The organism is Pseudomonas sp. CAN1 (genome assembly GCF_030462585.1).
GTDB lineage: Bacteria > Pseudomonadota > Gammaproteobacteria > Pseudomonadales > Pseudomonadaceae > Pseudomonas.
In genome coordinates this window covers 1-113867 of the sequence record NZ_JASMRU010000005.1, presented here as the reverse complement: position 1 = coordinate 113867, position 113867 = coordinate 1, and the positions used below count along the sequence as shown (strand labels likewise).

Below are 113867 nucleotides of genomic sequence, written 5' to 3'. Positions count from 1 at the left end.
AGCTGATGGAGTCCTCTGGTCGATCCTGGAGCTTCTATAGCAGCCAGTATGGCGCACCGCTTGCGCAAAGCGTTGATTTGTCCGTGCCTGGTGAGCGGTTCTGGGAGGTTGTCGAGAAGGACTCGGTGACGCTCGATGAACTCGACGAAATGAGCTCCTTCTGTGCCTGCAATATTCCCGGTAGCCAGAGTGAGCTTCAGCAGCTCGCAGACATTTTTTTCGATGCTGACAACCGCTATTTGGAGGAAGGCACTCAGCGACGACGAAGCCTGGGGCTGATTCAGCAACTCGCGGACGCCCTAGCGAACGAATGGGACCTGACAGAGGAAGTGTTCCGAGGCTGTGTCTATAGTGCCGCGCTGCCCGATGGCGAGGCCTGGGAAATTCCCGATGCCTTGCATTCCACCAGGATGCACTGGGCTGTCTATGTGCGTAATGACTTAATGTCGGTGGCCTTCCAGACAATCCTCGCCATCTGTCTGCAGGAACTTCAACCGCAGTCTGCGGCGCAGAGACGCGTCTTTCACAGCGTCGAGGCGTTCGCTGACTGGTTTTCCAGTTCGGAAACCGTCTCCAGAGTCGTGAGTGATCTTGGGGCGGCCAGTTTCGATGATCTGGTTACAAGCAGTAGGGCGAATGTTCCAGAGCTAACTGATTGGACAAATGAAGCCCATGAGATTCAGCTGAGTTGGCAGTTGATTGACGAGTGGGCGCCGGGCGTGAATATTGCGCCGCTGCTTTCACAGAGCCTGAGTTTGTTGGCAATGCTGGCTGCTCGCGATGACCTTGAGCGGCAGCCGTATTCTGGGTTGGCGATAACTTCAGAGGCGCTGCGAGACTATCCGATCAACCTCATCAGCTTCCGTAGCCGCAGTGCCGACTGGAAGGCGATGTCTCTAGAGCATGTGATTGCTGATCTGGTCGTTTGGTGTCTGGATACCCATCTTCGAGTGGCGCTGCGCAAACTCAGGCAATCCAACCGCTCGACATTCCATCTGCGACCGTCCGAGCGAGGCTTGGAAGTGGTGGGCGACCAGATTCCACCACCATCCTCGACCACACCTCGTTTCCGGCAGGCGGTACAGATCCTTCGTGACCTTGGCATGCTGGAGCGTGATGAAAGCCACATGATCAGGCTGACGGCCTCGGGTCGGAAGCGGATGGAGGTCGCTAGTGTCTGACGATGTCTCCCTTCTCGAAGTGATCAAGCGAGGAGGTTACGAGGCCTCGCTAATTACTACCTTCAACGCGACGCTGCCCTTCTATGAGGAGGTAGTGCTGCGAAAGCTGGTTGCTGCCGGTTGCCGGCATAACGTGGTGCTGATGGACCGGAGCCAGTGTGCCGCTTCCTGGGAAAGCCAGTTGGCCCGACCTCGCTTGGCTGGCCATGCCTACACGCTTTTACCGATCGGCGTGAACGGCGCATTCCACCCTAAGGTATGCCTGTTGTTGGGGCCCAAGAGGGCCTCGATCTTGGTGGGTAGCCATAATCTCACGCTGTCGGGACTCGGCTTCAACCGCGAGATCACCAATTGGATCGAGGTAGGTGGTACCAAAGATGCTGAGGGCGCTGCCGTTCTCAGATATCTCTGGCAGATGCTTCGGGAGTGGATTGAGCTGGAGCGCGGCAAGGTTTCTGAACCTCTTTTGGAGTCGGCGCTAGCAATCGGCCGTTTCATCAGTCCTTTGGTTGTTAACGCCGGGGTCATGAGCTCGCCTGCGGTAATGGCGCAAGGTCCAGGGCGGCAGACGCTGATTGATCAACTTGTTGAGCGGATTACTGCACCGGTCAGGAAGATTGCGGTGCTGGGCGCGTTCTTCGATCGTGAGCTAGCCCTGCTCAAGAAGTTGAAGGCTCAATGGCCCGCCGCAGATATCGTGGTGGGCATCGATCCCGACACGGTCCAACATCCCGGCAGCTATGACGTTGAAATGGCCCGGTATGTTGATGCGCGTGGGATTGCTGATCGGGCCGGCTATCTACACGCCAAAGTTCTCTATCTCGAAACGCATGACGCTGCTGCCGATGTGTTTGTCAGTGGCAGCGCGAACCCCAGCCGGCCCGCCTGGATGGATGCGGCGAATGGTAATGTCGAGGCCGTGGTACTCCAGTCAGGCGTCGCTGCCCGACGTGCTGCTGAGGCCACTTCAATGCTCAGCCTTTTCGAGTTGCCAGAGCTGGAGGCTGAGGTGTTCGCTGAGATCCAGGAGCGCAACGAGGTCTCCGATATTGAGCAGCAGATGTCTTTGCCTCTGCTTTCGGGCTTTTCGGACGGGGAAAATGGCCTGATCCGTATCAGCTATCGGGGCGAGCCAATGTCGGTAACTGCAGCCGTACTGCTTGGCCCGAACCAGGAGAAGCTGGAGACGCTTACTCCACTGGAACTCCGTGACAACGAGGTCGTGTTCAGGTCTGAGGTCGAGGCAACGAATATTCGCTCCTGTCTGCTGGAGCAGGATGGCAGGGCGGTCGCTCGGGCGATGATCCTGCACCCTTCCGTTATTGAGTCTAGCTCCCGGTCCTCAAGGCAGTATCAGATTCGCTCGGCGTTGAGTGAGCTGGGGTCAAGCGATGCCGATATATCAAAGGTCATCGCCAGCGTCGAAAGGGTCATCTTCGCGCCTCAAACTGATTACGAGATTCAGGCTGCTATCCGTGAGCACCGAGAGAAACAGGATGGGCCTGCAGCTGAGGTTGGTCCTGCATCGTTGGTGATCAGCGTTGCTGATATGACGCGAGTCAAGCGCAAGCAGCGCCTGCTGAAGTCCGGTGATCTGGCCTATCTAATCGATGTGCTCATGCGTCGTCTGAGCGATGGTCTCGAAGTTCAGAGTGTAGAGGTTGACCGTGCTGGCCGGAGCGAAGAGGAGCAGATCGGCCTGGAAGACGAGGGCGGCGAGGAGTTGATTAGTTCGGTCGAGACGTCCCAATTTTCCGATGCTGAAATTGCCCAGGCCGTTGCCAGAAAGGCGAGGGCTTTGAGTAGGAAAATGGTCGAGCAACTGAGGTTGGCGAGCCAGGACGAATCGAGGAAGGTCGGCGCATCGATCCAGCTGATCGCGGTGCTGGCCCTGATTCGTGAATTGCGCCATCTCGACAAGCAAAAGCGCTGGCGGGCAACCGGGCAGGATCTCGTAGAGGAGCGGGACCGTCGCTATCTTCTCGATGAAAGTATCAGGTACTTGCTCGGCTCGGAGTCACAGCTATTCGACGCGATCGACGAGATAGTCAATGACGATGCAGACGAGACGATGCAGTTGTGTACCTTGCTGGCATGGCTGGCATGGGATTTGGGCGATGAGTTGACGACCAATGTTAGCCTAATGTGGGGCGCGGACGAAAAGCGGCGTAGGTTGCAGACGAATGCAGTGTTTCTCAGGCTGATGCCGTCGATCGCTGCAGATGAGGAAGCCGGTAAAGAGTTGCGCGAAAGCATTCAGCGAACACTCAAACACACTCCGAGCGCCTCCATTCAGGCGGAGCAATGGCTAGGTCTGCATATGGCTTATGGTTCCTCTTGGTCGCAGGGACAGAAGGAGACCGACGAGTTGGAGCTTGGCGGATACTGCAGGATTCATGGCCTGGATAATGAGCCGAGAGTCATCATGGAGCTTGATCAGAATAACGTCGGTTTCTGGGATTTCGGTGATGTACGGAAGTTCAAGCGTGACCGGGTAGTTGGGTTGATGCCGATACAGCCAACAAGTCGCGCTCCGAATTGAGCCAAGGCGGGACGGACATTAGGGAAGCGAGACTGGATGCATGAGCCAAATCCATCACGAATGTGAATTGAAACGCCGAATCGTCGAGCAGTTGGAGGCTGCGGGGTGGCTGGTAAGCGGTAACCCTGGCTTGAAGAACACCCGCACGTCCGAGCCGACTGGACGGAAAACAACACGCTTTATATTGCTGCCGACCGCCTAACGCTGGACGGTCGCAAAACTCATCGCCCAGGCTTCGGCTTGTTCAATAAGGGCTTCCGACTAACCGAGAGTCATGCCCCGAGCCCGTCCATTTGGGCGGTACCTGACTGGTTGAACCCAACGCGCGGTGGAACTGGCCTGACCTATCGTCCATTGCCGCGCTGGTCGTCGTCCGGGACTCTGAAGGCCGCCGCACGTGGCCAGGAGTTTGTTGCCGACATCACGAATCGTGCCGATGCGCTCGTATGGCTCGATCAGCTCTTTGCGCAGGGGACATGACTATGCGGGTTCACACGTATGTGATCGCCACGGACGCAGGCTCTGCGCCGAACTACGATCCGCCGGCCGTAACGCTAGCTGTCTGCAAGCCGCGCATCCGCAAGAAGGCGAAGGTTGGCGATCTCGTGCTCGCATTTGCAGGCTCGAAGGTGAATCCCATCTCTGGCCACAGCATCGTCTGGGCCGGCATCGTTTCCGAGGTGCTGACCTTCACCGAATACTGGAACGACCGTCGCTTCGCCTCGAAGAAACCTGAACGTACCGTCGTACCGGACAACTTCTAAAGGCCTATCGGCAACGGCTTACTTGCTTGGCAACCCAATCCTATTCACGGGCCTGAGGCTCATGATCGCGACACCGGCGGGCTGAACGTCCTCGTGTTCGATCGCGCTTGGCGATTCGGCGCTTTTGGTCCCGTTGTACCAGAGGATTTTGGTCTGCGCATGAGCATTGGCCGGCGCGGGGAGAGGGGGCCGATCTCACCGATTCCATGTGGCAGCGCCTCGGAAGTTGGCTGAATGCCCAGCCGCAAGCCACCATTGAGGCCGCCAGTGACAGCGAGTCGAGTCACAGCTGCACGCCCCGTGTGCTGCCGAGATCATCGCAGCCAGCCTCTTCAACACGACGGCAATGCCGATAGTCGGGAACGTCTACAGGGGGCAATAGACGCCATTCATTGCCAATTAATGGCGTGCTTTGGCACGGAATGGTGTGGTCAGAAAAACACGTCAATGATTACACGCCATTAAATGGCAATGAATGGCGTCCATTGCCATTTAATGGCGGCGTAAAGCCAGACTGGAACCGTTTAAACCACAAACGATCCAGTCTCCCTTTAGCCAGCGGGCGATGTTGAAAATTTCAGACATTCTCGCGCATTCGGATCCATTGATCTGGCAGATCCGCTGCATGTGCTTGGCATAAATGTCGCTGTATCACAGGCTGAACGCTTTACCTGTATCACACGCTGCACGCCCTCCCTGTATCACATGCTGCACGCCTAAAAATCAGTGCGAGACTATTACGGGTAAACGAATTGGGTGATACACCGCGACTTGGAAATGGCGGCTTAGCCTGTCAATAAGATCAAGTTTTCGTGTCGAGCGTGACTCCAGAGTTTGAAATGCCGACAGCGTTGCGAATTCCGAACATCCTTGGTGCGCCCATCCACGGTTCGGTACGTCGAAGACTACAGAACGAGGCCCTCTGCCAGCTGAGTCATCAGTTCCTCGACAAGCTGGGCTCCTGCCGAAGATGTCAGCATTTGTAGCGGCGAGTTGCCGGAGAATCGGTCCTTCAGCTTCGATAGCCAGCGCTGGGCTTTATCACGTGAGCCAAACAGGATCTCGGAGACCACGACGGTATGCACGACGCGAAAGAGTCGGTCGCTCTCATCCGCAGATAGTCGATCATCTAGTGAGGTACCCGGAGCGGTCATCCTGTCGGCCAGGCGCTCCTTAAGTGCGAGGCCTGGCGAGATCTGCTCACACGCATGGGTATCGATGTCACCGTTCCTGAGCAGCTTTGCCAGCTGAGCGACGGGGATGCCTTTCATGATGTGCGTATGCACGTCCATATCGCTTGCGTTCTCTGGTAGGCCTAGCAGCCTTGCCTTGTGACGGCAGTAATCATCCACCTTGACCCCTACAAGCATGGCGCACCTCAGATAGCAGAAATCACGCGTCCTACGTATGCCAGCTCATTGAGCTGGATATCGAGAGGCTGGTGCAAATCGGGCAGGAGGGGGTGCAGTAGCTGCTGAGATTTGTCGGCCTGCTCGACCCTTCCGATATAGGCTGTTCCGGTCTTATGGCTGAGGTAGCAGTGGATCTGATCTCGACGCTCGTAGAAGTCGTCGGCGTTCATCGCGTACATATCGGTGCTTATCAGGAACAGCACCGCCGCGTGGTGTATTCGATAGCCCGGGCTCAGCCAAAATCCTCGCTTACGCACTACCTTGCCAGGTGGAACCTCCAAATATTCCACGTTGCCTGGAACGGCCCCGTCATCCAGATAAGGGGCAATCTGTGTCGCCAGAGTCAGAACAGGACACCCGCTGTAGGTGCGATCTCGGTTTCGCATGAGTCCCTCGCTATCTGAGCTTTCAGAGAAAGGCTAAGCGTCGCTGTCCGGTCACAACTGGGTGTGAGGGGCGTGCTCCAAGTATTCAGGTGCAATCAGTAGATGAGTTAGCAGCTTGTGGTGCGGATAGCGATCTTGAAACTTGGCGACCAGCGTATTGAAAGCCTCGCGCCCGGCCGGAGTTCCAGCAAGTCGGGGGATCAGGTAGCCGGCTATGGCCAGGCGTACTTCAATCTCCGCCTGAGTCATCTGACCAGACAAGAGCACCGATGTTTACGTTGCCGTATTCAGGTCCTTATCAATGCGCTGCCTCGCTATCACAAGGTTCGAGAGATTTCGCTTTCATCCAGTCAATCACGCCACCGATGGCGATGCTGGCAATTGCCGCCAGAGTAAACGGCACCATTTTGGTGAGCAGAACAAGAGCGAGCGCGCCGGCAGTACCGCCACCGGCGGCTGCCCCAAGCACTGGGGTTCTGCGATACGCAGCGATGAGGCAACAAATGCTGTCAACCAAGAGCAGCAGTGCGCCGAGGTAGAGCACTTCGAGTTCGGTTTCGATCACGACTCGCTGCTCTGTTGGCGATACTTGTAGAGGGTGCTTCGACTGATTTTCAGCGCCTTGCATATTTCGTCTGGTGAACGACTCTGATCACCTGCGAGGGCCTGTATCGCAGCAATCGTCTCTGGCGGCACCCCAGGCCGCCCACCTTGCCGTCCTCTGGCACGTGCCGCTTCAAGGCCGGCAAATGTGCGCTCTCGAATCAGGTTTTTCTCGAACTCCGCCATTGCTGCGAACACATGGAACACCAGCCTGCCGGCAGCACTGGTGGTATCGATCTGTTCCTTCAGGCTTTCCAGGCCCACGCCATGGGCTTCGAGGTCGGCAGTGAGGCGCAGTAGCTCGGACATTGAGCGGCCCAGGCGATCAAGACGCCAAACAACCAGGACATCGCCTGGCCTGGCAAAAGCCAGCGCCTCATCGAGTCCAGGGCGTGATGCTTTCGCGCCACTCATCTTGTCGCTGAATATTCGCTCGCATCCGGTAGCGGTCAGCGCGTCATGCTGAAGGTCGAGCTGCTGATCATCCCGTGATACTCGTGCATACCCAATCTTCATTCGTCCGAATTCTCGTCGTGATGAGAGGTTTACATATTTTGATTTAAAGACGAGTTTAAAGCATTCAGGGGCGGCGATTATCGGGTGGTCAGAGGGGGGGCGCTCGTGTCCGCAAAACAACCGTGGCGCCTATCAGATAAAACGCACCCTTATGTAATGGCTTCTTGATGCTTCGAGGGTTCGCGGGGTAAAGCCGCGGAAGATCGCAGCACTGCGATTCCCACCGCAACTGGTGAGAATCGTACCGTTGAACGCGGGTGGATTCGGGTCGATCAAGGGTATCAATGTATCGAAGATCATTTGGAAACCTGACATGCAGTGAGCTAAGGCTTCCGCAGATCACTCGTCCTGACTGTCAGAAACTCGAGTGATGTGGATTGCGTTCGCACCATCGTCACCGGTCAGATACAGGCGCAGGGCAAAAAGCAGGTCCGGTGTATGGTCACCGTCGGGTTTTTCGATATTGATCTGTACCCTGCAAGACAAAACGACAGTCGATTGTGCAACGAGCTCGCTCACCCGTTCGACGCTGCGGGTCAAGGCCTTGGTTATCTGTTGGTGAGGCTGGAGCAGCATCCTCAGTTGCAGATCCGCGGCTTCACGCGTGCGAAGCACACCCAGCAGGAGTTCAAGCAACTCGGTGGTTGCGCGCATCCAGTTGACAGCAGCTCTGTCGTCATTGGCACTTTTCTTCCCAGGGCATGGATTGATTTGACCCAAAGCCAGGTTGAGGGACGTCAACACCATTGTCATTTGCGCAGAATCGAACTGTTCAACGAAGTGCCGGTCTCGCCAGATCGCGCAAGCAAAGGTGCGCAGGACGCTTTCCGTGATGTCTCGCATGAGGCCTGAGAAAAGGGATCGCTGCCAGGGTTCATCCAGGCGTCCCAGCGCGAAGCCAATGGCTTGCGGGTTGCGAATGCTGCCCTTCTCGAGTTCCCCGGCTAGGCGCTGGATGAAGGCACTTGGGGCGTCTTTGTGCATGCAACACATCAACACGAGAATCACGTTTTTCACCGATGCTGGAAGATCGTCCTCCTCCAGCAGTGAAACGAGATAGTCAATATGGGGGCGGGCTGCTTCGGCAAACACGCTGGGGCAGTCCACGTCGTCGATGGAGCGACCATCGCGCCATGTCTGGATGACGGGGTAATACAGGGATTTGCGGATTTGGGTAACGAGGTTCCTGCTGGTCGTTTCGTCGAACCGCTTCAGTCGTTCCACTTCCTCGTGATGCTCGCCTGCGATCTGGCGGCCATAGCTCTTGCCGTCCTGTTCGTGGCGTTCGAATGAAATGCTGTTGCCCACGCTGAAGTCCGTGTACGCATGTCCGTCCAGGATATTTTTCTGATGAACGAACACGCGTTCTTGAGTGGTGCTGGTGGTGGCGAAAGTGAAATAGCCGCCGTTCTTGTCAGGGCGCCATTCCATGCTGATCACGGCCTTCGTCCTGGCTCTGGGGCGTATGTAGATATCCTGGTCCAGTCGCGCGATCGCGCGGGTTATCCAGTCGAGCAGGTCAGTGGTTTCACTGCTGCCGGGTTTTGGCAAATGGCGCAGATCGGCCCAGGCCATCGGAGCGGGGTACTCCGGGGCGGGGGCGTCGGTGACGACCTGTTCCTTGGTACGTCGCCACGTGGCTCGCACGTGCGCAAAGGCGCCATTGCGTGGCATGAAAGTCAGTTGATAGGGATCGTCGGCACCGTATTCGAAGGTCAGGTGGAGCGCACAGTCGACACTTTCTTTCAGTGGAAACGCGGAGGAGTCCAGGCGGGCCGAGTAGCCGAGGTCTTCTCTGCTGTCGCCAAGGAAGAGCGGGAACTGGTAGAACGTCTTCCCCGCCGGGAGGGTGAAATCTTCCTTTACGTCGATGCTGACCGGCCTGCCACGGATCGGTGTGACCGTCGTACCGCGGGATACAAGCTGGAAGCGCTGAAGATGTCCGTCCTTGAACACCTTGATCGTCAGTTCAGGTATCTGGTCGCGCCACAGGGGGATCTCTCCGGCACGCTGTTGCAGCGCATGAAAATGAAGGCCTCCGGATACCGGGCTTTCCGTCAAGTTGATGGAGAAGGCGAAGCCGCCGATGCGCGGGTCCTGTTTCAGCATCGAGGTGTCGAGGGCGGGCGGCCTGGCCGCGATAGTCGGCGGGTGCCATAGGTCCTGGTCGTCGATGGACGTAATAGCGCAGCCGGGTTCCGACTCCTGCGCAGGGGTGTCGGAAATGATCACCGAAGGATGCCGCTCCCAGTAGAAACCTCTCGTTTCCGGGAGCTTGTCCTTGAGCGTCGGGTCGAACCTGGCGACCAGTTTTGTGACGCAGGTTTTGCCGCCGACGTTGTCGATCACGACTATCGGAAAGCCAGTATTCACTTTCGAGTAGTCCACTCGCTGAACAGCGGCGGCAATACTGCGTGGGAGCGGCACCGCGTCCTGGAAGCGAGCGTTGAGATGGCGCCGGGTAACGTCGAGTTCGAAATCATTGAGGGCATCGGGCACGAGCCAGATCAGCGTGTCGTTCCTGAAAACCTCGTGCAGCCTGGAGGTGAAGGCGCGTGCAGCGCGGTCCAGATGCTCGGGAGTGGCTTTGGAGAAGAACAGATCCGCCGGGAACAGGGTCGTCACCTGTGGATGCCGATAAATCGCGTCAGAGGTGAATAGGTCAAGTGCTACTTCGGTGTTCTCGCCTTGCCATTGTTGCCATAGGAAAGAACCAGGCAGGTGTCTGGCCGTTTTACCCGCGGCATAGCGTGGGAGTGAAGTCGCCAGATCGACGCACACCGGTGTCCGGATTTCGATCATGGTGTCGCGCTTGATCTTTTCCGGCGCCGATTGCATCGCGACGCTGTTGAACCAGGGACGGATCTCGAAGGTATCGAAATCGAAGAAAACCGGCATGTCTGCCAGGCAGTGACGTCCCTCGCTCCATATCCGACTGTGGGTGATCCAGCGATGTCTGGTCTGGCGGCGCGTGTGGACCTCGGACAGGTCGCGAGCGGTGTCATCTTCCAGGGTTTGCAGCCAACGCCAGGCGTCCCACACACGTCGGTAATCGCGATGTGACAAGAGCGTGTTGTTTGGCGGCAGGTTCTCCCATCGGCCGATGTCCCGCGCTTCACCGGAGCGTAGCCAGGACAGGATCGTCAACAGCAGGTCGTCCTGTTGCCCATGGCTGTCACCACGCAGTTCCAGGTGTTGCGCAAGACGCACCACGCATGCCTTGAAAAGGCGGTTCTCCGGCTGGTCGACGGACTGGAACCGGCGAACACCTTGCAGATAGGGGTTGCCTGCGAGCTTTTCCCGCAGGTTGCGCCCGGGACGATTGCTGAGCTTGATGAAGCTGGTGGCGTCCAGTTCGCGCACTGCATGAGCGGGCAGTAGCGCTTGCTCCCGGCGAGGCGCCTCGTTGAGGCCCCGGACAAGCCGATCCACCGCTGTGCGGCAGTGCTCGGTGATGCGCCAGAGGCGGTCGCGGCACGGGTATCCTGCCTTGGGCGGAGAGTACCCGGCGATCCTGGCCAAAAACACCGATAGCGATTGCGGCAGGGCCTGCCCGCTCTTCGGGTCGAAGTCGACGGCATGGCAGAACCAGTCCGACTGCTCGAGAACCTCGCTGATGGCGGCGCTGTCTTCTGGCACGTTGCGGCGCACGGAATCAAGGCTCGGCAGGTGTTCACTTGTCATGGTCGGCGATTCTCCCTTTCCGGGCGTTTTCCTCCAACGTCCTGCGCAGTTCATTTCGGTTCTCCGGGGACTTCAGGTTCCAGACCCTGCGGCGCTCGTCCGGATCGGTCAGGCCTCTGTTGAACAGAGCCGGCGGTTCTTCCATGGTGTTCGAGGTCGGAATGGCGGAGTGGGCGTCGTGTTCCAGCGCCGTTGGTGAATCAGACGCGTTGAGATAGTTCGCCGATTGCCAGATGAACTGGCCGTAGCCCAGTTCGCAGGCAATATCGAAGTCCTCGGTGAGGTTGAAAGGACGGCCAGCGATGCCCGTGCCCAACTGGTGGCGGATCTTGTCGAGGCAGTCCGTCTTGCTCTTGCCGCGAGTGTCGATGCCACGCAGCTTGGGCATGACCTTTTGCACCAGCTGGTCTTCGAACGCCGTATGCATCGCGTGGGCAAGCCGGGAAGTGTCCTTGTCGTCCCTGGCCTCCTTGGCCGCCCGGACCTCCGGGTAGTTGGCCATGTAGTACTCGATGGATTGCCATACCCGATGGCCAAGTGCCCGACCGGACACGGAAAGCGCTCCGTTCAATGTCTCGATGAAAGCCATGAAAGGTTTGACTTCGTCTTCCGTGAAGCTGCTGCCTTGTGCCAGCCACTTATTCCAGGCTTCCCTGTGCAGTGCTGGGCCGCGATTCCTGTCATCGAGCGGCTGCAGTCTCAGGCGGCGTTTCAATTCGGTCGGCCGCGGGAAATTGACGATGATAGAGCGGTCCAGCACCTTGTCGGAAAGAGACTTGGTGGTTTCATCCTGGTTCATCGTTCCTGCCCACAGCACGTTCCGGCCAAGCGGCAGTTTGTAGGGTGGCATGCCCGCGCCGACCTTCACCGGCAGGCAGGGCACGTCGTTGCCCTTCCTGCCACGGCGCAGCTCGAGCTTGCTCAGGAACTCGGCAAAATACAGTTCTGGATGGGCGAGGTTCATCTCGTCGAGCAGGACCAGGCACACGGCCTCGGATAAGCCGGGATAGTCCTCGCTCCAGGGCTTCTGGCTCTGCGCGAGGAAGTTCAGCACCGGTTGGGCGTCGAACTTGTTGTCGATCGAGTTGAAGAAGCCGAGCATGGATTCCTGCGAGTCCCAGTTCGGCTGGACCGACAGCGGTTCGAAGAAAATGCCGCCGAAGTGAGCGTAGAGGCGGGGCAGTTCGGACTTGCCGGTGCCGGAGACGCCCGAGAGAACGGTCAGGGGCGACCACTCGGCGGTCTTGAGCGCCGTGTGGAAGGCATTGAGGATCCGTGGGTTGAAACTCAGGCCGTAGTGGCTGCACGCATTGCCGATACCTTTGAGCCAGGTCAGCTCGTCGATTTCCGCCTTCACCGGCAGCCTGGCCCTGTCCACGGCGAAATGCGGCCGTTCGATTTCCTTGTGCCGCGCCTCGACCTCGGCAGGGCGTTCATAGGCGGCCCGCAGACGCTTGAGTTCGACTTGCGCTTCTTCTGCCGCGCCTTCGAAGATTGAGGCCTTCTGCATCAAGGACTGGTTTTCTGCGGTGAGCTCGGAGTTCTTTCGGCGTAGCTGGCCGACCTGCTCATACTCCGTTTCCTTGCTCGCGATCTGTCGGGCAAGTTCATCCGCCCGTGCCTTGTGCGCCTTGGTTTCGTTTTCGAGTGCGCGGGTTCTGTCACGCATCTCCTCGGTGGGCCGATTGGCGAGCTCTTCGCGCAGGCGCTTCAGTTCATCGGTCTGGCTGTTCAGGTCTCGCAGGATCTCGGACGGGTCCTTGTCCCCGAGCTGGCGCTTCAACTGCTCGAAGACGCCCAGCAGGTCGGCCTGTATGGCAAGGGTTTCACGCAGGCGCCGGTTGTCCTCGATGCAGGACTGCTTCTGCATTTCCAGTGACCGACGCGCTTCCTCCAGGTTGGTCTCAAGCTCATCGGCGAATTGCTCGCTACGTCGCCTGGATTGCTGTTCGAGCCGCTGTTCCTTGCGTTCCAGGTTGCGCTCGGCGGCTTCCAGTTCCATCGCACGCCCGTGGACTTCGCTCTGCATGGCGGACAATGCACCCTTCTGTTTCGCCAACTCGGACAGCTCTGCATCCAGTCGTGCGCGGGCGTCGTCTTGTTGTTTCGTCCAGGCCTCACGCTGCTTGTTCAGTTCGTCTCGCATGCGCTCGCGCTCGGCGTCGCCGGCGGCCGACACTTCCGACAGGCGCCTGGCCCGAAGATTGGCAAGTTCCTCTTCCAGAGCCGATAGCTGCTGCTCCCGGATTTCCGAAATCCGGCGCTCGCCTTCGGCGCGCTTCTGGCGCAACTCCGCATTCAAGGCGGCGCGCTCTTCGTCATGGCCCGCAGCGCGTTGCTGTTCGGCGACCTTGAGCTGATCTTCGCGCCGGCTGAGTTCGGCGGCCTTTCTGGCGAGGGCCTCGCGCTCGGCAGCTATCCGCTGTTTATCTTCCTCCACGGCGTGCTGGCTCTTGGCAATGGCCTCGCGGAGCGCGATCTCGGTGTCGCGCAGCAACTGCGCGGCAGCATCCTGCTTCGCGACGTCTTCCCTATTGTCGGGGTGCTCCATTTCCTAAACCTCGATCAGTGCTTTGATAATTTTGTACGATGCTTTGCGCAGCTTCGCGACATCCGTGCTTGCTAATGGCAGTGGCTCATTACCGTGTCCGCGTCTGACGATGAGCGCGGCTAAATCGTCGACAAAGGACGGTTGTGTCGCCGCAACCGACTTGAGAGTCTGCTCGTCAGCCATCAGCAGGAAGGCGATCACGCAGGCCCCGAGCGACTGGCCGCTGCCCTGCAGCGTCTGGCGTACAGCCGAAGCCCTGACGGTGCGCAGGCTTTCCGGCAGTCGCTGGCACAAGCCGGACTCGATGGCCCTGCCTTGCGCTGCCTCGATCAGCAGTGAGTCTGTGATGTCAGGTGGCAGCCAACGATTCAGCGACAGCTCGAGCACGGACTGCATTGCCGCATAGAGGTCGCGGACGAACGCCAGGGCATCATCTCCTTCTTGGCAGGACAGGAAGACCCGTTCCGCATGAACGAGCCGCTCCTTCACGTTCGCCCCGAGGCGATTGAATGCGCCGAAGCTGAACTCGTCCTGGATGCTCGCGCGGGCATCCAGCAACACGTCCGCGTAGGCGTCAGGGTTGCTGCTGGCGGTCGGCTCGCGGGTGAGGGTCACTTCCGGCAGCATGATCTCGATGATCTCGCGCACCAGCGGTTCTGCCAGCAACTCCGATTCCGGGGCGTCGGCACTGCCTTTGCCATGCCCCTTTTCGTCGCGCGCCTTCTTGATTTCGAGCAGGTGGCTGATCAGTGCGGGATCGCGCGCGGCCAGGCGCCGCAAGGGATGAGAACCATCGTCCTGCGCGCGAAGGATGCTCAGGGCGAGCAGCGTTTCCAGCTCTGCCTTTCCCTCTTGGAAGTCCCGCAGCTTGCCCTCGCGGACAGGCCTGAAACCGGATGCCGGTGGTAACAGTCCGAACTCGCTGGCCGCCCGGCCAAGCAGTTGCGCGTGCTCCGCCTGCGGGGTGAATCTCAAGCGCTCGATATCACCTTCGAAGGGGCGCTTCGCACAGGCGTAGAACAATGACCACTCCACGGCGGCATAGAGCTGGGCGATCGAGCGGAACGAGGCGTTCGGTAGCAGCCGCAAGTTGCTGATGAGCTTGGGGTATTGCTGCTGGTTAAAAGGCGTGTCGAACGGTTCTTTTTCACGGGGATCCTGGGATGGCAAGCGCGGCTGGCTCAGTGAGGCTTTCCACTTGCCTAGCCAATTCGCTGCGTATTCATCCTGTTCGAGCAATTGTTCGAATGCCCGTTCGAGCACCAGTGAAAACCCGTTGCCGAAGGGATCTGCGATACGGAATTCGCCGTCGCTTTTCTGAATGGCGATAGGGCAGTCCAGGTAATACCGTTCTGGCTGGTCGACGATCATGATCTTGTGCAGTGCAGGCGTTCGCTCCGCTTTCCCGAACACCGCGGCCCTTCTTTGCATCGCTCGCGCTACGTTGATCACATCCCGCTGGGTGGGCGGCGTTTGCCCGGCAGCGAGAGCGCAGATCTTGTAGGCGGCCTGCTTCTGTTCCTGTTTGCGCAACGGCTGCCGTTCCAGCAACTGCATGAAGGGCAGGACCTGCCCGCTGACGAGTTCGCGAAACAGCAGCGCGGTAACGAACGCGGGGGTGCCGACCTGGCTTTCACCGTTGTTGCCGGACGCGTCGAGGGTAACGTTGAAATCGTCGATCAACCCTTTGTCCCGGAGGCGCAACAGGATGCTTTCGACCAGGTCGCGTGGAATGCACGTTTCCTCGGCCAATGCCTGTGATGTCATATTTCCCAGGGCAAGCAGGCTGAGGATGACCTGCTCGAACGGGTTCAGATTCAGGCCATCTTCGTCAGGCTTCGGCAGGGTGATCCGGTAAACGTCGACGGGCCAGGACAGATTGCGGCGTCGACCGACGGTTGCCCCGAAGGGATCAGGTTTGCCGTAATCCAGAAGTTTCAACATTCCAGCACGACTCCTTGTTCGCGGCAGAGCTTATGGAAGTCAACGAGCCCGGGAATGAACTCGGCTGCAAGGTCGCCTTCCAGCAGGCTCGGGTCGCCGACCACCACGAGCAGTTTCTTCTGGCGGCTCATCGAGACATTCAGGCGGTTGTAGAGGCAAAGGTGACCGAACAGTGATTTCGCCTGTTTCTCGCGGTCATCGGTAGCGGGTTTCCACGGCTGCGGCACGGTCCTCACCGTCGACAGGAAGACCACGTCGAATTCCATGCCCTGGAACGAGTCCACCGTGCCGATACGCAGTCGCTTGTCATTGTGGCCGAGCGTGCCGAGTTGCTGCCTGATGTATTCGGCCTGCGCCTTGTAGAAGGAAATCACCCCGAAGGTCAGGTCCTTGCCGGCCTCGCAATTCATCCATGCGAGCAGTTGGTGGATGATCACCGTGGCCTCGATCGGGCGAATCCAGCTGGTTCCGCCGCTGGGCAGGTGCTTGCCTTTCTCCACGGGTACCGCCAGCCACGCGGCGGGTTTGCCGCCGGTATCGGGGAGGGCGTGGGCGAAATCGACTGCAGGCCTTCCGGAGCCGAACTTCTCGGAGGGGTCGAAGCGCTCGTAGAAGTTGCGGCTGATGAAATCGCCCAGCAGTTCATGCATACGGTACTGCCTGTCCAGCGTGACCCGACGAGTGATCTTGTCGCCGTCCTCCAGGGTCTTCAGGCGCTCCGAGAACAGATAGTGGAACATCGACTTCTTCAGCCAATCGGTTTCCGACGGGCCGTTTTCACCGGCTTCCATCCGGCGCGCAACCTCGTCATCAATGATATGCGGCAGTTGGCGATGGTCGCCGACCAGGATGATGCGCCTGCCCTGTGCCATCGGCACCATCAGGTCACGTGGCGAGACGCGTGCGGCTTCGTCGACGATCACATACTCGTATTCCAGTTGCTGCTGGTTCAGGTTGGTGTCGCCCCCCCGAATGCCCTTCTGGAACTGCATGCTTCGGTTGACGCTTTGCTGGCACGTCGCGGCGAAAGCGAAGCTGTAGTCGGATACAGCCTCCAGCATGGCGCGTGGATTGTTGTCGAGTTGGGCGAGAAACTCGGCCAGAGCGGCGGATTTCCTGTCGCGTCCCGAGTATCCCTTGAGCTTGATCTGCTCGATTGCGAAGCCTGCCAGGGCGACGATCTCGTCATTGGTTTTTTCGATGCGAAAAACCGGAGGTGCGCTGAAGCGGGCTAGCAGCTTCTTCTTCAGTGCTACCAACCGCTGCAGGAAAGTCGGGAGGCCATTTTCGTTGCGCCACAGGCTGGCATCGTCCAGCAGCGCAAGATCCTCGCTGTCCAGCGTGTCGGAGAGATCGGCCAGCACGTCGGCGGCGCGCTCGGGACCGTCGTCGGCAAAACTTTCAGGCTGGCAGCGAAGGCGACGTACGACGTCGAGCCACTGGTGATTGGCGTCATTGAGCTTTTCTTCCAGGCACAATTTCTTCTGCAGGTTCTCGGCCTGACGAACCCGCTCCTCGCCCAGGACCGCAATGCCGAGCGCTGCGATCCGACCTGCAAGGCGGGCGCCGAGTACCCGTGTCGGCGTCTGGATGTATTGCAGGTAAAGGTGCCTGATTTCCGTTTCTTGCTCGATTTCGGCGATCTGCGGGTTTCGTTCACGCAATTCGGTGGCGAGTTTTCCACACCAACCATCGAGCTGTTCCTCGAAGAAGCTGGCGTTCTCCGTGGCTGCATTGGCGCGCTTGCCGAATTTTGGTACGGGGAGGCTGTTGAGCGACAGGCGCTCGATCATGTTCTCGACCGCGTCGTGCTGGAACCCTGTCAGCAGCACCTGGCCCTTGATGGTGGCGCCACGCTTGTCCGCCATTTCATTCAAGCGCTCGAGAATGGCGGCGATGACCGTGGTCTTGCCGGTTCCGGGAGGTCCCTGGATAAGGGCAATGTCCGGCGTTTCCAAGGCACGTTTGATGGCATCCAGCTGTTTTGGCGTGGGCGTGTTCTTGAAGACCTTGTTCAGGACGAACGCCGTCAGCGGCTCGACAGGTGACGGCGTGCGAGTCTGGGTAATGACGCCTTTTTCCTCGACCAGCGGTCCGAGTTGGGGATTGGCCGCCCGGCCTTCGAGAATCAACCGGCGCGCCACCAGGCGGCGCTTGATCTGGGTAACCTCGCCTGCGAGGGAAAGGATGAGCATGCCCGACTTTTCTGGCAGCCTTTCAGTCTTCAGTCTAAGCGTGTTCGATGTCTTGTCGAACTCGATCACCACGTAATGCTTGGGGCTGTCTTGTGGTTCATCCTGGGGTGAAGAGGGGGGATTTTCCGCAGAGCGCTCGATGCCGCTGGCGAAGTCCTTGAAGAGCAGGGCGGGGTCGAGCAGATAGTCCGGGAGCTCCTCGACCGACCGGAGTTCGCCGACCTGGCCTTTATCCAGGGCTTTGAGTGCGGCCTCGGAGGCCTGGGTCACGCGCACGGTCACGGTTCCGTCCCTGTTCTCGACGGTGCCGGCAACGTGCAAGACTCCCACCTGACGTGCCTTCTCCAGCAGCAGTTCGCCTTCGAGGTCGCCAAACTCGTCCCATTTTCTCAAGTAACTGACGTGTGTCTGCGTCAAGGCCGTCATTTGGGCTTTGGCAAGGAGCCGGATATGTCCGGTTCGGCTCCATTCAGCGAAGTGAAGCTTGCCTCTGACCAGGCGTAGCGCGCGGTCCGGGCGCTTGCGGGCCTTGGTCAAGCGCGTGGTGAGGAAAATCGATTTGCCCTGGGGTAACGGAGTCTCTGTCGCAACGAAGCGCAATCCATCCCCGCTGATACAGAACGAGTTGCTGCGGGTTGGTTGCTCGCTTCGCGCTGGCTGTGTGTCGCTGGGCATTGCATCCTGGCCGGCTAGCGATTCCGGGACTGGCGCCAGGTCGATATCGTCCCCGCCTGCTGCCGCTTCTTCTTCCTGGACCGGGTCCAGCTTGAGGATCTCGTCGATGGCCGGGCCGGCGGTCAGGAAGAAAAAGTCGCTGTCGCCTTGTCGAAAGCAGAAATGGCGCTCCAGTAGCTTGTAGAGTGGTTCACCCTTGAGTCCTTTTCTGCGGCGCTCGAGGCCTGCCATTGCCTTTTCGGCATATTCGTCCACGCCGATTTCCAGTTCACCCATCTCCAGGCACGGGCCGGAGAAAAAGGCGATTTGCAGTTCCATGCTGCCATCGGCAGCACGATTGGCCAGTTGCGCGAGCAGCGCGCGGCCAATAGCGAGCTCGGCGTTCAGCCGCCGGTTATCGATCGCTGTGACGGTCTGGACCGCGATCATTGCATCCTTGAGACGCAGGTCAAACTCATCGGGGCGCGAGAGATCGTTCTCGATCGAGTAGACGGCCTGGTCGCGCCAGTCGTGCGTGCAGTGGTCAGCCAGTCGGACTCGAATGGAAAGGATATCAGCCGGTATGTCCTGGAATTTCATTGCGCGCCCGCCTCAAAGGTAAAGGTCAAGGTATCGGGGAACGCAGGGGTTCCTCGTACTGGGCGTGCCGTCTTGGCAGTGAAGTCGAGGTCGACTTCGTACGCCTGCGTCTCGTTATGCTCGAACGAGAAAGGATGGAAAAGTCGGTGCGGCAGGGCGAAATGCTGGGTTCTGGCGGGAATCGCGATCTCGCCCCGCGATGTCCGGGCGCAGGCGAACGGCGGACGGGGTGCTTGGCAATAAGGGCAGCAGGTGTGCTCGTCGAACAGGTAGCTCATCGTGCAGGCATCGCAGTGCAGTGAGCGGTCGAACGCCTTTTTCAGTTCCAGCGCCCAGAAGGCCATGGCTGGACGGCAATGCGGTTGTAGTCTTCCGGCCCCGAAGGTTTCCTGGAAGAGCCGGCGAAGCCCGGGCGTCGCCACCAACTGACGTGGTAGCCCGCCAACCCCGGCGTTGGAATCATCCTTCGCGTCATCGATGAAGGGCAGATAACCCGCGTACGCCCGTTCATACAGGTCAGCGGCCTGGGCATCTTTGCTTGGCTCGGCGTCCCAGCCGCTGTCATCTTCCTCGGATTCGAGCACTTTCTTGCCGATGAACGGATGGCAGAGTGCAAGGCTCTTGAAGGCCATGACCGCAAATGCCCAGCAATCTGAGCGTGGGCGCGAGGTATCGGTGCCCCGCACCACTTCCGGTGCACCGTAAGTCGGCGTGTAGACCGAGACACCTCCGCTGGCCATTTCAAATCTAAGGTTGTCGGCATCGATGAGCCAAACATCGTTCGATTGCGCACCGATAAAGGCGTTGTTGCTGGAGATGTCGCCGTAGACCATTCCCGAACAGTGCAGGCGGGCGAGGATGGCGGCGCACTCCGACAGCGCGAGCAAGCGGCGGCGGGTCGAGCCCGTACGAGCGTAATGGAAGAGACGCAAGGCCAGGCTCTTGTCGGGGATGCCAGCCAGCCATCCAGGAAGGGTGAGTTGCTGCCTTTCGAGATCCTTTTTCGTTTTGCCGTCGAGATCGAAGACGCTGAAGGGCGACATGTCGTTGAGCAGGCGCATCACATACCCCGGTTGATCCCGCAGGATCGCCAGGGGCAACGACACTGGAATGCGCGGTGGCAGGGGCAGCAGGCGGATGTTCTGGAATCGATGACGCAGGTTGATGTTGGTGTCCGGCTCACCCTGCGGATTGAGTGGTTGCTTGATGGCCAGGTCCGCGTCTTTCGTGCGAAATACAACGCCTTGCCCACCCCTGGCGAGTTCATCGGCAAGCTCATGCCGATTGCCGTATTCGTCGCACAGCGGTGGTGTCCATTCAGTCTTGTCCATGGGTCGTCTCCTCGCGACACAGACAGGCGATGGTCTTGTCGTCGCTGTGCTTTGGGGTGGGCCAGTTTTCGAGCATCGCTTGAAGACGCCGGTTGGCAGTGATGGCGGCCAGTGAACGATGCGCTTGGATCACACCGGTCACGAAGCCGGGGATGTCCTCCAGGTCGTCCGCCACGCCGTCGGAGCAGAGTAGGATGGCCAGGCAATCTCGTTCCGGCAGCGAGGAGACCTGCCAGTCCCGGTCGGACACGCGGTGAGAAAGTGCCGCCGTGATGTTGGAAAAGCCTTGCGATTTGTCGTCCGCTAGAGACATCACCGAGCCATCTGACCTGATCGCGGCGACCAGGCCGTCGCCGAGCATCCCCAGGTGGATCACGCCATTCCCCGGTCGGAGGGCGAACAGGCACGTGGCGGCGCAATCACGGGGTTCGAGTGGTGCGACGAGGGACAGCCAGTTTGATGTGATGCGTTGCAGCAGGGGTGGCGGGTCGGCTTCGGTGCGGGAGCGGCAAGCCTGTGCTGCCTGCGCTACAGCCTGGCAGGCCGCCTTGCTGCCGATACTGGAAAAAGGCTTCGAGCCGAGGCCGTCGGAAACCACGACGCCGTCTCCCCAGTCGCGGTGGAAGGCTGTCCAGGCGTCCTGGTTGGGGATGCCTGCGGCCAGGTGCGTGGGGCCTGGAACGCTGGCGCCGAAGCTCTTCCATAACATCATGCCGAGGGTGCTTCCAGCCACCCGTCCAGCGCTGCGAACAGGTCCTCGGCAAGGAAAACGTCCGGGCCTTTCAGCTGCGGATTGGCGTCCGCGCCAGTCTTGATAAACCGCACCGAGTGGTGGGGAAGCCCCGCCCGCCACCGATTCAGGTGCCGGGTGTCAGTGCTGGACCAAAAACCGTCGGTCAGGAGTAATACATTTCCGTCGGGTGAATCACCCAACAGGCGGGTCAGGGCGGTTGCGCTGGAGGTACCGCCGCAAACCAGCATGTGTTCCGGGTAGTCGTCGGTTATGGTCCAGTCGCTGAAGACGGCTTCGCTTCCCCAGGCGCACAACCTGACCTGTACCCCTCCGCCGGCCAGATGTATCCACTGGGCGATGGTCGTGACCGCCGTTCTCATGATGAATGGCTTGCCCCCCTCGCTCATGCTGCCGGAGGAGTCGCACACCAGAAAGAGCGTCATGCTGGTTCCTTGGCGAGCCTGGCGCGTGCGGCGATCCCGCTCATCAAGCTATCGAGCTGCTCCAGGAAGGAACCGCCGCAACAAAGTGTCAGCTTCGCATCGCTGATTTTCTTGCGTACCGAGTCCGACCTTGGCGGGAAGCAGCAGGCGACGATGCCGCGACCTTCGACGCCACCATAGAAGCGGACGAGGTTCTGCAGTTTCATCACTTGCTCCTGCGTGACCTTGCCCGCTTTGCATTCGACGATGTAGAGCGAATGTCCGTCGGTGAAGGTGACGTCGAGCTCATTGTGTTGCGCGTCGCGATGGAATGAGCCGGTCATGTCCTGGTTGAGTTGCAGAGTGAGGTTGATTCGCAGGTCCCGGATGACGCCGCGCTCCTCGTAGGGTTTGCACTGCAGATAGACGAACTCTTCGAACCAGCCACCGGACATGTATTTGGCGAAACCCGTCCAGTGCTTGAAGTGCAGATTCAGACCGTTGCCGACAACCGATGCCTCGGCTTCCCGGTTGAAGGCGAAGACGAAACCGTGGCATTCGATGCGGAACGGTGCCAGTGGCTCATTTCTTTGCAGGCTTCTTTCGTGTTCGTTGTTGAACCTGCACAAGGCGGTATAGGCGTCAGCGATCTTGCTTCGGTATTTCCAGAGTGTTCTGGTCAGGCGGCGTCGGTCCGCCGAGAGTTCGTCCTGGGGCGCGACGGTCGACACTTTCAGCCCATCGCTGTTGAGCAGCAGGAAGGTTTCTATCGAGTCGATGGGCCGGATGATTTCCCGACGCAGACTATCGACATAGGTCACGCGCTGGTTGCGGCTGTCGAAGTAAAAGGGCACGGCACCCAGTGCCCTGGCTGCGGAAAGCGCACCTGCGAACATCAGCTTGGTGCCGCCCGTAAGGTTCACGCCGATACGCGCGCCTGGCGGTAAGGTTCTGGCGTGGGCAATGATCCTTTCATGTACGTCCTTGGCATCCCACGGGTCAACGGGGAGTTCATCGAAGTCTGCTTCCTGAATGAACGCGTGCATGCAGGTCGCGGGAAAGTCCTGGGAGTTCACGAACACATGCCGATCCGAGGCGAACTGGCGGATGCCCAGCAGTGACGGCATGCGTTGCTCCCCGAACAGGTGATAGGTCACGGCGAACCCTTCATGGACGTTGCCTATCGCCGTCTGGCTGGCACCGTGGCGCTCGAGCCATTCGGCAGGCAGGGCAATGGCTTCGGGAGGCTTGCCGACAACGGGCGAGACGATAAGGCGTTTCTTCAGGTGAGGATGGGCCAGCGCAGCTAGTGCCCACATGAACGCCATGACCGGTGTGCCTGGGCTCAGGTATAGCGTGACGAGTTTCTCGCCAGCGGCCTTGGCGACGAAATCCAGGGCGCGCATGGCACAGGCGTAGATGCCCTCGGAATCGTTCAGTTCGCGGAGCGTTTCGCTCTTGAGCGAGATGCGCGCGTGCCTGCGGAGCTTCTGCAATTGCGCTTCCAGCCAGCGAACGTAGTGCTCGTGGGCGGCGGGCGTATTGGCGAAGGTGGAAATGAAGTCGCTGGTCACGCCCCGATCATGTTGCTGGTTGGCGGCATGGATCGCTGCCAGCCGCGTCGCCAGGTCAGCGCAGGCTGGTGTCGGCGCATGATCCTGGAGGTCGCTTCGCGTGTAGCCAAGAATGACGATTTCGCTATAGTCCTCTGCCGCCAGCGCTGCGGCGATCGGACCTTCCGTGCTTTCGAATCCCAGCGATGCGCGAAAATCCGTGATGCCATACCAGGTGAGTAGAAACTTCTTCATAGGGAACTCTTGGCAACGTAAGGGCGGAACCAGGTCGTCTCACCGGTCATGCGGTTCACCAGAACGGCCCGGTTGGGCTTATCGAGACCTTTAAACTTGCCGATGCCGGTGGAGACAAGCGAGCCGGCGTCGTCGTCAGTCATGCAATACGCCAAGCGCAGTTCAAAGCATGAAAGAAGGTCCTTGCATGCCGATGCGCAGCGCTGCCAGCGCTCGACGAAGGCGAACACGAACACCCCTTGGCGCGGGCCATCCTCGGCAATCCGCTTGAGAAGATCGCCGGGGGAGGGCGGCTCACCCGGCTTTGGGGCCCTGAAGGCGGTCGGTGGATGCAGCAGCCTTTCCGAATCGAGACCGTCGATGATCAAGGCGACGCAGCGACTGCCGATGGCGTCGGCGACCGCCTGCAACGGGAGTGCCGCGATGTCGTCGAATACCTGCACGGGACTGCCCGGCGCGCGCGTGGCTGAGGTGAACCCGCCGTTCGCGGTGACCCCACGAGCGTTGAAGTAAATGATCTCGTCGAAGCGGTTGGATGCGACCAGGCTGGACAGCGTTGCGTTGAGCAGGCCGTCGTGGATGGCATCGTTGTAGCCGCTGAACAGGACATTGAAGGCCGGGCGCTGGATGAGCGGAACCGTGAGCATGTCGGCGTCGAACGTCAGCTGTTGCCCGAGGAGCAGGGCGCCGTCTGGTGCGCAGACCTTCTGGTAGGTACTGGCGGAAGGCGGCTCAGGCAGGCTGGCGCCATTGAAGATCCGGGTCTTGTCCGTCATGCCCTGGCGCGCAGCGTGCTGCGCCAGCGTGCTGATGTGCTCGCGGCAAACGTCGCTGTCTGCCAGGGGTATCAGGAACTTGACGTTGCCGGACCTGGCCCCGTTGGCATTGTTGATGATGCCTTCGGGCGGGCTCTGCAACTCTGACGCGGCCCAGTTGTTAGCGCCCAGGATCATCGCCGAGTCTTCCTGGCCGCAGGCCAGGGCGATGCGGCAGCCCAGTTGGGTGATGATGCTGCCCAGGGACATGGCATTGATGCCCTTGAGGGTCTGCGTCGCGAGCAGGACATGAATGCCGAATGAGCGCCCCTGCTTCAACAGTTGCGAAAGGAGTTGTTCTGCGGCCTCCGCTACCGGGCGTGTGCCGGCAAAGAGAACCTGGAACTCGTCGATAACCAGGAGGATCCTGGGTAGCCGCTCACCGGTCCTTGCGCGGAATCCGGCGAAGTCGGGTACCTTGTTGTCCTTGAACACGCGTGCGCGTCTCTGCAGTTCACCCACCAGGTGCCGAAGGACCGTGACACCGTATTCGGGATCGCTTTCCGTGGCGACCAGCCGGGCATGCGGGAGGGGCGGGTTCGCATAGATGTTGAATTCCGTCGATTCCTTGTAATCCAGCAGGTAAAGGTCGACTTCCGCTGGCGAATAGCGCTGGCACAGAGAGTGGATCAGGACGTGCAGCAGGTTCGACTTGCCTGACCCGGTCTTGCCAGCGAGGAGTGCATGGTGTTCGGACGTCGTCGCACCGAGGACGAAGGGGGCGGGCGCACCGGCGGCAGTCCAGCCGATCGGGACGTCGAAGCCTGCGCAGGTCGTAGCGCCCTTGGAGAAGCCGGACCAGAGATCCTCCATCGACCGGCTGAACCGCGCCTGCCTGGCGCATTCTTCGGCGAGCGCCGAAAGGTAAGGTCCTAGCCGTTCCTGCCTGGGCCATTGTTCGGACTGGCAGGTCAATGAAAGGCCGTTGCGCGCGACGGACGAAGTCGCGAAAAGGGCGTCGAACGCTGCGACCGCCTGCGCTGCGGTTGCGCGGAACTTTTCATGGCGCTGGTCCTTCAAACGGTGCTCGTCGATCGCGATGATCGGCAGGACTCCACAGCGTGGGCCGTTTTCGCACAAGCGCTGGAGGAACCACAGGCTCTTTTCGGACAGTTGCTCCGGCGCGTCGAACAGTACTAGCGCTTTATACGCAAGACGGCAGTCGGGGTTCTTCGCGTTGTACTCCGACCAGTTTGCGGACTTGTCATTGAAACGGTGCTGGAGCAGTTCCTCAATGTCATCCGTCAGCCGGCCGAGCGCAGACTCGATCTCGTCCGCGCGAGTCAGCACCCGTTGTGCCGGTACCAGTTGCTCGACCTTAAGCAGGGGCAGGAACGGCTCGACCGATTGTCCGAGTCGCAGCGGGTCGATGACCGTCAACTCCAGATGCGCCGGGGGCAGGGCAGAGAGCAAGCGCAGCAAGAGGCCAGATACCCACTGCATGTGCCCGGTGTGGCCTTGCGAAAATGCCAGGGCGCTGGTGAAGGGGAAGGGGATGGCGTTCGGCGTCGAGCAGAAGAGATCCTCGAAACTCAACTGCCGAGAACCGAGAAGCAGGCGCGCAGGCATTTCCGTGACTGCCCATGGCGTCGTAGGGACGAGATCCGCCAAAGCCGGCTGTTCGCGGCGAAGCCGTCCACTCGAGCGCATTGCGTCCGTAGCGATTCCTTCCCATTGCTGCACGAACGCCGATCGCCAGGCCGTTGTCCGCTGGGCGCGGCTGGCGTTCGTCTGTCTTTCTTCATCTGCCAGCCGTCGTACGGCCTCCTGCGTCGAGGCAGCGAGGGGAGATTGCACGTCTTTTTGCAGACCCTGGAGGTTTTGCTCCCTCCTGGTCGCAGCTGCTTCGAATTCGCGGTCGATGCGGGCCAGGCCTTCCTGATAGTCGGCGATGGCTTGCATGATCCTGCAGACAATCTGGTCCGGATGCTCGGGCGATCGCTTCATTCATCACGCTCTCCATGTAACGTGCCGACGCTTTGCGCTTCCGCGAGGATGCCGTCGATGGCTGTGACCTGACGCTGGTAGTCTTCGCTGAAACGGCGCAGGGAGGCGATGTTCTCCTGGATCGGGGAGAGCACTTCGTTGGCGATGGATGTGCCGAATCCATCCCGCACCCCAGCGTTGAACCTGATTGCACAGGCCGCCATCAGTCCCATGACATCGTCAAACATCGAAGTCTCCCGAATCATCGTCCATGGGGATCTCCAGGACGTGCGCATCGGTGGCGATGCCTGGAAGCAACGAAGCACACAGCTTGCCCGGCAGCAGGTAACGGGATTCGAAGTCGGGATCTTCGCGCCTGATTTCCTTCAGGAACGTCTGCCACTCCTCCTCGGACAGGTCGATCGAGCGGCAGCCTGCGGTCAACTCCAGCAGGTGCGCCGTGGCCTCGTCCACGTCATCCATGTCGCCGGTGTTGACCGCATGTTGCAATTGCTCCACTCCCGCCTGAACCTGTTCAAGGATGGCAGGCTCCACTATGGCAAATCGTACTTTCATGGCTGTTCCTCCTCGCTCTGGCGGATGAAGTCAATACAGGAGAGGTCTATCTCGTTCTTTCTTGGCAGCATGCCTATCAATGGCGAGCCCGCTTCGCGCAAGGCATCGCGCAGTTCTTTCTCTTTCTCCGGCGAAAGGTCCTGGATGTCCCGCGAGCAGAGCGTGAATTGCGCATCCGCGTGCTTGTGTCCTTCGGCCTGGAACACCATGTGGTCCTTCTGCGCGTAGAGGTACTGGGCTTTGCCGCACTTCACCTCCAACGCCAGCGACCCACCCACCTGTGCCCCCATGCCCTGACCACGCCCCAGTACAACTGGGACGTGCAGGTCGGTTATCAGCAGGTCCGTCTTGGTGTACCGGCCGTTCTCGCCAACGAATGTCCGCCCTTGTGTTTCGATGCGACCACCCAGTGGCGCCAAGGCGTGGCGAGCCAGTTGTTCACCGAATTCGCCGCACAGCTCGATGCGGATCTTGCGTAGGACCCCGTTGCGCTCGGCATCGCCTTTCGCGGCGACCCATTGCTCGCGGAATCTGTCGACCTTCGCCCGATAATCAGGATTACGTTCGTACAGATATTCTTGGAGCATCTTCCGATGCTCCACCGACAGGTTCATTCGATCCCGTAGTACATCCGGTGTCACGACGCCACCCTGTTTTACCGGGTCCCACTTCAGCCAGGCATGGAAGTCCGCAGCGACGGGATTGGTCGCGAGGTAGGCCTCCAGCGCTTGTTGGGCCGCAGAAAGGCGTGAAATACCGAGGTCGATGGCCTGGCCGACGCCGAGAAGCCGTGCATTGCACTCCTGCAGCGCTTGCGCCAGTGCCTGCGCGGCCATCGTGGCAGCTTGCCTGGACATTTCCAGGCGACGTTCCATGGCCATGCGGTTTTCCATGGCCAGTTCGAGAGCAGCCCGCGCCTGCTCAACCGCGTTGCATGTCTGGTCCACCCCGGCTCGGGCTTCGTCAGCGCGGTCGTGCTCCCAGGTGCAATCAGGACTTGACCCGTCTTCGCTGACCGGTTGGGCGACACAGCTGGACAGCGAGGCCTCGGCGGCGTCGAGACTGGCGTATGCAGTGTCCACGGCCTGCAGGGCGTCCTCGGACGCCTGGCTGGCGCTCAGTTCCTGCTGCATTGCGTTGTCGAGCAAGTCCTCGCTGAGTTGTGAAGCGTTTTGAGCGTCTTCGTGCTTATGCTCTGCCAGAGCAACCTGTGCACGGCAGGATGACTCCAGGGCCTCATGAACGGCCTGCAGGTCGCGCACGAGGTCTTCGAGGTTTTCCACTTGCCCTATGGATACGAGTGCCATTGCCCTTGCGACGTCCTCAGCTTTGAAGGTAATCGCGCAGGCGCGACGCCAGTGCGATCAAGTAGGGCACCTGTTCTGTCGCGTTCGCATTGAACTGATGGAGTTGCTGGACGAGCATGTTGAACTCTTCTTCGAACTGTGAGCGTTTCTCGTCCTGCCAGGTGTCACCGAGCGACAGGAATGCGCCATCCAGGGCGCCAACACTGTCGTTGAGCGAGTCGGTGAATTGCTGCAGTGCAAACGCAAAGCGCTCTAGCTCTTCCGGATCCCCAATTGCCTGTGCCATTACCAGTAGCCTCCATCGTCTGCATCGGGGGCCGTCGCCACCATTGGTTCCTGGCGGGCGCCGATGGTCGCAGGTTGGACATCGATCAAACTCGCCGGCGGTATGGTGTTAGGTGTCTGCGATCTGGTGCGGATGGTCACCGACATGGTCACGAACTTGAAGAAGTCCTTCATTTGCCGGGCATTCTCTGCGTAGAAAAGCGGGTTCTGCGTGTCCTCGATGAATGCTCCGAGAACCGCCTCGTCGGCGTCGGCACCGATGGCCATGGCCATGCGATCGCATTTCGCGGAGCGCCCTTCGTTTACGAACTCCCGCAATGCGCCTTTCCAGCCATTGTCCGGTTGTCCGTCCGAGACCAGCACCACGGTCGGACGATAAGCGCGCGATGGCACGACGTCCTTGTCTTCAATCATTGCCTTGGCCATTTCAAGCGCGACACCCAGTGGGGTCATGCCGCCGGCTGCAAGTGCCTGCCACTGAATGTCGTTGGCACTGGCCAGGGGTTGATGCAGCGTTACCTCCGAGCCGAACGTGATGATCGAGACCCAGATTTCGGTCTCGCTGGTCTCGTTGCCACGGAACACGTCGAGCATGTCGCGCACCGCGTCATTAAGGTTTTGAATCTTTTCCCCGCCCATGCTACCGCTAACATCGAGCAAGAGAATGACCGGTAGTGGCTTGGCTTTGGGCGCCGTAAATTTTGATGGGTCAAAGGGAGTGTTCACAGGCAATACTCCTTAATCAAAAAAGATGGATAGGCCGTTTTGCATGTCGCGATAATCGCATCAGAGGGGTGAAATATAACGATATGCGTTGCAGATGATCCTCCGTGGAGGTGCCTCAGTCTGCTTGCGGATGGCGCTACCAGTGATGTGTGGGGAAAACAGCGGTCTGGCTGAGCGCGCGTATACTGATCTGGCAGAATATTGTCGCTTGGCGCATGAGACTTCCTTGTTCTAAATCGCCAACTGGTGAACAGCTGTCTTAAGCCGAGAAGGCTAATGCTACTCAATTGGATGGCGATGTGCTATCTGCTTTTGGGGGGCTGACCTGGCCTTTTTCATGCGTCGAGAAAGGGCTGACGCTAGACCCCTAATGGGGTTCTAACTGTCAGTGCTATGCGTAACAGTTTTCTGTCCCTCGGGTGCAACGAATGCCTACTCTGACTGGCGATTCTGACTCGCTGTCCGCTCCTCCCGCTCGCGCTTCAATTCGCTGTACTCTCGATACAACTCGTAGCCCTTCTTGGCGACAACAATAAAACCGATTACCGCAAAAAGATTCTTCATGCGCCTGTACTCCAGGTCCAGAAATGCTCAATGTCGATCAAGCCGTAGCAAGTACTCGAGCCGGGCCTTCATCACTTCAATCGTTGTTGCCATGTGCTGCTCCAGTGACTCGTATCCGCATTTTGGGCATAGGATGTAGCAATCGCGTTCAATCACGAGCGCATCGCTTTTCGGCAGGGTCGTTCTATGCCAGGAGCAATGTGGACAGATGAAAGTTTGTGTCGCTGGCACCAGGTTCAATGCGCGGACTCCTGTCGACTGGCCATGCAAATCGGGGGGGGGGCACCTCGGTCACCATCCCGGATATCGCCGCCAGATACGCTCGTCGTGGATGCGATCCTCGTCGTACTCACCACCGTAAACGCGTGGCACTTCATCGATATCGATGGCGACCTGCTCGATCACCGTGCGCAGCTCCAGTGGCGCGAGCCAACGCTCGGGAATGTTGGCGCAGCCGAGTTGGATGCCGAGCAAATGCCCGGCGATCAATCCCGTGCTATCGCTGTCACCACTGTGATTGACAGCCCAGGTCACGCCCTGCTCGAAGCTCTCGGCCATCAACGCACACCACAACCCGATGGCCAGTGATTCCTCAGCTGTCCATCCTGCTCCCAGCAATGCAATGGTTTTTGGGGTTGGTCGGACATCTTTCTGATAAAGCGTCAACACCAGATCGATGAGCTCGCATGTCTCGCCCATGCCTTCTCGGTTACCGTGCTGCTGGAGGCTACCCAGAATGGCTTCTTTCAGCGAACAGGAAGACACCAGGAGGCGAGCGAGGATGTCGGCAAACAGCCCGGCTGCCAGATACCCAGTTGGATGCCCGTGGGTGAGATGCGCTGACTCAGCTGCCAGTTCGAAGGGGGCAGGGAAGAAAGCATGCGGCGCTACCCTTATGACGCCACCGCAGCCCTTGCTGTCGTTGCACGCCAGTTCGCCAAAGGACTTGCAATCACGCAGTGCTGATAGACAAGTCATGCCGGGGGCGCGACGTGACCAGAGCGACTTCTCCTGAATCAGCCATCCGTCTTTCCTCACATCAATCGCTGGCTCGCCGCCCTGAGTGAGATACCAGCGCAACAACGCGTGATGAATCACTGACGGTGGATGGCAGAGACCGCGCGCTGCTTGTCTGAGATGTGCGCGAAGCAGCCCCTCGGCCGTGAACAGCATCATCTGTGTGTGATTGGTAATCGCTCCTGTCATGCCGTAGACCTGACTGAAATCCCGGATACCTGACGAGCCAAACTGCTGCTCAATTTCCGTCCAGTTGAGGGACTCGACTGGGGCCCCAAGGGCATCCCCAACTGCACCACCCAGCAGGCAGCCCTTGATTCTATCCAGACGACTCATCTTCCACTCCTTTGATTTCTTCAGCCGTGCTGACGAAGCATCAGTTGGCGCTGCAACTGCTGCACGTGAGCCCGTTCGGTGCGCAAGGCGGCACTCAGTTCGCGGTTATGCATTGCCAAAGCGTTATGTGCGCTCAGTACACCCTCGAACTGCGCTTCGAGTTGCTGGCGCAGTTGAACGGGCTGCGCCAATTTCCATGCGCCCCACACCAGCAACGCGATGAGCGCGACCTGTACCAGCACAATCACCAGTCCTGCCTTCAGTTCCATTTGAGTATGCTCCTTGCTACAGCCATTGAGTGACGGAGCAAGAGTATGTAGCTTTGAGCGACATATCTATGATGTTTACCTGTACAGGTAAAGCTTTCGAGCACAAGGAGACACAATGAAACGGAAGCAGTCGATCGAATCTGTCCGTTGGGATCTGGCACTGCGTTATCGGCTGATCGAGACTGTCGCCTGGTGGGAAGGGCGGCTAACCACGGGACACCTGATGCAGAGCTTCGGCATCAGCCGACAGCAGGCATCGAAGGACATCAACACCTACATCACCGAGCACGCGCCCAAAAACCTGACATATGACAGGCATCTGAAAGGCTATGTCCCCAGTCTGAAGTTCGCGCCAAAATTCATCGACAATAGTGCAAGCGCCTACTTGCACCTGCTGAGCGAGAACAAGGAGCGGGCTCCACACATCGAGGGGCTGGCCCTGGCTTATGCGCATACCGAAGTGCTGAAGGTCCCGGATCGCTCCGTGCGGCCCGACGTGCTCCGCCCCCTGCTGAAGGCCTGCCGCGAAGGACTGCGTTTGGAGTGTGAATACGTTTCACTCGCCAATCCGGTGCCGGAGACACGTCTCATCGCGCCGCATACCCTCGTCTATACCGGGATGCGCTGGCATGTCCGAGCCTTCTGCGAGAAGAATCGTGACTACCGAGACTTTGTCCTTAGTCGTTTCCGTGGCGAACCAGATGTACTGGACGTATCCGAGCACGTGCGAGAACTGGACGCAGGTTGGTGCACTGAAGTGACGGTGATCATCGAGCCCGACCCACGGCTGAAGCCAGAACAGAAAGCTATTGTCGCGCAGGATTACGGCATGCAGCAGGAGCAGTTACCAATCCCCAGTCGTGGTGCTCTAGTGCAGTACGTGCTGCAGCGATACCAGATAGACCCGAATAAGATTCAGGCAAAGGCTGCTGCTCAGCAGATTGTTGTAGCGAACCTGGAGGAACTTCAGCAGTGGATCTATCAATGATGGACCAACATTAGATTCTACTGCGTTAGCACGGACACTTTTGAATCACCCCGAGCTTCGTGGAGGCCGTTTCGTTTAAGTCAGGCTGCTATGGCCTGACTTGCTTGTTGCCGGTGGAGGTTGGCCTCAGCCTCCGCAGGCGGGATATAGCCGATTGAGCTCAGCAGACGCTCATGGTTGTATCAGTGCACCCATCTCAAGGTCGCCATCTCGACGGCCTCGCGGATCTTCCATGATTGACAGTGTATCAGCTCAGCCTTGTAGCGCCCGTTGATGGTTTTGGCCTGGGCGTTGTCGTAGCTATTGCCTTTACTGCCGACCGAGGGCTCGATGCCGGCTTCGGCCAGTCGCTCGGTGTAGCCAGATCGAGACGTACTGACTACCTCTGTCGCTGTGATGGATCAGGCCCCCGTTGCGAAGAAGCGGCTGACGGACATGTAACGCCTGCTCGTGGAATGGGGGGGCCGAGTCAGCGTGGAATCCGCAGGCTAGTCGTCATTTTTAACTTTGAGCGGCATCCCGAGCATCTCCATTACTGCCTGGATGGACTGGTTGCCATAACGCTTGTCGGGCTCTCGATCATGCTCTGGCTTGCGTTGTGATCTGCTCGATAGGCGTTGCGGTGGTATGGCGCTCGGCACGAAGTTGCCTTGTTGAGCCAGCTCTACCAATTTCCGAAGTAGGCCGATGGGGTTGCGAACCTGGCCTGCTGCAATGCGGGTGGAAACTTCGTTAAGCACGAGTTGCCGGAGCTCGATAGGGCATTGCTGCAGCAGCTTTTGGACTGCGGCTTGTTTCGACGCCGGAATTGCTTCGGCGGGTGTCGGAGCATCATTCCCTTGGCCTGTTTTAGGTTTCTTTCTGGTTCCTGATGGTTGGGGTGTCACCGGTGTCACCCTTTGTTTACCTCTGCTGTCATCCTTCTGTACCTGATTTGTCAGGGTTTCATCCTCCTCTGCGGCAAAGGGTGACAGATTGTCAGGGTTAGTTATCCACAGGGGGTTTACCCGATACTCTGTAGAAAAGTTACGACCTCCTTTCGCGTATCTGACTGTCAGTAGCCAGCCACTCTTCCTCATCTGAGCAAGGTGGCGTTGGACGCTACGTTCGCTCTGGCGGGTTTTTCGTGCGATGTACGCAACGCTCGGCCGAATGTTGGTGCCGTTATCGTGTGCGTGGTCGGCGTAGGCCAGGGCTGTAAGCAGTTCGCAGCCACCTGCGGGGTAGTGCTCCCACACCATGCTAGAAATTTTTATGCTCATGATCAGATGCTTCTTAAAGGGGCTGGACTGATTAGTTGTTGATGTCTTGGTCGATCAATCGCGCAATGTCTGCCGTACGGAAAAGTACGCGGCGCCCCCACTTGAGCTTGGCGGCATTGATGCTTCGTGCCCAATCGGTTCTGTTGTCGGAGAGTGTGATCCGTAGTGCTTCAGGGCTGCGATGCATGATTTTGCCGAGCTGCTCGTAGGTCATCAGGATCCCGTAGCGCTCGGTCAGCATTTCTTGGGTTGTGGGCATGTTGGTGCTCCTAGGTTCAATTACGGCTAAATCCTAGAGGCATTTTCCATGCTGAATTAAGTTGTAAGATTTGCCACTTGAAAAGAGGTGTAGGCCTTATGGGCTGTGGTCTACAGTGGTATTTCGCAATTATCGTGATTTCGCAATGAGGGCCATTCGGCATGAACCTAACTGGAAGCCGCAGGTGAATCTCCTCGTTTTTCATCTTTGCAAGGCGCATGGGTGGCGGCGTGTGAATGGGTGGGTTCCGCTTGTCGTTGAGCTTTCGGAGCAGGCTGCTAAAGAAACACTGCGCCCCGTGCATTTCAGACTCGCGCTTAAAAAGCATGTCAGCGCGCTGATAGTGGAGGTTGAGGCTCACGCCGAGCTTCCAGAGCGGGAGCGATTGATCCATGAGTTGAGCTCTGCTTGCACTTTCCTGAGTGGGCGGGAGCTGAGATGGGCGACATTTGCCAAGCAAGGCCGCTCCTTGAGCCGCTCGGCGCTAGCTCCGATCGTTTCGCTCGGCCAACTGATGGCGCTCGGGCCTGAGGTCAAAGTTTTTTGTGGGCATAAAGCATCACCGCCCTCCCGTAGGTTCTGCGCTATGTGTTGGCGTTATGTGCTGGGCGCAGGGAAGCACTGCAGGGAGCACCGCGTGCCGGCTGGCGGTTCTGCTGGGCAGTCATCTCAAGCCCGAGATGGCTACTGGTTTTGCCGGAAGCTGTCACCACAGTTCAACGACCATATTCGAGTCCTCTCCAGTCATGCGCGCAGAGAGATGCTGCGTTCCCGGTGGAGGGAGGCCATTGAGATTGCCCGGGTTACTCCATGGCTCAAGCGCTACAGGCCGCATGCATGGGGGGTTGTGGTTGGGCGAGTTGGGAGGCCTGACGAGGGCTCCGTGCTGCCGGCTATAGTCCGGGCTCTAGATGATCACGGCCCGGAGTTTGGTGAGATGCTCGAGCAAAGGGAGGCCCTCCACCGCGATCTAGTGGATGATCGCGCAGCTGTTTTCGATCTTCTGCTTCGGGCGGAGGCTTGGTTTGGAGCGGCAGCAGAGCGCCGAGCAGGCTGGGGTGGAGGAAGAGCTGGAGCAGGGCGGCCGGCAAGGGCGTCTACGTTTCCCGTCAGTGATGATCGCAATCGCGTCAGCTAAGAGGGTTACGTTCGCGCTCTAGCAGGTCTAGCTTGCTAACAAGATCCTCGGCCCGCAGGTGCGTGTAGCGCTTTAGCATCTGCATGGACTTGTGGCCGCTGATTGCTGAAACCTCTTGGTCAGACAGGCCGCCCTCGACCAGCCGGCTAACAGCCTCATGGCGCAGGTCGTGAAAGCGCAGATCGGACATGCCGAGTTTGGTTTTCAGCAGCCCCCAGGTCTTGGTAAACGCATAGGGGCTGCGCTTGCCATTTCTGCCAGGTTCGCCAAAGAACACCAGATCGCAGTCGATAGGGCGTATCGGATTGTTCAGTGCTGCCTGGAAGGTCTCAGTAGCCCATTTGCTGAGTGGGACGGTGCGGGCGCTGTCGTTCTTGGTGTCAGAGAGGCGCACCACGCGCTTTTTCATGTCGACCTGATGCCTGCGCAGCGATGTGATCTCGGATGAGCGCATGCCGGTTTCCAGGGCGATGCGGACGATCCAGCCGAGCATGGGGTTGCTGTGATTGTTCACGGCCGTCAGCAGGCGGCGTTCTTCTTCTGCAGACAGGCGACGGTCTCGACCTTCGCCTGGGCTGGGTTTGCGGATGCTCAGCACCGGGTTGAAGCTCAAGCCCAGGCCCCACTCCTGAATCGCAATGGTGAACAGGTGGCTGAGCAGGGCCAGTTCCAGGCGCACGGTGTTGTTGCTGGTGGGCTTGCCGCGATTGGTGATCGAGGCCAGCCGGGTGTCGCGGTATCCAGCGATAATTTCAGCGGATAGGGCGGCCAGGGAGTATTTGCCCAAGTGGCTGATCAGTTGCTGGGCCTTCGTGGCCTCGGCGCGCTGGGTAGTCGGCTTCTTAGTGGGGCCGATTTCGCTGAGGTAGCGTTTTAGCGCCATGGCCAAGGTCATGCGTTCGGAGCCGCTGCGCTGGATATACACGCCCCTGACCATCTCGTCTTCGGTGCGGCGTGCCCAGTCTTCAGCGTCGCGCTTGGTGCGGAAGGTTTTGGTGTTGGTCGGCCAACCGGTTTTGCGTACCAGAGCCTTCCAAGTGCCGGCATCTGTTTTGACGATGGTGGCCATTTTTTCCTGCTCCCAAAGCGTGTCGTTGTACCGGCACTGTACTGAATTTGTACCTTTGGACTATAGGACTGGTCTAGCTGATTTTGCAGCAGGAATGAAAAAGCCGCGCATTGCGCGGCTTTGAAGGTGGTGGGCCCACACGGACTCGAACCGTGGACCAAAGGATTATGAGTCCTCTGCTCTAACCAACTGAGCTATAGGCCCCCAGAAGGCGGGCGGATTATACCGGCGCGTTGTGGGTTGCGCCAACCGGGTGCAGCGGGACCAGGAAGCGGTTGGCAAAGGCGTCAGCTGGGAGCGGTGCGCTGAGGGCGTAGCCCTGGATCTGGTCGCAGCCTTCGGCTTCGAGGAAGCGTTCCTGGGCTTCGTGTTCCACGCCTTCGGCGATCACCGTGAGGTTCATGCTGCGGCCCAGGGCGATGATGGCGCGGGCGATGGCGGCGTCGTGGGGGTCGTCCGGCAGGCCGTGGACGAAGGACTGGTCGATCTTCAGGGTGTCCAGCGGCAGCTGCTTGAGGTAGCTGAGCGAGGAGTAGCCGGTGCCGAAGTCGTCGATAGCCAGCTGCACGCCCAGGTGCTTGAGGCTATGGAGGATCGACAGGGCTTCCTCGGTCTGGTGCATGAGGAAGCTTTCGGTGATCTCCAGTTGCAGGCGCGAGGGCTGCAGGTCGTAGTGGGCGAGCAGTTCGCGGATGCGTTCGACCAGGTTGGTCTGGCGCAGCTGGGCGCCGGCGAGGTTGACCGAGAGTGGGCCGAAGGCGGCGTGGCTGTCCTGCCAGCGACTCATCTGCCGGCAGGCTTCGCGCAGGACCCAGTCACCGAGCGGCAGGATCAGGCCGTTTTCCTCGGCGAGGGGGATGAAGCGGTCCGGAGAAATCGAGCCGAATTGCGGATGTTTCCAGCGGATCAATGCCTCCGCTCCTACAAGCTGGCCACTGCTCAGGGACAGTTTCGGCTGGTAGTAGAGCTGCAATTGGTCGCTCTCAAGGGCGCGGCGCAGTTCGTGTTCCAGGGCCATGCGCTCGGTGGCCTGGAAGGTCAGCTCGCGGGTGTAGAACTCGACGCGGTTGCGGCCCTGGGCCTTGGCCCGGTACATGGCGGCGTCGGCGTTCTTCACCAGGGTGGCAACATCGCCGCCGTCGCCGGGGTAGAGGCAGATGCCGATGCTGGCGCTGACGAAGAATTCCTGTTCGCCGGCGATGAATGGCTTGTCGAAGCACTGCAGCAGCTTGTTAGCCACGTGCTCCGCGTCCAGCGCATGGTGCAGGCCGGGCAGCAGGATGATGAATTCGTCGCCGCCCTGGCGCGCCACGGTGTCGACGTCGCGCAGTTGCTCGCGCAGGCGGGTGGCGATGGACTTGAGCAGCAGGTCGCCGACCGGGTGGCCGAGGCTGTCGTTGATGTGCTTGAAGCGGTCGAGGTCGAGGAACAGCACGGCGCCCTGGTGGTTGTCTTCCTGGGCTTCCTTGAGGGAGGCGTTGAGGCGGCTCTCGAACAGCAGGCGGTTGGGCAGGCCGGTGAGCGGGTCGTGGTGGGCCTGGTAGTCGAGCTTGGCCTGGGCGTACTTGAGCGTGGAGATATCGGCGAATACGCCGACGTAGTGCGTCAGCTCGCCGACGGCGTTGCGCACGGCGCTGATGGTCAGCCACTCGGGGTACAGCTCGTGGTTCTTGCGGCGGTTCCAGATTTCGCCCTGCCAGTGGCCTTCGTCGTTGAGCTGGTGCCAGAGGGCGACGTAGAAGCTGCTGTCGTGCTGGCCGGAGGCGAGCAGGCGCGGCGAGCTGCCGAGGGCTTCCTGTTCGCTGTAGCCGGTGATCTCGCTGAAGGCGCGGTTGACCGCGACTATCTGCTGGCGGGCGTCGGTGATCATCACGCCTTCGGCGGTGCTCTCGAACACGGTGGCGGCGAGGTGCAGTTTCTCCTGCATCTGCTGGCGCTCGGTGATGTCGCGGGCGATGGTCAGCATGCAGTCGTCGTTGCCGATGGTGATGCGGTGGGCGGACAGCTCGCAGAGGCGCAGGCTGCCATCGCGGGTGCGGATCTGTGCGGTGAAGTCGGGGGCGCTGGAGGCGTTGTCGAGGATGCCGAGCAGCTTGCTGCGGTCCGCCGGGTTGGCCCACAGGCGCAGGTCGAGGGTGGAGCGGTCGGCGGCTTCCTCGCGGCTGTAGCCGGTGATGCGGGTGAAGCCCTGGTTCACTTCCACCAGGCGGCCGTCGCTGATGCGCGAGATGAGCATGCCATCGGGGGAGGCGTGGAAGGCCTTGGCGAACTTCTCTTCGGAAACGCGCAGCCGCTCCTGGGTCTCCTTGACCTGGGAGATGTTGCGTACCACCACGACCAGCGCCGGGGTGTCGTCGAGGACGATGTGCTGGGCCGAGAGCAGGGCAGTGAAGCGCGTGCCGTCGCGGCGGTTGAGCGGGATTTCGACGTTGTTCAGCGGCTCGCCCTGCAGGCGCTCAAGCATCGCCGGGCCCATGCCGGGTTCGCCCCAGATGCCCAGGTCGGTTGAGGTCTTGCCGAGGGCCTCGCTGGCGGGGATGCCGATCTGCTGTTCGAAGGTGCTGTTCACCGCCAGCAGTTGGCCGTCGACGCGTCGAGCGAGGACGATGATATCCGGGCAGTGGTGGAACACTGAGGCGAACTTCTGCTCGGACAAACGCAGCGCCTGTTCGGTGTGCTTGGCCTCGGTGATGTCGATCATCAGGCCGCGCAGGATCAGGTCGTCGCCGTGGCGGATCAGCGTGACGATGTCGCGAATCCACACCACCCGGCCGTCGGCGGCGAGCATGCGGTAGTCGAAGCTGTGGTTGCGTCCGGCCTGGCTCTCGCTGATGCAGAAGGTGATGGCGTGCTCGGCGTCTTCGGGGTGCAGGGTGCGCTGCCAGAAGCCGGGCTCCAGCCAGTCCTTGATCGGGTAGCCGAGCAGTCGCTGGGCGTGGGGCGAGACGTAGGTGAAGCGGTTTTCCGCCAGGCGCATTTCCCAGGCAATGGCGGTGAGGCTTTCCACCAGGCCGCGATAGTGCTGTTCGCTGTCGCGCAGGGCCTGTTCGAGTTTCTCGCGGCGCTGCATCTCGCCGCGCAAGCGACGGTTCATGGTGAACAGCACCAGCAGACCGAGGGCGGTCAGCAGGGCGATCGGTACGGCGACACGCAGGACCTCAGGCCAGACGCTGCGTCGGTCCACCAGGCCGCCGACCCAGGGCGCCTGGAGGGCTTCGACCTGCTCCGGCGGTAGTTCAGCCAGCAGTTTGTCGAGAATGCCGATAAGGACTACGTCGTTCTTCGGCACGGCCATTGCCAGCTGGTAGCGGTAGGGCGTCTCGCCGCTGATCTGCAGGCCTTCGAGCTTGAGCTGGCGCAGGTTCCAGACGCTGGAGGCGAGGTCGCCGACGAAGGCGTCGACCTGCCCAGTGGCCAGCGCCTGCAGACCGGCGGCAATGCTGGGTAGCGGCTGCAGATTGAGGTCGGGGTGCTTGGCCATGAGCAATTCATGGGGGGCGTAGTGGGCGACCACGCCGACTTTCAGGCCGTACAGCTCCTTGAGGTTGGCGGGTGCCGGACCATCCTTGCGGGCAAGGATGATGATCGGGAAGTCGAGGTAGGGGCGGGTAAAGGCGAGATAGTCGAGGCGGCTGGGGGTAGCCATGACACCCGGGAGCAGGTCGATGCGATTGTCGCGGGCCTGTTGCAGCACGTCGCTCCAGCTCGTTGGCTCCACGGGTTCGAGCTTGATCTTGAGCTTTTCGCTGATGAGCCTGATGTAGCCAGGCGCCAACCCCTGGTAACGACCTTCGGCGTCACGGAATTCGAAGGGTGGCCAGGAGGCGTCGACGCCCAGGCGCAGGCTGGGGTGTTGTTGCAGCCAGCTTTGTTCCTCGGGCGTGAGGGGCAGGGCGAGCGCCTGTCCTGCCCAGAATGCGAGGCACCACAGTAGAACTGCCTGCAGGCGCGGCATGGACGGCCTCTTTCTCTGGGGGAGTAGCCGAAGTGTAGTCGTGGCCCTTTGCCCAGTGGAAGGCCCAAAGAAAAACCCCCGGTTTTGGCCGGGGGTTCTTCGTCACTCGTCGAGGAAGGAGCGCAGGTGCTCGCTTCGCGACGGGTGGCGCAGCTTGCGCAGCGCCTTGGCTTCGATCTGGCGGATACGCTCACGGGTTACATCGAACTGCTTGCCGACTTCCTCGAGGGTGTGGTCGGTATTCATGTCGATGCCGAAGCGCATGCGCAGGACCTTGGCTTCGCGAGCGGTGAGGCCGGCGAGGACTTCGCGGGTGGCTTCCTTGAGGCTCTCGCTGGTCGCCACTTCGATTGGCGACTGCATGGTGGAGTCCTCGATGAAGTCGCCCAGGTGCGAGTCTTCGTCGTCACCGATCGGCGTTTCCATGGAGATCGGTTCCTTGGCGATCTTCAGGACCTTGCGGATCTTGTCTTCCGGCATGTCCATGCGTTCGCCGAGCTCTTCCGGGGTCGGTTCACGGCCCATCTCCTGCAGCATCTGGCGGGAGATACGGTTGAGCTTGTTGATCGTCTCGATCATGTGCACCGGAATACGGATGGTGCGGGCCTGGTCGGCGATCGAGCGAGTGATCGCCTGGCGAATCCACCAGGTGGCATAGGTCGAGAACTTGTAGCCGCGACGGTATTCGAACTTGTCCACCGCCTTCATCAGGCCGATGTTGCCTTCCTGGATCAGGTCGAGGAACTGCAGGCCGCGGTTGGTGTACTTCTTGGCGATGGAGATCACCAGACGCAGGTTCGCTTCCACCATCTCCTTCTTCGCACGGCGGGCCTTGGCCTCACCTATGGACATGGAGCGGTTGACGTCCTTGATCTCGGCGACGGTCAGCTGCGAGCTGGTTTCCAGGTCGGCCAGCTTCTGCTGGTTGCGCTGGATGTCGTCCTTCAGGCGCTCGATGGCCTCGGCATACTTGGGCTTGCCCTTGAGTACGCTGTCGACCCAGGCGGTGTCGGTTTCGTGGCCGGGGAACTGGCGCAGGAAGTCGGCGCGCGGCATGCGGGCATCACGCACGCACAGCTGCATGATGGCGCGTTCCTGGCGACGGACGCTGTCCAGCGCATCGCGGACCTTGGCGACCAGTACGTCGAACTGCTTGGGCACCAGCTTGATCGGCATGAACAGCTCGGCCAGGGCGACCAGCTCTTCGGTGGCCTGCTTGCTGCCACGGCCATGCTTCTTCAGAACTTTCTTGGCTTTTTCCAGCTGCTCGGAGACCGCGCCGAAACGACGAGCGGCTTCTTCCGGATCCGGACCGCCATCGCCTTCTTCTTCCTCGCTATCGCCGTCGGACTCTTCGTCCTCGTCGTCCTTTTCCTTGTCCTTGGCTTCGGCGTCGTCTTTCAGACCGACCGGCTCGACTTCCTCGGCCGGCAGGCTGCCGTCGTCCGGGTCGATATAGCCGCTGAGAACGTCCGACAGGCGGCCGCCTTCGGTGACGATGCGATTGTATTCGTCGAGGATGCCGTCCACCGCGCCAGGGAACTGGGCGATGGCGCTCATGACCTCGCGGATGCCTTCCTCGATGCGTTTGGCGATTTCGATCTCGCCTTCGCGGGTCAGCAGTTCCACGGTACCCATTTCACGCATGTACATGCGCACCGGGTCAGTCGTGCGGCCAACGTCGCTCTCTACCGCAGCAAGGGCGGCAGCAGCTTCTTCGGCGGCAGCTTCGTCGGTATCGGTTTCCGCCAGCAACAGGGCATCCGCATCCGGGGCTGTCTCGAATACGTTGATCCCCATGTCGTTGATCATGCGGATGATGTCTTCTACCTGTTCCGGATCAGAGATATCCTCCGGCAGGTGGTCGTTGACCTCCGCGTAAGTCAGGTAACCCTGCTCACGACCACGTGTGATCAACTCTTTGAGACGAGATTGCTGTTGCGCTTTTCCGGACATAACACCCTATCCACTGAAGGTCTTGGCGGGCTGAAATAAGCCGAGGATTATACCAGATTCGAGGCTTCAGGCGCCAGTTCAGCTCTGGGGGCCTGGTGACGAGGGAGAGCTGATGTGCTCTCGAAGCAGGGCTTTCTCTTCGTCGGTCAATTCACTGGGACTCTTTTGCAGCACGCTACGCAGGCGGGCTTCGCGGCTGCTGTGCAGTTGGTTGTGTGCAAGTGTAGTAATGGTGTCAACGAACTGCTTTTCAAGATTGTCCTGGCCGATCAGCCATTCCTTTTCTGCCAGGACTTGCAGCAGGCGCCCTTGCGGGGTGCCGTGCCAGCGCGCGATCAGGTGCATCGAGCGCTGCTTGGGGTTCTTCTGCAGGGCCTCGACCAGCGCCACCAGCAGTTGCGAGTTGGTCTGCCCTTCGTTGGAGAAGTGGCTGGCGTCCTCGACTTTCTGCGCCATCTGCGGGTAGTGCAGCAGCGTGCGCAGGGCGGTCAGGGTTGGCGATTCGACGTGGATTTCGGTCCGCGGCTGGCGCGGAACGAAGTCACCTTTCTTGCCTTTGCCATCCCACTTGCGGTCGCCTTTCCAGGGTTTCTTGCCCTGCTTGGCGCCGCCCTGGTGCCCGGCGGAAAACTCCGCCGGTGCCTCGAAGTAGCTCGAAGCATCCTGATAATGGCTGTCGCCGTGCTCGGCGAACTGGCCCATGTCGTAGTCGGCGTACTCGTGCGCTGAATTGTCGGCAGCTGCGGGCTTGGCCGGGGCGTGGTTGCCGTGGCCGGTCAGGCCGGTGCGCGGCGCGCTGATCTGGCTCAGCGCTTCCGCCGACAGCCCGGTGATCTCGCCCAGGCGCTGGCGCATCAGCAGGCGCAGGGTGTTGCCGGGAATCTTTTCCAGCAGCGGCCCGGCTAGGGTCGCCAGGTGCGCCTTGCCTTCCAGCGTGCTGGGGTCGGCTTCCTGGGTCAGTTGCTGGAAGAAATAATCCGCCAGCGGCTGGGCCTGGTGGGCGAGGCGGGCACGGAACGCGTCCGGGCCTTCGGCGCGCACCAGGCTGTCCGGGTCTTCGCCTTCGGGCAGGAACAGGAAACGCACCTTGCGTCCGTCCTGCAGGTTGCTCAGCGCCGACTCCAGCGCGCGCCAGGCAGCGTTACGGCCGGCCTGGTCGCCGTCGAAGCAGAAGAGGATGTTCGGCACGATGCGGAACAGCCGCTTGATGTGTTCTTCGCTGGTGGCCGTGCCCAGGGTGGCGACCGCGTTGCGGATGCCCTGCTGGGCCAGCGCGATGACGTCCATGTAGCCTTCGACCACCATGATCTCGTCGAGATCCCGGTTGTTCTTCCGGGCTTCGTAGAGTCCGTAGAGCTCCTGGCCCTTATGGAAGACCGGGGTTTCCGGCGAGTTCAGGTATTTCGGCTTGTCGTCGCCCAGCACCCGGCCGCCGAAGGCGATCACCCGCCCGCGGCTGTCGCGGATGGGGAAGATTACCCGGTCGCGGAAGCGGTCGTAGCGCTTGCCGCTGTCGGGGTTTTCCACCAGTAGGCCGGCGTCGAGCATGGCCTTGAGCTGCAGGTTGTCGCCGCCCAGGTTCTTCAGCAGGTTGTCCCAGCCCGGCGGGGCGAAGCCCAGGCCGAAGTCGCGGGCGATCTCGCCGGTCAGGCCGCGGCCCTTGAGGTATTCCACCGCCGCCTTGCGGGCAGGGTGGCTCTTGAGTGCCTGGCGATAGAATTCGGCGGCGCCGGTCAGCAGCGGGTAGAGCGGCGAGTCGACCGGTTGGCGTGGCTTGTGGCCGCGCCGGCCTTCCTCGCGGGGGATGTCCATGCCGGCGCGCTTGGCCAGGTCCTCGACGGCCTGGACGAAGTCCAGCTGGTCATGGTCCATGACGAAGCCGAGTGCGTTGCCGCCGGCGCCGCAGCCGAAGCAGTAGTAGAACTGCTTATCCGGGCTGACGGTGAAGGAGGGTGTCTTCTCCTTGTGGAACGGGCAGCAGGCACTGTAGTTCTTGCCGGTCTTCTTCAACTGGATGCGCGAGCCCACCACATCGAGAATATCGGTGCGGTTGAGCAGGTCATCGATGAAGGATTGTGGAATCAGGCCGGCCATAGACTCATCGGGACGCAGGTTGGACCCAAGCCTGGCGCGGAGCGGTGAGGCCGCGGGCGGAGCTTGAGGCTGAGCATGGGACTGGAAAAGCAAAAACTCCGAAGTCCGCGAATGCGAATCGGAGTCGGGTGCCTTGTTTCAGGCACTCGCCCGGCGAGTGGGCCGGGCGATGCGGAAAGCTTGCGACGAGGCGCTGTAACTCAGTACAGACGCTCGCGGCGGCGCTGCTCGCGCTGCACTTTCTTGGCGTGACGCTTAACAGCGGCAGCGGCCTTGCGCTTACGCTCGGCGGTCGGCTTTTCGTAGAACTCACGGCTACGGACTTCGGCCAGTACGCCTGCTTTTTCGCAGGAGCGCTTGAAACGACGCAGAGCTACGTCGAAGGGTTCGTTCTCTTTAACTTTGACGGCGGGCATCCAGGTCGTACCTTCAATGATTACCGGAGGATTTATCGCGCTCCTGACGGTTGTTCGGAGTCGGCGGTTTTCAAGGGTTGCGGATATTAAACGTTCGGAAGGAGGAATGCAAAGCCTCCGATCGAAAAGCACTGGTCCGAAGCCCAGCCGGCGATTATGATGCGCGGCTTCAATTTTGCCCAGAGTAAAGGCTCAAACCCATGCTAGTGCTGGGGTTGGAAACCTCCTGCGACGAGACCGGCGTCGCCCTGTACGACAGCGAAAAAGGCCTGCTGGCCGACGCGCTGTTCAGCCAGATCGACCTGCACCGCGTATACGGCGGCGTGGTTCCCGAGCTGGCCTCCCGTGATCACGTCAAGCGCATGCTGCCGCTGATTCGCCAGGTGCTGGACGAGTCCGGCCGTACCGCCGAAGACATCGACGCCATCGCCTATACCGCCGGCCCCGGCCTGGTGGGCGCCCTGCTGGTCGGCGCGTCCTGCGCCCAGGCCATGGCGTTCGCCTGGGGCATACCGGCCGTCGGCGTGCACCATATGGAAGGCCATCTGCTGGCGCCGATGCTGGAAGAGCAGCCGCCGAAGTTTCCGTTCGTCGCCTTGCTGGTGTCCGGCGGCCACACCCAGCTGGTGCGGGTGGATGGCATCGGCCAGTACCAGGTGCTCGGCGAGTCGGTGGACGACGCAGCCGGTGAAGCCTTCGACAAAACCGCCAAACTGCTTGGCCTGGCCTATCCCGGTGGTCCGGAGATCGCGCGCCTGGCGCAGAGCGGTACCGCTGGTCGCTTCGTCTTCCCGCGGCCGATGACCGACCGTCCGGGCCTGGACTTCAGCTTCAGCGGCCTCAAGACCTTCGCCCTGAATACCTGGCAGCGCTGCGTGGCCGAAGGCGACGACAGCGAGCAGACCCGCTGCGACATCGCCCTGGCGTTCCAGACCGCCGTGGTCGAGACCCTGACCATCAAGTGCAAGCGCGCGCTCAAGCAGACTCACTTGAAGAGCCTGGTGATCGCCGGTGGTGTCAGCGCCAACCAGGCACTGCGCCAGCACCTGGAGAAGATGCTCGGTGAGATGAAGGGCCAGGTTTTCTACGCCCGCCCGCGCTTCTGCACCGATAACGGCGCGATGATCGCCTATGCTGGCTGCCAGCGCCTGGTGGCCGGGCAGCAGGACGGTCCGTCGATCGGCGTGCAGGCACGTTGGCCAATGGAGTCGCTGCCAGCGATCTGAATAATGAAGCTGCAAACGACGCGGCCCATGCTCTGAGCGGCATGGGCCGTTTTTTCGCTTGCAGCGCAGTACGCGGGCCGGGAAGCTCGCGGCTCTAGAAGTGCCGCTCGCGTCCGGCGATCAGGTCGCGCAGGTTGCTGCGGTGACGCCAGACGATCAGGCCGGTGAGCACGGTCATCGGCAGTAGCGCCGAAGGTTCCTGCCAGGCCAGCAGCGGCAGGGTCAGCGGCGTGGCCACCAGGGAAGCCAGCGAGCTGGTGCGCGACAGCTTGAAGGTGACCAGCCAGGCGATTGCCGCGAGCAGGGCCGCCGGCGGGTACAGCGCCAGCAACATGCCGGCAGCGGTGGCGACGCCCTTGCCGCCGCGGAAATTGAAGTACAGCGGGTAGAGGTGGCCAATCACCGCTGCCAGCCCGACCCAGGCCTGCTCCACGTCGGAGAGACCGATCAGGCGGGCGACGAGGACCGGCACCAGCCCCTTGGCGAGATCGCCGAGCAGGGTGAGGATGGCGATCTTCTTCCCGGCCAGACGCAGCATGTTGGTGGCGCCGGGGTTGCCCGAGCCGCTGGCGCGCGGGTCGGCGGTGCCGAACAGGCGACTGAGGAGTACCGCGAAGGACAGTGATCCGAGCAGGTAGGCGAGGATCGCCAAGAACCAGAACATGGTTTCCACCGGAGACGAGGTCGTTTCCGATTCTAACGGGGCGCCGGCCGATTGTCGTGTCGCCTTGGAGCATGCAGTCAGTGGACAGAGTTTTCATCGAGGGGCTGGAAGTGGACACCGTGATCGGCGTCTACGACTGGGAACGGGGTATCCGGCAGTGCCTGCGCCTGGACCTGACGCTGGGCTGGGACAACCGCCCGGCGGCGGCCGACGACGACATCGCCAAGGCCCTGGACTACGCCGTGCTCTCCGAGCGGGTCATGGCCTTCGCCCGTGACGCGCACTTCCAGCTGGTGGAAACCTTCGCCGAACGCCTGGCCGAGTTGCTGATGGCGGAATTCGGCATCCAGTGGCTGCGCCTGAAAGTCACCAAGCCTGGCGCCGTCGCGGCGGCCATCGGCGTGGGTGTGGAGATCGAACGCGGATGCCGCTGACGACGGTCTACCTCGGGCTGGGCAGCAACTTCGAGCGCGAGCGCCATCTGCTGGCCGGGCTGGAAGCGCTGGACGGTTTCCTCGAGGACATCCACTGCTCGCCGGTCTTCGAGAGCGAGCCGGTGGGCATTCGCAGCGGTCCCTTCTACAACTTCGTAATTGTTGCGCGCACCGATCTGCCGCTGGCGGAGCTGAGCCTGCGGCTCAAGCACATCGAGGCGGACAACGGCCGTTATGCACCGGAGCGCAAGGGCCTGCCGCTGGACATCGACGTGCTGCTGTACGGCGACCTGCACGGCGAGTTCGACGGCCTGACGCTGCCGCGCGCGGAGGTGCTGAAGAATGCCTTCGTGCTCTGGCCGCTGGCGTTGCTGGCGCCCCAGGTTAAGCATCCGGGGGTGCAGCGTTCGTTTGCCGAATTGTGGGTGGATGCGCAGATCGGCCAGAAGCTCTGGCCGGTGCCCTTCCAGTGGCGCGGGGTTGAGCTGACGCCGGCGGCGCTGATCGAAGCGTATCCGGCGGCTTGATCCCCCGCTCGGGTTTTTCCTGAGCACCGAACCTAAAGCTGAGGGCTTTTCGTAGGAGCGAGCTCGCTCGCGAATCATCTATCCGGCGACTCAAGCGTTGGGCGGGTTCGCGAGCAAGCTCGCTCCTACAGGGTTTCAGGTCGCGTGGCTTCCTTGTAGGCCTTCAGTGCCGTCAGGCGCTCACGCTTGAGCGCTTCACCCAGCTCGGCGCCCTTGTATCCCTTCTCCAGCAGCGGCTGCACCGCGACTGCGCGGGCGGCCTGTTCGGCGCCGCGCAGGTACTCGGCCTGCGGGTAGGCGCGGTCCTCCAATCCATGGCGGCCACGGGCGTCCATCTCGCTGGCGGCAAGGAATTCCTCGAAACGCTGTGGTCGGCGGTAGACGTCGAAGGACTGCAGCAGCTCCAGGATGGTGTTCGGCCGCAGCTCCAGCGCACGGTGGCAGTGGGTGTGGTACTCGCCGACCAGCCGCGCCAGCTCCTGGCACTCACGCGGGACCTTGAAGCGGGCGTTGATCGCGTCGATCAGCGGCAGGCCCAGGTGCTCGTGGGCATGGTGCTTGGGCCACTCTTCTTCGCGGGTCTCGCCCTTGCCCACGTCATGCACCAGGCAGGCCCAGCGCACGCTCAGCGGTTGCTCGTATTTTGCGCATTCGCGCAGCACGGCCAGCACGTGCTCGCCGGTATCCACCTCCGGGTGGTGCTGCGGCGGCTGCGGCACGCCGAACAGCGCGTCGACTTCCGGCATCAGCACGGTCAGGGCGCCACAGTCACGCAGGACCTGGATGAACACGTCCGGACGCGATTCCATCAGGGCACGGGAGATTTCCTTCCAGCTGCGTTCGGCGGTCAGCGCTTCCAGCTCGCCGGATTCTGACAGTTCGCGCATCAGTGCCAGGGTTTCCGGCGCCACGCTGAAACCCATCGGTGCATAGCGGGCGGCGAAGCGGGCGACGCGCAGCACCCGCAGCGGGTCTTCGGCGAAGGCCGGGGAGACGTGGCGCAGCAGGCGGGCTTCGAGGTCTTTCCGGCCGTGATAGGGGTCGACGATCTGGCCGTCATCGTCCTCGGCCATGGCGTTGATCGTCAGGTCGCGGCGGATCAGGTCTTCTTCGAGGCTGACGTCGGGGCTGGCGTAGAAGGTGAAGCCGCCATAGCCGCGTCCACTTTTGCGTTCGGTGCGGGCAAGGGCGTACTCCTCGCCGGTCTTCGGGTGGAGGAACACCGGGAAGTCGGCGCCCACCGGGCGATAGCCCTGGGCGAGCATCTCGTCGGCGCTGGCGCCGACCACGACCCAGTCGGTGTCGCTGAAGGGGATGCCGAGCAGGCGGTCGCGCACGGCGCCGCCCACCTTGTAGATCTGCATGAAGCTGTCTCCTGTTCTGGGGGATAGCTTCGGGGTTTGCGGCGGGAGGGGCAAGCGCGGCGGGAGGTTGGCGCGCGCGTAGGAGCGGACTGCGTCCGCGATAGGTTCGCGTCGCGCCGGATGCCATCGCGGACGGAGTCCGCTCCTACGATGTATGGGACTACGGCGCGGCGGCGGGAATCTGCTGGACGAGGGCGCCGATGGCGTCCTGCAGCAGCATGGCGCTGGAATATGCCGGGCTCAGGCCGGTGCTGACGGTGCCTTCCCAGAGCGTCTGTTCCTGCGCATCGGTCAGGCGCAGGCGCAGGGTGCCGGTTTCATCACGCAGGCGGTGGATGGCGAGGTAGGGGCCGAGCGGGTCGGGCGGTGGCGCGTCGACCTTGAACTCCAGCGGCGCATCCTGCAGCGCCAGCCAGTAGTAGACGCGTACCTGCGGAGTGGCGCTTTCGCGGTAGCCGCGCTCGATCAGGCCCTGGCGCACCTGGGCGTTGATCAGCGGATAGCGGCTGCGGTAGGGCAGGGCGTCGACGGCGTTTTCCGGCGGCATCAGCTGGAAGTCGCGCAGCCCTGCCAGGCGTGCATCGGCGGGATGCGCGACCTGGGCGTGGGGTACGGGGTTGCTGCAGGTCGCGACAGCGAGGCAGAGCAGGAGAATGGCGAACAGGCGCATGGCGGTCTCCAGCGGGGTTGCCGCCATGCTTGTCGTCCTCTGCTGCGCCGGTCAACCGATCAAATGGGCGGGATGATCAGGTCGAGCCGCGGGTAGCCCTCTTCGCTGTCGCGTTCACCCTTTGGGGGCATGTGGAAGGTGTTGACGATGTTCTCGCCCTGCAGGGTTTCCAGGTGGATGTCGAAGCCCCACAGGCGATGCAGGTGCTTGAGTACGTCGTCGGTGGATTCGCCCAGGGGTTTGCGGTCGTGCTGCTGGTGGCGCAGGGTCAGCGATCGGTCGCCGCGGCGGTCGACGTCCCAGATCTGGATGTTCGGCTCGCGATTGCCGAGGTTGTACTGGGCCGCCAGGGTTTCGCGGATCTTGCGGTAGCCGTCGTCATCGTGGATGGCGTCGACCAGCATGTCGTCCTTCTGGTCGTCGTCGAGGATGCTGAACAGCTTGAACTCGCGGATCACCTTGGGCGAGAGGAACTGCAGGACGAAGCTTTCGTCCTTGAAGCTCTTCATGGCGAATTTCATCGTCGCCAGCCAGTCGCTGCCGGCGATGTCGGGGAACCAGCGCTTGTCCTCCTCGGTGGGGTGCTCGCAGATGCGGCGGATGTCGCGGTACATGGCGAAGCCCAGCGCGTAGGGGTTGATGCCGCTGTAGTAGGGGCTGTCGAAGCCGGGCTGGTAGACCACGCTGGTGTGGTACTGGAGGAACTCCATCATGAAGCCGTCGCTGACCAGACCTTCGTCGTAGAGGTCGTTGATCAGGGTGTAGTGCCAGAAGGTCGCCCAGCCTTCGTTCATCACCTGGGTCTGGCGCTGCGGGTAGAAATACTGCGCGACCTTGCGCACGATGCGCACCACTTCGCGCTGCCAGGGTTCGAGCAGCGGAGCGTTCTTCTCGATGAAGTAGAGGATGTTCTCCTGCGGCTCGCTGGGATAGCGGGCCATGCCCTGTTCCTTGTCCTTGCCGGCGGCCTTGGGAATGGTCCGCCAGAGGTCGTTGACCTGGCGCTGGATCTGCTCCTCGCGCTCCTTCTGGCGCTGCTTTTCTTCCTCGGCGGAGATCGGGTAGGGCCGCTTGTAGCGGTCCACACCGTAGTTCATCAGGGCGTGGCAGGAGTCCAGCAGGTCTTCCACGGCGTCGATGCCGTAACGCTCCTCGCACTTGTTGATGTAGGACTTGGCGAACACCAGGTAGTCGATGATCGAGGTGGCGTCGGTCCAGGTGCGGAACAGGTAGTTGCCCTTGAAGAAGCTGTTGTGCCCGTAGCAGGCGTGGGCGATCACCAGCGCCTGCATGCACTGGGTGTTCTCTTCCATCAGGTAGGCGATGCACGGGTCGGAGTTGATCACGATCTCGTAGGCCAGGCCCATCTGACCGCGCTTGTAGTTCTTTTCCGTGCTGAGGAAGTGCTTGCCATAGGACCAGTGGCTGTAACCGATGGGCATGCCGACGGAGGCGTAGGCATCCATCATCTGCTCGGCGGTGATCACCTCGATCTGGTTGGGGTAGGTGTCCAGCGCGTAGCGTTCGGCGAGCCGGCTGATCTCGCGGTCGTACTGCTGGATCAGCTCGAAGGTCCACTCCGAGCCGGTGGCGATCGGCTGGCGCTTGCTCATGCGACGAGCCTCCTCTGGAACAGCTCGCGGAACACCGGATAGATGTCCGAGGCGGAGACGATCTGCTGCTGGGCGAAGCTGTCCTCGAAGCTGTCGCGGATCTTCTCGTACTCGAACCACAGCGCCTGGTGCTCGCGCGGGGTGATCTCGACGTAGGTGTAGTACTGGACGAACGGCATGATCTGCTTCAGCAGGATGTCGCGGCAGACCGGCGAATCGTCATTCCAGTTGTCACCGTCCGAGGCCTGGGCGGCATAGATGTTCCATTCGTTGGTCGGATACCGCTCGGCCATCACTTCCTGCATCAGCTTCAGGGCGCTGGAGACGATGGTCCCGCCGGTCTCGCGGGAATAGAAGAATTCTTCCTCGTCCACTTCGCGGGCGCTGGTATGGTGGCGGATGAATACCACTTCGATCTTCTCGTAGTTCCGCTTGAGGAACAGGTAGAGCAGGATAAAGAAGCGCTTGGCGATGTCCTTGGTGGCCTGGGTCATCGAGCCGGAGACGTCCATCAGGCAGAACATCACGGCCTTGGAGGTCGGGTTGGGCTGCTTCACCAGCAGGTTGTACTTGAGGTCGAAGGTGTCGAGGAACGGCACCTTGTCGATGCGCGCGCGCATGCCGGCGATCTTCTGCTCCAGCTCCTGGATGTCGCCGAGGTTGTCCGGTTCTTCGCGCTTCAGGCGCTCCAGTTCGGCCACCGCCGCGCGCAGCTTGCCGCGGGTGGAGCCGGACAGGGCGATGCGCCGTGCGTGGGCCGAGCGCAGGGTGCGCACGATGTTGATGCGCGAGGGGTTGCCCTCGTTGCTGATGCCGGCGCGCACGGTCTTGAAGGTGTCGCTGCCGGTGAGGTGGCGCTTGACCAGGTTGGGCAGCTCCAGGTCCTCGAACATGAAGTCGAGGAACTCTTCCTGGGTGATCTGGAAGACGAAGTCGTCCATCCCGTCGCCCTGGTTACTCGCCTTGCCGGCGCCACGACCACCGCCGCCACCCTGGGGCCGGGCGATGTGTTCGCCGGTGGTGAATTCCTTGTTGCCGGGGTGGACGACCGTCTGCTTGCCGCCACGGCCGTGGTGCAGCACCGGTTCGTCGATATCGCGGCCGGGAATACTGATCTGCTCGCCATGTTCCATGTCGGTGATGGAACGGCGGCTGACGGCTTCTTCCACCGCCTTCTTGATGTGCTCACGGTAGCGCCGCAGGAAGCGCTGGCGGTTCACCGTGCTCTTGTTCTTGCCGTTCAGACGCCGGTCGATGACGTAGCTCATGAATGCTCCTCAGGGCCTGCTGCGCAGCGGCTTGGAGCCGCCCCGGACAGGTCCGAATGCGACGGCGACCGGCGCGGCGGGGAATGCCGCCGCGCCGATGGCAGACTACTGCGACTTGCGAACCCGCAGATACCATTCCGACAGCAGGCGCACCTGCTTCTCGGTGTAGCCGCGCTCGACCATGCGTTTGACGAAGTCGTTGTGCTTCTGCTGATCCTCCTTGCTCGCCTTGGCGTTGAAGCTGATGACCGGCAGCAGGTCCTCGGTGTTGGAGAACATTTTCTTCTCGATCACCACACGCAGCTTCTCGTAGGACAGCCAGCTGGGGTTCTTGCCGTTGTTGCCGGCACGGGCGCGCAGCACGAAGTTGACGATCTCGTTGCGGAAATCCTTCGGATTGCTGATGCCAGCCGGTTTCTCGATCTTCTCCAGCTCCTCGTTGAGCGCGGCGCGGTTGAGGATCTCGCCGGTTTCCGGGTCGCGGTATTCCTGGTCCTGGATCCAGAAGTCGGCGTACAGCACGTAGCGGTCGAAGATGTTCTGGCCGTACTCGCTGTAGGACTCCAGGTAGGCGGTCTGGATTTCCTTGCCGATGAACTCGACATAGCGCGGCGCCAGGTATTCCTTCAGGAAGCGCAGGTAGCGCTCGCGGGTTTCCGGCGGGAACTGCTCCTGCTCGATCTGCTGTTCCAGCACGTAGAGCAGGTGCACCGGGTTGGCGGCGACTTCATGCGGGTCGAAGTTGAACACCTTGGAGAGGATCTTGAAGGCGAAGCGGGTGGAAAGCCCGGCCATGCCCTCGTCGACCCCGGCGGTGTCGCGGTATTCCTGGATCGACTTGGCCTTGGGATCGGTGTCCTTGAGGTTTTCGCCGTCGTAGACCCGCATCTTCGAGTAGATGTTGGAGTTTTCCGGCTCCTTCAGGCGCGACAGCACGGAGAACTGCGAGAGCATCTTCAGGGTGTCCGGCGCGCAGTGGGCGTGCGCCAGGGAGCTGTTGATCAACAGCTTGTCGTAGATCTTGATCTCGTCGGAGACGCGCAGGCAGTACGGCACCTTGACGATGTAGATGCGGTCGATGAAGGCCTCGTTGTTCTTGTTGTTGCGGAAGCTGTGCCATTCCGATTCGTTGGAGTGGGCGAGGATGATGCCGCTGTAGGGCAGGGAACCGAGGCCTTCGGTGCTGTTGTAGTTGCCTTCCTGGGTGGCGGTGAGCAAGGGGTGGAGGACCTTGATCGGCGCCTTGAACATCTCGACGAATTCCATCAGGCCCTGGTTGGCCCGGCACAGTGCGCCCGAGTAGCTGTAGGCGTCGGCGTCGTTCTGCGGGAATTCTTCCAGCTTGCGGATATCCACCTTGCCGACCAGCGCGGAGATGTCCTGGTTGTTCTCGTCGCCAGGTTCGGTCTTGGCGATGGCGATCTGGTTGAGGATCGATGGGTGCAGTTTGACCACGCGGAACTGACTGATGTCGCCGCCGAACTCGTTGAGGCGCTTGGTTGCCCAGGGCGACATCACCGAGCGCAGGTAGCGCCGCGGGATGCCGTAGTCTTCTTCGAGAATGGCGCCGTCTTCGTCCGGGTTGAACAGCCCCAGGGGCGACTCGAACACCGGCGAGCCCTTGATGGCGTAGAAGGGCACCTTCTCCATCAGTTGCTTGAGCTTCTCGGCGAGGGAGGATTTACCGCCGCCGACCGGGCCCAGGAGATAAAGGATCTGTTTCTTCTCTTCCAGGCCTTGGGCGGCGTGGCGGAAGAACGAGACGATCTGGTCGATGCACTCTTCCATGCCATGGAAGTCGGCAAAGGCCGGATAGCGGCGGATGACCTTGTTGGAGAAGATTCGCGACAGGCGGGAATCGACGGAGGTGTCCGCCAGTTCGGGCTCACCGATGGCCATCAGCATTCGCTCGGCGGCGGTGGCGTAGGCGATCTTGTCCTGCTTGCAGAGATCCAGGTACTCCTGGAGGGAGTACTCCTCTTGGCGGGTCGCTTCGAAGCGTTCCTGGAAGTGACTGAAAATGCTCATGACGTCTCCTCGCTCGATGCATGGAGCCGGCGCCGGATCGGTCTGTGCGGGTGCGGTCGGGCTGCCAGTGCTTACCGGCGAGAATCCCCCAGAACTCCAACGGAACCTGGCCACTGCCCTGATCCGCCCCCAATGGTCACTGCCGATTAACCGGAAGCCGGTGTGCCGGCTCTCCCTTTTTTGGATGGCCTGAGGGAAAGGATAGTTCGTTCTTCAGTGTGTAAAGGACGAAAGAGCGAGAAGTTACAGATTTTTTGAAGGGGCTAATCCGCCCCTTTCGTAGGGGCTTTCAGTCAGCGCCGCCAGCGCTGGTATCCGCGGGATAGACGCTGCGCCACAGTTCGAAGCCGCCGTCGAGGCTGTAGACCTCGGAGAAGCCCTGCTGGACGAAATAGGCCGCCGCGCTCTGGCTGGAGTTGCCGTGGTAGCAGACCACGACCAGCGGCGCGTCCATGTCCGCTTCGCGGATAAAGTCGGCCACCGAGTAGTTGTCGATGTGCTTCGAGCCACTGATGTGCCCCATCGCGTAGCTTTGCGGGTCGCGGATGTCGACGACCTGGGCGCCGCCGTCGCGCAGTTGCTGGGCCTGGTCGGGGGCGATGCGCTTGAAGTCGCTCATGGGATTACCTCGCAAGGCGCGGAGCCAACGGCCCCGCGGCAGTCATTCTGGTTTATCGGCGCAGCTGCAATGGATGCGCTCGAGGGTATCGGCGTTCAGCAGCGTCATGCTGCCGCCCCACACGCAGCCGGTGTCGAGGGCGAACAGGCCGGGGACGTCGCACTGGCCTTCCAGCGCGGCCCAGTGGCCGAAGATGATCTTGCGCCCGGCGGCCTTGCGCTCGGCATAGCTGAACCAGGGGGCGTAGCCGGGCGGTGCGGTGTCCAGGCCTTCCTTGGATTTCAGGTCGAGCTTGCCTTCGGGGGTGCAGAAGCGCATGCGCGTGAAGTAGTTGGTGATCACCCGCAGGCGCGCGATGCCGCTGAGCTTCTTGTCCCACTTGGCCGGCTCGTTGCCGTACATGCCGTCGAGGAACATCGGCAGCTGGGCGTCATCGCGCAGGGCGGCTTCGACCTCGGCCGCGCGTTGCAGGGACTTGTCGATGTCCCATTGCGGCGGGATGCCGGCGTGCACCAGGGTGATGTCGCGCTGGGCATCGTGGTGGACCAGCGGCATGCGCCGCAGCCAGTCGATCAGTTGCGCGCAATCCGGAGCCTCGACGATCTCGCGCAGGGTGTCGTTCTTCTTCAGTCGCTCGGCGTTGTAAGCCACGGCGATCAGGTGCAGGTCGTGATTACCCAGCACACAGACCAGCGAATCGCGCATGCCATAGAGGAAGCGCAGGGTCTCCAGCGACGCCGGGCCGCGGTTGACCAGGTCGCCCACCAGCCAGAGCTTGTCCTGGGCCGGGTCGAACTTCACCTGCGCCAGCAGGCACTTGAGCGGTTCCAGGCAGCCCTGCAGGTCGCCGACGGCGTAGGTTGCCATCAGTGCAGTGCCCCGGGGACGGCGAGTCGGAATGCCGGGATCTCGGCTTCGAAGTGGTGGCCGTCGGTAGCGACCATCTGGTAGCTGCCATGCATGCTGCCGACCTTGGTCGCCATCACCGTGCCGCTGGTGTAGGTGTGACTGGCGCCCGGCTCGATCAACGGCTTCTCGCCGACCACACCGGCGCCGCGCACTTCCTGCACGTGGCCGTCGCCGTCGGTGATGATCCAGTGACGGGTCAGCAGCTTGGCCGCCAGCTCACCGTGGTTGTGGATGGTCACGGTGTAGGCGAACACGAAGCGCTGCTGATCCGGCTGGGATTGCTCGGGCAGGTGGCGAGTGGTGACGCTGACGCTGACCTGGTAGCGGGAATCGCTCATGCGGTCGGTCCTTGCTCGGCTTCCGGGTTGGTTTCGCTGAAGCGGTTGGCCAGGCTGACGAAGTCGGCGACGCTAAGTTGCTCGGGGCGCAGGGTCGGGTCGACGCCAGCGGCTTCGATGTCCTCGACACTCATCAGCGTGCGCAGGGTGTTGCGCAGGGTCTTGCGGCGCTGGTTGAAGGCTTCGCGGACGATGCGTTCCAGCACACGGTGATCCTTGGCTGGATGCGGCGGCTCGGCGTAAGGCACCAGGCGGACGATGGCCGACTCGACCTTGGGCGGCGGGTTGAACGCGCCGGGGCCGACGGTGAACAGGTAATCCACGCGGCAGAAGTACTGCACCATGATCGACAGGCGGCCCCAGTCGCCATTGCCCGGCTCGGCGGCCAGGCGCTCCACCACTTCCTTCTGCAGCATGAAGTGCATGTCCTGGATCAGCGAGGCATGGTCCAGGAGGTGGAAGATCAGCGGGGTGGAGATGTTGTAGGGCAGGTTGCCGACGACGCGCAGCTTGTCTTCGGGGGCGGCGATCAGGCTGGAGAAGTCGAACTTCATGGCGTCGCCCTGGTGCAGGCTGAAGTTGGGCTTCAGGCCGAAGCGCCACTTCAGTTGCGGAATCAGGTCGAGGTCCAGCTCGATCACGTCGAGCTTCGCGCCGCTGTCCACCAGGCCCTCGGTGAGGGCGCCCTGGCCCGGGCCGATTTCCAGCAGGTGCTGGCCTTCCTTGGCGGCAATGGCGCGCAGGATCTTGTGAATCACCCCGGCGTCATGCAGGAAGTTCTGCCCAAAGCGTTTGCGGGCGCGGTGCTGGAAGAGTTCGGACGACATAAATGCGGCTCCAGGCTTCAAGCTGCAAGCGACAAGCCAGAGCCAAAGCGATGTTCAAAGGGCGAAAGTTTACCAGCTGACACCGCTTGCCGCTTGTTGCTTGCCGCTACCGGCTGGCAGCGGCGGCTGCCATTTGATAGGCGGTTTCCAGGGCCACCTGCAGGCTGCCACTGTCGATCCGACCGGTGCCGGCGAGGTCCAGCGCGGTGCCGTGGTCCACCGAGGTGCGGATGATCGGCAGGCCGAGGGTCACGTTGACCGCCGCGCCGAATCCCTTGTACTTGAGCACCGGCAGGCCCTGGTCGTGGTACATGGCCAGCACGGCATCGCAGTGCTCCAGGTGCTTGGGGGTGAACAGGGTGTCGGCCGGTAGCGGGCCGATCAGCTGCATGCCCTCGGTGCGCAGGAGCTCCAGGGTCGGCTCGATCACGTCGATTTCTTCGTGGCCGAGGTGGCCGCCTTCGCCCGCGTGGGGGTTGAGGCCGCAGACGAGGATGCGCGGATTGGCCAGACCGAACTTGTCGCGCAGGTCGGCGTGCAGGATACGGGTGACGCGTTCCAGGCGTACCGAGGTGATGGCATCGGCGATCTCTCGCAGTGGCAGGTGGGTGGTCACCAGCGCCACGCGCAGGCCACGGGTCGCGAGCATCATCACCACCTGGGCGGTGGAGGTCAGGTCGGCAAGGAATTCGGTATGGCCGGAGAAAGCGATGCCGGCTTCGTTGATCACGCCCTTGTGCACCGGTGCGGTGATCATCCCGGCGAAGTGCCCTTCGAGGCAGCCCTGGCCGGCGCGGGTCAGGGTTTCCAGCACATAGGCGGCGTTGGCCTGGTTCAGCTTGCCGGGCTCGACTGGCGCGGCCAGCGGAGTGTCCCAGACGTACAGGGTGCCGGCCGGCGCGGCGGCGCTCGGCCAGTGGCCGGGGCCGACTTCCTGCAGGTCGATGTTCAGCCCGAGCAGGGCGGCGCGCTCTGCCAGTAGCTGGCGGCTGGCGACGGCGACCAGCGGGTGCGGTTGCGCTTCGCGGGACAGCAGCAGGCAGAGATCGGGACCGATGCCGGCGGGCTCGCCGGGGGTCAGGGCGAACAGGTGGGAGGTGCTCATCAGGGGCTCTCGAATAAGAAGATGCAGCGGATGGGCCTACTCTACGACGAAGCCCCGCTTCCACGAAGCCTTCTGCTCCATGAAGCTTTCCGCGGGCAAAAAGAAACCCGGCCTGGGCCGGGTTTCTTTCATGAGCGACTCGCGCTGCTTACTGCTTGATCTCGACGTAGGCTTCGTCGCGAATCTGGCGCAGCCAGGCCTGCAGTTCCTCATCGTACTTGCGTGCGCGGAGGGTCTGGGCAGCTTGTTGCTCGCGGAACTTGTCGCTGCTGTCGGTGGCGCGACGGCCGAGGACTTCCAGCACGTGCCAGCCGAACGGCGAGCGGAACGGCTTGGTGACCTGGCCTTGCGGCGCGTTGTTCATCACCTCGCGGAATTCCGGCACCAGAGACTCCGGGTCGACCCAGTTGAGGTCGCCGCCGTTGAGCTTGGAGCCCGGGTCTTCGGAGAATTTCTTCGCCAGATCGGCGAAGCTCTCGCCAGCCTGGATGCGCTCGTAGAGCTTCTCGGCCAGACGCTGGGTCTCTTCCTCGCTGCGGATCTCGCTCGGCTTGAGCAGGATGTGGCGAACGTGGACTTCGTCACGCAGCATCTTGCTGCCGCCGCGCTTCTCCTCCAGCTTGATGATGATGAAGCCGCCCGGGGTGCGGACCGGCTCGGTCACGTCGCCCACGGCCAGGCTGCCGACCATGCCGTCGAACGGCGAAGGCAGCTGGGCGGCCTTGCGCCAGCCGATCTCGCCGCCTTCCAGGGCGTTGTCGCCGGCCGAGCGGGACACCGCCAACTGGCCGAAGTCAGCACCCTGCTTGAGCTGCTGGTACATTTCCTGGGCCTGGCGCGCCGCGGCCTGCACGGTTTCCGGCGAGGCGCTGTCGGGTACCGGGATCAGGATGTTGGCCAGGCGGTACTCTTCGGAGAGCTGGATCTTGCCCAGGTCGGAGGCCAGGAAGTTCTGCACTTCCTGCTCGCTGACCTGGATGCGCTCGGCCACGCGGCGCTGACGCACGCGGCTGATGATCATCTCACGGCGCACCTGCTCACGGGCTTCGTCATAGGACAGGCCATCGTGGGAAAGGGCGGCGCGGAACTGGTCCAGGCTCATGTTGTTGCGCTGGGCAATGGTGCCCATGGCCTGGTTCAGCTCCTCGTCGGTGATGCGAACGCCGGAGCGGTCACCGATCTGCAGCTGAATGTTCTCGATGATCAGGCGCTCGAGCACCTGCTGGTCCAGCACATGCTCGGGCGGCAGCGGCGCGCCGCGCTTCTGGATGGTTGCACGGACTTCACGCAGGCGCTGGTCTAGCTGGCTCTGCATCACCACGTCGTTGTCGACGATGGCGACCACACGGTCCAGCGGAACCACTTCGGCGTGCGCGACGGAACTTGCCAACAGCGCGCCCAGCATCAGCGGGCGCAGGGCCTTACATAGCATTGTCTTCACGTTGACGATAACCCTGGATACCTTGGTCGAGGAAGCCTTCCACCTGGTTGCCAACCACGCCGCCAAGGCCTTTCAAGATGATTTGAAGGAATACACCGTGGTCGGACTTGGACGTCGAGGTCACGAACTGCTCGTCGTCGTAGTCGACCCAGTAGCGATTGATCAGGCGCAGCTTCCAGCAGCAACTGTCGTACTCGAAGCCACCGAAGGCTTCCAGCGTGCGGCTCTGGTTGTAGTCGTACTGCCAGCGGCCAATGGCGGCCCACTGCGGCAGGACCGGCCACATGAACGACAGGTCATGCTGTTCGATCTTGTACTCGTCGCTGCCGTACTCGAACTGCCCGGTGTTCGGGTTGAAACGCTTGCTGTCCGCGCGGTAGCGGTAGCCGGCGTTCAGCACCTTGCGTGGGTCGGCTTCAGGCTGATAATGGAACATCAGGTTGCCGTTGTCGGTGTGGTGCGTGTTCGGGTTCCAGTTGTAGTCGGAGCTGGCGTACCAATCGTGGTTGAAGCGATAGATGCCGGTGAGGGCGTAGGGCGAGCGCCAGGTGTCGGCGTCCGGGTTCTTCGCGCCGCTGGCACGCAGGTCGTCCTCGGTCAGGCCGGGCAGTTGCACGCGGCGGTCGCTGAAGTAGTAGATCTGGCCGGCGGCGATGTAGGCGCGTTCGAAACCATCGTCTTCGATGAAGCGCGAACCCAGTCCGAGAGACAGCTGGTTGGCGTCGCCGATGCGGTCGCGGCCGGTGAAACGGTTTTCACGCCACAGCGAGTCGTAGCTGAAGGTGAATTCGCCGGTGTCGAAGGTCGGCAGGTTGTCCTGGTTCTTGTACGGCACGTAGAGGTACATCGCGCGCGGTTCCAGGGTCTGGCGGAACTTGGTGCCGCCGAAGCTGGTGTCGCGGTCGAAGTACAGCCCGCTATCGAGCTTGGCCAGGCCCAGCGAACGGTCCGGGCTGCTGTCGTAGTTCAGCCAAGGCTGATTGTTGGCGATGTATTGCTTGCCCTGCCCATCAAGATCCAGATCGTACTTGGTGTACATGGCCTTGACGGTTGGGGTCATGAAGCCCCAGCTGCGGTTCATCGGCAGGCTGATGCCCGGCTCGGCGTGGAAGCGGTCGCCAGTCGCGCGAGCCAGGCCCTGGATGTTGGTATCCGGACGCGGGTAGAGCGTCGGGTTGTCGATGTCGATGCGGTAGAAGCCGTCATCCAAGTCGCGATCGAAGCGCACGGCTTCGGTGCTGTAGGTGAAGTCCAGACCGCCCGGATTGAACGGCAGCTTGCCGTCCAGGGTGAGCTGCGGCAGGCGGTTGTACGGAGTGACGTCGGTCACGGTCGCCAACTGGTAGGACTGCGCGTTCAGGCGGGCGGTGTAGCTGTCGCCGCGATAGGTCAGGACGCCCTGCTGGTTGACGTAGGTCGGCGAGCCGATACCCAGCGAGGTATCCAGGTCCTGGAAGTAGTACGGGTCGCTGATGCGGGTGTAGTCCACCTGCGCCAGCCAGCGGGAATCCAGGCCGCTGGTGTTCTTCCAGCCATACAGCCAACGGGTGTCGGTGTACTGCGGGAAGTCTTCGCGGTCGTCGTTCTTGTCGTTCAGGTAGGCGGCGGTGACCTGGCCTTCGCTGCTGTGGGTCAGGTAGCGGAACTCGCCTTCCATCAGCAGTCCGCGCTTGACCATGTAGTGCGGGTACAACGTGGCGTCGTAGTTGGGCGCCAGGTTGAAGTAGTACGGCGTGGTCAGCGTGAAGCCGGTATCGGTCGAGGTCGCGAAGGACGGTGCCAGGAAGCCGGACTGACGACGGTTGTCGATCGGGAAATAGATGTACGGGGTGTAGAAGACCGGAATGTCCTTCACCCGCAGGGTCGCGTTGGTCGCGGTGCCGAAGCCGGTGGCCGGGTTCAGCTTGATGTTGTTGCCCTTCAGGACCCAGGCGTTGCTGCTGGGTTCGCAACGGGTGTAGGTGCCATCCTTGAGCTGGATGATCGCGTCTTCCTGGCGCTTGGCGTACAGCGCACTGCCGCGGACCTGCGCCTGGTGCATGACGTACTCGGCGTTGTCGATCTTCGCCGCGCCGTTGTCCAGTTGCAGTTCGGCGTGGTCGCCGACGATCAGCGCGCCGTTGTCGCGCAGCTTGACGTTGCCGACCAGCTCGCCGCGGTTCTCGGCCTGGTGCAGGTTGGCCTCGTCGGCCTCCACCTGCATGCTGCCCTGGCGCAGGACCACGTTACCCGCGAGGGTCGCGATCTGCTTTTCCTGCTCGTAACGCGACACCTTCGCCGAGACGTAGGTCGGAGCCTCGTCGTTCGGCGTCTTGTCGTTCATGCCCGGGCGTACCGGCTCGACGTATTCGCCGCCACAGTACGGGCCGATTTCCGCCAGTTGCGCGGCGCTCAGCTTGTCGCGGGGGATCCAGTCGAGGTGGCTGTAGTCGCTGCTGCGCGACTTCAGGCCACGGCCGCCGGACTGGGTCACCAGTTGCTTGGGCTCTTCAGCCGAAGTCGAAGTGCTGGTCGAGCCATCGGAGGACTTCGCGCTGCTGGCGGCAGCGCCACCGGCGCTGACGGAGGTCGCACCATGCTGCGGGCGCGGAGCGACGGCTGCGGCGCTCTGCGAGGAGCAATCCCAGGCGCCGGACGCGGAAGGCTGGCAGGCGAACTGCTCGCCGGGTGCCGCGGTCACAGTGGCGAGCGGCTGGATAGCCAGCAGGCCACCGGTCACCAGTAAGGGGAATTTTCTACGGAACACGGGGAAATTCACTGCCATCTTGTTAATCCGGGCTTCCTGCGAGCCATCGGCCCAAAGTAGGCCGCACGCCTCTCGATGGGCTCAAAAAGATGCTGGATAATAAAGCATGACCCGCGCAACGGCTAGGGCCGTGGAGAACCCATAAAGATGTCACAGGATGCCCGTTACCAGCAGATGATCCGCTGGTTGGACTTGAGTTTGCCCGCTGTGTTCAACGCGCAAGGCTGGGGCTCCGTGCCCAAGGCCAGCCTGACTGCGGCCAGCAGCGACGCCAGTTTCCGCCGTTATTTCCGTTGGCAGGGCGATGGCCGCAGCCTGATCGTGATGGATGCGCCGCCGCCCCAGGAAGACTGCCGGCCCTTCATCAAGGTCGCCGGCCTGCTCGCCGAGGCCGGTGTGCACGTGCCGAAGATTCTCGCCGAGGATGTCGAGCAGGGCTTCCTGCTGCTCGATGACCTGGGTCGCCAGACCTACCTCGATGTGCTCACTGCGCAAAACGCCGAAGAGCTGTTCGAGGATGCTCTCGACGCCCTGGTGGCCTTCCAGCAGGTGGATGTCGCCGAGCGCCTGCCGGCCTACGATGAGGCCCTGCTGCGCCGCGAGCTGCAGCTGTTCCCCGACTGGTACCTGCAGCGCCAGCTGGGCGTGACCCTGGAGGGCGAGCAACTGGCGCTCTGGGAACGCACCTGCGACCTGCTGGTGCAGAGCGCGCTGGATCAGCCGCGGGTGTTCGTGCACCGCGACTACATGCCGCGCAACCTGATGCTCAGCGAGCCGAACCCCGGCATCCTGGATTTTCAGGACGCGGTCTACGGTCCGGTGAGCTACGACGTCACCTGTCTATATAAGGATGCATTCCTCAGCTGGCCCGAGCCGCGTGTGCACGACGGCCTGTCGCGCTACTGGCGCAAGGCCCAGGCCGCCGGCATTCCGCTGCCGGACAGCTTCGAGGCATTCTTCCGCGCCAGCGACCTGATGGGCGCCCAGCGCCACCTGAAGGTGATCGGCATCTTTGCGCGCATCTGCCATCGTGACGGTAAGCCGCGTTACCTGGGCGACGTGCCGCGCTTCTTCCGCTACCTGGAAAGCGTCATCGCGCGCCGCCCGGAACTGGCCGACCTCGCTGCGCTGCTGGCCAGCCTGCCCAAAGACGAGACGCATCCCGCATGAAGGCCATGATCCTCGCCGCGGGCAAGGGCGAACGCCTGCGCCCGCTGACCTTGCACACGCCCAAGCCGCTGGTGCGCGCTGGTGGCGTGCCGCTGATCGAGTACCAGCTGCAGGCGCTGCGCCGGGCCGGATTCGATCAATTGGTGATCAATCACGCCTGGCTCGGCCAGCAGATCGAGGACCACCTGGGCGACGGCTCGGCTTTCGGCGTGAGCATCCGTTATTCGCCCGAAGGCGAGCCGCTGGAAACCGGCGGCGGCATCTTCAAGGCGCTGCCATTGCTGGGCGACGGTGCCTTCGTCATCGCCAACGGCGACATCTGGACCGACTTCGACTACGCGAGCCTGCACGGCGCGCTGGCCGAGGGCGACCTCGTGCACCTGGTGCTGGTGGACAACCCTGGGCACCACACCCGTGGTGATTTCTGCCTGAGTGAAGGCCGTATCAGCGATTACCGCGAAGGCGAGCCAAGCCTGACCTACAGCGGCATCGCCATCCTCCGCCCCGAGCTGTTCGACGGTTGCGAGCCCGGCGCCTTCAAGCTGGCGCCCTTACTGCGCCAAGCGATGGCGGCTGGTCGCGTGAGCGGTGTGCACCATCGTGGTCGCTGGATCGACGTCGGTACCCACGAGCGCCTGGCGGAAGTCGAACGCCAACTGGCGGAGGGCTGAAGTGTTCTGGCCGGGTACCCTGGTAGGTGTCATCGCTGGCTGGGCGCTGGCGAGCATTCCGGGCGCCATGCTCGGTGCGCTGCTCGGCCAGGTGCTCGACCGCCGCCTGAAGAAGCGCACCTGGCGTGGCTTGCTGGAGCAACTGCGTGGCGGCCCCCAGGTCGGCGACCAGGAGTTGCTGTTCCTGCTGCTCGGCCGGCTGGCCAAGAGTCGTGGCCGGGTGGTCGATGCGCACATCCAGCAGGCCCGTGCCGAAATGGCGCGCCTGCAACTGGATGACAAGGCGCGTCGCCAGGCCATCGATGCCTTCGGTCGCGGCAAGGTGGGCGGCGAATTGCTGGATGTCGGCCTGCGCCAGCGCAATGGCCAGGAAGCCACCGCCGAAGGCCTGATTCAGGCGTGTTGGCGCATGGCCTGGGCCGGTGGTCCGCCGATCTCAGGGCAGAAGACTCTGCTGTTGCAGTGGGGCGATGCGCTGGGGCTGTCGCGTTCCAAGGTGCTGGCGCTTGCGGCCGGCGCTGAACCGCCGAAGCCGCCGGCGACTCCCCGCGAGTCCTACAGTGCAGCGCTGCGCCTGCTGGGCGTGACGGCGGAAAGCGAGCCGGAGGAGATCAAGCGCGCCTATCGCAAGCTGATCAGCCAGAACCATCCCGACAAACTCGAAGGCCAGGGCGCCAGTCCCGAGCGTATCGCCGCGGCGACCGGCAAGACCCGCGAAATCCAGGCCGCCTACCTGCTGGTGCGGCAGCGCAAGGGCTTCCGCTAGATCAGGGCTGCTCGATCGGTTCCAGGTGCATCGACAGCCAGCCGCGAACCCGGCGATAGAGCTGGTCCTGCTCGGTGTCCGGATCGGCGGGCAGGGCGTTCATGCCGATCTGCACGTAGTTCGGCGCCTTCTGCCGCTTGCTGGCCTGCAGGCGCAGCTTTGCCGCGGCGATGTCGGGCGTCTTGTCCTTGTAATAGAAGTCGCCGGTGGCGAGGTTCAACAGCGGCACGGTCTCGTCCAGCGACGGCTTGAAGTCGCGCGGCATTTCCGGCGCCACCAGCAGCAGGTTCTTGATCTCCGCCGGCGTGCGTTCGCCCAGGTAACGGGTCGCCCAGTAGGCACCGGTGCCGTGGCCGAGCAGGACAATGGATTTCGCCTTGTGCTGCTGGGCCAGTTCGACGGCCGCCTGGATGCGTGCCAGCACGCGCTCGGCGTGGGCCTTGCGCAGTTCGACCGGGTCGCTGGGCGGCGGCGGGGTTTCCGCGCTGGCCTGGGCCGGCTCGGCGCTGCCGGTTTCGGCGGTGCTTTCCGGCGTCGGTGTGGCGGTACCCGCGCTGCCTTTGACTTCCGGCTTGCTGGCGCTGTCCGCGGCGGTGGCGTCGGTGTCGGCGCTGGCCTTGTCCGGCGATTCCTTCGGTCGCGGCATCGGCGCTGTGCTCTGCGGGTCGGGCAGGCTGACCGCCAGCGTCTGCCAACCGGCGTCCGGCAGCTTGCGCCGCAGCGGGCCGATCGCCACCGGCCAGTCGGGGCTCTCGCCATCGCCGGGAATCAGGATCACCGCGCCCTGGGCGTCGGCGGTGTTGGCGGGCAGCCAGAGGGCGAGGAAAGTCTCGTCGCCGGCTTTCAGCGTCTGCTGTTCGCCTTCGGGCAACTGCCGCTCCAGGCCGCTGGAATCGTTCTGGCTGCGCTCGGTCACGTTGGGCCGTACTACGGGGGCGGCTGCCGGCTTGTCGGTGGCGGCGGGCTTGGCATCTTCGGCCTGAGCAGCGCCCAGCGGAGCGACGGCGAGTGACAGGCTGAGGGCGAGCAGCGTGGGGCGGAGCGAATGCGGCATCGGTGATATCCCTGTCCTGGCGGGCAGCAAGCGGCGGTTGCGAGTGCGGCCAGCCTAGCGGCTTGTATCTGCTTTGTCAGGCGAGGGGCATGCCGGGTTCAACCGAGCTTGCTGTAAGGTATGCCGGCCATCTGCTTTGACCCGAGTGAAATCCATGGTGTTGTGGGCATGAGTCGACTGTTCTGGAAAGCCTGTCTGGCCTGGCTGTGCTGCCTGCCGTTGCTGGCCATGGCGGAATCCGCCACGCCGCCGCTGGCGCTGGATGATGCCCAGCGCGCCTGGCTCGCCGGGCACCCGCAACTGCACGTCGGCGCCGTGCTGGAGGCTCCGTATGTACAGCAGGACCGCCGCCTGCAGCAGCTTTCCGGGGCCAACGTCGAGTTGCTGGAGTGGCTGGCCAAGGCCATGCAGGTGAGCCTGGAATGGCACACCTATCCGGATCAGGCGGCCCTGGAGCGCGCGGTGCGCGCCGGTGAGATTGACCTTGCCCCCGGTGTCAGCCAGACGCCTTCGACCCTGCGCGACTGGCTGTTCTCCGACCCCTACCTGCGCGTGCCGCGTCTGGTGGTGGGCGACCGTCGCAGCGGGACTTCGGTCGAGCTGGACAGCCTCGGCAGCGCCGAAACCGTTTCGGTGCGTGGGCCCGGCTCGGTGGTGGATTACCTGCGCAGCACCTATTCGGGGCTGACCCTGCAGATCGTCGACAGCGACCGCGAAGTGCTGCGCAAGGTGCTCGGCCGCGAGGCCAATTACGCGGTGATCGATGAGGCCCAGCTGGCGCGCCTGACCCGCGAAACCGAGTTCACCGGCCTGTGGGTCGTCGCCGACATCGGCTACCCGCAACTGCTGCGCGTGGCTACCCGCCGCAGCCTGCCAGAGCTGGCCGGGATCATCGACGCGGCGTTGCGCGCGGTGCCGGCCAAGGACCTCGACCAGTTGCATGAGCGCTGGCTGCAGCCGACCTATCCGCGCCTGGGTTCCTCGCCCGGCTTTTGGCAGAACCTCTGCATCCTGCTCGGCCTGCTGCTGTTGTTCGCCGTGGCCACGCTGTTGCTGCAGCGGCGCCAGCAACGCGGGCTGGAATCACGATTGCTGGCAGCGCGGCGCGACATCGAACTGCGCCAGTCGGCGGAACAGGCGCTGCGCCTGACCCAGTTCGCCATCGACAGCAGCACCGTCGGCATCCTCTGGGTCAACTGGGACAGCCACGTGCGCTATGCCAACCGCGCCGCTGAGGACATGCTCGGCTACTCGCCGGGCGCGGTGGTCGACCGCCCGTTGTCGGACCTCGAACCGACGTTGAGCATGGACCGCTGGCTCAACCTCTGGCGTCGCGCGCGCAATGCCGACGAGGCGCCGCTGAGCTTCGAGACCCAGTGCCTGCGCGCCGACGGCCAATGGCTGCCGGCGGACGTGTCGCTGAGCTTCCTGCGCTTCGGCGATTCGGAATACCTGCTGGTGTTCATCAACGACGTCACCGAACGCCGCCGCGCCCGCGCCGCGCTGGAAGAGAGCGAGGCGCGCCTGCAGGGCATCGCCGCCAACGTGCCGGGGCWGGTGTTCCGCCTGGAACCCAACGCGCCGGACGACGACTCCGATTTCGCCTACATCAGCTTCATCACCGGCGGCAGCGAGACCTCGCTGGGCTACTCGCCCGGCTACCTGCGCGAGAGCGGCCTGGGCATCATGGGCCTGGTGCATCCGTCCGAACGCGAGAGCTACCTGGCCAGCCAGCTGGACGCCGTCGAGGGGCATCGCAACTGGCTCTGGCAGGGCCGCATCCTCACCCGCAGCAACGAACCGCGCTGGGTCGACATCAAGGCCACGGTGCGCACCCTGGACGACGGCCGCCCGGCCTGGGACGGTGTGGTCTGGGACATCACCGAGCACAAGCTGATCGAGCTGGAGCTGCAGGATTCCCGTGCGCAGCTGCGCGAGCTGTCGGCGCATCTGGAGAGCGTGCGGGAGGAGGAGAAGGCGCGCATCGCCCGCGAAGTGCACGATGAACTGGGCCAGGTGCTCACGGTGCTCAAGCTGGAAACCTCGATGTGCGAGCTGGCCTATGGCGATTCCGACCCAGGGCTGCGCGAGCGCCTGGACAACATGAAGCGGCTGATCGCCCAGCTGTTCCAACTGGTGCGCGACGTGGCCACTGCATTGCGGCCGCCGATCCTCGATGCTGGCATCGGCTCGGCGGTGGAATGGCAAGCGCGGCGCTTCGAGTCGCGCACGCAGATTCCCTGCCTGGTGCAGGTGCCGGAGAACCCGCCGGAGCTGGCGGATGCCAAGGCCATCGGCCTGTTCCGCATCCTCCAGGAGGCGCTGACCAACGTGATGCGCCACGCCCAGGCGCATACTGTGGAACTGCAGCTGAGCGTCGAGGGCGAGGAGCTGTGCCTGCGCATCAGCGATGACGGCCTCGGCTTCGACCCGCATGCTTCACGGCAGAGTGTGTCCTTCGGCCTGGTGGGGATGCGCGAGCGCGTGCTGATGCTCGGCGGCACCCTGCAGATCGACAGCCAGCCCGGGGAGGGCGCGACGCTGACGATCCGCGTGCCGCTGGACGTCGAAATACAAGAACCATAACGACAACGAACAGGAGTAGGCCGGTGATTCGAGTGCTGGTGGCGGAAGACCATACGATCGTGCGCGAGGGCATCAAGCAACTGATCGGCATGGCCAAGGACCTGCAGGTGGTGGGCGAGGCCACCAATGGCGAGCAGCTGCTCGAAACCCTGCGCCAGACGCCCTGCGAAGTGGTCCTGCTGGATATCTCCATGCCCGGCGTCAACGGCCTGGAAGCCATCCCGCGGATTCGCGCGCTGAACAACCCGCCGGCAATCCTGATGCTGTCGATGCACGACGAGGTGCAGATGGTTGCCCGTGCACTGAAGGTGGGCGCCGCAGGCTACGCCACCAAGGACAGCGACCCGGCACTGTTGCTCACGGCGATCCGTAAGGTCGCCAGCGGCGGGCGCTACATCGACCCTGATCTCGCCGACCGCATGGTCTTCGAGGTCGGCCTCACCGATTCGCGGCCGCCCCATGCGCTGCTCTCCGAGCGCGAGTTCTCCGTCTTCGAACGCCTGGTGCAGGGCGAGGGCGTCAACGAGATCGCCCAGCACCTGGCGGTCAGCAGCAAGACCATCAGCACCCACAAGGCGCGACTGATGCAGAAGCTCAACGCCAATTCGGTGGCCGACCTGGTGCGCTACGCGATGGAGCACAAGCTCATCTGACCGGCCCGCTCCGGCGATTTGATTTGCGACAGCAGGCACCCTGAAATTTCCCTTCACTCTGTGCGACGTGTCCGATTTCTGTAACAAACCGTCTATCTAGCGGGCGTGGAGCAGGGAATCATTGCCTGCTTCATGCAGTACGTCGTGATAACAAGGAGAAGAAGATGTTGCGAGCGGTAAGGGGAGGGCTGCTGTTCGGCCTGCTGGGGAGTGCCGCGATGCCGGCGCTGGCGGATTACGTCACGGTGATTTCCTTCGGTGGCGCCAACAAGGAAGCCCAGGAGGCGGCCTTCTACAAACCGTTCAAGGAAGTGACCGGCAACGCCGTCGTCCACGGCTCCTACAACGGCGATCTGGCCAAGCTCAAACGCATGGTGGAGATCAGCCATGTGTCCTGGGACGTGGTGGAAGTCGAGGCCCCGGAACTCGCGCGCGGCTGCGAGGAAGGGCTGTTCATGAAGCTCGACCCCAAGACCCTGGGCAACACCGCCGATTTCGTTCCCGGCGCGGTGCAACCGTGCGGCGTCGGCATCTTCGTCTGGACCACGCTGCTGGCCTACAACCAGAGCAAGCTGCAGGGCACGCCGAGCAGCTGGGCGGATTTCTGGGACACGAAGAAATTCCCCGGCAAGCGCGGCCTGCGCTGGGGCGCGAAGTACAGCCTGGAATTCGCCCTGATGGCCGACGGCGTCGCGCCCAAGGACGTCTACAAGGTGCTTTCCACCGATGAGGGCGTTGACCGTGCCTTCCGCAAGCTCGACGAGCTGAAGCCGAACATCAACTGGTGGAAGTCCGGCCAGGACCCGGTGCGCGATCTTGCCGACGGCACCGTGGTGATGAGCTCCGCCTACAACGGCCGCATCGCTGCCGCCCAGGGTGAGCAGAAGGGCTTCCGCATGGTCTGGGCCGGCGGCATCTACGACTTCGACTTCTGGGCGCTGCCCTCGGGCGTGTTCAAGAAGGAGCTGGCCGAGCAGTTCGTCAACTTCGCCAGCCAGCCGCAGCAGCAGAAGACCTTCGCCGAGAACATCGCCTACGGTCCGACCAATCGCAAGGCAGTGGAACTGCTGGCGCCCGACGTGGCCGCCAACCTGCCCACGGCGCCGCAGAACATTTCCCACGCCGTCGGCATGGACGTGGCGTTCTGGACCGCGCACGGCGATGCCCTGGAGAAGCGCTTCCAGGCCTGGGCCAAGCGCTGAGCCAGCGTGCCAGGGCCTGCCGCGCCAGCGCGGGCCCTGCATGTCAGTTGGCCACTTTTTGTAGGGCGATCCCTACAAAGCATCCTCTCTAAGCCTTATAGCAATCTCTCATACCGCCCGATTTGCGTGCTGCCTTGGCTTCTCTAGGCTTGAGATCAACGGCATTAACAAAAAAACAAAGGTGCGGTGATGGCCGAGAATCAGGCAAACGATGTGCTGGTGAGTTTCCGTGGCGTGCAGAAGAGCTACGACGGCGAATCCCTCATCGTGAAGGACCTCAATCTGGACATTCGCAAAGGCGAATTCCTGACGCTGCTGGGGCCGTCCGGTTCCGGCAAGACCACCAGCCTGATGATGCTGGCCGGTTTCGAAACCCCCACCGCCGGTGAAATCCAGCTGGCCGGTCGCTCCATCAACAACGTCCCCCCGCACAAGCGCGACATCGGCATGGTGTTCCAGAACTATGCGCTGTTCCCGCACATGACGGTGGCCGAGAACCTGGCCTTCCCGCTGTCCGTGCGCGGCATGAGCAAGACCGACGTCAGCGAGCGCGTGAAGCGCGCCCTGTCGATGGTCCAGCTCGATACCTTCGCCGGTCGTTATCCCGCCCAGCTCTCCGGTGGCCAGCAACAGCGTGTGGCCCTGGCCCGCGCGCTGGTGTTCGAGCCGCAACTGGTGCTGATGGACGAACCCCTGGGTGCGCTCGACAAGCAGCTGCGCGAGCACATGCAGATGGAGATCAAGCACATCCACCAGCGCCTGGGCGTGACCGTGGTCTACGTGACCCACGACCAGGGCGAAGCCCTGACCATGTCCGACCGCGTGGCGGTGTTCCACCAGGGCGAGATCCAGCAGATCGCCCCGCCGGCGGAGCTCTACGAACACCCGCGCAACTCCTTCGTCGCCAACTTCATCGGCGAGAACAACCGCATCGCCGGCCAGCTCCAGGCCCGCGATGGCGAGCGCTGCACCGTGGGCCTGGCCCGTGGCGAGAAGGTCGAGGCGCTGGCGGTTAACGTCGGCAACGTCGGCGACACCGTCAGCCTGTCGATCCGCCCCGAGCGCGTGCGCCTGAACGGCCACAGCGAAAACTGCGTGAACCGCTTCTCCGGCCGTGTTGCCGAGTTCATCTACCTGGGTGACCACGTGCGCATTCGCCTAGAGGTCTGCGGCCGTACCGATTTCTTCGTGAAACAGCCGATCGCCGAGCTCGATCCTGCGCTCAGTGTCGGTGACGTGGTACCGCTGGGCTGGGAAGTCGAGCACGTCCGCGCGCTCGACCCGCTGTCCGCGGCGTAACAGCGCGGCCCGGCCACTCCCGGACGCATTCCAAGAAAAACAAACCTGCACACTGTGGAGACAACAATAATGACGAAGTCCTTGAAAGCATCGGGGCTCAAACTCGCGGCGCTGACTCTGGGCGTGGCCTTCGCGGCCCAGTCCATGGCCGCTACCGACCTGACCGTGGTGTCCTTCGGCGGCGCCAACAAGAACGCCCAGGTGAAGGCGTTCTACGGCCCGTACGAAAAGAGCACCGGCAACAAGATCGTCGCCGGCGAATACAACGGCGAGATGGCCAAGGTGAAGGCCATGGTCGACACCAACAGCGTCTCCTGGGACCTGGTGGAAGTCGAGTCGCCGGAACTGGCGCGCGGCTGTGACGAAGGCCTGTTCGAAACCATCGACCCGGCCATCCTCGGCAAGGCCGAAGACTACGTTCCGGGTGCCGTGAGCAACTGCGGCGTCGGCTTCTTCGTCTGGTCCACCGTACTGGCCTACAACGCCGACAAGCTGAAGACCGCACCGACCAGCTGGGCCGATTTCTGGGACACCAGCAAATTCCCAGGCAAGCGCGGCCTGCGCAAGGGCGCCAAGTACACCCTGGAATTCGCCCTGATGGCCGACGGCGTCGCGCCGAAGGACGTCTACAAGGTGCTGGCCACCAAAGAAGGCCAGGATCGCGCCTTCAAGAAACTCGACCAGATCAAGCCGAACATCCAGTGGTGGGAAGCCGGCGCCCAGCCGCCGCAGTACCTCGCTTCCGGTGACGTGGTCATGAGCTCCGCCTACAACGGCCGCATCGCTGCCGTGCAGAAAGAGAGCAACCTGAAGATCGTCTGGAACGGCGGCATCTACGACTTCGACGCCTGGGCCATCCCCAAGGGCGCCAAGAAGGTCGACGAGAGCCTGAAGTTCATTGCCTTCTCGGTTCAGCCCGAGCAGCAGAAGACCTACTCCGAGAACATCGCCTACGGCCCGGTCAACAAGAACGCCGTACCGCTGCTGAGCAAGGAGCTGCTGAAGGACATGCCGACCACTCCGGAAAACATGGAGAACCAGGTGGGCATGGACGTGACCTTCTGGGCTGACTACGGCGAGCAGCTGGAACAGCGCTTCAACGCCTGGGCCGCCAAGTAAGCACGCCCTGACTGCCACGGTCGCCCGGACCGTGGCGGACCGGAGCCGCCGCTCCCCCTCGCGGCGGCTCCTCCTGACACCACACCTTGGCCGCTCTCGGGCGGCCCGTTTTACCGGAGTTCGCTATGGCCACCGCTGTGTCGATGAACGAGGTCGCCGGCCCCACCCTCAAGCAGCGCCTGGCGCGCGCGGAGCGGATGAACCGCCTGAAGTCGCAGGCGCTGGTCCTGCCCCTGCTGGTCTTCCTCCTGCTGACCTTCCTCGTGCCCATTGCGGCACTGCTCTACAAGAGCGTGAACAACCCCGAGGTCGTCGGTGCCATGCCGCTGACCGTCAACGCCATCTCCGCCTGGGACGGCAAGTCGCTGCCCTCGGACGAGGTGTACAAGGCGCTGAGCGAAGACCTGGTCGCCGCGCGCAAGAACCAGACCATCGGTGACCTGTCCAAGCGCCTGAACATGGAGCTGGCCGGCTACCGCAGCCTGCTGTCCAAGACCGCCCGCGCGCTGCCGTTCAAGGAGCAGCCGGCGTCGTACAAGGACGCGATGGAAGCGCTGGATGAGCGCTGGGGCGACCCGGCCTACTGGCAGGCGATCCGTCGCAACGCCAGCTCCATCACCCCGTATTACCTGCTGGCGGCGCTCGATCACCGCATCGATGACCTGGGCGAGATCGCCCGCGCCACGCCCGACCAGTCGATCTACCTGGACATCTTCGCCCGCACCTTCTGGATGGGCGCGGTGATCACCCTGATCTGCCTGGCGCTGGCCTACCCGCTGGCCTACCTGCTGGCGATCCTGCCGACCCGCAAGTCCAACCTGCTGATGATCATGGTGCTGCTGCCGTTCTGGACCTCGATCCTGGTGCGCGTCGCCGCCTGGATCGTGCTGTTGCAGTCGGGTGGCCTGATCAACGGCGCGCTGCTCAAGATGGGCCTGATCGATCAGCCGCTGCAGCTGGTGTTCAACCGCACCGGCGTGTACATCTCCATGGTCCACATCATGCTGCCGTTCATGATCCTGCCGATCTACAGCGTGATGAAGGGCATCTCCCCCAGCTACATGCGCGCCGCGATCTCGCTGGGTTGCCATCCGTTCACCAGCTTCTGGAAGGTCTACTTCCCGCAGACCGTGGCCGGTGTCGGCGCCGGTTGCCTGCTGGTGTTCATCCTGTCGATCGGCTACTACATCACCCCGGCCCTGCTGGGCAGCCCGAACGACCAGATGGTCAGCTACTTCGTCGCCTTCTACACCAACACCACCATCAACTGGGGCATGGCCACGGCCCTGGGCGGCCTGCTGCTGTTCGCCACCCTGGTGCTCTACGTGATCTACGGCTGGCTGGTGGGCGCAAGCCGCCTGCGCCTGGGCTGATGTGAGGAGAACAAGAAGATGCTGAGCCCGTACATGTCCCCCGTCGAGCGCCTGTGGTTCTACACCCTGCGCACCCTCTGCGGCCTGATCCTGCTGTTCCTGGTGCTGCCGGTACTGGTCATCGTGCCGCTGTCGTTCAACTCCGGCACCTTCCTGGTCTACCCGCTGCAGGGCTTCTCCCTGCGCTGGTACGCCGACTTCTTCAACTCCGCCGAGTGGATGCGCGCGCTGACCAACAGCATCATCGTCGCCCCGGCGGCTACGGTGCTGGCGATGGTCTTCGGCACCCTGGCGTCGATCGGCCTGACCCGCGGCGATTTCCGCGGCAAGGCGCTGATCATGAGCCTGGTGATCTCGCCGATGGTCGTGCCGGTGGTGATCATCGGTGTCGCCAGCTACCTGTTCTTCGCGCCGCTGGGCCTGGGCAACAGCTACATCTCGCTGATCATCGTCCACGCGGTGCTCGGTGTGCCCTTCGTCATCATCACCGTGTCGGCGACCCTGCAGGGCTTCAACTACAACCTGGTGCGCGCTGCCGCCAGCCTGGGCGCGCCGCCGGTACTGACCTTCTTCAAGGTCACCCTGCCGCTGATCGCTCCCGGCGTGATCTCCGGCGCGCTGTTCGCCTTCGCCACCTCCTTCGATGAAGTGGTGGTGACCCTGTTCCTCGCCGGCCCCGAGCAGGCCACCCTGCCGCGCCAGATGTTCAGCGGCATCCGCGAGAACCTCAGCCCGACCATCGCCGCCGCGGCGACCCTGCTGATCGGTTTCTCCGTCCTGCTCCTGCTGACCCTCGAGTGGCTGCGCGGTCGCAGCGAGAAACTGCGTACCGCACCGACTTCCTGATTCACAGTGTTTCGCGGACGGTTGCGTCCCTGTGCTCACCCACAGGGGCGGGACCGAGCCGCGATTTTTTTGCCCGGCTGTCTGCCTGCCCTGTCCGCGTTTTTCCGCTCCCTCCCGCACTTTTCGTCTCGGCCATCGGTCGAATCCCCTTCCGCTCGTTCCAGCGGCTACAATGCGCGCCATCCGTGATTCCCGCCCACAGAGGTGCGCCATGCAACCCTATGCCATCGCTCCGTCGATCCTTTCCGCCGACTTCGCCCGCCTGGGTGAGGATGTGGACAAGGTGCTCGCCGCCGGTGCCGACATCGTCCACTTCGATGTGATGGACAACCACTACGTGCCGAACCTGACCATCGGCCCGATGGTCTGCACGGCGCTGCGCAAGTACGGCGTTACCGCGCCCATCGACGTGCACCTGATGGTCTCCCCGGTGGATCGCATCATCGGCGACTTCATCGAGGCCGGCGCTACCTACATCACCTTCCACCCGGAAGCCTCGCAGCACATCGACCGTTCCCTGCAACTGATCAAGGACGGCGGCTGCAAGGCCGGCCTGGTATTCAACCCGGCTACCTCGCTGGACGCGCTCAAGTACGTGATGGACAAGATCGACATGGTCCTGCTGATGAGCGTGAACCCCGGCTTCGGTGGGCAGAAGTTCATTCCCGGCACCCTCGACAAGCTGCGCGAAGCCCGCGCGCTGATCGACGCCTCCGGCCGCGACATCCGCCTGGAGATCGACGGCGGGGTGAACGTGAAGAACATCCGCGATATCGCCGCTGCCGGCGCCGACACCTTCGTTGCCGGCTCCGCGATCTTCAACGCACCGGACTACGCCGAGGTCATCCGCGCCATGCACGCTGAGCTGGCGCAGGCGCGCAAGTGATGAGTGCTGCACAACTGCCGTTCGCCGGGCTGCCGCGTCTGGTGATGTTCGACCTGGACGGCACCCTGGTGGACTCGGTCCCCGACCTCGCCGCGGCGGTGGACAAGATGCTGCTGGCGCTAGGGCGCCAGCCGGCCGGCCTGGAGGCCGTGCGCCACTGGGTCGGCAACGGTGCGCGGGTACTGGTACGCCGCGCCCTGGCCAATGACATCGAGCACGATGGCGTCAGCGAGGAAGACACCGAGCGCGCCCTCGAACTGTTCATGGATGCCTACGCCGACAGCCACGCGCTGACCGTGGTCTACCCCGGTGTGATCGACACCCTGAAGTGGCTGAAGAAGCGCGGCGTCGAGCTGGCGCTGATCACCAACAAGCCCGAGCGCTTCGTCGGGCCGCTGCTGGACGAGATGAAGCTGGGCAAGTTCTTCCGCTGGATCATCGGCGGCGACACCCTGCCGCAGCAGAAGCCCGACCCGGCGGCGCTGCTGTTCGTGATGAAGATGGCCGGTGTGTCGGCGGAAGAGGCGCTGTTCGTCGGCGACTCGCGCAACGACATCCTCGCCGCCAAGGCCGCCGGCGTGCGCAGCGTCGGCCTGAGCTACGGCTACAATCACGGCCGGCCGATCGCCGAGGAAACCCCGACGCTGGTCCTCGACGACCTGCGCCAACTGCTGCCTTGCTTCGATTCCGGCAACGCGATAGTGTTGCCCGACTCCCGCTCCAACCCCGCTCAGCGAGACAGCACCGTGGAAACGGCTCCCCACACACTCTGGATGAAAGTCATCAAGGCCCTGGCCCGCTGGCGCTGGCGCGCCTGACATCCCTTGGCCGGTACGCCCGGCGCGTGTGTGCACCCAAGTCCGTTACTTCCTCATTCCACGAGGCTGATCATGACCCGCGAAGAATTCCAGCGCCTGGCCGCCGAAGGCTACAACCGCATTCCGCTGACCTGCGAAACCCTTGCCGACTTCGACACCCCGCTGTCGATCTACCTGAAGCTCGCCGACGGTGCGAACACCTACCTGCTCGAATCCGTGCAGGGCGGTGAGAAGTGGGGCCGCTACTCGATCATCGGCCTGCCCAGCCGCACTGTGCTGCGCGTCTATGGCCACCAGGCGAGCATCAAGGTCGACGGCATCGAGACCGAGAGCTTCGAATGCGCCGACCCGCTGGCCTTCGTCGAGGAGTTCAAGGAGCGCTACCGCGTACCGACCATCGCCGGTCTGCCGCGTTTCAACGGCGGTCTCGTCGGCTACTTCGGCTATGACTGCGTGCGCTACGTCGAGCAGCGCCTGGCGCAGTGCCCGAACCCCGATCCGCTGAACAACCCCGACATCCTGCTGATGGTCTCCGACGCGGTGGTCGTGTTCGACAACCTCGCCGGCAAGATGCACGCGATCGTCCTTGCCGACCCGGCCCAGTCCGACGCCTACGACAATGGCCTGGCCCAGCTGGAAGAACTGCTGGAGCGCCTGCGCCAGCCGATCACCCCGCGCCGCGGCCTCGACTTCAGCGCGGTGAACGCGCCGGAGCCGCAGTTCCGCGCCAGCTTCACCCGCGAGGACTACGAGCGCGCCGTCGGCACCATCAAGGAATACATCCTGGCCGGCGACTGCATGCAGGTCGTGCCGTCGCAGCGCATGTCCATCGACTTCAGCGCCGCGCCCATCGACCTGTATCGCGCGCTGCGCTGCTTCAACCCGACGCCCTACATGTACTTCTTCAACTTCGGCGACTTCCACGTCGTCGGCAGTTCGCCGGAAGTACTGGTGCGCGTCGAGGACGGCGAAGTCACCGTACGCCCCATCGCCGGCACCCGCCCGCGTGGCGCGACCGAGGAAGCCGACCGCGCGCTGGAAGAAGACCTGCTCTCCGACGCCAAGGAAATCGCCGAGCACCTGATGCTCATCGACCTGGGCCGCAACGACGTCGGCCGCGTGTCGCAGACCGGCAGCGTGAAGGTCACCGAGCAGATGGTCATCGAGCGCTACTCCAACGTCATGCACATCGTCTCCAATGTGAACGGCCAGCTGAACGAAAAGCTCAGCGCGATGGACGCCCTGCGCGCCATCCTGCCGGCTGGCACCCTGTCCGGCGCGCCGAAGATCCGTGCGATGGAAATCATCGACGAACTGGAGCCGGTCAAGCGCGGTGTCTACGGCGGCGCCGTGGGCTACCTCGCGTGGAACGGCAACATGGATACCGCCATTGCCATCCGTACCGCGGTGATCAAGAACGGCGAACTCCACGTCCAGGCCGGCGGCGGTATCGTTGCCGACTCGGTGCCGGCGGCGGAGTGGGAAGAAACCATCAACAAGCGCCGCGCGATGTTCCGCGCCGTGGCCCTGGCCGAACACACCGCCAAGGTGCATGGCCGCGACTGAGTGGTTGGTTCGATGAAAAAGCCCCGCTTAGACGGGGCTTTTTTATTGGGCTCAAAGTTGTCGGCAGGGGGAAGGGGAGAGACCCCGTGCAGAAATATCAGTAGAGGCGGCTCTTCGTAGGAGCGAGCTTGCTCGCGAACAGGGTTTGCCGGCTGCTCCTTCGCTAGGGGGGTTCGCGAGCAATAACGATGGCGTCCCCCTCGCTCCTACAACCCCACCCCCCCAACTTCACCCCGCCTGCCGCGCCTCCATCACCTGCACGCTCGCCTTGCGCTGGGCGAGGGCGGCATCCGCCTTCTGCGAGCGTTCTTCCACATAGGCCGCCAGGTGATCCACCGCGACGTACTGCATCGCCTTGTGGCTGTCGTCCAGCGTGGTCACCGGCAGGGCGATGCGCCCGCAGGACAGCGCCTTGCTGAAATTCTCCCGGTTCAGGTTGCGGAACCAGCGCTCGCGCACCTGCTCCAGCGGCACCAGGACATCCCCGAAAATCTGGTAGACCAGGCTCACGGTTTCCGGGCGCGGGGCGTGGCGGACTTCTGCGGTCGGCTGCATGGGACTCTCCTGTTCCGATGGTGGTGGCGACAGGAGTAAATATAGCAAAAGTTGTATTTCTCTTCAATCGGCGCGCAAGAAAAACCCCGCCGAAGCGGGGTCTGTTCATTCGCGAAGTCCTCAGCGCACCAGGGTCGGCGCCCGGCGATGGCGCACGGTGGACCACCAGAACACCCAGCCGATCATGCGGATCTGCCCGCTGTCGAACTGCTCCGGCGGGTACTCCTCGTCGGGGTATTCGTCGCGGTTGAAGCTGCGCAGGCGGATGCCGCCGCCGGGCAGGCGGTAGACGAACTTCACCCGCAGCATGCCCTCGTGTTCCAGGGCGTAGATCTCGCCGTCGGTGATGTGCGTGGTGGCCGTGTCGATGCCGATGGTGGAGCCATCCATGATCAGCGGCTCCATGCTGTTGCCGGTGAGCTGGGCGCAGATCGCCGCCGCCGGATCGACTCCCGCGGCACGCAGCGTGGCATACGAGAAACGCAGCTTGCGCCCCTCTATCTCGCGCACTGCGGTGCGGCCGGCGCCGGCCGCCAGTTCCACTTCCTTGTACAGGCGTAGTTCCACTTCGTCCTCGTCCAGCGGTGTGTCGCTATCCCATGGGTGCAGCGGTTCCAGTCGCAGCGGGCTGCCATCGGCCGGGCGCGGCGCAGGTGCGCTGGCGCCCGGTGTCGGCGTGCCTTCGCCGGTGGCCAGCCAGGTCGGCGAGACCCCCAGCGCGCTGGCGATCTCGATCAGCTTGCGCGTGCTCTGCGCCTTGCCCGAGGTCAGCTTGTGGATGGTGTTCTGCGAAACCCCGGCGGCTTCGGCCAGGGTTTCCTGCTTGAGGTTGCGCGAGGCCATCGCCTGTTTCAGGCGGTCGGCCAGCGTCGATGAGGGAGTCTTGTCCATGGCGGCACTCTACCTCCTGGGTTGTAGCGTGTAAATAGCTTTGGTGTTGACTTGATATAGCTATGGTTGTAATCATAAAAGCCAGCAGCCCACCGGACAGAGCAAACCCGGTTCGGCTGAAGGGAGGCAGTGGCTTCCCCCTCACCGCGACAAGGACGCCGCGGGTTGCCTGCAGGCCGCAACGAGCGGCGGCAGGCTGGAGGACGCGGGCAGGCCAGGGAGGCGCTGCCCGTGTACCGGCAAGGGATGCCGTCCGACGAGTCGGCGCCCGCGATCACTAGTTCGCGACTGACCACCCCAGGCGGCCGAAGGCTCGGCGACCACGGAGGGCATGTCGCCAGGAGGACCCTCATGAACCAACACCTGAACTGCGCGATGCAGCCCGAACCTACCGCCCCGGCGGAGGTGAGCCGTGGCTGATATCGCCGACTACGCCAACGACCTGATGCTGGAGCGCATCGAGGACATGCTGCACAGCCGTCGCTCCTCGGCGGCGATCAGCTCCGCCGAGTTCTGCGAAGACTGCGGTGACGATATCCCGCCGGCGCGCCGCCTGGCTGCGCCGGGCTGTACCCGCTGCTTCGACTGCCAGGCCCTGGATGAACTGGAGCGTCGGCACTGAGCCGCGCCGGAGGAACGCCGTGATCAAACCCATCGATGAAATGCTCAAGCTTTGGGCCGAAGAGATGCACAGCCCGGGCAGCGCCGGCGGCGGTTATGCCGGCGGCAACCTGCTGGCGATGATGATGGCCAACAAGGGCGAGATGATTCGCGGCACACGGGGCAGCAAGGTGATCCTCGATCGCGTTGCCGAACTGGATCTGATCATCAACCACCTGCCCGACGAGCAGAAGGACGTGGTCACCGAGCACTACCTCAATCGTGACAGCGAGGCCTCGCAGAAGTACCGGCACTGCCGCTGCAGCCGCAACACCTTTTACCTGCGCCTGCATGTGGCGCACCAAAGCATTCAGTCACGGCTGATGCGTCGCTTCGCCTGATCCTTTCCCCTCTGCCCACGAAGCCCGGCCCTGCGCCGGGCTTCGTGTTTTTCGCGCGTGCCCATGAGCTATGCTCGCGGCCCATGACGACACCACCCCTGATTCGCTGCGCCGAGTCCGCCGACACCGACGCCATCCTGCGCATCCTGAGCGAAACCTACGAAGCCACCTGGAAGCCCGCACTCTGCGCCGAAGCCGTCGCGCGCTTTGAGTCCTCCGCGCGCACCTCTGCTTATGTGCGCGAGCGCCTGGCGCATTTCGCGATCGCCTGCATTGCTGGCGAGGTGGTCGGCCTGCTCGATTGGCGCGACGACTTCATCGATGCCCTGCATGTTTCTCCCCGTCACCAACGCCTGGGAATCGGAGCAGCACTGCTGCATCACGCAGAGGCCGCCATCGTCCGCGAGGGGTATGCATGTGTTCGTCTGGAGACCGACACCTTCAACCACCAGTCGCGCGCCTTCTACGGCAAGCACGGCTATGCGGAGGCCGATTTCTACCCCGACGAGGAGTGGCACAGCGGCTTCACCACCGTGCTGATGAGCAAGGCTCTCTGAAATTTCCGACTCTGGATTTCTGCGTTTCGACATCACATTGCGGTGTGTCATCTGTGTATTGCAGCGCATTCCCCGAGAAGCCTTGTTCCGGCGGGAATCGGGGGGTAAAAAGTAGTCATTCTTGTAAAGGTGCGTCCCCAGGGAGCACAACGCGAAACACCGAAAAGCCCGGCCACTGAGCCGGGCTTTTTCATGCCCGCGTTTTTTCGATCCGCCTTCGCGGCGGGTGGCCGGCGGCCGCGCCGGCAGTCATTCCCGGTTGGCTGATAGCCGCCGGTTTCGCCCGTTCGCGGGCGTCTTTATCCAAGGTGAGCCAATGGGCAACGAACCTCAGACCCTGGCCGACGTGCCTTTGTGGGGGCTGATCCTGCTCGCTGTCGCGGGCGGCATCAGCGGTGAAATGTGGCGCGCCGACAAGGCGGGCCTGGGCGGCTGGCGGCTGCTGCGGCGCCTGGCGCTGCGCTCGGGCGCTTCTATCGTCTGCGGCATGGCGGTGATGTTCCTCGCCATGTCCTGCGGCGCCTCGCTGACCCTGGCCGCGGCCATCGGCAGCCTGACCGCGGCGGCCGGTGCGGAGATCGCCGTCGGCCTCTATGAACGCTGGGCGGCGAAACGCCTGGGTGTCTGCGAACTGCCGCCGAGCGAGGGTAGGCAGGAGTGAAGCTGCAAGGAGACGATATGTCCGAACAACCTTTGACCCTGGCGCTGCTGCTCGATGCAGTCGAGCAGACGCTGACTGAGCGACTGACCGAGATCGGCACCTTCCTGCGCGGCCCGCTGAAGCAGGCTCCGGCGACGCTCCCTGCGCTGGCGCTGGAGTACGCTGGCATGCTGCCGGGGCGCGACCCCGGTAATGGCCAGACGGCGCTGATCTGTCGGCTGCAGGCGCGCCTGCTGGTGACGCGCGATGACGCCGCAGCGGAAGCGCTGGCGCTACGTAATGTCGCCGCTCTGGCGGTGCTGCTGCGCGCACAGAACTGGGGGCTGGAGCTGGAGCCGGTGAGCTTCATCCAGGCCCAGCCGGAGCTCGACAATCCGGCGCTCGCAACCTGCCGCGTGTGGCGGGTGGAGTGGCAGCAGCCGGTGCTGCTGGGCGAGACCGAGTGGCCCTGGGAAAACCAGCCGCCGGGCAGCCTCAGGCTCGGCTTCGACCCGCAGACCGGGCCCGGTCACGAGGACGATTACTTCGACCCGGGAGCCGCGCCATGAACCAGGACTACGTGAGCGCCGAACACGACCGCATGCTCGCCGCCCTGGTCATGCCCTGCGAAGTGGTGGCCGTGGACCTGGCGGCGGCGCGGGTGCGCGTGCGCTCCGGCGAGTGGACCAGCGCCTGGGTGCGCTGGCACGCCCAGGCGGCCGGCGTCGCGCGGCACTGGCGGGCGCCGAGCCTGGGCGAGCAGGGCGTGTTGCTCAGCCCGTCCGGCATGGCGGCCATGGGCACCTTCGTGCCGGGGTTGTTCGGTGCCGCCTCGGCGCCTCCGAATAATCGAGGCGAAGTCGAGAGCTGGCATTTCCCCGATGGCGCGGTGCTCAGCTACGACTGGCAGGCGCATCGCTACGACCTGCAGATGCCCGCCGGCAGCGCCACGGTGAAGGTCGGCGGGACGCAGGTGGTGATCGATCCCGGCGCAGTAAATGTCACCGCCGCCAGCATCCAACTGACCGGCCCGGTGAGCATCAAGGGCGCGCTGACGGTGAACGGCAACATCAGCAGCACCGGCTCGATCATGGACACCGCCGGCAACAGCAACCACCACACCCATTGAAGTCGCTTCGACTTCCCACCCAGGCCCGCCGCGTGCGGGCCTCTGCATTTCTGGAGACCTGCCATGGGCAACTTTTCCCGTGCGCACCCTGAGCGACGGAGGGCGCGGCCATGATCGGCATGGATCGACGCAACGGCCAGCCGCTGAGCACGCTGGCGCACCTGAAGCAATCCATCGAGGACATCCTCACCACCCCGCTGGGCAGTCGGCGCATGCGCCCCGAGTACGGTAGTCGCCTGCGTCGCATGGTCGACCTGCCGGTGACTGAAGGCTGGAAGGGCGCGGTGCAGGCCGAAGTGGCCCGCGCCATCGGTCGCTGGGAACCACGCCTGCGCCTGAGTTCGGTGCAGGTCGTGGCAGTGGTCGCCGGCAACGTTTCGCTGCGCCTGCGCGGCGTCTACCTGGGCGATGAGATCGGACTGGAGGTGGCGGCATGAGCCTGATCGACCTGTCCCAGCTGCCCGCGCCGCAGGTGGTCGAGAGCCTCGACTACGAGACGCTCTATGAAGAGCTGCTGGCGGACTTTCGCAGCACCATGGGCGAAGGCTGGACGGCGGCGGTGGAGTCCGATCCGGTGGTCAAGCTGCTGGAGCTGGCGGCGTACCGCGAGCTGCTGCTGCGCGCCCGGATCAACGATGCCGCCCGCGCCGTGATGCTCGGCTACGCCACCCAGGGCGACCTGGATCAGCTGGCCGCCGGCTACAACGTCAGGCGCCTGGTGATCCAGGAAGCGGATGCCACGACCTCGCCGCCGACTCCGGCCGTGCTGGAGGGCGACGACTCGCTGCGCAACCGCACCCAGCTGGCCTTCGACCAGCTCTCGGTGGCCGGCCCGCGCAATGCCTACGTGGCCTTCGCCCTCGGCGCCGATGGGCGTATCGCCGATGTCTCGGCGATCAGCCCGCAGCCGTGTGAGGCACTGGTCAGCGTGCTGTCCTCCGAGGGCAATGGCGCAGCGTCTGCCGACCTGCTGGATGCGGTGCGCAAGGCGTTGAACGACGAGGATGTGCGCCCGGTGGGCGACCGCCTCACCGTTCAGTCCGCCGCCATCGTGCCCTACCAGGTCGATGCGCTGCTCTACATCTACCCCGGCCCGGAAGCCGAGTTGATCCAGCAGGCCGCCGAGGCTTCGCTGCAGACCTACATCGCCACCCAGCGTCGCATCGGTCGCGACATCCGCCGCAGCGCGCTGTTCGCTGCACTGCATGTGGAAGGCGTGCAGCGCGTCGAGCTGGCCAAGCCGGCAGCGGATGTGGTGCTCGATGCGACCCAGGCGGCGTACTGCAGCGGCTACCAGATCCGCGTGGGTGGCTCCGATGAGTAGCCGCCTGCTGCCGATCAACTCGACGCCGCTGGAGCGTGTGCTGGCCGACGTGCAGGTCGGTGATCTACCGGTGCCACTGCGCGAGCTGATGGACCCGCAACGCTGCCCGGTGGCGCTGCTGCCGTACCTGGCCTGGGCCTGGTCGGTGGATCGCTGGGACCCGGCATGGAGCGAGGCAGTGAAGCGCAAGGCGGTGGCCGCCGCGTTCCGCATCCACCAGCACAAGGGAACCATCGCCGCGCTGCGGAGGGTGATCGAGCCGCTGGGTTACCTGATCGAAATCATCGAGTGGTGGCAGGGTTCGCCCATGGGCGAACCGGGCACCTTTCGCCTGCGCATCGGCGTGCTCGACAGCGGTATCAGCGAGGAAATGTACCAGGAGGTGGAGCGCCTCATCGAAGACGCCAAACCGCTTACGCGGCACCTCATCGGGCTGGATATCAGCCTGGAATCCCAGGGGCGGATCACCGTCGGCTCCGGGCAATACGACGGCGACATCGTCACCGTCTACCCCTACCTCCCGGATGTGATCGAAGCGATCGGCAGCCACGGCTTGCCGGGCCGGGAACACACCATCGATAGCTTGAGTGTCTACCCATGGCAGTAACCTACTACGCACTACTCACCACCATCGGTGCCGGCAAGCTGGCGAATGCCACCGCGCTGGGCACTACCCTGAGAATCACCCAGCTCGCCGTCGGCGACGGCGGCGGCAACGTGCCGGCCCCCGACGCCAGCCGTACCCAGCTGGTCAACGAAGTCCGCCGCGCCCCGCTGAACCGCCTGAGCGTCGACCCGGCGAACAGCGCCCAGATCATCGCCGAACAGGTCATCCCCGAGGACGTGGGTGGCTGGTGGATCCGCGAGATGGGCCTGTACGACGAAGCCGGCGCGCTGATCGCCTACGCCAACTGCGCGCCGTCCTATAAACCACAATTGGCCGAAGGCAGCGGCCGCACCCAGACCGTGCGCATCGTGCTTATCGTCAGCAACGCCGCGTCGGTGGAACTGAAGATCGACCCTAGCGTGGTGCTGGCGACGCGGGAGTATGTCGACAGCGCCATCGTCAGTGCGATGAATCGGCTGGACTGCAAGCAGTCGGTCCGCGTCGCCACCACCGCGAGCATTACCCTGAGCGGCCTGCAGACCCTGGACGGTATCGTGCTGGTAGCAGGCGATCGGGTGCTGGTGAAGAACCAGAGCAATGCTGCGGACAACGGCATCTATGTTGCGGCGACCAACGCGTGGAAGCGCTCCACCGATGCCGACGAAAACAGCGAAGTCACTCCGGGCCTGACGGTGGTGGTGGAAAGCGGCACTTCCCAGGCCGACAGCATCTGGCAACTGGTGACTGATGGCGCGATTGTTCTGGGCACCACGGCGCTGGCGTTCCAGAACATCACTAATGGCCTGGCGCGCCTGGCGTCGCCGGCATTCACCGGCAATCCGACCGCGCCGACCCAGGATGTCTCGGATAACGACACCAGTCTTGCTACGACGGCTTTCGTGCGTAATGCGATGGCGGCTTATGGCATCGCGACTTCGGCCCTGAGCCCGCAGGTCGCTGATTTCGATGATGTGTCCCTGGCCTCCGGCCTCTACTACGTACCGGCCACGGCAACCGGCGGTCCCCTGGCTTCGCAGGGCGGGCTGATTCATCGGATTTACGGGGCTGGTGGCTTCCAGATCTTCATGATGTACAGCAGCGACCGCGCCTGGATTCGCCGCCGCGGCACCAGCACCTGGGGGCCTTGGCGCGAAGTGGCATTCCTGGATAGTCCGACCTTTACCGGTACTCCGGCTGCACCTACTCCTCCGCGTGGGGATGGCACGACGAAGCTGGCGACGACAGCTTATGTGCAGGATGCGTTGACCAGTTCTGGATTGGCCAGCTCCGGTAGTGGTGAGAGTCCTACCGATGCGGCGGGATTGGCTACGTTGAAGTCTGGCATGTATTACCTGACCTCCAATGTTTCTCCCTACCCGAACTACGCATTCATGATGCGTATGAGCTATTCGGGCAATCGTGGTTTTGAGCTGGCCAACGTTCCCTACACCGATAGATTCTTCGGGCGATCGAGCAACAACGATGGAACCTGGCGCGCGCCAGTGGAGCTGGCGAAGCTGGACTCGCCTGCCTTGAGTGGCGCACCCACTGCGCCTACACCCAATGCGGGGAACAACAGCCAGCAGTTGGCAACGACCGCCTTCATTCAATCTGCGATTGCTCCGCTGGCCACTCTGATCTCCCCCGCGTTAAGTGGTAACCCGACCGCGCCTACTGCAGCGCAGTTCGACAGCGACACTTCATTGGCCACCACAGCTTTCGTTCAGAGAGCTCTCGGTAGTCTTTCGGGGTTTGTAACCTACAGCGCGAGCAATGTCTGGCTGACCAATTCTGATCTGGGCAAGTACGTCTATTGCACCACCAATGGAATGACGGTCACCTTACCTGACGCAACCAAAGCTCCTGCCGGGTCACGGGTCTACGTTCAAGCAGCTGCCGGTATTACGTCGATCAGCGTGAATAACGTTAACGGGAATCTCAGCGGAACCAACGATAGGACAGTGGGCACGGACTTTATTGGTCTTCTGGGAGATACAAGTTGCGAGTTCATTTGTAGTGGAACCAATTGGTTCGCAACGGGCGGCAGCGGGGCTAGTTCGCTTACTAGCAATGGTTATCTGAAGTTTCCTAACGGCCTGATAGTTCAATGGTGCACCAGTGAAATGGTAGCTGCCGGAAAGACCGGCCTGGTTGCCTGGCCGATGGTATTTCCGGTCGCCGCTCTTTGGGCGATCGCTGCTCCTGTTGCGTCTGCGCCCAACGCAGCTGCTGGGAACGTTGTTGTGGGAACGCTAAGTACCAATGGAGCTGGACTGCATAATTGGGGGGTAATTGATGCTCCTGCCCGTATTCTGGCAATAGGTTGTTAGACCTTCCCAAGATTCCTTTTTTGCTCTGTCGATTTTTCGGCATGAGCCAACACCCAACCGCCTCCCGGCGGTTTTTTTATGTCTGGAGAAAACCCTATGAGCTTCTTTCACGGCGTCACCGTGACCAATGTCGACGTCGGTGCGCGCACCATTGCGCTGCCGTCGTCCTCGATCATCGGCCTGGTGGATACCTTCACCCCCGAGGCCAAGCTGACCGCGCAGGCCGATGTGCCGGTGCTGCTCACCAGCCTGCGCGAAGCGGCTGCCGCCTTCGGTACCGCCTCGGCGATCTACAAGTCCTGCACCGCCATCTTCACCCAGTCCGCCGCGGTGGTCGTGGCGGTGGGTGTGGCGAAGGTCGAGGATGCTGCGCAGCTGACTTCCGCGATCATCGGCACTGTCACCGAGGCCGGCCAGCGTACCGGCCTGCAGGCGCTGCTCGACGGCAAGTCGCGCTTCAACGCCCAGCCGCGCCTGCTGATCGCGCCGAAGCATTCCGCTACCCAGGCGGTGGCCACTGCCATGGGCGCGCTGGCCGAGAAGCTGCGCGCCATCGCCATTGTCGACGGCCCGAATACCACCGACGAGGCGGCCATCGCCTATGCCGGCGAGTTCGGCAGCAAGCGCATCTACCTGGTCGATCCGGGCGTGCAGTACTGGGACACCGCCAGCAGCGCCACCGTCGACGCGCCGGCTTCGGCCAACGCCGCCGCGCTGTTCGCCTGGACCGACAGCCAGTACGGCTTCTGGTCCTCGCCGTCGAACAAGGAGCTGCTCGGCATCACCGGCACCGGCCGTCCCATCGAGTTCCTCGACGGCGACGAGACCTGCCGCGCCAACCTGCTCAACAACGCCAACATCACCACCATCATCCGCGATGACGGCTACCGCCTGTGGGGCAACCGCACCCTGTCCAGCGACGCCAAGTGGGCCTTCGTGACCCGCGTGCGGACCATGGACATGGTGATGGACGCGATCCTCGCCGGGCACAAGTGGGCGGTCGACCGCGGTATCACCAAGACCTATGTGAAGGACGTCACCGAGGGCCTGCAGGCCTTCATGCGCGACCTGAAGAACCAGGGCGCGGTGATCGACTTCGAGGTCTATGCCGACCCGGAACTCAACACCGCCAGCCAGCTGGCCCAGGGCAAGGTGTACTGGAACATCCGCTTCACCGACGTACCGCCTGCCGAGAACCCCAACTTCCGCGTCGAGGTGACCGATCAGTGGCTCACCGAAGTCCTGGACGCAGCTTAAGGAGAACCAACGATGATTCCGCAGATCCTCACCAACACCAACCTTTTCGTCGACGGCGTCAGCTTTGCCGGTGACGTACCGTCCCTGACCCTGCCGACCCTCAAGGTGAAGACCCAGGAGTACCGTGCCGGCGGCATGGATGCTCCGGTCCTGCTCGATGTCGGCCTGGAGGCCATGGAGGCCAAGTTCACCACCAACGGCGCCCGTCGCGAGGCCATGAAGTTCTTCGGCCTGAGCGACCAGGGTTCCTTCAATGGCACCTTCCGCGGCTCCTTCAAGACCCAGAAGGGCGCCACCGTGCCGGTGGTCGCCACCGTCCGCGGCCTGCTCAAGGAGATCAACCCGGGCGACTGGAAGGCCGGTGACCTGGCCGCCTGCACCTACAGCGTGGCGGTCACCTACTACAAGCTGGAAGTGGAAGGCCGCGAGATGTTCGAGATCGACCCGGCCAACTCGGTGCGCAAGATCGACGGCGTCGACCAGCTCGCCGCCATGCGTAACGACCTGGGCGTCTGAGGAGAACCCTGATGCAAGACTCCGTCAAACAGCCCGCGTGGCTGAGCCTGTCCGAAGACGCGGCGGTGGTGAAACTGTCCCGCCCGACCTCCTGCAACGGCGTCGAGGTCGACGCCCTTACCCTGCGCGCACCCACCGTGCGTGACATCCGCCTGGCCAGCAAGGTCGCCAGCGATGACGAGGAGCGCGAGCTGCAACTGTTCGCCTCGCTGCTGCAGGTCAGCCGCCAGGACCTGGAGGGGCTCAAGCTCAGCGACTACCAGCGCCTGCAACACGCCTACTTTCGCCTGGTGCGAGAAGACGGCGATGAGCTTCGCGCTGATGCGCCAGCTGGCGCGGCGACTGGCGACTGAGTCGGGCTTCACGGCCGGCGAACTGGAACGCATGACCCTGAGCGACCTGCATTGGTGGCTTGGGGACGAGGCGGGTTAGTTCGCTTCGCAGGGGGTGCCGGGTAACCGGTGCCCTTTGTCGTCAGGGAGGTAAATGAAATGAACGTTAGTGAAACCAATAGGGTAACGGTGGTGCTTGGCCCCGAGGTGGGCCAGGCGCTTGGGTTGTCGCTCGGCCTGGTCTTGAAGGACTCACTGGGGCTGGCCATTGCCGATGCCGTTGTGCGCTTGCAGGGCGAAAGCAGGCGGGTGATGACAGATGACGCTCCTGAGCCACCGAGCAATGCCCTGCATCAGTCACTGCAACAGGATGTGCGAGAGGGGGACGAGGTCGCTCGCCAGACACTCGAGACCCTGCGGGAAATCGCCACTTTGCTTCGACGTCCGGGCCCGGCCGGTATCGCAGGCAGCGCTGCACAGATTGGCTCGGCGGCCCAAGCAACCGCCGTGCAGCCGGTCAGTGTCGATTGGCAGGACAAGGACTCGACCATCTTCCAGATACTGTCCAACCCTCTGGACGCTGTCTCTATGGCGCTCACCAGTGCTCACCGTTACGAGCAGCGGGTTCAGGAGCTGGTGGTGCGCGGCGGCAAGGTGCCGGGAAGCGCGTCCGAAAGTTTCGTCAAGGCCCGGGTCGAGGCGGCGGCGCAGGACAGCGGGCTGGATGTCCAGGCGGCGCTGGACATGACCCGGCAGTTGATGAACGTCGGTCTCACGCTCAGGCAAAGCCTCGAGTATCTGCCGGCTGCGACAAAGCTGCAGTACGGCAAGGCCATCGCACCGGACGCCGTGGCGACACTGGTGAAGAACGTCGTCGACTACGGCGATGACAGTGCGGCGGGAGTAGAGCGGAGCCTGGGCGTCATTTCCTGGCGAGCGCGCCGGGAAGATATACCTGCCGAACTTCTGGTGCGTCGGCTCAATGGCGGGCAGGACAGTCGGCCGTGGACGCAGGTCCTGCGGCAACCCGAGGAGATGCGCACTGAGCCGGCCTTGGTGTTGCAAGCGGATGTCGATGCGCGACGGGGGACTGTCCAGGGGCTGCGCCGCGCGACTGAAAACACCGTGGTAGGAGCATTGCAGGCCGGTGGCAGCGTCGCTCTGGAACTGGCTGATAAAAGCTTGCCGGCGCTGGCTTTCTCTGCCGATTGGCTGAAAGAGTCCACGCCCTTGGTGGGAGCAGGTCTGGCGGCCGCGACAGGACAGTTTGGGTTGTCGAAGGACATGCTGGAGACCTATGCATCCACGGTAGGACTGGAGGGACTTTCGCGCAGCCTCCGTTCAGTCGATCTGGGCGTGTTTGCCGATCGTTCGGAACTGGTTATGAAGCTCGGTGAGCATCTTGCCGAGAAGCCTGGAGGATCTCCCAGTACCTGGAAGCTGCCGGAGCTGAGTTTGAATCCCTCGATCATCTGGCGTGGCGTGCGCAGCTACTGGGACAACATCGGCTATGGCCCGGCCGCGCGACCGTGGGGCTCGGCGCTGGATGATTCTTCGCGATCACGCCGCCGTTCACGCGCAGGGGCTGGTCCCGAAGTGCATGGCGATGATGAGGGCAGCCAAGCTCTGGGTGCAGGCCTGGCTGGCAGCATGCTGGGCGGCTGGACAGTGCCGGTGGTTGGTCCATTCATCGGTGCCATGCTTGGCGGGCTGACCGATTGGGGGGGCATGCCTGATACGAGCAAGGCTAATCGGAGCGAAGGTGCCGAGCAGGTACCACAGGAAGGCGCCTTGGGGCCGGATGCTTCCTCTGCCTCTCCGGTCAAGGTGCCGACCACGGAGAACTGGACGTTCTCCCCGCAGATCAGCATCAACGTATCCGGCAACCTGAGCGACCCCAATCAGTTGGCCAATGACCTGCTGCCAAGGTTGCGGCAACTGCTGACGGACTTCTCCCTGGAACGGCAGCGCGATGCGCTGTTCGATCCGGTCGTGGTTTAAGGAGGCGATATGGCGTTTTGGGAACATCTGCAAGGCGGCCTGGCCGGGCTCGCCCAGGCAGCAGAAGATGGCCGCCGCGACCTGGATGGGATGGTTGCGCCGGTGAATGGTGCTATCGGAGATATCCGTGGTGCGGCCGGCGAACTGGAGAGCCTGCCTGGCGTTTCGCCAGCGATGGCGGGCAAGGTGCAGCGAGCGATGCAAGGTATCGAGCGCGCACAGGTGAAGGTCAATAAGGTCGCCAACACCTACAACAGCGCTGCGCGTGCCTTGAAAGGCATCGATGAGCGTATGCAGGGGTTGGGCGAACAGGTGGACCGGGCCAGGAAAGCGGTGGACAAGGTCATCGGCAAGGTCGGCGATTCGCTGGGTTCGATACTGCCCAGCTCGGTGCTGGCGCCCCAGCCGTCACCCGGTGATTTCATGTGCGCGATTCCCCAGCCGCACCTGCTGGTCATGAACGTTGTGGGCTCGCCGACGCAGTTCTTCTTCAACATCGACACGGTGCCCTTCGAGTCGGCGACTCGCATCAGCCAGCTCACCTGGAAGGACCAGGCACGGCTGGGCCGGCGGGGTGCCCTGCAATACGTCGGCGTTGGTGCGGAGACGCTATTGCTGAAGGCGACGCTCATGCCGGCCCTGTCGCGGGTATCGGGCAAGCGCGTGGGATGGAAGATGCCGAACCAGCTGCGCGAAATCGCCTTGAGCGGCAAGCCGGTGAACCTGATCAGCGGCTACGGGGATCACCTGGGGACCTGGTGCCTGACCAAGGTCAGCGAGACGCAGAGTGCTCTGCTCACCAATGGTACCCCGCGCAATCAAGCCCTCGAACTGGAGTTCAACCGCTATGGCGACGACAACGAACTATCGCAGCAGTAATGGCGACGTGTTGGATCAGCTCTGCTATCAGCGCTACGGCCATCTCAAGGGGTGCGTGGAGGCGGTGCTCAAGGCCACCCCGGGCCTGGCCGACGAGCCACAACCGTTGCGCGCTGGCGTGCTGATCCGCATGCCCGATCTGACGGCGCCAGACAATCCGCAGGTTCGCCTGTGGGATTGATTTGGCTGCTCCTTCATGGCCCCGCGCAAGCGGGGCTTTTTCATTCTGGTGACCCATGAAACCTGTCTTTCGCATCGTTGCCGATGGCCGCGACATCTCGGCACAGGTCAACGACCGTGTGCTCGAACTGGTAGTGACCGACAAGCATGGCCTGGAATCGGACACCCTTTCGCTCACTCTCGATGATCGCGCCGGCACCGTGGTGCTGCCGCGGCGCGGCGCGGAGCTGGAACTGTACCTGGGCTATGAAGAAACGGGTGTCGCACCGATGGGGCGCTACACGGTGGACACCGTAACCTTCAGTGGCGCGCCAGATACGCTGGTGATCAAGGCCAAGTCCGGCGACTCGCGCAATGCCGGCAAGTCTGTTCGCAGCGACAGCTGGGAGAACGTGACGCTGGCCGAGGTGGTGGCTCGCATTGCCGAGCGTAACGGCTGGAAGGCCGAGTGCGAAGTGAAGACGCGAATTGCGCGCGCGGACCAGATCAATGAGTCCGACTATCACTTCATCACCCGCCTGGCGCGTCAGTACGACTGCACGGCGAAGATCGCTGACCTGAAGCTGCTGGTCATTCCTCGTCAGGCGGGCCGCAGTGCCTCGGGGCAGGCACTGGACAGCGTGCTCCTCAAGCGCGGTGATGTCAGCTCCTTCACGTTTACCCTGGACGATCGCAAGGTAGTCGCGAAGGTGGTCGTGCCTTATCAGGGGGCTGACGGCACTCTGCGCACGGTGACGGCGGCGAACCCGAATGCGCCGAAGAATGTACTGGCCGAGTACGTCGAGCGCCATGCCCAGGCCAATGAGGCGGCAGCCCGACAGCTGGCCAAGTCGCGGCTGGCGGACTTCAACCGGCAGACCGCCGGCGTCCGTTTACAGCTGCCGGGCCGCGCTGATCTCTTCGCGGAGTGCCTGGTCGAGTTGAGCGGATTCAAGACCGGAGTCGACGGCGTTTACCTGGTCGATACCGTGACTCAGCACTACCAGGCGAGCGGTTGGACGACCAGCGTGCTGTGCAATGGCGGGAGCGACGGCAAGGCGCTGGCAGGGGAGGGCAGCTGACATGCAGATCGACGAACGCCAGCTCCTGCTGGTACTGCCCAACGCCCGCCCCGTCGCGGGCGTTTTTCTACCGGCGCTGGACGCCGCTCTGCGCGATTTCGCCATCGATACACCTGCGCGTGCTGCCGCCTTCCTCGCCCAGGTCGGGTACGAGAGTGCGCAGCTGACCCGTTGCGTGGAAAGCCTGACCTACAGCGCGCAGCGCCTGGCCGCAGTCTGGCCGCGACGCTTTCGCAGTGCCGACGGCTCGCCCACGGCTCTGGCGCGGGAAGTGGCGTACCAGCCTGAGCGCATCGCCAACCTCGTGTACGCGGGGCGCAACGGCAATGGTGACGAGGCGTCCGGTGATGGCTGGCGCTTTCGTGGGCGCGGGCTGCTGCAGGTCACTGGGCGGAGCAATTACCGGTCGGTGGGCGAGGGTCTGGAGCAGCCCTTCGTCGCCCGCCCGCAGCTGCTGGCGGAGCCGCGCTGGGCGTGCCGCTCCGCCGCCTGGTGGTGGCAGCGCAACGGTCTCAATGAGCTGGCCGATGGCGAGCGTTTCGAGGACATCACCCGGCGCATCAATGGTGGGCTGAACGGCCTGGAGGCGCGCCTGCAGCTTTGGCGTCGCGCCCAGGAGGTGCTGGGATGAATCGCTTCTGGCTGGCGCTGGGCATGGCCGGCTTTCTGCTCGGCGGCTTCATCGGTGGTTGGCTGACGGCGCGCTTCTATGGCGGGCAGCTGGAGAGCATGCGCCTGGAACAGGTGCGCTGCAGCGACGCCGGCAAGGCGCTGGAGTCGAAGCTGGCGCTGCAGAGCACTCAGGTCGAGGCGCTGGAGCAGGCTGCTCGCCAGCGCGCCGACTCCGCCGAGCGCGCCCTGGCCCAGGCGCGCGAGCAGGCGCAGAACCATGAAGCTGCTGCCAGCCGGCTGCTGCTGGAACGCAGCGAGGGTGAGGAGTGTGCGGTGGTGCGTCAGTTGATCGACCGGGAGCTGTTGCCATGAAGTGGCTGCTGGCGATTCCCGTACTGCTCCTGGCGGGCTGCGTTGCGACCGCACCGAAGCCCCTGGAGGTGCGCATTCCCGTCCCGGTGCCGTGTCAGCCGCCGGCGCTCGAAACCCCTCGATTCGCCACCACCGACCTGCGTCCGGCGGACGATCTGCAAACCAAGGTACGGGCGCTGCTGGCCGAGCGGCAGCAACACCTGGCCTACGAAACCCGCCTGCGCGCCGCGCTCGACGCGTGCCGCTGAACCTTCCTACCTTCGTCGGCAGGGCCGCCGCGCATATTGCGCTGGCGCCCGGCCTTGGGCTACTGTTCGGCCATCGCTAGGCGAGACCGCAACCGTGATCCACAGCACCCGCATCATCACCTCCCTCCTCAAGGCATTCGCCCGTTGGCGCTGGCGCGCCTGATTCCTTCTTTCCCGGCATAGCGCCGGTCTCTTCTTACGCGTCCATTTCTCCCATCCGCTGGCATAATTGCCAGATTCGCGCAGCCTACGAGGCCGCAACGGGTGTCGACGATGGCGCGATCCGAAAGCAGTGCAATCATGAGGTTCGAGCAGACATGCTGCTGATGATCGATAACTACGATTCCTTTACCTACAACCTGGTGCAGTACTTCGCCGAGTTGCAGGCCGACATCCACGTCATTCGCAATGACGAACTGAGCGTCGACGAGATCGCCGCGCTCAACCCCGAACGCATCGTCCTGTCCCCCGGCCCGTGCACGCCGAACGAGGCGGGCGTGTCCCTGGCAGTCATCGAGCGCTTCGCCGGCAAGCTGCCGCTGCTGGGCGTGTGCCTGGGCCACCAGTCCATCGGCCAGGCCTTCGGTGGCGACGTGGTGCGTGCCCGCCAGGTCATGCACGGCAAGGTCAGCCCGGTGTTCCACAAGGACCAGGGCGTATTCGCCGGCCTGAACAATCCGCTGACCCAGACCCGCTACCACTCCCTGGTGGTGAAGCGCGAGACGCTGCCCGACTGCCTGGAAATCACCGCCTGGACCGCGCTGGAAGACGGCGTGGTCGACGAGATCATGGGCCTGCGCCACAAGACGCTGAACGTCGAGGGCGTGCAGTTCCATCCCGAGTCGATCCTTTCCGAACAGGGCCACGAGATGCTGGCCAACTTCCTCAAGCAGACCGGCGGAGTGCGCGCATGAACATCAAGGAAGCCCTCAGCCGCGTGGTCAATCAGCTGGACCTGACCACCGAGGAAATGCAGGACGTCATGCGCGAGATCATGACCGGGCAGTGCACCGACGCGCAGATCGGCGCCTTCCTCATGGGCATGCGCATGAAGAGCGAGACCATCGACGAGATCGTCGGCGCCGTGGCGGTGATGCGCGAGCTGGCCGACCAGGTCGAGCTGGACAGCCTCAAGCACGTGGTCGATGTGGTCGGCACCGGTGGCGACGGCGCGAACATCTTCAACGTGTCCTCGGCGGCGGCCTTCGTGGTCGCCGCTGCTGGCGGCAAGGTCGCCAAACACGGTAACCGTGCGGTCTCCGGCAAGAGCGGCAGCGCCGACCTGCTGGAGGCTGCCGGCATCTACCTGGACCTGAAACCGGTCCAGGTGAAGCGTTGCATCGAGACCGTGGGCGTCGGCTTCATGTTCGCCCAGGTCCACCACAAGGCCATGAAGCACGCTGCCGGCCCGCGTCGCGAGCTGGGCCTGCGTACCCTGTTCAACATGCTTGGCCCGCTGACCAACCCGGCGGGTGTGAAGCACCAGGTGGTCGGCGTGTTCAGCCAGGCGCTGTGCCGCCCGCTGGCCGAGGTGCTCAAGCGCCTGGGCAGCGAGCACATCCTGGTGGTGCATTCGCGCGATGGCCTGGATGAGTTCAGCCTCGCTGCAGCGACCCACGTCGCCGAACTGAAGGACGGCGTGGTCACCGAATACGAAGTGCAGCCCGAGGACTTCGGCATCAAGAGCCAGAGCCTGATCGGCCTGACCGTGGACAGCCCGCAGCAGTCGCTGGAGCTGATCCGCGATGCCCTCGGCCGACGCAAGACCGAGGCCGGGCAGAAGGCCGCCGAGCTGATCGTGCTCAACGCCGGCGCCGCGCTCTACGCCGCGGACCTGGCGACCAGCCTGCACGAAGGCATGCAACTGGCCCACGACGCCCTGCACACCGGGCTGGCGCGGGAGAAAATGGAAGAGCTGGCGGCCTTCACCGCCGTTTACCGAGAGGAGAACGCACAGTGAGTGTGCCGACGGTTCTGCAGAAGATCCTGGCCCGCAAGGCCGAAGAAGTCGCCGAACGCCGCGCCCGCGTCAGCTTTGCCGAGGTCGAGCAACTGGCACGCGCAGCCGATGCCCCGCGTGGCTTCGCCAATGCCCTGCTGGAACGCGCCAAGCGCCGTGAGGCGGCAGTCATTGCCGAGGTGAAGAAGGCTTCGCCGAGCAAGGGCATCCTGCGCGAGAACTTCGACCCGGCCGATATCGCCCGCAGCTACGAAGAGGGCGGCGCTGCCTGCCTCTCGGTGCTGACCGACATCGACTTCTTCCTCGGCAGCGATGCCTACCTGAAAGAAGCCCGCGCGGCCTGCTCGCTGCCGGTGATCCGCAAGGATTTCATGATCGACCCCTACCAGGTAGTGGAAGCCCGTGCCATCGGCGCCGACTGCATCCTGCTGATCGTCTCGGCGCTGGATGACGTGCGCATGGCCGAGCTGGCCTCGGTGGCCAAGGACGTCGGCCTCGACGTGCTGGTGGAAGTGCACGACGCCCCGGAACTCGAGCGCGCGCTGAAGACCCTGGACACCCCGCTGGTCGGCATCAACAACCGCAACCTGCACACCTTCGAGGTAAGCCTGGAGACCACCCTGGACCTGCTGCCGGAGATCCCGCGCGAGCGCATGGTGATCACCGAGAGCGGCATCCTCAATCGCGCCGATGTCGAGCTGATGGAAGTCAGTGAGGTCTACGGCTTCCTGGTTGGCGAAGCCTTCATGCGTGCCGACGAGCCGGGTACCGAACTCAAGCGCCTGTTCTTCCCCGAGCGCAGCAAGGTCAAGCTGGGCGCCGACCCGGACTGAGCCCTGGCGTGGACACAAAAAAGCCGGCGATTGCCGGCTTTTTTGCATTCTGGCGTTTCTTCAGCGGGTGCCGAAGACCACCATGGTCTTGCCCTTCACGTGCACCAGGCCCTGTTCTTCCAGGCTCTTGAGCACACGTCCGACCATCTCGCGGGAGCAGCCCACGATGCGGCCGATTTCCTGGCGGGTGATCTTGATCTGCATGCCGTCCGGGTGGGTCATGGCGTCCGGCTGCTGGCACAGGTCCAGCAGGGTACGGGCGACACGGCCGGTCACGTCGAGGAAGGCCAGGTCGCCGACCTTGCGCGTGGTCTTGCGCAGGCGATCGGCCATCTGGCTGCCGAGGGTGAAGAGAATCTCCGGGTCCTGCTGGCTCAGTTCACGGAACTTCGCGTAGCTGATCTCGGCGACTTCGCATTCGGTCTTGGCGCGGATCCAGGCGCTGCGCTCCTGGGCGGTGCTGCCTTCCTTGTCGAAAAGCCCCATCTCACCGAAGAAGTCGCCGGTGTTGAGGTAGCCGATGATCATTTCCCGACCGTCGTCATCCTCGATCAGGACGGTGACCGACCCCTTGATGATGAAGAACAGGCTCTCGCAGCGGTCACCGGCGTAGATGATGGTGCTCTTGGCGGTGAAGCGGCGGCGATGACAGTGCGCGAGCAACTTGTCGAGGTTCTTGATTTTGGGTGTAAGGGTAATAGCTACCATGCCCGAGTCCCGGAAATTATAAGAGTGGCCTTTGCACAACAGGCGTCTAATGATTTTTATGTACAGCTGTGAAGCCGTGCTTCCCTGAAGAGATCCCCCTCGATCGCCAGGGCGGCTGCATTGCCTTTTTTGCAACTTGCTTGTACGTAAACGGGCAAGAGCTTAACAGACGAGGTGTTACCAACAATCGGAAACCTGGAACAATCGTCACGGCAATTTCCGAGAGTGTGCCAGTAAACTGACGTCAGCTTAAGCCGCAAATGCATACTCGTCGTGTGGAAATGAGACCTGCGTAACAGCCACAGGCCCCGCTGGGCGTGCTAGAGGGCTGTGTTAAGCTGTCGCCCCTTTTTTCCGGCGGAGTCCTTTGCAATGAAAGCGCGAATCCAGTGGGCGGGCGAGGCCATGTTCCTCGGCGAATCCGGCAGTGGCCACGTCGTGGTAATGGATGGCCCGCCGGATGCCGGTGGCCGCAACCTGGGCGTGCGCCCGATGGAAATGCTGCTGCTGGGCCTGGGCGGCTGCACCAACTTCGATGTGGTCAGCATCCTGAAGAAAGGTCGCCAGCCGGTGGAGAGCTGCGAGGCCTTCCTCGAAGCCGAGCGCGCCGATGAAGATCCCAAGGTGTTCACCAAGATCCACGTGCATTTCGTGGTCAAGGGCCGTGGCCTGAAGGAAGCCCAGGTGAAGCGCGCGGTGGAACTCTCCGCCGAGAAATACTGCTCCGCCTCGATCATGCTCGGCCGCGCCGGCGTCGAGATCACCCACGACTACGAAATCGTGGAACTGGGCTGACAGCCCCCTTCATCCTTTCATCATCAAGGGTGCGCAAACTCTGGCAGAGGTCGCCTGACCTCTGCATAATGCGCCACCTTTTTTCAGGGCCATCCGGCCCGAAACCAAGCAACCACAATCGCCATCGCGAAGAGGTGTAAACCGTCCTACGCAGGTGCCGCCGTACGCATCTGACGGGCATGCTCAACCACGCGGCAGAGCCGCATTTGATGAGAGTTATCCCACGGTGAAAAGCAAACTCAAGCTCCACGGGTTCAACAACCTGACGAAGACCTTGAGCTTCAACATCTATGACATCTGCTATGCCGAGACGCCTGAAGACCAGCAGGCCTACGTGCAGTACATCGACGAAGAGTACGATGCCGAACGTCTCACGCAGATCCTCACCGATGTTGTCGACATCATTGGCGCAAACATCCTGAACATCGCCCGTCAGGATTACGATCCGCAAGGCGCCAGCGTAACCATCCTGATCTCCGAGCAGCCGGTCACCCCGACCGACAGCCAGATCGAGGAATCCCCGGGGCCGCTACCGGAAACCATCCTGGCGCACCTCGACAAGAGCCATATCACCGTACACACCTATCCGGAGATCCATCCGGTGGAAGGCATCGCGACCTTCCGGGTGGACATCGATGTGTCGACCTGCGGCGTCATCTCGCCGCTCAAGGCGCTCAACTACCTTATCCACCAGTTCGACTCGGACATCGTCACCGTGGATTACCGCGTACGCGGTTTCACCCGCGACGTGGAAGGGAAGAAGCACTTCATCGACCACGAGATCAACTCGATTCAGAACTATCTCTCCGACGACACGTACGAGGCCTACCAGATGACCGACGTGAACGTGTACCAGGAGAACCTGTTCCACACCAAGATGCTGCTCAAGGAGTTCGACCTGGACAATTACCTGTTCGGGGACGCGACGCGCAACCTGTCGCCCGAGCAGCGCAAGCAGGTGGAAGAGCGTGTTCGCCACGAAATGCTGGAGATCTTCTACGCGCGCAACATGCCGCGCTGATTCTCCCGCCGATGAAAAAAGGGCGCCCATTGGGCGCCCTTTTTCGTTTCGGTACCGATCAGATCCGGTAGGTGGACTTGGTCATCACCTTGGACAGCAGCGTCATGCCGAACTTTACCGGCGCCGGGAAGCGCAGGCCGCCGGCCTCGATGGCGCTGGTAGCGTGGTGTTCCTCGTCCTGGCGCATCTGTTCGAGGATGGCGCGGGACTTCTGGTCCTCGGCGGGGATTTCCGCCAGGTGCTCGTCCAGATGTTTGCACACCTGGTCTTCGGTGGCGGCGACGAAGCCGAGGCTGACGCGGTCGCTGATCAGCCCGGCGGCGGCGCCGACGCCGAACGACAGGCCGTAGAAGATCGGGTTGAGCACGCTCGGGCGGCTGCCCAGCTCGCGGATGCGCTGCTCGCACCAGGCAAGGTGGTCGACTTCCTCGTCGGCGGCTTCTTCCATGGCCTTGCGCACCTTCGGCAGCTTGGCGGTCAGCGCCTGGCCCTGGTACAGCGCCTGGGCGCAGACCTCGCCGGTATGGTTGATGCGCATCAGGCCGGCGACGTGGCGGGCATCGGTGTCGCTGAGGTCGCTGTCGGGCTGGACGATGGCGGGCGACGGGCGCCCCGGATGGCCGCTGAACGGCAGCAGGGTGCGCAGCGCGGCATCGGCCTGCAGGAGGAAACGATCAGCGGGGGAGTAGTGACGGTCGGCGGACATGGCGCACCTCCGATAAGGAACATTCGCCCGGCAGTTTACCGGATGGCGGATGACAGGTCTTGCCGAGGTGCGCGCAGCTTCTTTCCGATACTCAGCCCGGCGGCCAGTTCATCTGGCGCTGACCCAGCACGTGCATATGGATGTGGTGCACGGTCTGGCCGCCGAGGTCGTTGCAGTTCATCACCACGCGGAAGCCTTCGTCGCAGCCCTGCTCCTTGGCCAGGCGCTGGGCGGTGAAGAGGATGTGCCCGGCCAGCGGCTTGTCCGCCTCGGTCAGGTCGTTGAGGGTGGAAACGTGCTTCTTCGGGATCACCAGGAAATGCACCGGCGCTTGCGGGCCGATGTCATGGAAGGCGATCACCTGGTCATCTTCATAGAGCTTGCGCGCGGGAATCTCCCCGGCGACGATCTTGCAGAACAGACAGTCCACGAAATGCTCCTCCAGCCATAAGGGTAGGAGCACGAGTTTAGCGGCCGTCGACCGCTGCGCCCAGTTCCGGGCCGGCCAACGCAAGGAGCGAGCGTGCAGAACGACATCCATGACCTGGGCCTGGTGCTGGATTCCAGGGTCAAGCTGATCGTCATCGAGTCCTGGGATGAGCCCCGCGTGCTGGAGACCTTGACCGGCCTGGCGGTGCGTCGAGGGCTCAATCTGCAGCTGTGGYCGGCGACCGAAGGCCTGCAGCGCCTGGGTTTCGGCGGCGAGCCCCAGGGCGAGACCGATAGCCGCGAGGCGGAAAATGCCCTGCGGCTGATCAAGGCCGATCCGCAGCCCAACCTCTATGTGCTCTGCGACCTGCATCCTTACCTCGTGGACAACCCTCGCGCGGTGCGCCTGCTCAAGGAAATCGCCATGGCCGAGGGCAATTTCCGTCCTACGGTGGTGCTGGTCTCCCACGCGCTCAAGTTGCCGGCCGAGGTCCAGCGCTTCGCCGCGCACTTTGCGTTATCCCTGCCCTCGGAAGATGAGCTGGTAGGACTGGTGCGCGAGGAAGCGACGCGCTGGAGCGAGCGCAACCGTGGTGCGCGAGTGCGCACGGACAATCGCACGCTCCGCCAGGTGGTGAAGAACCTGCGTGGCCTGACCCACGGCGAGGCCCGCCTGCTGGCGCGCAGCGTGATCTGCAATGACGGGGCGATCACCCAGGAAGACCTGCCGGAACTCAACCGCACCAAGTTCGAGCTGCTCAACCTCGACGGCGTGCTCAGCTTCGAACACGACACCGCGCGTTTCGCCGAGGTCGGCGGGCTGGCCAACCTCAAACGCTGGCTCGGCGAGCGGCAGAGCGCCTTCACCGAGGGCAAGGACAAGGACCTGCCCAAGGGCGTGCTGCTGGTTGGCGTGCAGGGCGGTGGCAAGAGTCTGGCGGCCAAAGCGGTGGCGGGCCTCTGGGGGCTGCCGTTGCTGCGCCTGGACTTCGGCAGCCTCTACAACAAGTTCTTTGGCGAGACCGAGCGCAACCTGCGCGAGGCTTTGCGTCTGGCCGACAGCATGGCGCCCTGCGTGCTCTGGGCTGACGAGATCGAGAAGGGCGTGGCCACCGGCGACCAGGACAACGGCGTCAGCCAGCGCGTGCTCGGCACCCTGCTGACCTGGATGGCCGAGCGCAAGGCGCCAGTGTTCATGGTCGCCACCGCCAACGCGATCGATCGGCTGCCGCCGGAGCTGGTGCGCAAGGGGCGCTTCGACGAGCTGTTCTTCGTCGACCTGCCGGACCCCGAAGTGCGCAAGGATATCTTCCGTATCCACCTGGCGCGCCGGGAGCTGGACGCAGGTCAGTTCGACCTTGGGCAACTGGCCGACGCGGCAGACGGCTTCTCCGGTGCGGAGATCGAGCAGGCGGTGGTCGGCGCCTTCTATGCCGCCCAGGCGCGTCAGAAGGCTGTGGACCAGTCGCTGCTGCTGGAGGAAATTCGCCGCACCGCGCCCTTGTCGGTGGTGATGGCGGAAGAGCTGGCGGCCCTGTGCAACTGGGCCGACGGGCGCACGGTGATGGCTGGCTGAGAGCTGGTCGAGGGCTGGCTGAGGGCTCAGCCGGCCAGTGCCAGGCGGTTGATGCGCCCGGCCAGCTTGCGCATGGCCCAGCGCGGCAGCAGGCGCACGCCGCAGGCGAACAGGCGGTTGCGCCAGCCGGGGATGATCAGCGCGGGCGCGCGGCGCAGGGCCTTCACCGCGAGGAAGGCGACTTCCTCGGGGGACATGACACGCTTGCCGTTGTCCAGCTTGCCCAGGCGCATGTCGGCGTTGCGGTAGAAAGCGGTGCGGGTCGGGCCAGGGCAGAGCACCGAGACCTTGATGCCGCGTCCTTTCAGTTCTTCGCGTAGGCCCTCGGAGAAGTGCAGCACGAAGGCCTTGCTGGCGAAGTAGCTGCTCATCCATGGGCCGGGCAGCAGGCTGGCCATGGAGGCGACGTTGAGGATACGCCCGCCGCCACCGCGCTCCATCATCGCGCCGATGCCGTGGCACAGGCGCGCCAGGGCGAGGACGTTGAGCTCCAGCAGCTCCTGCTCGCGGGACCAGTCATGATCGAGGAAGGCGCCTGAAGTGCCGACGCCGGCATTGTTCACCAGCAGCTCGATCTGCCTTCCGCTCTGCTCCAGTTCATGCAGCAGCCCGGATATCTGCAGCGGCTCGGAGAGGTCGCAGACGCGGAACAGCACCTCGACCCCGAAGCGCTGGGACAGCTCGCAGGCGGCAGTCTCCAGCGTGTCGCGCTGGCGCGCCACCAGGATCAGCGCCTGGCCGCGGCGGGCGAGGGCTTCGGCCAGGGCCAGGCCGATGCCGCTGGAGGCGCCGGTGATGAGGGCAAAACGAGGCATTCAGGAGTCTCTGTGGCGGGGTGGCGTTCGACCACGCCCGCCACGGGTTGTTGCATTACTGTTCGGAGCTGTCGCCGCTGTCCGAATCGCCGCCTTCGGTGTCGCCGCTGTTGAACTGGTCATCCGAGGATTCGGGGACCGCGGCGGGGTCGGCTGGCGCTTCGTCCTGCTGGTACTGCTCGTACTGGGCGCTCTCGGCCTTGTCCAGATAGCTCTGGTAGGCCGGGATGGCGATGGCCGCGAGGATACCCAGGACCGGGACGATGAGCATGGTCCAGGCCAGCACCACGACGCCACGGCTGTTCGGCGGCGGCGGCGGGCCGAAGCGGTTCGGGCCGCTGGTACCGGGGATCAGCAGCATCAGCAGCGGGAACACGCTGCCGACGACGGGAACCAGGTTGAGCAGCATCAGCCAGCCGGACCAGCCGATGTCATGCAGACGCTGCACGCCGATCATGATGCAGACCACCACGTAGGCGATGAAGGCGACCACCGCGACAGCGCCGACCAGGTAACCCAGGGTGTTGCTCAGGGCAAAGGCTGCGCCGGTCAGGGCGAGGATGGCGAAGAACACCAGGAACATCGCCATGCTCCAGCCCAGGTAGCGCACACGACCGATCCGGCCATTGGTGGTAGCGACCTTGAGTTCGCCGAACTCGGGCAGCTCTTCACCGACCTGTGCCTGCGGCGGGGCGTAGGGCGAGGCGGCGCTGGACGGCGTTGCGGCCGGAGCAGCAGGGGCTGCCGGCTGCGGATTGGCCGCCAGCTCAGCCTGGCGCGCCAGGTACTTCTCGATGACGATGCCGCAAGCGCTGCATTCGATGGCGCTGGCCTGCTCGTGGCCGCACTTGGGGCAGGTCATGCGCTCGTTGCTGGTGGCCTCGCCTGCCGCACGGGCGGCGAGGGTCGCTTCGCTGGGGTGATCCTCGGTTTCCACCAGGCTCAGGCCGGCGGCACCGTCGGCTTCCTTGCGGGCGTTGGCTCCGGCGCCTTGCAGCGCGCGCAGGTACTTTTCGGCTTCGTCATCGGACAGATCGCGCTTGAGCACCACTGGCTGGCCGCTGAACAGCGCGTCGATCTTCGACGTGTCGCTCTTGAACAGACGGGCGAGGTTTTCCTTGGCGGTTTCCAGTGGCGTCTGCGGCATCAGTGCGCCGTCGAAGACGATCTTGAAGCGGGTTTGGTCCATCGGGGCATCCTTGTCGGCGGGCTATGGTGGAGTCGATACAGCGTAAACAAGCCGCCGGGGGGCAACAAGCGCCCCGGCGGGTACAACGGTGAGCCGTGTCGCAGCTCAGACCAGCAGTTGGTTGGAGAGGCCGGCGCTGCGGGTCAGGGCCTGGCGGTATTCATGGTCGAGACGGGCAATCAGTTCGCCTATGGACGGCAGGTCGCGGATGTCACCGACGCCCTGGCCAGCCGACCACACGGTCTTCCAGGCCTTGGCCTCGTCGCTCACCGGCTTGAGCTTCTCGCCGTAGTTGAGCGAGCCCTTGTCGTTCAGCCGTTGCATGTCGAAGCCGGCGGCTTCCAGGCTCTGCCGCATGAAGCTGGCCGGCACGCCGGATACCGCCGGGGTGTGGATGATATCGGCCGCGCGGGCGTCGAGCAGCATGTGTTTGTAGTCCTCGGAAGCTGCGCTCTCGCGGGTGGCGATGAAGCGCGTGCCGAGGTAGGCGAGGTCGGCGCCCAGCACCTGGGCAGCAAGGATCTCGTGGCCATGGTTGATGCAGCCGGCGAGCAGCAGGGTCTTGTCGAAGAACTGGCGGATTTCCGCGACCAGCGCGAAGGGGCTCCAGGTGCCAGCGTGACCACCGGCGCCAGCGGCCACGGCGATCAGCCCGTCGACTCCGGCCTCGGCCGCCTTCTCGGCGTGGCGGCGGGTGGTCACGTCGTGGAACACCAGGCCACCGTAGCTGTGTACGGCGTCCACCACCTCGCGCACGGCGCCCAGGCTGGTGATGACGATGGGCACCTTGTGCTCGACGCACAGCTTGAGGTCTTCCTGCAGGCGCGGGTTGGTGTTGTGGACGATCAGGTTGACCGCGTAGGGCGCGGCCTGCGGGTCGGCAGCCAAGCCGGCCTCGATCTCTTCCAGCCAGGCCTTGAAGCCGCTGCTCTCGCGCTGGTTCAGCGCCGGGAAGCTGCCGACTATGCCGCTCTTGCAGCAGGCCAGCACCAGTTGCGGGTTGGACACCAGGAACATCGGCGCCGCCACCAGGGGAATGCGCAGGCGGCGGTCGAGCAGGGCGGGCAGGGACATGAACGTCTCCTTGTCGGGGTCAGAAGGGTTTGACGACCACCAGGATCACGATGGCGATCAGGAACAGCACCGGCACTTCGTTGAGCCAGCGGTAGAACACATGGCTGCGGCCATTCTCGCCACGGGCGAAGCGCTTGAGCATGGCGCCGCAGGCGTGGTGGTAACCGATCAGCAGCACCACCAGGGTGAGCTTGGCGTGCATCCAGCCCTGGGTCAGCCAGGCCGGATTGAGGTAGAGCATCCAGGCGCCGAGGACGATGGTGAGGATCATCGACGGGCCCATGATGCCGCGGTACAGCTTGCGTTCCATGACGCAGAAGCGCTCGCGGCTGGCGGCGTCCTCGCTCATGGCGTGGTAGACGAACAGGCGCGGCAGGTAGAACAGGCCGGCGAACCAGCAGACCACGGCAACGATGTGAAAGGCTTTGAGCCACAGGTAGAGCATCGGGACTTCCTCGGATCACGGTGAGCCGATAGTAGTGGCGCCGTGCAATGGCGTCATCCCTGCGTCTATTACACTGGGGTGGTTATCGCCCGAACCGTCCGTGGCGCATTGCCGCGCACGCCGCATGGCATCCGGAAGATGCCAGGCTCCCCCGCTTATGTCCGAAGCCGATACTCCCGAGACGCCGACTCCACCGCCTGGCGAAGTTGCTGAGCGCTTGACTCCCAAACGTCCGCTGGCGCGACATCCCCTGCTGCGCCAATGGCGGCGCAACCTGGCGTTCTGGCTGGGGGCGCTGCTGGTTGGCCTGGTGGCGCTGGCCTTCGCCCATCTGGCGGACCTGGCCAGCGCGACCTTCCGTGCTGTGGTCGCGCACAGCCACTGGTGGCCGTGGCTGCTTTGCCCGGCGGGCTTCGCGGGCCTCGTATGGCTGACCCAGGGCGCGCTGAGGAATACCCGTGGCAGTGGCATTCCCCAGGTGATCGTGGCGCTGGAACAGCGCAGCAGCCGCACGCGCAACGCCTTGCTATCGGTGCGGATCGCCGTGGGCAAGTTGCTGATGACCCTGCTGGCGCTGCTGGTCGGGGCTTCGGCCGGGCGCGAGGGGCCGACCGTGCATATCGGTGCCGCGCTGATGTATTCCTTCGGCCGGCGCCTGGGGCTCTACGACAAGCGCACCGTCTCCGGCCTGATCATCGCCGGCGGCGCGGCGGGCATCGCTGCGGCCTTCAATACACCTCTGGGCGGGGTGGTCTTCGCCATCGAGGAACTGAGCCGCACCTTCGAGCAGCGCTTCAGCGGGCTGGTGCTGACCGCCGTACTGCTGGGCGGCATGGTCACGCTCGGGCTGATGGGCAGCTACAGCTACTTCGGCCGGCTCTCGGAAAGCATGCCGTTGGGGCCGGCGTGGATTGCCGTGGTGGCCTGCGGAGTGCTGGGAGGCTTGCTGGGTGGTCTGTATTGCCGGCTGGTGCTGCCGACCCAGCGCGGGCCGCTGGCCTTCATCAGCCGCTGGCGCGGGCGCTGGCCGATCCGCTTCGCCGCAGCCTGTGGGCTGGTGCTGGCGCTGCTTGGGCTGCTGTCCGGGCAGCATGTATTCGGCACCGGCTATGCCGAGACCCGTTCCATCCTCGAAGGACAGCCGGTGGTAGGGCACGAATTCCTGCTCTGGAAGTTCATCGCCAACGTGATCTCCTTCATCGCCGGCATCCCTGGCGGCCTGTTCTCGCCCTCGCTCACCGTCGGCGCCAGCCTGGCGCCCTGGCTGACGCCGCTGATCCCCGGGGCCAGCCTGCCGGCGGTGGCGCTGCTGGGGATGTCCGCCTACCTCGCCGGGGTGACGCGTACGCCGCTGACTGCGACGGTGATTACCGTCGAGATGTCCCACAGCCCGGATATGCTGATCCCGATCCTCGCTGCAACGCTTCTGGCCAGTGGCGTCTCCGCGCGACTGAACCCTTTACCCATCTACCACGCACTCGCCCGTCAGATGCAGGAAACCCTGGCTGCGGGCAAAGGGTCGTAAACCTGCGCGGATTCGCTCTGTTCAGCAGGGGCAGCGACTCATATCATGGTTGCCCCTGAATTTGGCCCCATAGGTGGAGTGACAGGCAGATGATCAAGGTCGGTATCGTAGGCGGTACGGGTTATACGGGCGTGGAACTGCTGCGCCTGCTGGCACAGCATCCCCAGGCGCGCGTCGAAGTGATTACCTCGCGTTCCGAGGAGGGCGTGAAAGTCGCCGACATGTACCCGAACCTGCGAGGCCACTACGACGGCCTGGCCTTCAGCGTGCCGGACGTGAAGCGTCTGGGCGAGTGCGATGTGGTGTTCTTCGCCACCCCGCACGGCGTAGCCCATGCCCTGGCCGGCGAGCTGCTGGCCACCGGTACCCGGGTGATCGACCTGTCCGCGGACTTCCGCCTGCAGGACGCCGAGGAGTGGGCCAAGTGGTATGGCCAACCTCACGGCGCGCCGGAGCTGCTGCCCGAGGCCGTCTACGGCCTGCCGGAAGTGAACCGCGAGGCCATCAAGGGCGCGCGACTGATCGCCGTTCCCGGCTGCTACCCGACTGCGACCCAGCTCGGCTTCATCCCGCTGCTGGAGAACGGTCTGGCCGATACCAGCCAACTGATCGCCGACTGCAAGTCCGGCGTCAGTGGCGCCGGCCGTGGCGCCAAGGTCGGTTCGCTGTTCTGCGAGGCTGGTGAAAGCATGATGGCCTACTCGGTGAAGGGCCACCGTCACCTGCCGGAAATCAGCCAGGGCCTGCGTCGCGCGGCCAAGGGCGATGTCGGCCTGACCTTCGTGCCGCACCTGACCCCGATGATCCGTGGCATCCACTCGACCCTTTACGCTCGCGTTGCCGACCGTAGCGTCGACCTGCAGAAGCTCTATGAAGAGCGCTACGCCAACGAGCCGTTCGTCGACGTGATGCCGGCTGGCAGCCACCCGGAGACCCGCAGCGTGCGTGGCGCCAACGTCTGCCGCATTGCGGTACACCGTCCGCAGGGCGGCGACCTGGTGGTGATCCTTTCGGTGATCGACAACCTGGTGAAGGGCGCGTCCGGCCAGGCGATCCAGAACATGAACATCCTCTTCGGCCTGGACGAGCACCTCGGCCTGTCCAACGTCGCGCTGCTGCCGTAAGGAAAGACTGCCGCGGAAGGCGGTCGATTGATCTGGACCAATGGATGAGTCGGATTAGTTGACCGTTTTTCTGGGGTAAGCGGATAATGGTCCGCAATGTTGTAACGTACGGCTTCGGCCGGGAGAGTTTTCACCATGACCATCGAAACCTTCACCCCCACTCCGCTGATGTTCTCGCAAGGCGCTGCGAACAAGGTGAAGAACCTGATCGACGAAGAAGGCAACCCGCGCCTCAAGCTGCGGGTGTTCGTCACGGGCGGTGGCTGTTCGGGCTTCCAGTACGGCTTCACCTTCGATGAGGACACCGCGGACGACGACACCATCGTCGAGCGCGACGGTGTCAACCTCGTGGTCGATCCGATGAGCTTCCAGTACCTTGCCGGTGCGGAAGTGGACTACCAGGAAGGCCTCGAAGGTTCGCGGTTCGTCATCAAGAACCCGAACGCAGCGACCACCTGCGGCTGCGGTCAGTCCTTCTCGATCTGATTGCACAGAAGCAAAAACGCCGCGCATCTGCGCGGCGTTTTTGTTTGTGCGCCGAACTCAGGCCGGGTAGAGCGCGCCTAGAATGCGCGGCCCCTGCGCGGCGGTGACTTCCGGGCAGTTGCCCGGCTCGCGCTCAAGGAATCGATGGGCCAGCCAGGCGAAGGCCATGGCCTCCATCCATTCCGGCGGTACGCCACGGTCTAGGCTGCTGATCACGCTGGCGCCCGGCATGTGTGCGGCCAGACGGCGCATCAGCGTCGCGTTGAAGGCGCCGCCACCGCAAACCACCACTTCCTCGCAGCCGGGCTGCGCATCCAACAATGCCGCGGCGATGCTCTGGGCGGTCAGCTCCAGCAGGGTCGCCTGTACGTCTTCGGCCTTTACCGAGGTGTGAGTGGCGAGGATCGCGTTCAGCCAGTTCAGGTTGAATCGCTCGCGACCGGTGCTCTTCGGACCCTTGGCGGCGAAGAAGTCGTCAGCCAGCATCTTCTGCAGCAGCGGTTGGTCGATGTTGCCGCTGGCTGCCCAGGCGCCGTCGCGGTCGTAGGCTTCGCCGCGCTGCTGGTGAATCCAGGCATCCAGCAGGACGTTGCCCGGGCCGCAGTCGAATCCGCGTACTGGTTTGCCTGGGCTCAGTAGCGAGACATTGCTGAATCCGCCGACGTTGAGGATTGCGCATTCGCGCTCATCGCTGCCGAACAGCGCCTGGTGGAATGCCGGCACCAGCGGCGCGCCCTGGCCGCCGGCGGCAACATCGCGGCGGCGGAAGTCGGCCACCACGTCGATTCCGGTGAGTTCGGCGAGCAGGGCGGGGTTGCCGATCTGCACGGTGAAGCCCAGGTGCGGCTCGTGACGGATGGTCTGGCCGTGGCTGCCGATGGCGCGTATGGCGCCGGCTGGCAGGTTCTCGCGGGCGAGAAGTTCATTGATGCCCTGGGCCGCCACGCGCACCCAGCTGTTCTCCGCGAGGGCGGAACGGGCGATTTCGTCAGGGCCGGAGGAGCAGAGGGCCAGGAGATCGGCACGCAGTGCCGCAGGCATGGGAAGGTAGTGCGAGGCGAGCAGAGTGGTCCGCTCGCCTTGGTCGATCAGGGCGATGTCCAGCCCGTCGAGACTGGTGCCGGACATCACCCCCAGGTAGCGCGGCATGGCTCAGCGCTTGTTCAGGGCCAGGAAGGTTGCCTTCTCCTGGTCCATCCGTGCGATCAGCGGTTGCGCCTGCGCCATGAAACGCTTGCGCTCCGGGCCGCTCAGCGGGTCGGCGGTGGGCAGCTTGGCACTCAGCGGGTCGACGTGCTGGCCGTTGACCTGGAACTCGTAGTGCAGGTGCGGGCCGGTCGCCAGGCCGGTCATGCCGACGTAGCCGATGATCTGGCCCTGCTTCACTGCCACGCCGGAGCGGATGCCCTTGGCGAAGCGGCTCATGTGGCCGTACACGGTGCGATAACGCTGGCCGTGCTGGATCACCACCGCGTTGCCATAACCACCCTTGCGGCCGGCTTCGAGAATCTTGCCATCGCCGGTCGCCTTGATCGGGGTGCCGATCGGCGCTGCGTAGTCCACACCCTTGTGTGCACGAATCTTGTTCAGGATGGGATGGAAGCGCCCCATCGAGAAGCGCGAGCTGATGCGGGCGAAGTCCACCGGGGTGCGGATGAACGCCTTGCGCATGCTGCTGCCATCGGCGCGCAGGTAGCTGGTGCTGCCCTGTTTGCTGGTGTAGCGCACCGCGGTGTATTCCTTGCCGCGGTTGACGAAGCGCACCGCGAGGATGCTGCCGGTGCCGACCTGCTTGCCCTGCACCTGCTGGGATTCGTAGATCACGTCGAACGAATCACCTTCGCGAATATCCTGGGCGAAGTCGATGTCGTAACCCAGGATGTTGGCCATCGACATGATCAGGTCATGGGACAGGCCAGCATTCTTGCCGGCAACGAACAGCGAACTGTCGATGCGGCCGTGGGCATAGTTGGCGTGTACCGAAGGCTTGACCAGGTCGCGCTTGAAGTCATAGCCCTTGGCGGACTTGTTCAGGCTGATGGTCTCCAGGTCGCTGCGCTTGACCTTCAGGCCCTGCAACTCGCCCTTGGCATCGATAAGGAAGTCCACGTCCTGGCCGACATCCAGACGGGTGAACTGCTTGGCGTCCTTGTTGGCGGCAAGCATGTCGTGCACGGCGTTCGCCGGCAGGCCGGCCTTCGCGAACACGTTGGAAAGAGTGTCGCCCTTGCCCACGGTCACGCTCTTCCAGGCAGGTTCAGCCGGAGCGGAGGGGGAGGGTTGCTGGTTCGAATCGGCGAGAGCTTTGTTCTTCTGCGCGTCTTTTTCGGCGCTGTTCTGGTTGTCCGGCTGGCCTTCTATCTGTGCAAAAGGCGAAGAGCCGCTGTCTTCCGTGACCGGATTGGGTCGGAGGTCGTCTTTTTCCTGAAGGATCTGCTCGGTGCCGCTCTCCAGCTCGAGGTTGAGCGTGGTCTTCTTCGCTTCGACCTCGGCCGAAGGGAACACCAGCAGAGCCAGGCTGAGGAGCGCTGCTACACCGCTTGCGGCCAGCAGATGGCTCTTCGGGTAGTACGGCGCTTTCTGATCGGATTGCGTCATGGCGTGAGTGGTGTTTTTGGAATGTGAAATAACTGCCTAAAATATAACCAAATTCCCTCTGAAGCAACCCTGATGTCGGGGTTCTGACGTCCTGTCCTCTGGCGCTGGGCAAAACTTGTTTTTAGTGTCTGTTCTTGTATCGTTGGTTCCCTTTCGCAATTCGCAACGTACAGGAACCTGCAATGAAGTCGGTCGAAGAGCAGCTGGCGCTGATCAAGCGCGGAGCAGACGAAATTCTCGTGGAGGCCGAGCTGATCGAAAAGCTCAAGCGCGGCCAGCCCCTGCGTATCAAGGCCGGCTTCGACCCGACCGCCCCGGACCTGCACCTCGGGCACACTGTTCTTATTAATAAGCTGCGCCAGTTCCAGGAGCTGGGCCATCAGGTCATCTTCCTGATCGGCGACTTCACTGGGATGATCGGTGACCCCAGCGGGAAGAGTGTTACCCGTCCACCCCTCACTCGCGAGCAGGTTCTCGACAACGCCGAGACGTACAAGGCGCAGGTCTTCAAGATCCTCGACCCCGCGAAGACTGAAGTAGCCTTCAATTCCACCTGGATGGACCAGCTTTCCCCCGCTGATTTCATTCGTCTGGCTTCCCAGTACACCGTTGCCCGAATGCTGGAACGCGATGACTTCAGCAAACGCTATGCCAGCAATCAGTCCATCGCCATCCACGAGTTCCTCTATCCGCTGGTTCAGGGCTACGACTCGGTAGCGCTGCGCGCGGACGTCGAGCTCGGCGGCACCGACCAGAAATTCAACCTGCTGATGGGGCGTGAACTCCAGCGTGCCTATGATCAGGAGCCGCAGTGCATCCTGACCATGCCGCTGCTGGAAGGCCTGGACGGTGTGAAGAAGATGTCCAAGTCCCTGGGCAACTATATCGGCATCCAGGAAGCGCCGGGTGTCATGTACAGCAAGCTGGTCTCCATCCCCGACACCCTGATGTGGCGTTACTTCGAGCTGCTCAGCTTCCGTTCGATGGAAGAGATCGAGGGCTTCAGGAAGGATGTCGAGGCTGGCGCCAATCCGCGCGACATCAAGATCAAGCTGGCGGAAGAGATCGTTGCTCGCTTCCATGGCGAAGAAGCTGCCGCTTCCGCGCACAAGTCCGCTGGCAACCGCCTTAAGGAAGGCGAGCTGCCGGAAGACCTGCCGGAAGTGGAAGTTGCCGCAGCGGAAGACCTGCCCATCGGCGCCGTCCTTAATAAGGCAGGCCTGGTGAAGAACTCCGCCGTTGCTCGCGATCTACTGTCCTCTGGTGGCGTGCGGGTGGATGGCGAGGTCGTGGATCGCAGCTTCGTCTTCAAGGTGGGTGCAAGCCACGTGCTGCAGGCTGGCAAGAAGGCCTTCGCGCGCGTCTCCCTGGTCGCTGAATGAAGAAAGTTTAAATTAGTCGTTGACGGCCAATTTAAACTCCCTATAATGCGCACCACTCCCAGCGACGAAGCGCTGAAAGAACTTGAAAATCAAGTACTTACAGAGATTCGAAGATGGGAGTGGTGGTCAGGCGGGTGATTCACTTGCCGCCTTCTGCAGCTGCTCCGGCAGCGAGCTGAAAGGAAGGTCGCCGAGGTGCTTGACAGTGAGTTTGATCGCTGTAGAATGCGCCTCCCGCTGATGAGAAGGTTTCCTTCGCTGAAGCACAAGCGATTGAGTAGAAAAGAAATTTTCGAAAAATAAAGCTTGACGGAAAGAGAGGTTAGCGTAGAATGCGCGCCTCGGTTGAGACGAAAGCCTTAACCAACTGCTCTTTAACAAGTTGAATCAAGCAATTCGTGTGGGTGCTTGTGATGTAAGACTGATGATCGACTGATTATCAGCAACGCAAGTAACACTCGTGAATTCGAGAGTTTTAGCTCTTTAAATAGAGCATGCGATTGCTGAGCCAAGTTTAGGGTTTTCTCAAAACCCAAGCAGTATTGAACTGAAGAGTTTGATCATGGCTCAGATTGAACGCTGGCGGCAGGCCCTGAAGAGTTTGATCATGGCTCAGATTGAACGCTGGCGGCAGGCC

General features: G+C 63.0%; 102 protein-coding genes, 1 tRNA gene and 2 pseudogenes (1 of these 105 running past the window's edge). 51 read left to right on the top strand and 54 right to left on the bottom strand.

The window, feature by feature from the left end; genetic code table 11:
* The 4 genes and pseudogenes from QO207_RS09370 to QO207_RS09360 form a co-directional block, all read left to right on the top strand.
* Positions 1-1181: the 3' portion of a hypothetical protein gene (locus QO207_RS09370; RefSeq protein WP_301532178.1), read on the top strand. It extends 466 nt beyond the left edge of the window; only the last 1181 of its 1647 coding nucleotides appear in the window; its start codon lies off the left edge, out of view; its stop codon occupies positions 1179-1181.
* Positions 1174-3723, top strand: a complete 2550-nt coding sequence (locus QO207_RS09365; RefSeq protein WP_301532177.1) for a hypothetical protein — start codon at positions 1174-1176, stop codon at positions 3721-3723. Before QO207_RS09370 ends, QO207_RS09365 begins: the two co-directional genes overlap by 8 nt.
* Positions 3724-3861: 138 nt before the next feature.
* A pseudogene (locus QO207_RS31515) lies at positions 3862-4203 on the top strand (hypothetical protein); the annotation flags it as partial.
* On the top strand, positions 4170-4487 hold the full coding sequence (locus QO207_RS09360) for a hypothetical protein (RefSeq protein WP_367620474.1): 318 nt from the start codon (positions 4170-4172) through the stop codon (positions 4485-4487). The pseudogene QO207_RS31515 and the gene QO207_RS09360, both read left to right, overlap by 34 nt.
* A gap of 905 nt (positions 4488-5392) precedes the next feature.
* On the opposite strand, the gene QO207_RS09355 is transcribed toward QO207_RS09360, so the two are convergent.
* The 20 genes from QO207_RS09355 to QO207_RS09260 form a co-directional block, all read right to left on the bottom strand.
* The gene (locus QO207_RS09355; protein WP_301532175.1) at positions 5393-5839 is read right to left on the bottom strand and encodes an antitoxin Xre/MbcA/ParS toxin-binding domain-containing protein; all 447 of its coding nucleotides are present in this window, start codon (positions 5837-5839) and stop codon (positions 5393-5395) included.
* A 26-nt stretch (positions 5840-5865) separates the two neighbouring features.
* Complete coding sequence (locus QO207_RS09350) at positions 5866-6285, bottom strand: hypothetical protein (protein WP_301532174.1); 420 nt, start codon at positions 6283-6285, stop codon at positions 5866-5868.
* Positions 6286-6583: 298 nt separating this feature from the next.
* Positions 6584-6850: a hypothetical protein gene (locus QO207_RS09345; protein ID WP_301532173.1), complete on the bottom strand. Its 267-nt coding sequence runs from the start codon at positions 6848-6850 to the stop codon at positions 6584-6586.
* The gene (locus QO207_RS09340; protein ID WP_301532172.1) at positions 6847-7404 is read right to left on the bottom strand and encodes a recombinase family protein; all 558 of its coding nucleotides are present in this window, start codon (positions 7402-7404) and stop codon (positions 6847-6849) included. The genes QO207_RS09345 and QO207_RS09340 overlap by 4 nt, the downstream gene beginning before the upstream one ends.
* 339 nt (positions 7405-7743) lie before the next feature.
* Positions 7744-11088 (bottom strand): DNA-binding protein, encoded by a 3345-nt coding sequence (locus QO207_RS09335; protein WP_301532171.1) that lies wholly within the window; start codon positions 11086-11088, stop codon positions 7744-7746.
* Positions 11078-13639 (bottom strand): chromosome partitioning protein ParA, encoded by a 2562-nt coding sequence (locus tag QO207_RS09330; RefSeq protein WP_301532170.1) that lies wholly within the window; start codon positions 13637-13639, stop codon positions 11078-11080. Before QO207_RS09330 ends, QO207_RS09335 begins: the two co-directional genes overlap by 11 nt.
* Positions 13640-13642: 3 nt before the next feature.
* A complete protein-coding gene (locus tag QO207_RS09325; protein WP_301532169.1) occupies positions 13643-15583 on the bottom strand; it encodes a hypothetical protein in 1941 nt (646 codons plus the stop codon).
* The gene (locus tag QO207_RS09320; protein ID WP_301532168.1) at positions 15577-19032 is read right to left on the bottom strand and encodes a DEAD/DEAH box helicase; all 3456 of its coding nucleotides are present in this window, start codon (positions 19030-19032) and stop codon (positions 15577-15579) included. Before QO207_RS09320 ends, QO207_RS09325 begins: the two co-directional genes overlap by 7 nt.
* Positions 19029-20363 carry a serine/threonine protein kinase gene (locus QO207_RS09315; protein WP_301532167.1) on the bottom strand — a complete coding sequence of 445 codons (1335 nt, stop codon included), beginning with the start codon at positions 20361-20363 and terminating at the stop codon, positions 19029-19031. Before QO207_RS09315 ends, QO207_RS09320 begins: the two co-directional genes overlap by 4 nt.
* Positions 20350-21075, bottom strand: coding sequence for a PP2C family serine/threonine-protein phosphatase (locus QO207_RS09310; RefSeq protein WP_301532166.1), 726 nt, complete (start codon positions 21073-21075; stop codon positions 20350-20352). The genes QO207_RS09315 and QO207_RS09310 overlap by 14 nt, the downstream gene beginning before the upstream one ends.
* Entirely contained in the window at positions 21072-21539 is a 468-nt protein-coding gene (locus QO207_RS09305) for a VWA domain-containing protein (RefSeq protein ID WP_301532165.1), read from the bottom strand. The genes QO207_RS09310 and QO207_RS09305 overlap by 4 nt, the downstream gene beginning before the upstream one ends.
* On the bottom strand, positions 21536-23326 hold the full coding sequence (locus QO207_RS09300; RefSeq protein WP_301532164.1) for a DUF1887 family CARF protein: 1791 nt from the start codon (positions 23324-23326) through the stop codon (positions 21536-21538). The genes QO207_RS09305 and QO207_RS09300 overlap by 4 nt, the downstream gene beginning before the upstream one ends.
* A complete protein-coding gene (locus tag QO207_RS09295) occupies positions 23323-26088 on the bottom strand; it encodes an FtsK/SpoIIIE domain-containing protein (RefSeq protein WP_301532163.1) in 2766 nt (921 codons plus the stop codon). Before QO207_RS09295 ends, QO207_RS09300 begins: the two co-directional genes overlap by 4 nt.
* On the bottom strand, positions 26085-26315 hold the full coding sequence (locus QO207_RS09290) for a hypothetical protein (RefSeq protein WP_301532162.1): 231 nt from the start codon (positions 26313-26315) through the stop codon (positions 26085-26087). Before QO207_RS09290 ends, QO207_RS09295 begins: the two co-directional genes overlap by 4 nt.
* Positions 26308-26643, bottom strand: a complete 336-nt coding sequence (locus QO207_RS09285) for a hypothetical protein (protein ID WP_301532161.1) — start codon at positions 26641-26643, stop codon at positions 26308-26310. Before QO207_RS09285 ends, QO207_RS09290 begins: the two co-directional genes overlap by 8 nt.
* Positions 26640-27950: a hypothetical protein gene (locus tag QO207_RS09280; RefSeq protein WP_301532160.1), complete on the bottom strand. Its 1311-nt coding sequence runs from the start codon at positions 27948-27950 to the stop codon at positions 26640-26642. The genes QO207_RS09285 and QO207_RS09280 overlap by 4 nt, the downstream gene beginning before the upstream one ends.
* Before the next feature lie 16 nt (positions 27951-27966).
* The gene (locus QO207_RS09275; protein ID WP_283879744.1) at positions 27967-28236 is read right to left on the bottom strand and encodes a WXG100 family type VII secretion target; all 270 of its coding nucleotides are present in this window, start codon (positions 28234-28236) and stop codon (positions 27967-27969) included.
* The gene (locus QO207_RS09270; RefSeq protein ID WP_301532159.1) at positions 28236-28961 is read right to left on the bottom strand and encodes a VWA domain-containing protein; all 726 of its coding nucleotides are present in this window, start codon (positions 28959-28961) and stop codon (positions 28236-28238) included. Before QO207_RS09270 ends, QO207_RS09275 begins: the two co-directional genes overlap by 1 nt.
* A gap of 855 nt (positions 28962-29816) precedes the next feature.
* Entirely contained in the window at positions 29817-30878 is a 1062-nt protein-coding gene (locus QO207_RS09265; protein ID WP_301532158.1) for an ADP-ribosylglycohydrolase family protein, read from the bottom strand.
* Positions 30879-30898: 20 nt separating this feature from the next.
* Complete coding sequence (locus tag QO207_RS09260; protein ID WP_301532157.1) at positions 30899-31147, bottom strand: hypothetical protein; 249 nt, start codon at positions 31145-31147, stop codon at positions 30899-30901.
* A gap of 115 nt (positions 31148-31262) precedes the next feature.
* Here QO207_RS09260 and QO207_RS09255 point away from each other — a divergent pair, with 115 nt between their 5' ends.
* The gene (locus QO207_RS09255; protein WP_301532156.1) at positions 31263-32135 is read left to right on the top strand and encodes a YafY family protein; all 873 of its coding nucleotides are present in this window, start codon (positions 31263-31265) and stop codon (positions 32133-32135) included.
* An 80-nt stretch (positions 32136-32215) separates the two neighbouring features.
* On the opposite strand, the pseudogene QO207_RS09250 reads toward QO207_RS09255, so the two are convergent.
* The 9 genes and pseudogenes from QO207_RS09250 to rpsU all read right to left on the bottom strand — a co-directional run.
* Positions 32216-32585, bottom strand: a pseudogene (locus QO207_RS09250) (integrase core domain-containing protein); the annotation flags it as partial.
* A 38-nt stretch (positions 32586-32623) separates the two neighbouring features.
* The gene (locus QO207_RS09245; protein ID WP_301532155.1) at positions 32624-33397 is read right to left on the bottom strand and encodes a hypothetical protein; all 774 of its coding nucleotides are present in this window, start codon (positions 33395-33397) and stop codon (positions 32624-32626) included.
* A gap of 31 nt (positions 33398-33428) precedes the next feature.
* Positions 33429-33656: a DNA-binding protein gene (locus QO207_RS09240; protein ID WP_301532154.1), complete on the bottom strand. Its 228-nt coding sequence runs from the start codon at positions 33654-33656 to the stop codon at positions 33429-33431.
* Between the two features lie 1130 nt (positions 33657-34786).
* Entirely contained in the window at positions 34787-35863 is a 1077-nt protein-coding gene (locus QO207_RS09235; protein WP_301532153.1) for a site-specific integrase, read from the bottom strand.
* 127 nt (positions 35864-35990) lie between these two features.
* Positions 35991-36067, bottom strand: a tRNA-Ile gene (locus tag QO207_RS09230).
* A gap of 16 nt (positions 36068-36083) precedes the next feature.
* Positions 36084-39818, bottom strand: coding sequence for a bifunctional diguanylate cyclase/phosphodiesterase (locus QO207_RS09225; protein WP_301532152.1), 3735 nt, complete (start codon positions 39816-39818; stop codon positions 36084-36086).
* A gap of 102 nt (positions 39819-39920) precedes the next feature.
* A complete protein-coding gene (rpoD, locus tag QO207_RS09220; protein WP_301532151.1) occupies positions 39921-41774 on the bottom strand; it encodes an RNA polymerase sigma factor RpoD in 1854 nt (617 codons plus the stop codon).
* Positions 41775-41852: 78 nt separating this feature from the next.
* On the bottom strand, positions 41853-43868 hold the full coding sequence (gene dnaG, locus QO207_RS09215) for a DNA primase (protein ID WP_301532150.1): 2016 nt from the start codon (positions 43866-43868) through the stop codon (positions 41853-41855).
* Between the two features lie 200 nt (positions 43869-44068).
* Positions 44069-44284 carry a 30S ribosomal protein S21 gene (gene rpsU, locus QO207_RS09210; protein WP_003085057.1) on the bottom strand — a complete coding sequence of 72 codons (216 nt, stop codon included), beginning with the start codon at positions 44282-44284 and terminating at the stop codon, positions 44069-44071.
* A gap of 200 nt (positions 44285-44484) precedes the next feature.
* Here rpsU and tsaD point away from each other — a divergent pair, with 200 nt between their 5' ends.
* Positions 44485-45510, top strand: a complete 1026-nt coding sequence (gene tsaD, locus QO207_RS09205) for a tRNA (adenosine(37)-N6)-threonylcarbamoyltransferase complex transferase subunit TsaD (RefSeq protein ID WP_301532149.1) — start codon at positions 44485-44487, stop codon at positions 45508-45510.
* A gap of 94 nt (positions 45511-45604) precedes the next feature.
* On the opposite strand, the gene plsY is transcribed toward tsaD, so the two are convergent.
* Entirely contained in the window at positions 45605-46174 is a 570-nt protein-coding gene (gene plsY / locus QO207_RS09200) for a glycerol-3-phosphate 1-O-acyltransferase PlsY (protein WP_301532148.1), read from the bottom strand.
* Positions 46175-46254: 80 nt separating this feature from the next.
* Between plsY and folB the strand changes: the two genes are divergently transcribed.
* Together folB and folK are read left to right on the top strand one after the other, a co-directional pair.
* Positions 46255-46608: a dihydroneopterin aldolase gene (folB, locus tag QO207_RS09195; protein WP_015475255.1), complete on the top strand. Its 354-nt coding sequence runs from the start codon at positions 46255-46257 to the stop codon at positions 46606-46608.
* The gene (folK, locus tag QO207_RS09190) at positions 46599-47135 is read left to right on the top strand and encodes a 2-amino-4-hydroxy-6-hydroxymethyldihydropteridine diphosphokinase (RefSeq protein ID WP_301532147.1); all 537 of its coding nucleotides are present in this window, start codon (positions 46599-46601) and stop codon (positions 47133-47135) included. Before folB ends, folK begins: the two co-directional genes overlap by 10 nt.
* Positions 47136-47260: 125 nt before the next feature.
* Here folK and QO207_RS09185 read toward each other — a convergent pair whose 3' ends face one another.
* From QO207_RS09185 to QO207_RS09130, 12 genes are all read right to left on the bottom strand, one after another.
* On the bottom strand, positions 47261-48499 hold the full coding sequence (locus tag QO207_RS09185; protein WP_301532146.1) for a multifunctional CCA addition/repair protein: 1239 nt from the start codon (positions 48497-48499) through the stop codon (positions 47261-47263).
* A gap of 160 nt (positions 48500-48659) precedes the next feature.
* Positions 48660-49169, bottom strand: coding sequence for a hypothetical protein (locus tag QO207_RS09180; protein ID WP_301532356.1), 510 nt, complete (start codon positions 49167-49169; stop codon positions 48660-48662).
* A 59-nt stretch (positions 49170-49228) separates the two neighbouring features.
* Positions 49229-50782, bottom strand: coding sequence for a SpoVR family protein (locus QO207_RS09175; protein WP_301532145.1), 1554 nt, complete (start codon positions 50780-50782; stop codon positions 49229-49231).
* Positions 50779-52050: a YeaH/YhbH family protein gene (locus QO207_RS09170; protein ID WP_301532144.1), complete on the bottom strand. Its 1272-nt coding sequence runs from the start codon at positions 52048-52050 to the stop codon at positions 50779-50781. The genes QO207_RS09175 and QO207_RS09170 overlap by 4 nt, the downstream gene beginning before the upstream one ends.
* A gap of 105 nt (positions 52051-52155) precedes the next feature.
* Positions 52156-54078, bottom strand: coding sequence for a PrkA family serine protein kinase (locus tag QO207_RS09165; protein WP_205338802.1), 1923 nt, complete (start codon positions 54076-54078; stop codon positions 52156-52158).
* 289 nt (positions 54079-54367) lie between these two features.
* Complete coding sequence (gene glpE, locus QO207_RS09160) at positions 54368-54697, bottom strand: thiosulfate sulfurtransferase GlpE (RefSeq protein ID WP_301532143.1); 330 nt, start codon at positions 54695-54697, stop codon at positions 54368-54370.
* A 42-nt stretch (positions 54698-54739) separates the two neighbouring features.
* Positions 54740-55564, bottom strand: coding sequence for a symmetrical bis(5'-nucleosyl)-tetraphosphatase (locus QO207_RS09155; RefSeq protein ID WP_301532142.1), 825 nt, complete (start codon positions 55562-55564; stop codon positions 54740-54742).
* A complete protein-coding gene (gene apaG / locus QO207_RS09150; RefSeq protein ID WP_301532141.1) occupies positions 55564-55944 on the bottom strand; it encodes a Co2+/Mg2+ efflux protein ApaG in 381 nt (126 codons plus the stop codon). Before apaG ends, QO207_RS09155 begins: the two co-directional genes overlap by 1 nt.
* Positions 55941-56771: a 16S rRNA (adenine(1518)-N(6)/adenine(1519)-N(6))-dimethyltransferase RsmA gene (gene rsmA, locus QO207_RS09145; protein ID WP_301532140.1), complete on the bottom strand. Its 831-nt coding sequence runs from the start codon at positions 56769-56771 to the stop codon at positions 55941-55943. The genes apaG and rsmA overlap by 4 nt, the downstream gene beginning before the upstream one ends.
* A 106-nt stretch (positions 56772-56877) precedes the next feature.
* Positions 56878-57876 carry a 4-hydroxythreonine-4-phosphate dehydrogenase PdxA gene (gene pdxA / locus QO207_RS09140; RefSeq protein ID WP_301532139.1) on the bottom strand — a complete coding sequence of 333 codons (999 nt, stop codon included), beginning with the start codon at positions 57874-57876 and terminating at the stop codon, positions 56878-56880.
* Between the two features lie 148 nt (positions 57877-58024).
* A complete protein-coding gene (locus QO207_RS09135) occupies positions 58025-59317 on the bottom strand; it encodes a peptidylprolyl isomerase (RefSeq protein WP_301532138.1) in 1293 nt (430 codons plus the stop codon).
* Complete coding sequence (locus QO207_RS09130) at positions 59298-62081, bottom strand: LPS-assembly protein LptD (protein WP_301532137.1); 2784 nt, start codon at positions 62079-62081, stop codon at positions 59298-59300. The genes QO207_RS09135 and QO207_RS09130 overlap by 20 nt, the downstream gene beginning before the upstream one ends.
* Positions 62082-62210: 129 nt before the next feature.
* Here QO207_RS09130 and QO207_RS09125 point away from each other — a divergent pair, with 129 nt between their 5' ends.
* The 3 genes from QO207_RS09125 to QO207_RS09115 are packed head-to-tail and all read left to right on the top strand — an operon-like array spanning position 62211 to position 64670.
* Positions 62211-63233: an aminoglycoside phosphotransferase family protein gene (locus tag QO207_RS09125; protein WP_301532136.1), complete on the top strand. Its 1023-nt coding sequence runs from the start codon at positions 62211-62213 to the stop codon at positions 63231-63233.
* On the top strand, positions 63230-63904 hold the full coding sequence (murU, locus tag QO207_RS09120) for an N-acetylmuramate alpha-1-phosphate uridylyltransferase MurU (RefSeq protein ID WP_301532135.1): 675 nt from the start codon (positions 63230-63232) through the stop codon (positions 63902-63904). The genes QO207_RS09125 and murU overlap by 4 nt, the downstream gene beginning before the upstream one ends.
* A 1-nt stretch (position 63905) precedes the next feature.
* A complete protein-coding gene (locus QO207_RS09115) occupies positions 63906-64670 on the top strand; it encodes a DnaJ domain-containing protein (RefSeq protein WP_301532134.1) in 765 nt (254 codons plus the stop codon).
* Position 64671: 1 nt separating this feature from the next.
* Here QO207_RS09115 and QO207_RS09110 read toward each other — a convergent pair whose 3' ends face one another.
* Entirely contained in the window at positions 64672-65751 is a 1080-nt protein-coding gene (locus QO207_RS09110) for an alpha/beta hydrolase family protein (protein WP_301532355.1), read from the bottom strand.
* A gap of 201 nt (positions 65752-65952) precedes the next feature.
* On the opposite strand from QO207_RS09110, the gene QO207_RS09105 reads away from it, so the two are divergent.
* From QO207_RS09105 to trpE, 10 genes are all read left to right on the top strand, one after another.
* Positions 65953-68310: a transporter substrate-binding domain-containing protein gene (locus tag QO207_RS09105; protein ID WP_301532354.1), complete on the top strand. Its 2358-nt coding sequence runs from the start codon at positions 65953-65955 to the stop codon at positions 68308-68310.
* A 23-nt stretch (positions 68311-68333) separates the two neighbouring features.
* Positions 68334-68963 (top strand): response regulator transcription factor, encoded by a 630-nt coding sequence (locus QO207_RS09100; protein ID WP_301532133.1) that lies wholly within the window; start codon positions 68334-68336, stop codon positions 68961-68963.
* Positions 68964-69127: 164 nt separating this feature from the next.
* Positions 69128-70165: an ABC transporter substrate-binding protein gene (locus QO207_RS09095; RefSeq protein WP_301532132.1), complete on the top strand. Its 1038-nt coding sequence runs from the start codon at positions 69128-69130 to the stop codon at positions 70163-70165.
* A 189-nt stretch (positions 70166-70354) separates the two neighbouring features.
* Entirely contained in the window at positions 70355-71464 is a 1110-nt protein-coding gene (locus QO207_RS09090; RefSeq protein ID WP_301532131.1) for an ABC transporter ATP-binding protein, read from the top strand.
* A gap of 69 nt (positions 71465-71533) precedes the next feature.
* On the top strand, positions 71534-72583 hold the full coding sequence (locus QO207_RS09085; protein WP_301532130.1) for an ABC transporter substrate-binding protein: 1050 nt from the start codon (positions 71534-71536) through the stop codon (positions 72581-72583).
* Between the two features lie 125 nt (positions 72584-72708).
* Positions 72709-73956, top strand: coding sequence for an ABC transporter permease (locus QO207_RS09080; RefSeq protein ID WP_301532129.1), 1248 nt, complete (start codon positions 72709-72711; stop codon positions 73954-73956).
* A gap of 18 nt (positions 73957-73974) precedes the next feature.
* A complete protein-coding gene (locus QO207_RS09075) occupies positions 73975-74802 on the top strand; it encodes an ABC transporter permease (RefSeq protein ID WP_301532128.1) in 828 nt (275 codons plus the stop codon).
* Positions 74803-75013: 211 nt separating this feature from the next.
* Positions 75014-75688, top strand: coding sequence for a ribulose-phosphate 3-epimerase (gene rpe / locus QO207_RS09070; protein WP_301532127.1), 675 nt, complete (start codon positions 75014-75016; stop codon positions 75686-75688).
* Entirely contained in the window at positions 75688-76506 is an 819-nt protein-coding gene (locus QO207_RS09065; RefSeq protein WP_301532126.1) for a phosphoglycolate phosphatase, read from the top strand. Before rpe ends, QO207_RS09065 begins: the two co-directional genes overlap by 1 nt.
* Before the next feature lie 72 nt (positions 76507-76578).
* Positions 76579-78072 (top strand): anthranilate synthase component I, encoded by a 1494-nt coding sequence (gene trpE, locus QO207_RS09060; protein ID WP_301532125.1) that lies wholly within the window; start codon positions 76579-76581, stop codon positions 78070-78072.
* Positions 78073-78300: 228 nt separating this feature from the next.
* Here trpE and QO207_RS09055 read toward each other — a convergent pair whose 3' ends face one another.
* Together QO207_RS09055 and QO207_RS09050 are read right to left on the bottom strand one after the other, a co-directional pair.
* The gene (locus QO207_RS09055) at positions 78301-78627 is read right to left on the bottom strand and encodes a pyocin activator PrtN family protein (RefSeq protein WP_301532124.1); all 327 of its coding nucleotides are present in this window, start codon (positions 78625-78627) and stop codon (positions 78301-78303) included.
* 120 nt (positions 78628-78747) lie between these two features.
* Positions 78748-79518 (bottom strand): helix-turn-helix transcriptional regulator, encoded by a 771-nt coding sequence (locus QO207_RS09050; protein WP_301532123.1) that lies wholly within the window; start codon positions 79516-79518, stop codon positions 78748-78750.
* Positions 79519-79930: 412 nt separating this feature from the next.
* Here QO207_RS09050 and QO207_RS09045 point away from each other — a divergent pair, with 412 nt between their 5' ends.
* The 23 genes from QO207_RS09045 (at position 79931) to trpC (ending at position 97357) form a co-directional block, all read left to right on the top strand.
* Positions 79931-80140: a TraR/DksA C4-type zinc finger protein gene (locus QO207_RS09045; protein ID WP_301532122.1), complete on the top strand. Its 210-nt coding sequence runs from the start codon at positions 79931-79933 to the stop codon at positions 80138-80140.
* Positions 80141-80159: 19 nt separating this feature from the next.
* Positions 80160-80519 carry a hypothetical protein gene (locus tag QO207_RS09040; RefSeq protein ID WP_301532121.1) on the top strand — a complete coding sequence of 120 codons (360 nt, stop codon included), beginning with the start codon at positions 80160-80162 and terminating at the stop codon, positions 80517-80519.
* An 83-nt stretch (positions 80520-80602) separates the two neighbouring features.
* A complete protein-coding gene (locus QO207_RS09035; RefSeq protein WP_301532120.1) occupies positions 80603-81076 on the top strand; it encodes a GNAT family N-acetyltransferase in 474 nt (157 codons plus the stop codon).
* A 316-nt stretch (positions 81077-81392) separates the two neighbouring features.
* Positions 81393-81737, top strand: a complete 345-nt coding sequence (locus QO207_RS09030; RefSeq protein ID WP_301532119.1) for a phage holin family protein — start codon at positions 81393-81395, stop codon at positions 81735-81737.
* A 17-nt stretch (positions 81738-81754) separates the two neighbouring features.
* A complete protein-coding gene (locus tag QO207_RS09025) occupies positions 81755-82285 on the top strand; it encodes a hypothetical protein (RefSeq protein WP_301532118.1) in 531 nt (176 codons plus the stop codon).
* Complete coding sequence (locus QO207_RS09020; protein ID WP_301532117.1) at positions 82282-82845, top strand: phage baseplate assembly protein V; 564 nt, start codon at positions 82282-82284, stop codon at positions 82843-82845. The genes QO207_RS09025 and QO207_RS09020 overlap by 4 nt, the downstream gene beginning before the upstream one ends.
* A gap of 110 nt (positions 82846-82955) precedes the next feature.
* On the top strand, positions 82956-83282 hold the full coding sequence (locus QO207_RS09015; protein ID WP_301532116.1) for a GPW/gp25 family protein: 327 nt from the start codon (positions 82956-82958) through the stop codon (positions 83280-83282).
* Complete coding sequence (locus QO207_RS09010) at positions 83279-84169, top strand: baseplate J/gp47 family protein (RefSeq protein ID WP_301532115.1); 891 nt, start codon at positions 83279-83281, stop codon at positions 84167-84169. The genes QO207_RS09015 and QO207_RS09010 overlap by 4 nt, the downstream gene beginning before the upstream one ends.
* Positions 84162-84776 carry a phage tail protein I gene (locus tag QO207_RS09005; protein WP_301532114.1) on the top strand — a complete coding sequence of 205 codons (615 nt, stop codon included), beginning with the start codon at positions 84162-84164 and terminating at the stop codon, positions 84774-84776. The genes QO207_RS09010 and QO207_RS09005 overlap by 8 nt, the downstream gene beginning before the upstream one ends.
* A complete protein-coding gene (locus QO207_RS09000) occupies positions 84767-87106 on the top strand; it encodes a phage tail protein (protein WP_301532113.1) in 2340 nt (779 codons plus the stop codon). Before QO207_RS09005 ends, QO207_RS09000 begins: the two co-directional genes overlap by 10 nt.
* 96 nt (positions 87107-87202) lie before the next feature.
* Positions 87203-88363, top strand: coding sequence for a phage tail sheath family protein (locus QO207_RS08995; protein WP_301532112.1), 1161 nt, complete (start codon positions 87203-87205; stop codon positions 88361-88363).
* Between the two features lie 12 nt (positions 88364-88375).
* Positions 88376-88879 (top strand): phage major tail tube protein, encoded by a 504-nt coding sequence (locus QO207_RS08990; protein WP_301532111.1) that lies wholly within the window; start codon positions 88376-88378, stop codon positions 88877-88879.
* A gap of 11 nt (positions 88880-88890) precedes the next feature.
* Positions 88891-89232: a phage tail assembly protein gene (locus tag QO207_RS08985; protein ID WP_301532110.1), complete on the top strand. Its 342-nt coding sequence runs from the start codon at positions 88891-88893 to the stop codon at positions 89230-89232.
* A gap of 138 nt (positions 89233-89370) precedes the next feature.
* Positions 89371-91212, top strand: coding sequence for a hypothetical protein (locus QO207_RS08980; protein WP_301532109.1), 1842 nt, complete (start codon positions 89371-89373; stop codon positions 91210-91212).
* 9 nt (positions 91213-91221) lie between these two features.
* A complete protein-coding gene (locus tag QO207_RS08975; protein WP_301532108.1) occupies positions 91222-92091 on the top strand; it encodes a phage tail protein in 870 nt (289 codons plus the stop codon).
* Positions 92060-92272 carry a tail protein X gene (locus QO207_RS08970; protein WP_301532107.1) on the top strand — a complete coding sequence of 71 codons (213 nt, stop codon included), beginning with the start codon at positions 92060-92062 and terminating at the stop codon, positions 92270-92272. Before QO207_RS08975 ends, QO207_RS08970 begins: the two co-directional genes overlap by 32 nt.
* 55 nt (positions 92273-92327) lie before the next feature.
* On the top strand, positions 92328-93332 hold the full coding sequence (locus QO207_RS08965) for a phage late control D family protein (protein ID WP_301532106.1): 1005 nt from the start codon (positions 92328-92330) through the stop codon (positions 93330-93332).
* A 1-nt stretch (position 93333) separates the two neighbouring features.
* Positions 93334-93963: a glycoside hydrolase family 19 protein gene (locus QO207_RS08960; RefSeq protein WP_301532105.1), complete on the top strand. Its 630-nt coding sequence runs from the start codon at positions 93334-93336 to the stop codon at positions 93961-93963.
* On the top strand, positions 93960-94316 hold the full coding sequence (locus QO207_RS08955; protein ID WP_301532104.1) for a hypothetical protein: 357 nt from the start codon (positions 93960-93962) through the stop codon (positions 94314-94316). The genes QO207_RS08960 and QO207_RS08955 overlap by 4 nt, the downstream gene beginning before the upstream one ends.
* On the top strand, positions 94313-94564 hold the full coding sequence (locus QO207_RS08950; RefSeq protein WP_301532103.1) for a hypothetical protein: 252 nt from the start codon (positions 94313-94315) through the stop codon (positions 94562-94564). Before QO207_RS08955 ends, QO207_RS08950 begins: the two co-directional genes overlap by 4 nt.
* Before the next feature lie 317 nt (positions 94565-94881).
* On the top strand, positions 94882-95478 hold the full coding sequence (locus QO207_RS08945; RefSeq protein ID WP_301532102.1) for an aminodeoxychorismate/anthranilate synthase component II: 597 nt from the start codon (positions 94882-94884) through the stop codon (positions 95476-95478).
* Entirely contained in the window at positions 95475-96524 is a 1050-nt protein-coding gene (trpD, locus tag QO207_RS08940) for an anthranilate phosphoribosyltransferase (RefSeq protein WP_301532101.1), read from the top strand. The genes QO207_RS08945 and trpD overlap by 4 nt, the downstream gene beginning before the upstream one ends.
* Positions 96521-97357 (top strand): indole-3-glycerol phosphate synthase TrpC, encoded by an 837-nt coding sequence (trpC, locus tag QO207_RS08935; RefSeq protein WP_301532100.1) that lies wholly within the window; start codon positions 96521-96523, stop codon positions 97355-97357. The genes trpD and trpC overlap by 4 nt, the downstream gene beginning before the upstream one ends.
* Before the next feature lie 60 nt (positions 97358-97417).
* Here the strand turns inward: trpC and crp are convergent, their stop codons facing one another.
* On the bottom strand, positions 97418-98065 hold the full coding sequence (gene crp / locus QO207_RS08930) for a cAMP-activated global transcriptional regulator CRP (protein WP_184598424.1): 648 nt from the start codon (positions 98063-98065) through the stop codon (positions 97418-97420).
* A 372-nt stretch (positions 98066-98437) separates the two neighbouring features.
* On the opposite strand from crp, the gene QO207_RS08925 reads away from it, so the two are divergent.
* Both QO207_RS08925 and speD read left to right on the top strand, forming a co-directional pair.
* A complete protein-coding gene (locus tag QO207_RS08925; protein ID WP_015475289.1) occupies positions 98438-98860 on the top strand; it encodes an OsmC family protein in 423 nt (140 codons plus the stop codon).
* A gap of 226 nt (positions 98861-99086) precedes the next feature.
* Positions 99087-99881, top strand: coding sequence for an adenosylmethionine decarboxylase (speD, locus tag QO207_RS08920; RefSeq protein ID WP_138525630.1), 795 nt, complete (start codon positions 99087-99089; stop codon positions 99879-99881).
* A gap of 58 nt (positions 99882-99939) precedes the next feature.
* On the opposite strand, the gene coq7 is transcribed toward speD, so the two are convergent.
* Together coq7 and QO207_RS08910 are read right to left on the bottom strand one after the other, a co-directional pair.
* Positions 99940-100587 (bottom strand): 2-polyprenyl-3-methyl-6-methoxy-1,4-benzoquinone monooxygenase, encoded by a 648-nt coding sequence (coq7, locus tag QO207_RS08915; protein WP_301532099.1) that lies wholly within the window; start codon positions 100585-100587, stop codon positions 99940-99942.
* 91 nt (positions 100588-100678) lie between these two features.
* Positions 100679-101017: a histidine triad nucleotide-binding protein gene (locus tag QO207_RS08910; protein ID WP_301532098.1), complete on the bottom strand. Its 339-nt coding sequence runs from the start codon at positions 101015-101017 to the stop codon at positions 100679-100681.
* Between the two features lie 93 nt (positions 101018-101110).
* On the opposite strand from QO207_RS08910, the gene QO207_RS08905 reads away from it, so the two are divergent.
* On the top strand, positions 101111-102592 hold the full coding sequence (locus QO207_RS08905) for an AAA family ATPase (protein WP_301532097.1): 1482 nt from the start codon (positions 101111-101113) through the stop codon (positions 102590-102592).
* 26 nt (positions 102593-102618) lie between these two features.
* Here QO207_RS08905 and QO207_RS08900 read toward each other — a convergent pair whose 3' ends face one another.
* The 4 genes from QO207_RS08900 to hemJ all read right to left on the bottom strand — a co-directional run bounded on the left by QO207_RS08900 (position 102619) and on the right by hemJ (position 106115).
* Entirely contained in the window at positions 102619-103407 is a 789-nt protein-coding gene (locus QO207_RS08900; protein ID WP_301532096.1) for an SDR family oxidoreductase, read from the bottom strand.
* 55 nt (positions 103408-103462) lie between these two features.
* On the bottom strand, positions 103463-104596 hold the full coding sequence (locus QO207_RS08895) for a DUF805 domain-containing protein (RefSeq protein WP_301532095.1): 1134 nt from the start codon (positions 104594-104596) through the stop codon (positions 103463-103465).
* Positions 104597-104701: 105 nt separating this feature from the next.
* On the bottom strand, positions 104702-105670 hold the full coding sequence (locus tag QO207_RS08890; RefSeq protein WP_301532094.1) for a nitronate monooxygenase family protein: 969 nt from the start codon (positions 105668-105670) through the stop codon (positions 104702-104704).
* Positions 105671-105689: 19 nt separating this feature from the next.
* Positions 105690-106115: a protoporphyrinogen oxidase HemJ gene (gene hemJ / locus QO207_RS08885; RefSeq protein WP_301532093.1), complete on the bottom strand. Its 426-nt coding sequence runs from the start codon at positions 106113-106115 to the stop codon at positions 105690-105692.
* A gap of 217 nt (positions 106116-106332) precedes the next feature.
* Here hemJ and QO207_RS08880 point away from each other — a divergent pair, with 217 nt between their 5' ends.
* From QO207_RS08880 to erpA, 3 genes are all read left to right on the top strand, one after another.
* Positions 106333-107640 (top strand): chloride channel protein, encoded by a 1308-nt coding sequence (locus QO207_RS08880; RefSeq protein ID WP_301532092.1) that lies wholly within the window; start codon positions 106333-106335, stop codon positions 107638-107640.
* 89 nt (positions 107641-107729) lie between these two features.
* Positions 107730-108764: an N-acetyl-gamma-glutamyl-phosphate reductase gene (gene argC / locus QO207_RS08875; RefSeq protein ID WP_301532091.1), complete on the top strand. Its 1035-nt coding sequence runs from the start codon at positions 107730-107732 to the stop codon at positions 108762-108764.
* A gap of 135 nt (positions 108765-108899) precedes the next feature.
* A complete protein-coding gene (erpA, locus tag QO207_RS08870; protein WP_045212604.1) occupies positions 108900-109250 on the top strand; it encodes an iron-sulfur cluster insertion protein ErpA in 351 nt (116 codons plus the stop codon).
* A gap of 57 nt (positions 109251-109307) precedes the next feature.
* On the opposite strand, the gene QO207_RS08865 is transcribed toward erpA, so the two are convergent.
* Together QO207_RS08865 and QO207_RS08860 are read right to left on the bottom strand one after the other, a co-directional pair.
* Positions 109308-110399 (bottom strand): anhydro-N-acetylmuramic acid kinase, encoded by a 1092-nt coding sequence (locus QO207_RS08865; RefSeq protein ID WP_301532090.1) that lies wholly within the window; start codon positions 110397-110399, stop codon positions 109308-109310.
* A 3-nt stretch (positions 110400-110402) separates the two neighbouring features.
* Positions 110403-111848, bottom strand: coding sequence for a peptidoglycan DD-metalloendopeptidase family protein (locus QO207_RS08860; RefSeq protein WP_301532089.1), 1446 nt, complete (start codon positions 111846-111848; stop codon positions 110403-110405).
* Positions 111849-112030: 182 nt separating this feature from the next.
* Here QO207_RS08860 and tyrS point away from each other — a divergent pair, with 182 nt between their 5' ends.
* Positions 112031-113230, top strand: a complete 1200-nt coding sequence (gene tyrS / locus QO207_RS08855; RefSeq protein ID WP_301532088.1) for a tyrosine--tRNA ligase — start codon at positions 112031-112033, stop codon at positions 113228-113230.
* Positions 113231-113867 lie beyond the last annotated feature (637 nt).

What these genes read in the sequence shown, in the direction of transcription:
- QO207_RS09360 (WP_367620474.1), top strand. Translation starts at nt 4,170, where the DNA reads ATGGCTCGATCAGCTCTTTGCGCAGGGGACATGACTATGCGGGTTCAC.
- QO207_RS09350 (WP_301532174.1), bottom strand. Translation starts at nt 6,285, where the DNA reads ATGCGAAACCGAGATCGCACCTACAGCGGGTGTCCTGTTCTGACTCTG.
- QO207_RS09340 (WP_301532172.1), bottom strand. Translation starts at nt 7,404, where the DNA reads ATGAAGATTGGGTATGCACGAGTATCACGGGATGATCAGCAGCTCGAC.
- QO207_RS09335 (WP_301532171.1), bottom strand. Translation starts at nt 11,088, where the DNA reads ATGACAAGTGAACACCTGCCGAGCCTTGATTCCGTGCGCCGCAACGTG.
- QO207_RS09330 (WP_301532170.1), bottom strand. Translation starts at nt 13,639, where the DNA reads ATGGAGCACCCCGACAATAGGGAAGACGTCGCGAAGCAGGATGCTGCC.
- QO207_RS09325 (WP_301532169.1), bottom strand. Translation starts at nt 15,583, where the DNA reads ATGTTGAAACTTCTGGATTACGGCAAACCTGATCCCTTCGGGGCAACC.
- QO207_RS09320 (WP_301532168.1), bottom strand. Translation starts at nt 19,032, where the DNA reads ATGAAATTCCAGGACATACCGGCTGATATCCTTTCCATTCGAGTCCGA.
- QO207_RS09315 (WP_301532167.1), bottom strand. Translation starts at nt 20,363, where the DNA reads ATGGACAAGACTGAATGGACACCACCGCTGTGCGACGAATACGGCAAT.
- QO207_RS09310 (WP_301532166.1), bottom strand. Translation starts at nt 21,075, where the DNA reads ATGATGTTATGGAAGAGCTTCGGCGCCAGCGTTCCAGGCCCCACGCAC.
- QO207_RS09305 (WP_301532165.1), bottom strand. Translation starts at nt 21,539, where the DNA reads ATGACGCTCTTTCTGGTGTGCGACTCCTCCGGCAGCATGAGCGAGGGG.
- QO207_RS09300 (WP_301532164.1), bottom strand. Translation starts at nt 23,326, where the DNA reads ATGAAGAAGTTTCTACTCACCTGGTATGGCATCACGGATTTTCGCGCA.
- QO207_RS09295 (WP_301532163.1), bottom strand. Translation starts at nt 26,088, where the DNA reads ATGAAGCGATCGCCCGAGCATCCGGACCAGATTGTCTGCAGGATCATG.
- QO207_RS09290 (WP_301532162.1), bottom strand. Translation starts at nt 26,315, where the DNA reads ATGTTTGACGATGTCATGGGACTGATGGCGGCCTGTGCAATCAGGTTC.
- QO207_RS09285 (WP_301532161.1), bottom strand. Translation starts at nt 26,643, where the DNA reads ATGAAAGTACGATTTGCCATAGTGGAGCCTGCCATCCTTGAACAGGTT.
- QO207_RS09280 (WP_301532160.1), bottom strand. Translation starts at nt 27,950, where the DNA reads ATGGCACTCGTATCCATAGGGCAAGTGGAAAACCTCGAAGACCTCGTG.
- QO207_RS09275 (WP_283879744.1), bottom strand. Translation starts at nt 28,236, where the DNA reads ATGGCACAGGCAATTGGGGATCCGGAAGAGCTAGAGCGCTTTGCGTTT.
- QO207_RS09265 (WP_301532158.1), bottom strand. Translation starts at nt 30,878, where the DNA reads ATGAGTCGTCTGGATAGAATCAAGGGCTGCCTGCTGGGTGGTGCAGTT.
- QO207_RS09260 (WP_301532157.1), bottom strand. Translation starts at nt 31,147, where the DNA reads ATGGAACTGAAGGCAGGACTGGTGATTGTGCTGGTACAGGTCGCGCTC.
- QO207_RS09255 (WP_301532156.1), top strand. Translation starts at nt 31,263, where the DNA reads ATGAAACGGAAGCAGTCGATCGAATCTGTCCGTTGGGATCTGGCACTG.
- QO207_RS09245 (WP_301532155.1), bottom strand. Translation starts at nt 33,397, where the DNA reads ATGAGCATAAAAATTTCTAGCATGGTGTGGGAGCACTACCCCGCAGGT.
- QO207_RS09240 (WP_301532154.1), bottom strand. Translation starts at nt 33,656, where the DNA reads ATGCCCACAACCCAAGAAATGCTGACCGAGCGCTACGGGATCCTGATG.
- QO207_RS09235 (WP_301532153.1), bottom strand. Translation starts at nt 35,863, where the DNA reads ATGGCCACCATCGTCAAAACAGATGCCGGCACTTGGAAGGCTCTGGTA.
- QO207_RS09225 (WP_301532152.1), bottom strand. Translation starts at nt 39,818, where the DNA reads ATGCCGCGCCTGCAGGCAGTTCTACTGTGGTGCCTCGCATTCTGGGCA.
- rpoD (WP_301532151.1), bottom strand. Translation starts at nt 41,774, where the DNA reads ATGTCCGGAAAAGCGCAACAGCAATCTCGTCTCAAAGAGTTGATCACA.
- dnaG (WP_301532150.1), bottom strand. Translation starts at nt 43,868, where the DNA reads ATGGCCGGCCTGATTCCACAATCCTTCATCGATGACCTGCTCAACCGC.
- rpsU (WP_003085057.1), bottom strand. Translation starts at nt 44,284, where the DNA reads ATGCCCGCCGTCAAAGTTAAAGAGAACGAACCCTTCGACGTAGCTCTG.
- tsaD (WP_301532149.1), top strand. Translation starts at nt 44,485, where the DNA reads ATGCTAGTGCTGGGGTTGGAAACCTCCTGCGACGAGACCGGCGTCGCC.
- plsY (WP_301532148.1), bottom strand. Translation starts at nt 46,174, where the DNA reads ATGTTCTGGTTCTTGGCGATCCTCGCCTACCTGCTCGGATCACTGTCC.
- folK (WP_301532147.1), top strand. Translation starts at nt 46,599, where the DNA reads ATGCCGCTGACGACGGTCTACCTCGGGCTGGGCAGCAACTTCGAGCGC.
- QO207_RS09185 (WP_301532146.1), bottom strand. Translation starts at nt 48,499, where the DNA reads ATGCAGATCTACAAGGTGGGCGGCGCCGTGCGCGACCGCCTGCTCGGC.
- QO207_RS09180 (WP_301532356.1), bottom strand. Translation starts at nt 49,169, where the DNA reads ATGCGCCTGTTCGCCATTCTCCTGCTCTGCCTCGCTGTCGCGACCTGC.
- QO207_RS09175 (WP_301532145.1), bottom strand. Translation starts at nt 50,782, where the DNA reads ATGAGCAAGCGCCAGCCGATCGCCACCGGCTCGGAGTGGACCTTCGAG.
- QO207_RS09170 (WP_301532144.1), bottom strand. Translation starts at nt 52,050, where the DNA reads ATGAGCTACGTCATCGACCGGCGTCTGAACGGCAAGAACAAGAGCACG.
- QO207_RS09165 (WP_205338802.1), bottom strand. Translation starts at nt 54,078, where the DNA reads ATGAGCATTTTCAGTCACTTCCAGGAACGCTTCGAAGCGACCCGCCAA.
- glpE (WP_301532143.1), bottom strand. Translation starts at nt 54,697, where the DNA reads ATGAGCGACTTCAAGCGCATCGCCCCCGACCAGGCCCAGCAACTGCGC.
- QO207_RS09155 (WP_301532142.1), bottom strand. Translation starts at nt 55,564, where the DNA reads ATGGCAACCTACGCCGTCGGCGACCTGCAGGGCTGCCTGGAACCGCTC.
- apaG (WP_301532141.1), bottom strand. Translation starts at nt 55,944, where the DNA reads ATGAGCGATTCCCGCTACCAGGTCAGCGTCAGCGTCACCACTCGCCAC.
- rsmA (WP_301532140.1), bottom strand. Translation starts at nt 56,771, where the DNA reads ATGTCGTCCGAACTCTTCCAGCACCGCGCCCGCAAACGCTTTGGGCAG.
- pdxA (WP_301532139.1), bottom strand. Translation starts at nt 57,876, where the DNA reads ATGAGCACCTCCCACCTGTTCGCCCTGACCCCCGGCGAGCCCGCCGGC.
- QO207_RS09130 (WP_301532137.1), bottom strand. Translation starts at nt 62,081, where the DNA reads ATGGCAGTGAATTTCCCCGTGTTCCGTAGAAAATTCCCCTTACTGGTG.
- QO207_RS09125 (WP_301532136.1), top strand. Translation starts at nt 62,211, where the DNA reads ATGTCACAGGATGCCCGTTACCAGCAGATGATCCGCTGGTTGGACTTG.
- murU (WP_301532135.1), top strand. Translation starts at nt 63,230, where the DNA reads ATGAAGGCCATGATCCTCGCCGCGGGCAAGGGCGAACGCCTGCGCCCG.
- QO207_RS09095 (WP_301532132.1), top strand. Translation starts at nt 69,128, where the DNA reads ATGTTGCGAGCGGTAAGGGGAGGGCTGCTGTTCGGCCTGCTGGGGAGT.
- QO207_RS09090 (WP_301532131.1), top strand. Translation starts at nt 70,355, where the DNA reads ATGGCCGAGAATCAGGCAAACGATGTGCTGGTGAGTTTCCGTGGCGTG.
- QO207_RS09085 (WP_301532130.1), top strand. Translation starts at nt 71,534, where the DNA reads ATGACGAAGTCCTTGAAAGCATCGGGGCTCAAACTCGCGGCGCTGACT.
- QO207_RS09080 (WP_301532129.1), top strand. Translation starts at nt 72,709, where the DNA reads ATGGCCACCGCTGTGTCGATGAACGAGGTCGCCGGCCCCACCCTCAAG.
- QO207_RS09075 (WP_301532128.1), top strand. Translation starts at nt 73,975, where the DNA reads ATGCTGAGCCCGTACATGTCCCCCGTCGAGCGCCTGTGGTTCTACACC.
- rpe (WP_301532127.1), top strand. Translation starts at nt 75,014, where the DNA reads ATGCAACCCTATGCCATCGCTCCGTCGATCCTTTCCGCCGACTTCGCC.
- QO207_RS09065 (WP_301532126.1), top strand. Translation starts at nt 75,688, where the DNA reads ATGAGTGCTGCACAACTGCCGTTCGCCGGGCTGCCGCGTCTGGTGATG.
- trpE (WP_301532125.1), top strand. Translation starts at nt 76,579, where the DNA reads ATGACCCGCGAAGAATTCCAGCGCCTGGCCGCCGAAGGCTACAACCGC.
- QO207_RS09055 (WP_301532124.1), bottom strand. Translation starts at nt 78,627, where the DNA reads ATGCAGCCGACCGCAGAAGTCCGCCACGCCCCGCGCCCGGAAACCGTG.
- QO207_RS09050 (WP_301532123.1), bottom strand. Translation starts at nt 79,518, where the DNA reads ATGGACAAGACTCCCTCATCGACGCTGGCCGACCGCCTGAAACAGGCG.
- QO207_RS09035 (WP_301532120.1), top strand. Translation starts at nt 80,603, where the DNA reads ATGACGACACCACCCCTGATTCGCTGCGCCGAGTCCGCCGACACCGAC.
- QO207_RS09030 (WP_301532119.1), top strand. Translation starts at nt 81,393, where the DNA reads ATGGGCAACGAACCTCAGACCCTGGCCGACGTGCCTTTGTGGGGGCTG.
- QO207_RS09025 (WP_301532118.1), top strand. Translation starts at nt 81,755, where the DNA reads ATGTCCGAACAACCTTTGACCCTGGCGCTGCTGCTCGATGCAGTCGAG.
- QO207_RS09020 (WP_301532117.1), top strand. Translation starts at nt 82,282, where the DNA reads ATGAACCAGGACTACGTGAGCGCCGAACACGACCGCATGCTCGCCGCC.
- QO207_RS09015 (WP_301532116.1), top strand. Translation starts at nt 82,956, where the DNA reads ATGATCGGCATGGATCGACGCAACGGCCAGCCGCTGAGCACGCTGGCG.
- QO207_RS09010 (WP_301532115.1), top strand. Translation starts at nt 83,279, where the DNA reads ATGAGCCTGATCGACCTGTCCCAGCTGCCCGCGCCGCAGGTGGTCGAG.
- QO207_RS09005 (WP_301532114.1), top strand. Translation starts at nt 84,162, where the DNA reads ATGAGTAGCCGCCTGCTGCCGATCAACTCGACGCCGCTGGAGCGTGTG.
- QO207_RS09000 (WP_301532113.1), top strand. Translation starts at nt 84,767, where the DNA reads ATGGCAGTAACCTACTACGCACTACTCACCACCATCGGTGCCGGCAAG.
- QO207_RS08995 (WP_301532112.1), top strand. Translation starts at nt 87,203, where the DNA reads ATGAGCTTCTTTCACGGCGTCACCGTGACCAATGTCGACGTCGGTGCG.
- QO207_RS08990 (WP_301532111.1), top strand. Translation starts at nt 88,376, where the DNA reads ATGATTCCGCAGATCCTCACCAACACCAACCTTTTCGTCGACGGCGTC.
- QO207_RS08985 (WP_301532110.1), top strand. Translation starts at nt 88,891, where the DNA reads ATGCAAGACTCCGTCAAACAGCCCGCGTGGCTGAGCCTGTCCGAAGAC.
- QO207_RS08980 (WP_301532109.1), top strand. Translation starts at nt 89,371, where the DNA reads ATGAACGTTAGTGAAACCAATAGGGTAACGGTGGTGCTTGGCCCCGAG.
- QO207_RS08975 (WP_301532108.1), top strand. Translation starts at nt 91,222, where the DNA reads ATGGCGTTTTGGGAACATCTGCAAGGCGGCCTGGCCGGGCTCGCCCAG.
- QO207_RS08970 (WP_301532107.1), top strand. Translation starts at nt 92,060, where the DNA reads ATGGCGACGACAACGAACTATCGCAGCAGTAATGGCGACGTGTTGGAT.
- QO207_RS08965 (WP_301532106.1), top strand. Translation starts at nt 92,328, where the DNA reads ATGAAACCTGTCTTTCGCATCGTTGCCGATGGCCGCGACATCTCGGCA.
- QO207_RS08960 (WP_301532105.1), top strand. Translation starts at nt 93,334, where the DNA reads ATGCAGATCGACGAACGCCAGCTCCTGCTGGTACTGCCCAACGCCCGC.
- QO207_RS08955 (WP_301532104.1), top strand. Translation starts at nt 93,960, where the DNA reads ATGAATCGCTTCTGGCTGGCGCTGGGCATGGCCGGCTTTCTGCTCGGC.
- QO207_RS08950 (WP_301532103.1), top strand. Translation starts at nt 94,313, where the DNA reads ATGAAGTGGCTGCTGGCGATTCCCGTACTGCTCCTGGCGGGCTGCGTT.
- QO207_RS08945 (WP_301532102.1), top strand. Translation starts at nt 94,882, where the DNA reads ATGCTGCTGATGATCGATAACTACGATTCCTTTACCTACAACCTGGTG.
- trpD (WP_301532101.1), top strand. Translation starts at nt 95,475, where the DNA reads ATGAACATCAAGGAAGCCCTCAGCCGCGTGGTCAATCAGCTGGACCTG.
- crp (WP_184598424.1), bottom strand. Translation starts at nt 98,065, where the DNA reads ATGGTAGCTATTACCCTTACACCCAAAATCAAGAACCTCGACAAGTTG.
- QO207_RS08925 (WP_015475289.1), top strand. Translation starts at nt 98,438, where the DNA reads ATGAAAGCGCGAATCCAGTGGGCGGGCGAGGCCATGTTCCTCGGCGAA.
- coq7 (WP_301532099.1), bottom strand. Translation starts at nt 100,587, where the DNA reads ATGTCCGCCGACCGTCACTACTCCCCCGCTGATCGTTTCCTCCTGCAG.
- QO207_RS08900 (WP_301532096.1), bottom strand. Translation starts at nt 103,407, where the DNA reads ATGCCTCGTTTTGCCCTCATCACCGGCGCCTCCAGCGGCATCGGCCTG.
- QO207_RS08895 (WP_301532095.1), bottom strand. Translation starts at nt 104,596, where the DNA reads ATGGACCAAACCCGCTTCAAGATCGTCTTCGACGGCGCACTGATGCCG.
- QO207_RS08890 (WP_301532094.1), bottom strand. Translation starts at nt 105,670, where the DNA reads ATGTCCCTGCCCGCCCTGCTCGACCGCCGCCTGCGCATTCCCCTGGTG.
- hemJ (WP_301532093.1), bottom strand. Translation starts at nt 106,115, where the DNA reads ATGCTCTACCTGTGGCTCAAAGCCTTTCACATCGTTGCCGTGGTCTGC.
- argC (WP_301532091.1), top strand. Translation starts at nt 107,730, where the DNA reads ATGATCAAGGTCGGTATCGTAGGCGGTACGGGTTATACGGGCGTGGAA.
- erpA (WP_045212604.1), top strand. Translation starts at nt 108,900, where the DNA reads ATGACCATCGAAACCTTCACCCCCACTCCGCTGATGTTCTCGCAAGGC.
- QO207_RS08865 (WP_301532090.1), bottom strand. Translation starts at nt 110,399, where the DNA reads ATGCCGCGCTACCTGGGGGTGATGTCCGGCACCAGTCTCGACGGGCTG.
- QO207_RS08860 (WP_301532089.1), bottom strand. Translation starts at nt 111,848, where the DNA reads ATGACGCAATCCGATCAGAAAGCGCCGTACTACCCGAAGAGCCATCTG.
- tyrS (WP_301532088.1), top strand. Translation starts at nt 112,031, where the DNA reads ATGAAGTCGGTCGAAGAGCAGCTGGCGCTGATCAAGCGCGGAGCAGAC.